Below are 115,343 nucleotides of genomic sequence, written 5' to 3' on the forward strand. Positions count from 1 at the left end.
GCGCCGCGTCGCCACGAGCACCCACAGACCCCACACGGCCAGAGCGGATGCCGTGAAGAACACGATCGAGACGGCGATGTACCACGAGGTGGCCACGACCTCGCGGGCGAGCGCGGCGGGGCTGGCCACCGACGGGCTGCGGGACGCGTGGCTGTTCACGCCGCCAGAGTACGACCATGACGTTTGTCATGCTCCGCTCCGCGGAAGCTCCCGTGCACGGGTGACGTCGCGACACTGCCGCGGGCGGAGCACCGGCGCTGGGATGGAGTCATGTCCAACCCGTTCTCCGACCTCGTCCTCGGCTTCCAAGACCTCGTCACGCAGATGCCCGATCTCCTCCGCCCCGTGATCGTCGCCCTCGCCGGCGCCGTCCCCTTCATCGAGGGCGAGGGCGCCGCCGCGATCGGCATCGTCGGCGGCATCCATCCGGCCGTCGCGGCCGTGGCCGGCGCGATCGGCAACTTCCTGTGCGTCGCGGTCGTGGTGCTGGTGGCCTCGCGCGTGCGCACCGCCGTCACCACGCGGGGCGGCGCCGCCGAGAAGCCGAAGGCCGCGCGCAACGAGAAGTTCCAGAAGGCCTACCACCGGTACGGCACGCCGGGCGTCAGCCTGCTCGGACCGCTGCTGCTGCCGACGCAGTTCACGGCGGCGGCGCTGACGGCGACCGGGGTGCCGCCGCGTCGCGTGCTCGCGTGGCAGGGGGCGGCGATCATCCTGTGGACCACGCTGATCACGCTGTTCATCACGGGTGTGCTCTACATCGCCCTCTGAGCGCAACCCCCCTGTCGTATTCGGCGGCCGGCATGCCACGGGATGCAGGATGGGTGCATGAGCGCGCTCGAGTCCCGCCCGTGGCTGTCGGCCTATGCCGAGGGTGTCCCCGCCGAGATCGACGAGGTGACCCAGACCCTGCCCGAGATGATCGCCGCGAGCGTGGCCGAGCACGGTCCGCGCGTGGCTCTCGAGTTCTTCGGCGCCACGACGACCTACCGCGAGCTGGGCGAGAGCATCGACCGCGCCGCCGAAGGGCTGCGCCGGATCGGTGTGACCGCCGGCGACCGCGTCGCGATCGTGCTGCCCAACTGCCCGCAGCACGTCGTCGCGTTCTACGCCGCGCTGCGGCTGGGCGCGATCGTCGTCGAGCACAACCCGCTCTACACGGCGCGCGAGCTGCGCCACCAGTTCGAGGACCACGGCGCCCGCTTCGCGATCGTCTGGGACAAGATCGTCGACACCATCGCCGACTTCCCCACCGATCTGCGGGTCGAGCGCATCATCAGCGTCGACGTCACCGAGGCGCTGCCGCGCGGCAAGCGGATGCTGCTGCGCCTGCCGATCGCGAAGGCCCGGGCCTCGCGGGCGCAGCTGACGGCGAAGCCCCGCACGAAGGACGCGCTGCCCTGGTCGAAGCTGCTCGATCGGCGCCGCATCTCCGACCGCGTCGCGGGCCCGACCCTCGACGACACCGCCCTGCTGCAGTACACCAGCGGCACGACGGGGCTCCCGAAGGGCGCCGTCCTGACCCATCGCAACCTGCGCGCCAATGCGATGCAGGGTCGGGCCTGGGTGCCGGGCCTGACGCCGGGCGACGAGACCTTCTACGGCGTGCTCCCCCTGTTCCACGCCTACGGCATGACGCTGTGCCTGACGTTCGCGATGAGCATGGGCGCCAAGCTCGTGTTGTTCCCGAAGTTCGACGTCGGCCTGCTGGCCGATGCCGCCCGTACGAGCCCGCCCACCTTCCTGCCGGCGGTGCCGCCGATCTACGATCAGCTGGCGCGCGCCGCGGCCCGAGGCACGATCGACCTCTCGCGCACCCGGTTCGCCATCTCGGGAGCGATGAGCCTGCCCGTGGCCACGGTGGCGCGGTGGGAGGAGGCGACCGGCGGCCTGCTCGTCGAGGGCTACGGGATGACCGAGTCCTCGCCCGTCGCGCTCGGCAACCCCATCGGCCCGTCGCGGCGCCCGGGCACGGTCGGCGTACCGTTCCCGAGCACCGAGATCCGCGTCGTCGACCCCGACGACCCCTCCGTCGACCGCGGACCCGGCGAGGAGGGCGAGCTGCTGCTGCGCGGCCCGCAGGTCTTCTCCGGCTACTGGCGGCGACCGACCGAGACGGCCGATGTCCTCCTGCCGGGCGGCTGGCTGCGCACGGGAGACATCGCGGTGGTCTCGCCCGACGGCTTCGTGACGATCGTCGACCGCCTGAAGGAGCTCATCATCACGGGCGGGTTCAACGTCTCCCCGAGCGAGGTCGAGGACACCCTGCACGCCCACCCGGATGTCGAGGGCGCCGCCGTCGTGGCCGCACCGCGCAGTTCGGGCGGCGAGGAGGTCGTCGCAGCCGTCGTGCTGCGCGAGGGCGCCGAGCTCGATGTCGAGGGGCTGCGCGACTTCTGCCGCACCCGCCTCGCCGCGTACAAGGTGCCCCGCCGGATCGTCGCGGTCGACGAGCTGCCGCGCTCGCTCATCGGCAAGGTGCTGCGCCGTCAGGTGCGCGAGCAGCTGCTCGCCGACTGAGCGCCCGGGTCAGCCCAGGCGCCGCAGCCCCGTCGCGGCGGGTCCTTCGATGCGCGTGCCGTCGGGGGCGAACCGCGAGGCGTGCAGCGGGCAGTCCCACGTGCACTCGAGGTCGTTCCACTCGAGCACCCCGCCCAGGTGCGGGCAGACGGCGCTGACGGCGCGCGTCTTGCCACCCACCGTCGACACTCCCGCGGGCAGCCCGTGGCTGCGAGCCACGATGCCCGAGCCTTCCGCCGGACGCGGCACCGGTGTCGAGCGGGTGAGGGCCTCCGCCCAGCCGCGTGCCGCGACGGCGCCGATCTTCGCGTTCTCCGCGACGCCGCGCGCGAGGTCGGCCGGAACGGTGAGGCGCGTCCCGATGACCGTCATCCAGGTCGGCTTCTCGCGCATCTTCTCGCCGCGCAGCTCGCTGGCGATGCGCAGCGCGGCGGCGGGCGCGTTGGTGAGTCCCCACTTGGCGTAGCCGGTCGCGAAGCGCACACGGCCGAGGGAGCGCGGCATCGCCCCGATGAAGGGCACGAGGTTGTGCGAGGTGTAGTCCTGCGCCGACCACCGGTGGGTCTCGGCGCCGACGGGGAACGTCTCCCGGGCCCAGGCGGCGAGCTCGTCGAGCATCGCCCGCTCGCTGTCGGCCCGTCCGACGGGATGCCCCGCTCCCCCGACGATCAGCTGCGGCCGTCCGGTCGGGCCGTCCGCCGGGCCGACGGTGCGCAGCGAGCGGGTCGGGCTGTCGGCCGAAAGGTACATGCCGCCCGGCATCTCGCCCTCGAGCTCGAACGACACGCACGCGGAACGCATGCCGCTGACCTTCGCGAACGAGAGGCCGCGGTCGAGGATCGGGGTGCCGGTCGCGAGCACCACCCGGTCGGCGAACAGGGGGCCGGCGTCGGTGTCGACCCGGGGTCGGGGCAGCACGCGCACGCGGGTCACGGCGGTGTGCGGGTGCAGGCGCCCGCCGGCCGCGACGAACGCCGCCGCGAGTGCCGTCAACAGGCTCATCGGGTCGATCGCGCGCTGACGGTCGAGCGCGACGGCGCTCACCATGCGGACGGGACCCGAGGCGAGCTCGTCGGCGTCGGCCAGCCGCACCTCGAGCCCCGCCTCACGGGCCGCCCGGTACTCCTCGGTCACCGCGGCCACGCCTTCCGCACCGGCGGCGTGCGTGTACGCGGTGCGCTCGGTCGTCGGGACGCCGAGCTCGTCGGCGGCGCGCGTGACCCACTCGAACCCGTCGCGATTGGCCTCGACGTAGGCGCGCACGAGGGACTCCGGGTGGTGGCGCCGCAGCGACGAGAGCGTCGTGCCCTGCAGCAGGGAGATCTTGCCGGTGTTCGACCCCGAGGCGAGCTCGCCGACGGCGCCGCGCTCGACGACGGCGACATCCATGCCGGATCGGACCAGCTCGAGGGCCGTGGCCAGACCGGTGAGTCCGGCGCCCACGATGACGACGTCGTGCCGCCGCCCCGCTTCGAGCGGGGCGGCGGTGACGGCGGGCGGGGCGGTCTTCCAGAGCGGCGTCATGCATCGCAGTCAACGCCTCGCCCGGCGGCCCGACAACGACTTGACACTAGGCTCGGTGCCCATGACCGACGCTTCCCGCACCGCCGGAGACGCGGTCGTCGCCGCCGCGGTCGAGCTGTTCGCCCAAAAGGGGTACGACCAGACCTCGGTCGATGACATCGCCCGTGCGGCGGGCCTGTCGCGATCGACCTTCTTCCGGCAGTACGGCGGCAAGGACGACGTGGTGTTCGCCGACCATGAGGTCGTGCTCGGCACGCTGCGCGCGGTGTTCGACGCACCCCACGACAGTCCCTGGCGCGCCGTGTGCGCGGCGGCCCTCGCGGCGTTCGACCATTTCGCGGGCGACCTCGACCTGGCCCGCCGGCGGTACCACGTCGTGCGCGGCATCCCGGCCCTGCGCGACCGCGAGATCGTGACGGTGTTCCGCTACGAGCGCCTCTTCGCCGACCACCTGCGCGAACGCTCACCCGGGCTCGACCCCGTCGACGCCGTCGCGTTCGGGGCCGCCGTGACCGCGGTGCACAACCACGTGCTGCGCCGGCTGATCCGCGACGAGCCGGGCGTCTCGCGAGCGACGCTCGCCCGCGCGCTCGACGACCTTTTGCACCGGTTCGGCGTGCACCCCGACGGCGAGGCTCCCGCCGCGGACGACCTCGTCGTCGCGGTCTTCCCCCGCCGGATGCCGCTCGCCGAGGTCACCCGCCGGCTCCGCTCCGACCTACCCTGACGGCCATCACGGGACCGTGACACCGGGTGTCATATCGGGTGATACTGGATGTCATGAGCACTGATGCCCACCGCGATGATCTCCTGCCCGGCGAGAGCGTGACGTCCTATGACGTCACCGGCCGTCGCGACACCGACTACTACGGCATCTTCGCCGACATCCCCGCCGCCGATCGCGCCGCGTGGGATCGTGCCCGCGCGTTCGTCGACGAGGTCGGCACCCGGATGCAGCACGCCTGGGACACCGCGACCTACCCGGTCGATCTGGTGCGACGAATGGGCGAGCTCGACCTCTACGTCGACGGCGTCGAGCACGCTGCACTGACGCGCATCTCACCGCTCGGCGCGGGACTGGTGAACATGGAGATCTCGCGCGGCGACGGTTCGCTCGGCACGATCCTCGCGGTGCAGGGCGGCCTCTCGGTGCGCACGCTCGCGCTGTACGGCTCACCGGCGCAGCAGGAGCGCTGGCTGCGGCCCCTCGCGACCGGCGAGGTGCTCGGCAGCTTCGCCCTCACCGAGCCCGACCACGGATCCGACTCGGTCTCGCTCGAGACCGTCGCCCGGCGCGAGGGCGACGAGTGGGTACTGCGCGGCACCAAGAAGTGGATCGGCAACGGCGCCTCGGGCGGCATCGCGTTCGTGTGGGCGCGCGTCGACGACGAGGGCGACGAACTGCACGGCGCCGTGCGCTGCTTCCTCGTCGAGCAGGACCGACCGGGGTACACCGGCACCGTGATCACGGGCAAGGCGTCGCTGCGCGGCATCCATCAGGCCCACATCGCCCTGCGGGATGTCCGCCTGCCGCTCGACGCCGTGCTCGAGGGCACCCGGTCGTTCCGCGACGCCTCGACCGTTCTCTACGCCACGCGATCCGGAGTGGCGTGGTCGGCGCTCGGTCACGCCACCGCCTGCTACGAGGCTGCGCTGCAGTACGCGATGCAGCGGGTGCAGTTCGGCCGCCCGCTGGCACGCTCGCAGATGGTGCAGGAGCGGCTGGCCCAGATGCTCGACGAGCTCACCGCGATGCAGCTGTACTGCCGCCGCCTCGCCGAGCTCGAGACCTCCGGCGGCCTGCGCCCGACGCAGGCCTCGCTCGCGAAGTACCACAACACCCGGGCTGCGCGCCGGATCGCGCAGACCGCGCGCGACCTGCTCGGCGGCAACGGCATCCTGCTCGAGAACGGGGTCATGCAGCACATGGCCGATATCGAGGCGATCCACACCTACGAGGGCACCGAGAGCGTGCAGGCGCTGCTGCTCGGCCGCGACATCACCGGCGTCGGCGCCTTCACCTGAGCCGCTGGGGGCGTCGGGCCGTTCGCCCCGCCCGCGCGTCAGCGAGTGGCGCGGTCGGCGGCGATGGCCGCGTCGATGCGACGCTGCGTGCGCCCGCGGCCGCGCACGACGAGCATCGCGACGAGCGCGATGAGTCCCGCACCGAGCACCACGACGGCGACCGACGACCACGGCACGGCCGGAGTCGAGAACCCCGCGGATGCCGCCTCGGGCAGCGGCACCCGGTCGTCGCCGAGTGACACCGGGGTGACGGTGACCTCGCCGGCGGCGAAGAACAGCGGAGCGAGCGGCACCTCGATGCGCTGCGTCGCGGTGCCGCCGGGCAGCAGCTCGAACGCCTCGCCGCGGCCTTCGGCGGGGAGCAGCCCGAGCGGACCCGATGCGTCGGCGGCCGCGCTCGCACCGAAGCGCACGTTTCCGGTGTTGGTGACGCGGTATTCGACCGTCAGGGTGCCCGCGGCGAACGGGACCCAGGAGGGCGTGAAGCTCGCGGTCGCGGCGTCGACCCGCAGCGCGGGGGTGATCTCGCCCGACACCTGCAGGTGCACGCGCACTCCCACGCGGTGCGTCAGGGTCACCCCGGCCTCCTCGGTCGAGAGTCCGACGACGATTCCGGCGGGATGATCGCCCGGCGTCGCATCGGCGGGCACGGCGATGGTCACCGGCAGCACCCGGGTCTCCCCCGCCGCAAGCGGCAGCGCACCGCCGTCGAGGCCGTCGACGCGCACCCAGGCGCCACCCGCGGCGGGGTCGTCGGTACGGACGTCGAAGGCGCCGTCCGCACCCACGACGCCGTCACCGGTGGCGACGGCGAAGACGGCGCTCTCGGCGGAGTGGTTCGTGACCGCGATGGCGTCGCTGACGGTTGCACCGGGGTCGACGACATGGCGGAGCGACACCCGACCGTCGGGTCCGGCGTCGTCGGCCGGGACGACACCCCACTCGACGGCGGGCGGCTCGGCCGCCTCGGTGAGCACAGCCGTTGATGCCGGTGGCGTGACGGCCGCAGCGGGAAGCAGGGTCGCCTCGCCGACGGCGAGCGCGACCAGGACGGCGACAGCGCCGGCTGCAGGCAGCGCGGCGCGACGGGAACGAGAGCGGAACATGGGGGGATCTCCGTGTCGGGGTGGTGGGGGCGGCCCGCGCGGCCCGCCCCCACCGGTGCATCAGTCCTGCGCGAACAGGGTGAGGGTGATCTCGCTGCCGTAGCGACCGCCGGCCGCCTCGGCCGGGATCGACAGGTCGAGGTCGGCCCCGACGACGGTCGAGCCCAGGCGCGAGGTCCGGTCGGCCGCGGCGAGCGTCGCGGGAGCCTCGAGCGTCGCCCGTCCGCCCGCGGCGGCGCCGGACTCCGAGCGCACGATGCGCGGCGTCCAGGCGAGGTTCTTCGCCTCGAGGGTGCGGTTTCCGGCGACGAACTCGCTCGCCGACCCGGCCAGCGTCCAGCCGCGACCCTGCGCGCGCACCTCGTTGCGGGTATCGGCGACCGTCACGAGCGGGAGCGTGGCGTCGAGGTCGGCGCCCGAGCCCGAGAAGGCCACGCGCTCACCGGAACCGGCGACGCTCAGGCTCAGCGCGCCGTCGGCCTGCTGACCGGCCACCGTGGCCTCGAGCGCGACGGCATCCGCGGAGCTGCGCTCGCCGTGCCCGAGGAAGTCGAAGATCGTCTCGCCGATCGCGGTGTTGTCGAGGTAGGCACCGCGCACGAGGTCCCGCTGGTCGGCGCGCGCGTCGAGGACCTCGGCTCCGGCACCCTTGGCGAACAGCGGCACGAGGGCGTTGGTGTGACCGCCCGAGTGCCACGTGAGGTCGGGCAGCTGGCCCGCGGCGCCCGTCATGGGCGTCCAGCCGGCCTCGGGACCCGCACCGGCACCGGCGAGGTAGCCGGTCTCGTGGTCGGCGGTGACGATGACGAGCGTCTCGTCCCAGCTGCTGTTCTTCTCGACCCAGGCCGTGACGGCCTCGACCGAGTCGTTGAAGGCCATCTGCTCCTCGATCACCCGCGTGGTCTGGTTGGCGTGACCGGCCCAGTCGACGGCGCCGCCCTCGACCATCAGGAAGAAGCCCTCGTCGCCCTTGTCGAGCACGTTCAACGCGCCGAGCGCGAGCGTGTCGAGGTCGGCGACGTCGTTGGCGGGATCGGTGTGGGGCAGCACCTCGTCGTTGGCGAGCCCGGGGCGGTTGTACTGCAGCGTCTCGGCGACCTGCGCGAGCCCGAACACCTTGTCGGGCACGGCCGTGCCGGCGGCGAGCGCCTCGAACTCGGCCTTGTCGTCGACGAAGCTGTACGGCGTCGCGCCGGTCGAGACCCGCTCGTAATCGTTCTGCGAGATCCAGGTCCAGTTGGCCTCGCGGGGCTGGTGCGCGTCGGTGTACAGGGGGTGGCCGCCGCCCATGAGGACGTCCACGCCGCTGTCGATCATCTCGGTCGCGAGACCCTGGTAGTCGTTGCGGTCGGCGTTGTGGGCGATGAAGCCGGCGGGGGTGGCGTGGTTGAACGGCACCGACGTGACCAGGCCGACCTTCTTGCCGACGGCCTGCGCCTGCTGCCCGACAGTGAGCAGCTCGTCGCCGCCCGGGGTGATGCCGAGCATTCCGTTGTTCGTCTTCACGCCCGTGCCGAGCGCGGTGCCGGCCGCGGCCGAATCGGTGGCCCCGGAGGCGACCCAGCCGAAGTCGCCCCAGGCCTTCTCGGTGACGTACTCGGCGCGACCCGAGGCCGAGTAGTGCGACTGGGCGACCTGCACGGGCCAGGTCTCGTACACCTGCCCGGGCGTCGCCGGCGCGTGGGCGATCGCGCCGGTGGCGGGATCGACGCTCACCTGGTGCGCGCTCGTGCCGCTCTCGTACAGGCTGGCGGCGTCGAACTGGTTGTAGCCGGCGCCGTCCGAGATCAGCATGATGATGTTCTTCGGGGTGGCCGGGGCGGCGTCATCGGCGGTGGCCGCGACGGCGGGAACCGCGGCGACGACCAGTCCGGCGACGACGCTCGTGGCGGTCAGTGCGCAGGCGCGCGTGTGCGCTCTCCGAGGCATGGAGAATCCTCTTTCGTATCGGGGGGGATCGATCGGATGCCGCTGAGCCAGCGGCCCTTTCACGGTCGCCGCCTCCGATGACGACGGCGCGACCGGCAGGCAACGAGTCGGTGAACGGCGGCGACCGCACCGGTGACGCACGCCCGCGCGCCAGGACGTTGCCGCCCGAGCGCGCGAGCGCAACCCCCGTCCGGAAAGGAGCACGTCCGCTACCGTCGGAGCATGAGCCTGTTCCGACGCCGCCCCGCGCCCGAGACCGTCCTGGCCGCAGCCGTCGAGCGCAACGCCGAGCGCCCGCCGACGAATCTGTGGGCCGATGGCTTCGGTCGCCTCGCGATCCGGTCGGTGCAGATCATCATCCTGGTGATCGTCGCCATCGGGGTCGTGTACGTCCTGCGCCAGGTGTCGGTCGTGGCGATCCCGCTGATCCTCGCGCTCATCTTCGCGTGCGCCTTCGCACCCGCGATGAACGCGATGCGGCGACGCGGGGTTCCCTCGGTGCTGGCGACGATCATCACCCTCCTGACGATCGTCGTGCTCCTGAGCGGGCTGTCGTGGCTCATCGTCTGGGCGGTCCGCGACCAGTGGGACGAGCTGTACTCGCAGGCCCAGGAGGGCTTCCAGCAGCTGCTCGCGTGGGCGCAGACGCTGCCGTTCGCGATCGATCAGGCTCAGATCGACGAATGGCTCGCGGCCCTCGGCGACTTCGTCACCAGCGCCCAGTTCGGCTCCGGCGCCCTCGCCGGCGTGAGCGCCGTCGCGACCTTCATCACCGGCGCCGTGCTGATGGTCGTCATCCTGTTCTTCTTCCTCAAGGACGGCCCGCGCATGTGGGAGTTCCTCATGCGCCCCTTCCGCGGCGAGGAGGAGCGGCGCGCGCGCCGCATCGGCGACAAGACCGTGGTCGTGCTCGGCTCGTACATCCGCGGCACGGCGACCGTCGCAGCGGTGGACGCGATCGGCATCTACATCTTCCTCGTGATCCTTCAGGTGCCCCTCGCCATCCCGCTCGCGGTCCTGGTGTTCCTGCTGGCGTTCATCCCGATCGTGGGTGCGACGCTGGCCGGTATCCTCGCCGCCCTCGTCGCGCTGGTCGCGAACGGCCCCGTCAACGCCCTCTTCGTCGTCGGCGCGGTGGTGCTGGTCAACCAGCTCGAGGGAAACTTCCTGCAGCCGGTGCTGATGGGCCGCACGATGAAGCTGCACTCGTTCGTCGTGCTGGTCGCCCTCGCCGCCGGTACCGCGATCGGCGGCATCCTGGGCACCCTGCTCGCCGTCCCGATCACGGCCGTCGCCTGGGGCATCGTGCAGGTCTGGGACGGACCGAACCTGCCGGCGCGCTGGGCGCGGCCCCGCGTGAGCGTCGTTCAGCCGGACGACCGCATGCCGGGCGCCTGAGCGGACCGCCATGCCGTACGACATCCCCGCCCCGATGCTCGCGAAGTCGGTGCTCGCGGTGCCCGATCCGGCCCGCACCCCGGGCGGGTTGTCGTTCGAGCCCAAGTGGGACGGGTTCCGCGCGCTCGTGTCGTGGGACGGCACGGATGTCGAGATCGGCAGCCGCGGTTCCAAGCCGTTGACCCGGTACTTCCCCGAGCTGGTCGACGCGTTCTCGCGTCTGCTCCCCGAGCCGTGCCTGATCGACGGCGAGATCGTCGTGGCCACCGACGCGGGCGACGGTCAGCGACTGCAGTGGGAGGCCCTGTCGCAGCGCATCCACCCCGCCGCCTCGCGAGTCGCGCTGCTCAGCGAGCAGACGCCGGCGATGTTCATCGCGTTCGATCTGCTGGCGCGCGGTGACCGGGATCTGCGCGACGAGCCCTTCGCGGTGCGTCGCGCGGAGCTGGTCGACCTGTTGCAGGCGGTGCCCGACCCGCTGCACGTCACGCGGGCGACCGACGACGTCGAGACCGCCCGGCGCTGGCTCGCCGAGTTCGAGGGCGCGGGCCTCGACGGCGTCGTCGCCAAGCCCCTCGCGCAGCCGTATGCGCCGGGCAAGCGCACGATGTTCAAGATCAAGCACGCCCGCACGGCCGACGTCGTCGCACTCGGATACCGCATCCACAAGTCCGGCTCGGGCGTCGGGTCGCTGCTGGTCGGCCTCTATGACGACGACGGCGAGCTGCACGGCGTCGGCGGCGTCGCGGCGTGGAGCGACAAGCGTCGCCAGGAGCTCGTCGCCGAGCTGGAACCGCTCGTCGAGCGCGACGCCGCCGGTGCCGCCGTCACCGGCGAGTCCGACCGGTCGCGCTTCGCCGCCTCGAAGGACGTCTCGTTCGTGAAGCTCCGCCCCGAGCTCGTGCTCGAGGTGCGCTACGACCAGCTCGAGGGTCGACGATTCCGGCACACCGTGCAGTTCGAGCGGTGGCGGCCCGACCGCGAGGCTCGCTCGTGCACGTTCGGGCAGCTCGAGACGGTCGCCGCGTACGACCTCGCCGACGTCCTCGACTGACCCGACCGGCGACACCTCGCGTTCACGTCGCCGACACGAGCCGTTGCTCGCGCCTTCGTAGCGTTCGGGTGTCGCACCGCGGAGCGGACGCTGCCCGCCGGTGCGCGACATCCCTCCCCGCATCCGAAGGACGCGCATGCCCGCCGCTGCCCCCTGCTCCCGCCCACTTCGACGACGTCCGGTCGTCCCCACCGCCGCGCTGGCCGCCCTGACGGCCGCCTCGGTCGCCCTCGGTGTCGCTTCCCCCGCCGCCGCCGCGCCCGGTGACGCGCTGCTCGACGACTCCGCGATCGCCCCGACCACGGCCGCTTACGGCACGTTCGTCGACACGTACAAGGCGAACTCCTCGTCGAACACGTCGCCCACGACGAACCCGGGCATCGGCGTGCTGTCGGGGATGCTCGATCTGTGGCAGCCCGGCGCGACGTGGGACTCGGGTCAGGCGACGGACGAAGGGGCCGCCGTGCTCGACGCCAACATCGCTCACAACGTGCGCGTCGCCGAGACCCGCACGGAGGCCGACGAGACCGCCGCATGGATCTTCGACCGCCGTCACCAGAGCTACAGCGCGATCGACGGCCTCGGCGTGGCGGCGCCCGCCTTCCGCGAGGCGATGGGAGCCGGCACGACGATTCCCGACGTCGTTCCCGCCGACGCGACGACCGTGAAGTACGACGACGGCGGCAACGCGGCGGGGCGCTGGGCCGACGCCGGCTCACCGCTCGGCGCGGTCGTCGGGCTCGTCGACGCGGTGCGCGGGCCTGCGGCATCCTCGAACCCGTCCAAGAACTTCTACGCCTATAAGCGTCCGTTCCGCTGGGTCGACGACTCGATCATCGTGCCGTCGCTGCTGCCGGTGCGTAAGCCCGATGCCGAGGCCGCGAGCGACGGCGGGTTCCCCAGCGGCCACACCAACGCGGCGTTCCTCGCGTCGCTCGCCCTCGCCGACGCCGCGCCGCAGTACCAGGCGCAGCTCATCGCCCACGCCGCGGAGATCGGCGACAGCCGCATCGTCGCCGGCATGCACTCGCCGCTCGACGTCATCGGCGGCCGCGTGCTCGCCACGGCTCTCGCCGCCGCGGCGCTGAACGACCCCGCCAACGCTGCCCTGCGCGAGGACGCGTTCGCGCAGGCCCAGGGCCTGCTCGCCATGCTGCCCGCCCCGGCCGAGCAGGACTACGACACGCTCGCCGCGCAGTACCTCGAGCGCCTGACCTACGGCCTGCCCGCGACGGGCGACGCCACGCTGCCGGCGCGCGTGCCCGCCGGCGCGGAGGTGCTGCTCGAGCACCGGCTTCCCTACCTGGACGCCCAGCAGCGGCGCTGGGTGCTGCACTCGACGGCGATCGCCTCGGGTCACGCGGTGCTCGACGACGCCGAAGGCTGGGGCCGGCTCAACCTGTTCGAGGCCTCGAACGGCTACGGCGCCTTCGACACCGACGTCGTCGTGACGATGGATGCCGCCGCGGGCGGCGCCTCGGCGGCGGACGCCTGGCGCAACGACATCGAAGGCGCGGGCTCGCTGACGAAGGCCGGATCGGGCTCGCTCACCCTCGCCGGCGACAACGACTACACCGGCGGCACCGTCGTCGACGGCGGCGTCCTCGTCGCGGCGACCCCGAGCGCCCTCGGGACGGGCGATGTCACCCTGGCGGCCGGCGAGCTCGTCGAGACGACCGACGGACTGGTCGTCGGCGGCGACTTCGCGCAGGCCGCGGAGGCGACGCTCGAGCTGTCGGTCGACGGCGACGCGCCAGCGCTCACGGTTGCGGGGTCGGCGACCCTCGGCGGCACCCTTCGTGTCGACCTGGGCGGCGCCGCACCCGACGCTCCGCAGCGCCTCATCGCGTTCGCCAGGGCCGAGGCGGGATCGACCTTCTCGGCTGTCGAGATCGTCGGCGCCGCCGGGTTCGCCGGCGCACTGGAGTATCGCGCCGACGGCGTGTACCTCGTCCCCGCCGCCGCACCCGTCGAGCCTCCGGTCGGCGCCGAGCCGGCCGTGCCCGGCGGCCCCGGCACGGTTCCCGGCGCCTCGCCGGGGGCGGTCCCCCCGGCACCGGCCGGCTCCCCCGCGGGTGCGGCATCCGGCTCGGAGGCGACGGCGCAGCGCCTCGCTCGCACGGGCGGCGAGGGGACACCCACCGGCCTGCTGATCGGCGGCATCCTGCTCGCCGCGGGCGGCGGCACCGTGCTCCTCTCGCGCCGGCCCCGTCCCGCGCGGCGCTGACCCCTCGCCGCGTCGACGATTCGTCCGGCGCGACCTCCCACCCGGGCCCGCCGTCCGGGTGGGAGGATCGAAGCATGCGCGACGACCCGAGTGAAGCCGTGCCCGACGGCACCGCCGAGCTGCACCTCGAGCCGGTCCGCTTCATCGCGCGTACCGACGCGGTGCTAAGGCTGGGCACCCTCATGCTCGGGGCGGGCGCGTCCTCCGCGCGCGTGCGCGACACGATGGACCGCACCGCGCGGGCCCTCGGCCTCGAACGGCTCGAGTCGCGCGTCGGGATGACCGACATCGTGATCACCGCCCAGCGCGGACAGCTGTTCCGCACCCGGGTCGCCGAGGTACGGCATCCGGTCGTGAACTCCGAGCGCATCGCCGAGGTCATGCATCTGTCGCACCGCGTCGCCGACGGCGTCGCCCCCGACGAGCTGCAGCGCGAGCTCGACCGCATCGAGCGGATGCCGCCGCGCTACCCCACCGCGGTGCGGGTGGCCGCCGCCGCTGCCGCCTGCACCGCGTTCGCGTTCCTGAACAACGGCGGCTGGGCCGAGTGCCTCAGCGTCGCCCTCGCGGTCGCCCTCGGCCAGTACGTGCGGATCCGCGGGGCGCGGCTGCAGGTGAACGAGTTCCTGCTCGTGTTCCTCTCCGCCTCGACGGCACTGCTGACCTTCCTCGGGGTCTCGCATCTGATCGAGCTGCTCGGGGCGCCCTCGCCGCAGTACGGCGCCGCGCTCACCAGCGCCGTGCTCTATCTCGTGCCGGGCTTCCCCCTCGTCACCGGCGCGCTCGATCTCGCCCGGCTCGACCTCAACGCCGGGGTCAACCGCGTCGTCTACGCCGGACTCGTGCTGCTGTCGACCGGGTGTGCGGTGTGGGCGGTCGCCGCGATCTTCCAGACGAGCGCGGTCGCCGTCGCCGCGCCCGCGCTCGGTGAGCCGCTGCTGTCGCTCGGACGCCTCATCGCCGGGTTCGTGGGCGTCATGGGCTTCGCCCTGCTGTTCTCGACGCCCTGGCGCACCGCGCTGGCGGCGGCCGCGATCGGCACGGTCGCCAACGTCGGCCGGCTGCTGATGATCGACCACGGGGCGATGCAGCCCGTCGCGGCGGCCGCCGCGGGGGTCGCGGTCGGTTTCGGCGCGTTCGCCGTGTCGCGGTTCGTCCGCTCGCCGCGCATCACGCTGACGGTTCCGGCCGTGCTCATCATGGTTCCCGGTGCGTCGGCCTACCGCGCGATCGTCGGGACGATCGAGGGCGACACCATCAGCGCCGTGCAGTACGGCGTCACGGCGGTGTTCGTCGTGGTCGCGCTCGCGGTGGGCTTGACGGTCGCCCGCGTCGTCACCGAGCGCGAGTGGCAGCGCCCCTCGGCGCGCTGACGCGGGCGCTCACTCCTCGGGATGCCGCGCCCGGCTGGGCTGCACGCGCGGCGGCTCACCGGGCATCTTGGGGAACTCGGGCGGGAACGGCAGCTCGCCGAGACCGTCGTCGAGGTCGCGCTGCCACCACGTGAGCAGGGTGTCGATCCGGCCCGGTTGCGCCTGCAGGCCAGCCCAGGGATCGCCGACATCCGCGAGCCGCTGCGGCACCGTGCGCACGGTGAACGAACCCGGGTCGACACCGGCATCCAGCTCATCCCATGTGATCGGTGTCGCGACCGTCGCGGCGGGCAGCGCTCGGGCACTGTACGCGCCCGCCATCGTGCGGTCGCGGTTGGCCTGGTTGAAGTCGACGAAGACCCGCTCGCCCCGCTCCTCTTTCCACCAGTTCGTCGTCACGCGTTCGGGCAGGCGCCGTTCGAGCTCGCGCGCGGCGGCGATGACGGCGTGGCGGACGTCGAGGAACTCGTGGGTGGGCTCGATCGGGCAGAACACGTGCAGTCCGCGGTTGCCGCTCGTCTTGAGGAAGGCGGTCAGCCCGGCCTCGGCCAGGACGTCGCGCAGCGCCGGCGCGACCGCGGCGGCGTCGGCGAAGCCGGTGCCCGGCTGCGGGTCCAGGTCGATGCGCAGCTCGACGGGGTTGTCGGTGTCCTTCGCGAGCGACGCCCACGGGTGGAACACGACCGTGTTCATCTGCACCGCCCACACGAGCGCCGCCGCTTCATCCAGCACGACCTGCGGATGCCGCCGGCCGCTGTTGTAGGTGCACACGACCTGACCCACGAAGTCCGGAGCCCCCTTGGGCGGATTCTTCGAGAAGAACCGCTCACCGTCGATCGTGTCGGGGAAGCGCTCGAGCGAGATCGGCCGATGGCCGTTCGCCCGCAGGAACGGCTCGGCGGCGGCGAGCATGTACTCGGCGTACTCCCGCTTCGTGATGCCGAGCTCGGGCCACAGCACCCGGTTCGGGCTCGACAGGCCGACCTCGCGGTCGCCGTCCGGTCCGGCAACGGTCAGGGTGATGCGCTCGCTCGCCATGACCCGACCCTAGGGGGCGGTGGCTCGATCGCACAGCCCCTGGACAACCCGCGGGATCGTCGCGAACGACGACGTCGTCAGGATGCCGTGGTCGCGTCCGCCCCGGCATCCCCGTCGGCGTCGGTGCCCCCGGGCGCGGCCGCGGGGGTGCTCTCGTCGGGATCATCGGCGCGCGCGAGCACGGGGCCGAGGTCGGCGCGGTCGACGTGGATCCAGGGACCGCCCGGGTCGACGATGACCCCCGTCAGTGCGGGGTTGGAGATCAGCGCGCGCGCGATCTGCGTCGCGGTCACCGGTACGGGCCGGTCGCCGCGCTGCAGCACGAGCACCTCGAGCGGGTGCGAGTAGACCTCCAGCCGTCGCTCCCCCGACGTCGTGCGCGACTCCGCGAGGCCGAGCTGACCGCCGTCGCCCGCGGGGCCGGCGGCGACCCACAGCGGCGCCGTCGCCAGGGCTGCACCGACCGCGGCAGCCGTGTCCGCGTCGCGGGGGCCGGCGAGCAGATTCTTGATCGCGAAGGCCGGATCGCCCTCTTCGAAGGCCTTCTTGATGAGCGGGGCGGGAAGCACGATGCGCGATCCGGGAACCGCATGATCGATGATGAGGCCCTCGTAGGGACCCTCGATCGCGTTGCGGAACACGTTCGTGACGGGCAGCCCGAGCGCCGAGGTGTCGCGGTCGCCGTCGGACTCGACGCTGGCGCGCAGCGACGCTCCGCCGGTGAACGCGAGGAGGAAGCGGGCACCGTCGACCTGCGACACCGCGAGCGTCAGCGGCTTGCCCTCGGCGGTCAGCGCTCGCGCATCACCGCGGACGCGCACATACAGGGTGCCCTGCATGCTCTGGCGCATGACGTTCATGACGTCGACGTTGCCGGGCTTCTCGGGAAGCGACGCGAGCGCCGCCTGAACGAGGGTGTTGTCGGGCATGCCGGCAACGGTCTCGGTGCGTTCGGGCGCCTCGGCCGGCGGGCGCGTGACGGCGCGACCCGGCTGCGCCGCAGCGGGCTGAGCGGCAGGGGTCGTGGGTGCGGAGGCCCCGAAGGTCGACACCGAGATGCCGACGTGGGGCACGGGAGCCGCGTCGGCGGCATCCGTGGTCGCGGCGGCGTCCGACTCGGTGGCGCCGGCGACCTCGTCGTCCACCGCGCCGGAATCCGCGGGCTGGCTCGTGGTGTCTCGCGCGGAGCGCTTGAAGATCGCCATGCGTCGAGCCTAACCCGCACGCCCGCCGCGGGGCGGGCCGATGTCAGAGCTTGACGATCGGCGCGATCTTGATGAGGAGCTTCTTCGCACCCGCGGAGTCGAAGCGAACGTGAGCGACGCGCTTGGCGCCCTCGCCGGTCACCGCGTCGACGCGTCCCTCGCCGAAGTCGTCGTGCCGGATGCGATCGCCGGGCGCCAGCTGAAGATCGCCGTTGTCGCGGACCTTCGCCGGGATGCGGTTGGCGAACTTCGCGATGTCGCCACTCTTCTCGCGGCGCGGCAGCGGAACGAGGTCATCGCCGTAGCGCTTGCCCGAGCCGCCGGATCCCCCGCCCGGTCGGCGGGCGTTGAGCGCCCGCGACTGCATGCCGCCGCGCGAGTTGACGTCGCCGGGTGATTGCCGCCAGTCGATGAGGTCGTGCGGGATCTCCTGCAGGAACCGGCTGGGCATCGCCGCCGAGACCTCGCCGAACTGCGCACGCGTCATGGCGAGCGAGAGGTGCAGGCGCTTGCGCGCCCGCGTGAGCGCGACGTAGAACAGCCGCCGCTCCTCCTGCGGTCCGCCCGGTTCGTTCGCCGAGATGCGGTGCGGGATCAGGTCTTCCTCGACGCCGGTGACGAACACCGCGTCGTACTCGAGGCCCTTCGCCGTGTGCATCGTCATGAGCGACACGGTGCCCGACGCGTCGTCGAGGTCGTCGGCGTCGGCGACGAGGGCCACCTCGGTGAGGAAGTCGAGGATCGTGCCCTCGGGGTTGTTGCGAGCGAACTCGCGCGTGACGGCGATGAGCTCGTCGAGATTCTCGAGCCGCGCCTCGTCCTGCGGATCGCGGCTCATGCGCAGCGCGTCCATGTAGCCGGACTTGTTCAGCAGCAGGCTGAGCCCCTCGGTGACCGAGCTGGGCGGGGCGATCTCGCCGGAACTCGGCAGCATGATCTCGGTCGCCTCGGTCAGCACGGCGTCGAGCTGCGCGATCGCCGCCTGGATCTTCGGCCCGACGCCCAGCTCGGGTGCGTGGCCGAGCGCGTCGCGGAAGGTGATCCCCCGCTCGGCGGCGAAGCGGGCGATCGAGGTCTCGGTGACGTCGCCGATCCCGCGGCGCGGACGGTTGAGGATGCGGCGCACCGCGAGCTCGTCGGCGGGGTTGGCGACAGCGACGACGTAGGCGAGCGCGTCCTTGATCTCGGCGCGGTCGTAGAACTTCGTGCCGCCCATGATCTTGTACGGGATGGCCGCGCGGATGAAGATTTCCTCGAGCGCACGCGACTGCGAGTTGGTGCGGTAGAACACCGCCATCTGCGAGTACGGCACCGAGGCTCGGTGCAGCGCCTCGATCTCGTCGGCGACGAACTGAGCTTCGTCGTGCTGCGAGTAGCCGGTGAACCCGACGATCGCCTCGCCCGCACCGACATCCGTCCACAGCTTCTTGTCTTTGCGGTCGAAGTTGTTCGCGATGACCGCGTTCGCGGCCGAGAGGATGGTCTGCGTCGAGCGGTAGTTCTGCTCGAGCAGCACGACCTTCGCGCCGGGATAGTCGCGCTCGAATTCGGTGATGTTGCGGATGTCGGCGCCGCGGAAGGCGTAGATCGACTGGTCGGAGTCACCGACCACCGTGAGCGAGGCGCCCTCGACCTCGGGCGTGGTCTCGGGCTCGAAGATCATCATGCCGCCGGACGAGAACGAGTCGCCGCCGGACCCCTGGACCGGACGCGTGAGCTCATGGATGAGCGCGTACTGGGCGTGATTGGTGTCTTGGTACTCGTCGACCAGGATGTGGCGGAAACGCTTGCGGTACACGTCGGCGACGTGCGGGAAGGCGCGGAACAGATAGACCGTCTGCGCGATGAGGTCGTCGAAGTCGAAGGCGTTGGCCCGCTGCAGCGCCGACTGGTAGGCGCCGAAGATCTCGACGAAGACCCGCTCGGCGGGGTCGGACATGTTCGCCTGCCGGGCGTACGAGTCGGCGTCGGCGAGCTCGTTCTTGAGCTTCGAGATGCGGCTCTGCACTCCCGCGGGAGTGAGTCCGAAGGCATCCGCCTCGTGCTCTTTCACGAGCCGCTTGAGGAGGGCCCGGGAGTCGCCCGAGTCGTAGATCGTGAAGCTCTTGGTGAACCCGAACTGCTGCGCCTCGCGGCGGAGGATGCGCACGCAGGCGGAGTGGAAGGTCGAGATCCACATGCCCTGCGCGCTGTCGCCGATGAGATGCTGCACGCGCTCGCGCATCTCGCCGGCGGCCTTGTTGGTGAAGGTGATCGCGAGGATCTGGCTCGGGTACGCCTCGCGCGTGCGCAGCAGCGAGGCGATGCGATGCGTGAGCACGCGGGTCTTGCCCGAGCCGGCGCCCGCGACGATGAGCAGCGCGGGGCCGCGGTAGGTGACCGCCTCGAGCTGAGGGCGGTTGAGCCCTTCGAGCAGGTCGGCGTCGGGACGCTCGCCTGCGGGGGCGCCGGGACGCGCGGATGCGGCGGAGCCGACGATGACGGGCTTGATGGGGTCTGGCATGACCTGACGATTCTACGTTCGCCCACCGACACCGGTCCGCCCGACATCGCGGAGGGGTGCGGTCACACGCCGTAGCACGGCGACCCCTGCCTTCACAGTCATGGCGCCTGGTCGGCAACGGCCGTAGCGTGAGGTCATCGCGGCGATCCGGGCGGTCCCGGGCTTCGGCTCATACCCGACAGCGCTGCGGGTTCGACTCCCGCCGTCGCGTCCACTTCTCCGACGCCTGCCGCCGGATCATTCCGCGTCGAGCTCGCCGAGCCGGCGCAGCGCCTCCTGGGCCCGGGCGAGGCGGTCGGCCTCGGGCTCGTCCCACCACCGGGGGCCGCGTTCGCCCAGCCCACGCTTGGCCAGACCCACGCGCTCGCGCGCCGCGGCCACTGCCTCGTCGTCTCCTCGTCCCTTCGCCGCTCCCACCGCCGACCGCCCGCGCCCGAGGTGGGATTTCAGCGCCGCGACGACGTCGTCGGGCAACGATGGATCGGTGCGCCGCCAGCGCCGCCCGTCGATGACGAGCCAGCGTTCGGAATCGACATCGGCCACGGACTCAGTATGAGCCGTGGCCGATGTCGATGGCGCTCGGGATCAGGCGCGGCGGTACTCCGACACCATGGGGCAGTCGAACGGGTCGCGAGCGGCGAGGCCGACGCGATTGAGGTAGTCGATGACGATGGCGTACGAGCGCCACAGGCTCGTCTCGGTGTATGGCACGTTGAGCGACGCGCACTGCTCCTTGACGATCTCACGGGCTCGGGCGAGCGCCGGGCGCGGCATGTTCGGGAAGAGGTGGTGCTCGATCTGGTAGTTGAGCCCCCCCATGAGCCACGTCGCCCACCAGCCGCCGCCGATGTTGCGCGAGGTGCGCACCTGCTTGCTGAAGAAGTCGAGCTTCGCGTCGGGCGCGATGATCGCCATGCCCTTGTGATTGGGGGCGAACGAGGCACCCATGTACAGCCCGAAGACGGCGACCTGCACGCCGAAGAAGGCGAACGCCATGCCGATCGGCAGGAAGATGAACACCGGCGCGACGAAGATCGCGAACCGAGCCAGGATGAGGGTGATCTCGAGCGCACGCTTCTTCACCGGGCCGCGGCTGAACAGGTGCCGCATCGACAGCGCGTGGAGGTTCAGGCCCTCGAGCAGCAGGAGCGGGAAGAACAGCCATCCCTGGCGCTGCGTGATGAAGCGACGGATGCCGCGGGCGGTGGCGGCATCCTCTTCGATGAACGAGATCGTGTCGATCTCGATGTCGGGATCCTTGCCCACCTTGTTCGGGTTCGAGTGGTGACGGGCGTGCTTCGTCGTCCACCATGACAGGCTCATCCCCACGACGCCGACGGCGAGGAAGCGCGCCAGCCGGTCGTTGCCCGGACCGGAAGCCAGCACCTGGCGGTGGTCGGCCTCGTGGGCGAGGAACGCCACCTGCGTGAACACGATGCCGAGCGCCGCGGCGATGAGCAGCTGGAACCAGCTGTCGCCCAGCAGGACGAAGCCCGTGACGCATCCGCCGATCGCGAGGATCAGGGCGAGGCCGACGAGTCCGTAGAACCAGGGAGTCCGGCGCAGCAGGCCGGATTCACGGACGACCCGCGAGACGTCCGTGAACGCCTTCGTCATCGGCGGGAAGTCGGCGGTCCCGGCGTACGTGCGGCGGACGGGGCCGAGACGTGACTCGACGGCGGATGAAGCGATGGGAGCACCTGCTGTTCGATCGAGGCCCGGGGGCCGGAAGCCAACGGTGGTCACCGATCGCTGGGGCTCACACTACGGAGCGTCGGATCACGCTCGGCGCATATGGGGCGCTGCCCGGAGGATGCAGGGGTTTCGCTCAGCCGATGGTCAGGCTCAGGCTTCGCGAACCCCATCGAGAGCGAGGTTCGGGCGCGGAACGTCGGGCGGCTCCGGCACGACGTAGAGGCCGGTCGGCGAGTTCGCCGTGTAGGTCAGAGCTTCCAGCCAGGCACGATTGAGCGCGGGCTGGCGGCTGCCGTAGAACTTGAACACGAGCCCGCACCCCGGGTGCAGCCACACAGTGGTCCGGCCGTCGCCGATCGAGACGTCGTCCTTCCACGTCAATGTGAATGACTCGCCGCGGCGGAGCTTGGCTGTGATGACGGTCTGCAGGTGCGCGAGCGTCCGGTCCTCGAAGTCCGCACGCACCTGGTTCTCGTAGATGAATCGGCCCATCGGCCCTCCCCTCGCTCCGTCGTGACTCTAGTGAACCTCAGCACTTTCGTTAACCCCTTGCGTGGGCCCATGTGACGGGTAGTGTCGCTGCGCAGGGCGCACTCGCGCTCACGCGACGAAGGGGCGAACGCCATGGCCAAACGGATCGATGTCTTCTACGGCGGCCGGGCCTACACCATCGGCGGTCGCGATCTCGAAGACGTGCGAGCCGAGATCGCCGGCGCGCTCGACTCGGGCCACGGGTGGCTGACCGTCAACGACGGCGAAGGCGTCGCGCAGAGAACGGAGCTGTTGATCACGCACGGCGTCGATGTCACGCTGGCGGCCCTCCCGGGCGACTGAGCCGCTTCGGATCGGAAGTCCGCCGCAAAGTCAACCCCCTCCCCAAGTCGAATCACCGGCTTGATTCTCCAGAAGCACAGCACCGCTGTGCGCGTCGCGGATCGTCTGCGCGTGGAACGGACTCTTCCGCGCGGGCCCGCGAGCGGATCGCAGAGGCTGGTGATCGCCCGTGTCAGGGCGTGCGAGGAGGAACGTTGGGCAGGTTCGTTTACGACGGCAGCAATCGGCTGGAGATCGAGGACCGCACGCTCGCGCACCTTCAGATGACGATCGGAGCGAAGCTCCGTCGCGGTGAAGCGTTCTTCTTCACCTGGAAGGACGACGTGAGTGTCGGCAAGGGCCGCACGACGGTATGGATGCACGCCGGCGCGTCGCTCGTGTTCACCTTCCACGGCAGCCGCACGCCCGCGATCAACCGGGCGTGGCTCGAGGCGCTGATGTACACGGCCAACTCGCCCACCGGACTGTACGTGGTCCCCGAGCCCGCGGAGTCCCCGACCGACAAGCTGGTTATTGAATAGCCAGCCGGTCCGGCGCGGGTTGCGGACCGACGACCCCCGCCGCGCGGAGGAATCGGTCAGCTCGCTCTACGAGACCCCGATGTCGTTGTCGGTCGACTCGCCGACGACCTTCAAGTACGAGATGGCGGCGGTGGCGCATCCCGCGGCCGCCGCTGCGGCGGTGCGCTTCACGGGCACGATGCGCTCGACCGCCCGGTCCTTCCCCCGGCTCATCGTGGCGCACGCCGCGCAGGGACAGCATCGGTGGCAGGTCGGCAGCGAGTCCGGCGACGGCCGCACGCCGTTCGTCATCCCGCCCGACACCGACTTCAGCGCGGAGTTCGGGCACCTGCACCTGCGCACCTTCAGCGTCGCACCCGAGACGATCGAACACGTCGTCCGTGCGCTTCTGGGCGACGAACCCCGTCGGCTGCAGTACTCGGGACTCAACCGACGTGCGGAGAACCCGCGCCTCATCGCCGAGACCCTGCGGTTCCTCGAAGCCACCGTGCTCGCCGACGAGACGGTCGCCGCTTCGCCGCTCATGCGCACGCAGCTCATGCATCAGGCGGTCGCCTCGCTCATCACCGCGTTCCCCCTCATCGACGTCGACGACACCGATCTGCGGCGTCCGACCGCACGGACTGTGCGGCGGGCCGTGACGTTCATGGAGGAGAACGTCGGCAACCCCATCAGCATCACCGACATCGCCGTCGCCGCAGGCACATCCGTGCGGGCGCTGCAAAGCGCCTTCCACAAGGCCTACGAGATCCCGCCGAGCACCTACCTGCGACGCCTGCGCATCGAGGGTGCGCACCACGAGCTGCGTGCCGCGCACCCCGGATCGACGACGGTGCGGGATGTCGCGCAGCGCTGGGGCTTCGCCCACACGGGCCGGTTCGCGCAGCTGTACGCCGCGATGTACGGCGAGCACCCCTCGCACACGCTGCGCCGCTGAGCCGCGCGGCGGCGGACGTCAGCGCGCGTCGGCGCCGACGTCGGCGGCCGCCGAGGGATCCGGCAGCACGATCCAGACGCGCGTGCCGCCGTCGGGTGACTCGTCGATGCCGATGCGTCCGCCGTGCGCCTCGACCACCCGGCGGCAGGTCGACAGCCCGATGCCGAGGCCGTCGGCATCCGAGTCACCGCGCTCCATCAGCCGGAAGACGCGTTCGCGGTCGGCTTCGGGCACGCCCGGTCCGTTGTCGTCGACGGTGATGCGCCAGCCGCCGCCCACCGCGTGGGCATCCACCGCGACCCGGGGTGCTCGGCCGGCGGCGGCCGTGAACTTCAGCGCGTTGGCGACGACGTTCTGCAGCACCGCGCGCAGCAGGGTGGGATCGCCGACGGGCTCGATGTCGACGTCGGCACGGACGTCGGCGCCCGAGGCGGAGATCTGGGCGTCGAGGTCGTCGACGACGGCATCCATCACGGCGGCGAGGTTGACGCGCGTGCGCTGCGGGCTCGCGCCGCCCGCGCGTGCGTAAGCCAGGATGTCGGAGATCATCTCGTCCATGCGTTCGGCGGCCGATTCGGCACGCGCGAGCACGCGGGCGGCGTCGGGCGCGTTCACCATGTCGGGGCTGTCGATCGCGAGCTCGAGGAAGCCGGTCAGCGCGGTCAGCGGGTTGCGCAGGTCGTGGCTGATCTGCCCCGCGAACCGCGACAGCTGATCGTTCGACGCGCTCAGCGCGCGGCTGATGCGGCGCAGCTCGAGCAGGTCGACGATCTGGTGGGCGAGCAGGTCGAGCGCCTCGCGCTTGGACTCGTCGAGGTCGCCGACGGACTCGTCGAAGACGCACAGCGTGCCGATCGCGACGCCCGACGGGGTCACGAGCGGGCTCGACGCGTAGAACCGGACGTGGGCGATCTCACCGGTCACGAAGGGGTTCTGCGCGAACCGTTCGTCGAGCCGGGCGTCGGGCACCACGACGCGACCGGGGCGGGCGATGACCGCGGCGCACATCGAATCCTCGCGCGAGCAGACGGCGGGCTCGATCCCGACGGCCGCGATCTGGTGCTGCGAGCGGTCGTCGATGATGTTGATGACTGCGGTGGCGACGCCGCAGACGGTCGCGGCGAGGCGGACGATGCCCTGCAGGTCGGGGGCGGGCGCCTCGCCGATGACATGGTAGGCCTCGATGGCTTCGCGGCGGGTGATGTCGAGCTGGGAGACCATAGTCCTCACGCTATCCGTGTTCCCGGGGGCAGGGCTCGCGCGGGGGTCCGCGTGCGCGATCCCGCGGCGACGAGCAGCAGCACCGCGAGCACGAGCTGCACTCCGAGACCGACGAACCAGCTCGGCACCGTCTGCGCGCGGATCTCCTGGGCGGTCGGTCCCCCGTCATACTGCATCGCGGACGGCTCGCAGTCGTCGATACTCGTCTCGAGGCCCGGTACGATCTGCGCGGCGCGGACACCGGCGGTGATCTGCCCGAACAGGTCGACCGGATAGCCGTTGCGGTCGTACTCGGCCGGCGTGGCGTCGGCGAGGATGACGAAGGGGTTCGCGGCCAGGATCCACCACACGTGATCGAAGCGCGGCACGGTGTACGTCGACACCTGGGGCTCGGCGCACGCGATCCGGCTGGGGTCGTTCGCGCAGTCCGACGAGCCGTCCCGACACTCCGGCGACCCGTCCATGGTGTACTGCAGCCCCCGGTAGGTCGTCGTCGCCTCGCTCGAGAGCGCCGCTCCACCCAGGCCGAAGGCGATGAGGGTCCCGAACACCAGTGCCGCGACGACCAGGTACGTCGCGGCCACCGAGAACAGCGGGCGGGCCAGGATGCCGCTGAGCCCCACGCCGACGGCGGCGATGATGCCGATCTCGACGACGAGCACGACGAGGGAGACGACGACCACCGCAGGGTCGACACCACCCGCGAACGTCGCGATGACGAGGAACGGGGCGGCGACCGCCGCGAACGCGAGCCCTGTGATCCACCCGGCCAACACCTTGCCGAGGAGGATCTCGGAGGTGCGGGCGAGCGTGACCTGCACGGGAGCGAGAGTCGCGGCATCCCGATCTCCATTGAGCGAGTTGCCGCTGAGAGTCGGCGACACCAGCACGACCAGGAGCAGCGTGATGACCACGATCGTGGAGTAGATCCCCGATCCGCGCTGCCCGGAGTCGGAGACCACGCCACCGAACGCCGGGAAGGCGAGGGCCGTGACACCGACGAGGACGAGGGCGAAGACGCCGAGCAGGACGTACCACGAGACCGTGCGGACGCGTTGGAGGAGTTCGAGACGGGCGACCGTCCACAGCCGAGCCATGTTCATGAGCGGGCTCCGTCCGACGCGCCGAGATCGAGGAATGTGTGCTCGAGCAGCCCCGTCGCGGCAGAGAACTCCGCGACGGGGATACCGGCGCCGATGAGCGCGCGCAGACCCGCCGCCGCGTCGCTCTCGGTCGCGAAGGCGACGAGGACGTCCCGGCGATCGGTCCGGACGCGAGCGACATCGAGCCCGAGGGCCGTCGCCACCGGCAATGCGATCGCCCGGGCGTCCGTATCGGCGACCCGGATCCGCCAGGGGCGACTGCGCTGCGCGGCCACCGCCACCCGATCGGCGCTGACGGTCGCGCCGTCGACGATGTACACGGCATCGTCGACGACCTCTTCGAGCTCCGAAAGGACGTGACTCGAGATGAGGATCGTCTTGCCGGCCGCGGCGTATCGGCGCAGCAGCGAACGCAGGTCGACACGCGCCTGCGGGTCGAGCCCCGATGCCGGCTCGTCGAGCAGGAGCACGGACGGGTCGTGCACGAGGGCGCGCGCGAGCCCGAGACGCTGCTTCTGCCCCCGCGAGAGCACGCGCGCGTGGGCGTCGGCCAGGTCGCGCAGCCCCACCTCATCGATGAGCTCCTGGGCGCGACGGGCGGCCGCCGCACGATCGAGGTCGTACAGGCGGCCGGTGGTCTCGAGCGTCTCGCGGACGCTCAGGGACGACCAGGCGCCGAGGGTGTCGGGCATCCACCCCAGACGGGAACGGGCGCCGGCCGGATCGACCACCGGATCGACGCCGGCGATGCGGATGCTGCCGCCGTCCGGCGCGAGCAACGATGCCAGCATCAACAGCAGCGTGGTCTTGCCCGCACCGTTGGGACCGACCAGACCGGTGACGGCACCGGCCTGCGCCTCGAGGGTCACCCCGCGGACGGCGTGCACGCTCCCGAAGGAGCGGCGGACGTCGACGGCTGCGATACCTGCGGTGGCCATGCCCACACCCTAGGGGAGGGCCCTCGTGCGCGGCAGCGCGACGATCGCGCACGTGCCGCCGGACGTGCGCGGCTCCAGCCGCACCGCGCCGCCGTGAGACTCGACGAGCGCGCGGGCGAGCGCCAGGCCGAGCCCGAGCCCTTGCACCGCACGGCGGCGAGCTCGGGCCGTGCGGTAGAAGCGGTCGAAGGCCTGGCGGCGTTCTGCCGCGCTCATACCGGGCCCCGTGTCGGTGACGGCGATCTCGACGGCATCCGACGAGGTCCGCACCTCGATGGCGACCGCACCGCCGTCGGGTGAGGCCTGGACGGCGTTGCGCACCAGCTCCGTGACGACGGCGTGCAGGTCATCGCGTCCGATCTCGACGTCGGCCCCACCGCCCGTCACCGAGATCGTGACATCGCGGTCGTCCTCGCGCGCGGCCACCACCGCGTCGACGACGGCCCGCGCATCGCTGCGCCCGGGCCGCGGGGTGATGTCGGCACGGCCGGTCGCGAGCATGAGCTCCACCGTGTGCTCGAGCCGCTCGGCGGCGCGCTGCACCGTCTCCCACCGGTCGCGGTGCTCGGGCATCGCGCCGGCGACGGCCAGCTCGGCGTTGCCGAGGATGACGGTGAGGGGCGTGCGCAGCTCGTGCCCGACGGTGTCGAGGAACCGATCGCGCACATCGACCGCATCGACGAGCTCGGTGACGTCCTGCGCCACGACCATGACCCCGATCGGCTCGCCGTCGAGCACGATCGGGCGGGCGACGAAGCGCAGCGCGATCTGATCGCCGGGCTCGCCCACCCACACCCGGCGCGGCTCCGCGAAGGCCCCCGCCATGATGGCTTCGCGCAGCCCGGGCCCGACGGCCACGGGCGTCACCCGGTCGTCGCCGTAGACGTACGTCGCGGCGTCCTGCTCGAGCGAGATGCGGATGCCGCCCCGGCGGGCGATGTCGCGCGCCGGGGCGTTCGCGAGCAGCACGGTGTCGTCGTCGTCGAACACGACGACCGCCTCGGGCGTCGTGTCGAGCAGCTGCCGCAGGGCGGCATCCGCGCGGTTCGACGAGTCCAGCGCGGCCGCGAGCCGGTGCGAGGCACGCTGCGCCCGGCTGCGATTGCGCCCGAGGTCGACGGCGACGAACCGGGTGGCGGCGGCGAACATGCCGAGCAGCGCCGGCACCGTGAGCAGGGACAGCCACTCCCCCGGCGTCCTCGGCAACGACACGGCCAGCGGAAGCAGCCCCGCGACCACGACCCCCACCGCCGCGACCGCGGGCGGGAACGCGAAGGCGAGCCAGGCGATCGGGAAGATCACGAGCATGCCGGTGACGGGCAGCAGATCGATGGCGCTGCTGCGCAACGGCGCGCACGCGAGGATCGTCACGAGCGGCACGACGCAGATCCACTCCGTCGCGACCGTCGGCTGCGCGCGCCACACGAGCGCCATCACGACGCAGCTGACGACGATCACCGCGAAGCCGACCAGATAGGCCGGCGTGATGCGCGCGGGTTCGACGATGGCGACGGTGGCCGTGATCATGCCGGCCGACGCACCCATCAGGAACTGGGCGTAGGGCTGGATCTGGGGTCTGCTGAGCATGGCGCCTCAGGCCTCTCGGCGGAAGGCCGCCACGCCCAGATCCGGGTGGTCGACGAAGACGCCGTCGATCCCGGATGCCGCCAGCTCGGCCCACTCGGCGACGTGGTCGCCCCAGGCGGCAGGGCCGCCGGCTCGGCGATGCCGGCGGACGAGGAAGGCGTTCTCGGGACGAGCGGTCCACGTGAAGACCGACAGCCCGCGCGCGTGCGCGTCCGCGACGACCGAGCCGCCTCGCGCGCGCCGTGACCGAGCGGGAGCGAGGATCATGCGCTTGTCGACGCTGATCCCGTCGACGCGGGCCGTCAGCTCGTCGAGCCCGGCGGGCAGGGCCCAGTCCTCGTACGAGCGCGCCTGCGCACCTTCGACGGCGACGCGGTCGAACGGTGCGCCGGTGGCCTCGAGCAGGAAGACGCGGGTGCCCGCGACCCCCGACCCACCGAGCCGGTCGAGCACATCGAGCTCGAACGATTCGAGCCACAAGGGGTGCTGCCCTGCGTCCCAGCCCGCCGCCCGCAGCTCAGCCGCGACGAGAGCGGCGACATCGAACCCCGCGCTTTCGAGGAAGGTCGCGTGCTTGATCTCGAGGACGACCCCGACCGCACGCCCCGACTCCCCCGTCCAGGCCGCCACGAGGTCGAGCACGTCCCGCAGCCGCAGCATCGGCTCGGCGCCGTCGTGGCTCGCACTGTCGGCCCGGAGGTGCGGCAGGCGCTCGCGGCAGCGCAGCTGGGCGAGCTCGTCCCACGTGAAGTCCTCGGCGAACCAGCCCGTCACGGCGACGCCGTCGATCGTCTTCGTCGTCCGGCGTCCACGGAACCGCTCGTGATCGGCGATGTCGGTGGTCGAGCCGATCTCGTTCTCGTGACGCACGATGGCGATGCCGTCGCGGCTGAAGACGATGTCGGGCTCGACGGCATCCACCCCCGCTTCGAGAGCGAGCACGTAGGACGACCGGGTGTGCTCCGGGCGATAGCCGGGGGCACCGCGATGACCGATCACGAGGGGGCGCGTCACGCCTTTAGGCTAGGGCCGAGCGTGCGGATTCCGCTGAGGGCGATCGCGTTCATAGTCTGCTCACAGCGCCGCGCATACCCGTGGGGAACCGGTTCCCGTAGGCTGGGGAGACACGGCATCCAGCTGTGTCGACCCCTCGACTTGGAGTGTGAGAGCAGTGGCCCTCAATAACCCCGCATTCGACAGCCCGGCCTTCAAGGAGCAGCGGCCGGGTCTGACGCCGCCGCCCGCCGCCGGTGCCCAGACCGCCTCGGCGCAGCACGCGTCGATCGACGCCGCGACGCAGGCTCAGCTCGAGGGCCTGTACGCGGCCCCCGCAGCCGGCGCCCACCAGACCGACCGCATGACGGTCGAAGACACCGTCGTCAAGACGCTGAGCCTGTTCGCGATCCTCCTCGCCACCGCCGTGGTCGGCTGGATCTGGACGCTCTCGCCGGTGTCGGTCGCCAACCCGAACCCCACGATGATGCCGTGGATCATCGGCGGTCTCGGCGGATTCGTTCTCGCCATGGCCGTCATCTTCACCTCGCGCAAGAAGGTTCGTCCCGGCCTGATCTTCGCCTACGCGGCCTTCGAGGGCCTGTTCATCGGCGGCATCTCGGCCTACTTCGAATTCATCTGGCAGGGCATCGTCATGCAGGCGACGCTCGCGACCGTCTCGGTCGTCGGCGTGACCCTCGCCCTGTTCGCCAGCGGCAAGGTGCGCGCGTCGGCCAAGGCGACCAAGATCTTCATGATCGCGATGGTCGGCTACCTCGTGTTCTCGCTGCTGAACGTCGGCCTCATGCTGTTCAACGTCATCCCCGGCAACATGATGTTCGGTCTGCACAGCGCCACGATCGCCGGAATCCCGCTCGGCCTCATCATCGGTGTGCTCGTGGTCATCATGGCGGCGTACTCGCTCGTGCTCGACTTCGACCAGGTGCAGCAGGGCGTCCGCAACGGCGCTCCCCGCGTCTTCGGCTGGGTCGGTGCGTTCGGCATCATGGTCACGGTCGTGTGGCTGTACGTCGAGATCCTGCGCATGATCGCGATCCTGCGCGGCAACAACTGACGCCACCGCTGTCGCTTCCGAAGGCCCGTCCGGTTCGCCGGGCGGGCCTTCGTCGTGTCGCGGGATCGGCGACCGGATGCCGCCCCCGGCGCAGTAGGGTGCGACGGGAGGACTCATGAGACGCGGCTCGAACCTGCCGGCGGTCGGCACATACAACCAGACGCTCGTGCTGGACCTGATCCGTCGCGCCCCCGCGGGCATCAGCCGCATCGAGCTCGCCGCCCGCACGGGGCTGTCGCCGCAGACGCTCAGCAACGTCGCTCGCCGCCTCGTCGCCGAGGGCTGGGTGCGCGAGGGCACGCCCGTCGCATCGGGGCCGGGCAAGCCACGCACGCCGCTGCAGCTCGACCCCTCGGCCCGGTGCGCCGTCGGCATCCACCTCGACCCGGCCGTCGACACCTTCGTCGTCGTCGACCTGCTGGGCGAGGTCGTCGCGCACGCCGAGCGGACGCCGCGTCAGGACGGCAGCGCCGACGACATCGTCGCCGACCTGGCTCGCGCCGTCGACGACCTGCTGGCCGAGGCCGGCCGTGACCGCCGGTCGGTGCTGGGCGTCGGCGTCGCGGCGCCCGGCCCCCTCGACGCCGACCGCGGGCTGCTGTTCGAGCCGCCGCTGCTGCCGGCGGCATGGCACCAGCTCGCCGTGGGGCCCCGGCTGAGCGCCGCCACCGGCCTGACCACGACCCTCGAGAAGGACGTCGTGGCGGCGATGGTCGGCGAGCTGTGGCGCGACGCGTCGCAAGAACTGCAGGACTCGATCTTCTTCTACTACGGCGCCGGTGTGGGCGCCGGCCTCGCCGTCGACGGCACGCCCATCCGGGGTCGCACCGGTAACGCCGGCGACATCGCGCACCTCGTCGTCGAGCCGGGAGGACCGGTGTGCGGGTGCAGCCAGCGCGGGTGTCTCGGCGTCGCGATCTCGCCCGAACGGCTGCTCGTCGACGCCGGCATCGTCGCGCCGGGGCACCCGATCGCGGCTCCGGCCCTGCGCGGCCACCTGCGCGCTCTCGCCGCGCGCGCCGCCGCCGGCGACGAACGTGCTCGTCGCGCCGCCGAGCACGCCGGCGCGAGCCTCGCCCGCGCGGTCGTGCAGATCAACAATCTGCTCGACGCCGACGTCGTCGTCGTCGGCGGTCCGCTGTGGAGCCTGCTGTCGCCGACGGCGGCCCCCGCCCTCAATCGCGGCGTCGCCGACAGCACCGAGACCGCGACCCTCGGCGGCATCCGCGTACTCGACAGCCGGCTCGCGTCGGAGGCCGCCGCCGTCGGTGCGGCCTGCCTCGTGCTCGACGCGGCGATGACGGCACGTCCGACCGATCTGATGATCGCCGACAGCCCGGTCTGACCTCCGCCGGAGTCGCGTCCACGAACCTCTTGCCGTTTTATTCCATTTGGTTTAGAAAAGACGTGCGCACGCACCGCGCGATCCTCGTCCAAGCAAGGGAGCTTCGACCATGAAGAGATCCAGTGCGACCCTCGCGGTCGTCGGAACCACGGCATTCGCACTCGCCCTGACCGGCTGCGGCGGTGGCAGCGGGGGCGACGACGCCTCGGGCGACACCATCCGCGTCGCCTACCAGAAGACGAAGTCGTTCACCGCGATGGACGAGCTGATGAAGAAGGTGAAGGAGGAGTACGAGGCCGCGAACGAGGGCCGCACGGTCGAGCTCGTGCCGATCGAGGCGGAGCAGGACCAGTACTTCACCAAGCTCGCGCTCATGAACGGCTCGCCCGACACCGCTCCCGACGTCATCTACGAAGACACCTTCCAGATCCGATCGGATGCCGCTGCCGGCTACCTGCAGCCCATGGACGACTACCTCGCCGAATGGGACCAGTGGGAGCAGTACGACGACGGCGCCAAGCAGGCCGGTCTCGGCGACGACGGCAAGACCTACGGCGTCTCGCTCGGCACCGACACCCGCGGGCTGTACTACAACAAGCAGATCTTCGCCGAGGCGGGGCTGCCCGAGGATTGGGCGCCGGAGAGCTGGGACGACGTCCTCGAGGCCGCTCGCACCGTCAAGGAGAGCAACCCCGACGTCATCCCCCTCAACGTCTACGCCTCGCAGGCGCTCGGTGAGGCCACCTCGATGCAGGGATTCGAGATGCTGCTCTACGGCACCGAGGACGAGCTGCTCGACACCGACAGCAACAAGTGGGTCACCGGATCGGCCGGCTTCCTCGATGCGCTCGAGTTCTACCGGACGATCGCCGACGAGCAGCTCGGCCCCGACCCCGCCCAGGCCCTCGACGCCGGCTGGGGCACGAAGGTGAGCACGGAGCTGCTGCCGCAGGGCGGCCTCGCGATCGCGCTCGACGGCTCGTGGCTGCCGAGCAACTGGATCGAGGGCGAGAACGCCTGGCCCGAGTGGGAGCAGACGATGGGCTTCGCCGCCATGCCGACGCAGGACGGCGGCGGCGACGGCTTCACGTCGATGTCGGGCGGATGGACCCTCGCGATCGGCGCCAACGCCGCCGACCCCCAGGCTGCCTTTGACGTCATCGCGCAGGCGCTGACGTTCGAGAACGCGCTGATGTACCACCAGGAGGCCGGCCAGATCGCGGTCCGCAAGGACGTCGCCGCAAGCCAGGAGTACCTCGACTACAACCCGTCGTTCGAGTTCTTCTCCTCGCTCGTGCCGTACACGCACTTCCGTCCCGCGACCCCGGACTACTCCCAGATCTCCTCGAACATCCCGCGTGCGACGGAGTCGGTCTTCACCGGCCAGGCGACGCCGCAGGACGCGCAGGCCGCGTACGACTCCGCTCTCGTCGGCATCGTCGGCGAGGAGAACACGCAGGCCGGCTGACATCACCATGACCGCCACCGCCACCCTCACCACCGGCGGTCGGCACCGCCCGGGCCGGGAGATCACCTCCCGGTCCGGCCGGTCCGCCGCCCGCGCCGCCGCCCGCCTGCTGCCCCTGCTGCCGGCCGTCCTCCTTCTGCTCGCGTTCATGCTCGGCCCGATCGTGTACGCGCTCTACGGCTCGCTGACCGACCGCGCCATGACCGGCCCCCGCGCGGCGAACCCGCAGTTCATCGGCCTCGACAACTACACCGCACTGTTCGCCTCGGGTGAGTTCTGGATGTCGCTGGGACTGACGGTGGTGTTCGTGCTCGCGTCGGCCGTCGTGGGCCAGAACGTCCTCGGGATGCTGCTGGCCGTCCTCATCCGCTCGTCGGTCAAGCCGCTGCGCTCCCTGGTGGGCGGACTCGTGGTGCTGGCCTGGGTGCTGCCCGAGATCGTCGCCGCCTTCGCGCTGTACGCGTTCTTCCAGACCGACGGCACGCTCAACACCTTCCTCGGGTGGTTCGGCCTCGAGGGCACCAGCTGGCTGTACTACTTCCCCATGCTCGCCGTCATCCTCGCGAACATCTGGCGGGGCACCGCGTTCTCGATGATGGTCTACAACGCCGCCCTGTCGGAGGTCCCGCCCGAGCTCACCGAGGCCGCCACGATCGACGGTGCGGGCGCCTGGCAGCGCTTCATCCGTGTGACCCTGCCGGTGATCCGGCGCTCGATCTCGACGAACCTGCTGCTGACGACGCTGCAGACCCTCGGCGTCTTCACCCTGATCTGGGTGATGACCGGCGGCGGTCCCGGCACCCAGTCGTCGACGCTGCCCGTCCTGGCGTTCCAGGAGGCCTTCAAGTTCGCACAGGTCGGATACGGCACCGCGATCGCGGTGGTGACCCTGCTGATCGGCGCCGTGTTCTCGGCCGCCTACATCCGCATCCTCAAGCCGGAGGTCGACTGACATGGCCGCCATCACCGCCTCGGTCTCGGCGCCGCGCAAGCGCGGCCAGACCGTCCTGTCGTCGGTCATCTTGGCCGCCATCGGCGTGCTGTTCCTGGTTCCGCTGCTGTGGATCGTCTTCGCGTCGTTCGACGGCGACGCGAAGGTGACCATGAAGGTGCCCGAGACCTGGACTCTCGACAACTACACCCAGGTCATGACCTGGGAGCTGACCTTCCAGCCTCTGCTGAACTCGATCCTCGTCTCGCTCGGCACCGCCGTCATCACGGTCGTCGTGGGCGTCTTGGCCGCCTATCCCCTCTCGCGGTACGCGATGCGGTTCCAGAAGACGTTCATGTACGCGATCCTGTTCGGCACCGGTCTGCCCATCACGGCGATGATGGTTCCCGTCTACGCCCTGTTCGTCTCGTTCGGGCTGCTCGACTCCGTCTGGGGCGTCATCGTGTTCATGGCGGCGACGTCGCTGCCGATGGCCATCTGGATGCTGAAGAACTTCATGGACTCGGTGCCGATCTCGCTCGAAGAGGCCGCCTGGGTCGACGGGGCCGGATCGATGCAGGCGCTCGCCCGCATCGTCATCCCGCTGATGCGCTCCGGAATCGGCGTCGTCTTCATCTTCGTGTTCACCACGGCGTGGGGGAACTTCTTCGTCCCCTTCGTGCTGCTGTTCACGTCGTCGAAGTTCCCCGCCGCGGTGTCGATCTTCAACTTCTTCGGCCAGTACGGCTCCATCGCCTACGGCCAGCTCGCCGCGTATTCGGTGCTCTACGCCGCGCCGATGGTGCTGCTGTACGTGCTGGTGCAGCGGTTCTCCGGCGGCGCGTTCGCTCTCGCCGGGTCCGTCAAGGGCTGACGCGCTCCTCCCTCTTGAAAGGCTTCTTCATGCACGACCGTTCCACGCTCGCCCTCCTGCGCATCGACCGCTTCGCGCGCGAGCGCCTCGCGCCCGCGATCCACCGCGCCTCGCACCCGCTCACCCTCGCGTGCTGGGAGGCGCCGGGCGAGCCGGTGCCGTTCGCCGAAGCCGAGGCAGGGCACTACCGTCCGGTCGCGGTCGGGGACCCGTGGGGTCGGCCCTGGGGCACGACGTGGTTCCGTGTCACGGGAGGCGCTCCTGCCGAATGGCTCACCGACGGCGTGGCACCGGACGGCACCCGACTCGAGCTCGTCGTCGACCTCGGTTTCACGACGGGCCAGCCGGGATTCCAGTGCGAGGCGATGGTGTGGTCGCTGGACGGACGGCCCATGCGCGGCATCGCGCCGCTCAACAACGCCGTCGTCGAGGCCGTCGGCCCGGACGGCGCCGTGGACGTCTACATCGAGGCGGCGTCGAACCCCGATGTGGGCAGCCTGTTCACGTTCGAGCCGACCCCGGTCGGCGACCGAGCGACGGCCGGAGACGCCCCCATCTACGTGCTGCGCACCGTGGACGTGCGGCTGCGCGACCTCGAGGTCACGGCGCTGCTCGCCGACACCGCGGCCCTGCGCGGCCTCGTCGCCCAGCTCGACCCGGGCTCACCCCGCCGGGCCGACATCCTGCTCGCGCTCGAGCGGATGATCGACGTCGTCGACCCGCACGACGTCGCCGCGACGGCGACGGCCGGGCGCGCGGTGCTGGCGCCCGTGCTCGCGCAGCCGGCGACGGCGAGCGCGCACACGCTGCACGCCGTCGGCCATGCGCACATCGACTCGGCGTGGCTCTGGCCGGTCCGCGAGACGGTGCGCAAGGTCGCGCGGACGTTCTCGAACGTCCTGTCGCTGATGGACGAGGATCCCGACTTCGTCTTCGCCGCGTCATCGGCGCAGCAGTACGCCTGGGTCAAGGAGTACTACCCCGACCTGTTCGAGCGCATCCGCGCCCGCGTGGCCGAGGGGCGGTTCGTGCCCGTCGGCAGCATGTGGGTCGAATCCGACACGAACCTGCCGGGCGGCGAGGCCCTGGCGCGTCAGTTCGTCGCGGGCAAGGGCTTCTTCCAGCGCGAGTTCGGTCTCGACACCCCCGAGGTGTGGCTGCCCGACTCGTTCGGCTACAGCGGCGCGCTACCCCAGATCGCGCGGGCCGCGGGCGCGCGCTGGTTCCTGACGCAGAAGATCTCGTGGAACGAGACGAACCGGATGCCGCATCACACCTTCCGCTGGGAGGGGATCGACGGCACGCGGCTGTTCACGCACTTCCCGCCCGTCGACACGTACAACTCGATCGTGTCGGCCGCCGAACTCGCACACGCCGAGCGCAACTACGCCGACAAGGGGCGCGGCACCGTCTCCCTGCTGCCGTACGGCTTCGGCGACGGCGGCGGCGGTCCGACCCGCGAGATGACGGCCGCAGTGGCCCGCACCCGGTCTCTCGAGGGCTCGCCGCGCGTCGAGCACTCGTCGCCGCGCCGGTTCTTCGAGACGGCCGAGCGCGAGTACCCCGAACCCGAGGTGTGGGTGGGCGAGCTCTACCTCGAGTTCCACCGCGGCACCTACACGAGCCAGCTGGCGACCAAGCAGGGCAACCGGCGCAGCGAGCATCTGCTGCGCGAGGCGGAGTTGTGGGCGGCGACCGCCGCGGTGCGCGTGGGTGAGCCGTACCCCGCCGAGCGTTTGGCGCGGGTGTGGGAGACGGTGCTGCTGCAGCAGTTCCACGACATCCTGCCCGGCTCGTCGATCGCGTGGGTGTATCACGACGCCGAGCGCAACTACGCCGCCATCGAGCGCGAACTCGAAGAGCTCATCGCCGGCAGCCTCGCCGCACTCGCCGGCCCGGCGTCCGACGACGGCGACGCCCGGGTGCTGCGGGTGAACGCCGCACCGCACGCGCGCGGCGGCGCGGCGGCGCTCGGGGCGACGGCCACCGGCGACGCGACGGCGGCCGCGACGCCGCAGCGGTCGGGCGAGGGCTGGGTGCTCGACAACGGGGTCATCCGCGTCGTCCTCGACGAGCGCGGCCTCATCGTCTCGGCCGTCGACCTCGCGAGCGGACGCGAGAGCGTGCCGCCCGGGACGGCATCCGCCCTGCTGCAGCTGCACCGCGACACCCCCACCCAGTGGGATGCGTGGGACGTCGACGTGCACTATCGCAACACCGTGACCGACCTCGTCGAGGCCGACAGCGTGGCGGCCGACGGCGACGCCGTCGTCGTGACGCGTACCTTCGGCGGCTCGCGCGTCGTGCAGCGCTTCGCCCTGGACGCCGGCTCGCGCACGCTGTCGCTCGGCATCGAGCTCGACTGGCGTGAGACGCAGAAGCTGCTCAAGCTCGCCTTCCCCGTCGACGTGCACACCGACACGGCGACGTCGGAGGTGCAGTTCGGGCACATCGACCGCAAGACCCACACCAACACGTCGTGGGATGCCGCCCGGTTCGAGACGGTCGCCCACCGGTGGGTCCGGGTCGCCGAGCCCGGATTCGGGGTCGCCGTCGTCAACGACTCGACGTACGGCCACGACGTGACGCGGGCTCAGCGATCGGTCGGAGGCGGCACGGTCTCGGTCGTGCGGCTCTCGCTCATCCGCTCGGCGATGTTCCCCGACCCCACGCAGGACCAGGGGTCGTACGCCCTCAACGTGGGACTCGTCGTCGGCGCGGACGTCACGGATGCCGTCACCGAGGGCTACCGCATCAACCTGCCCGAGCGCTCGGTCACCGGCACTGCCGAGGCGATCGAGCCGCTCGTGACGGTTGCCGACCCGCTGGTGGTGGTCGAGGCGCTCAAGCTCGCCGAGGACGGTTCGGGCGACGTGATCGTGCGACTGTACGAGGCCGGAGGACGCCGGGTCGAGACGGCGATCGAGGCCGCGTTCGCCGTCCGCGGCGTGCACCAGACCGATCTGCTCGAGCGCGAGGTCGCGGCATCCGCGCTCGTCTCGGCCCAGACCCGTGACGAAGGGCTCACGGCGCGGCTGTCGTTGCGGCCGTTCGAGATCGCGACGCTGCGCTTCACTCGCTGAGCGCGCATTAATTCCGGCGCGGCGGGGCGGGGGTGCACAGCATCTAGTGCCTGAATCGAGATTGCACCACAACATCTGGTGACGACTCGAGAGGACACGAATGACCACCCCCACCCCCGCCCGGTCCATCCCCGTCGCCGCGACCGTCGACGAGTACCTGCAGCGTCGCGATTGGCGCGTGAACGCCAACGCGAACCAGGGCTATAGCCTCGGCGGGCTCATCCTCAATGCCTCCGGCAAGCTCATCGCGAACTACTGGCTCGACGAGGTCTACGCGCTCGAGGCTGGGGCGGCGCATCGCGACGGCGACATCCACATCCACGACCTCGACGTCTTCGCGGGGTACTGCGCCGGGTGGTCGCTGCGCACGCTGCTCGAGCAGGGGTTCAACGGCGTTCCGGGCGCCATCGCGTCGCGCCCGCCGAAGCACTTCTCGAGCGCCCTCGGGCAGATCGTGAACTTCCTCGGGACGCTCCAGAACGAGTGGGCCGGCGCGCAGGCGTTCAGCTCGTTCGACACCTACCTGGCGCCGTACGTACGGCTGGACGGACTCGACGACGACGCCGTGCGTCAGGGCATCCAGGAGCTCGTGTTCAACCTCAACGTGCCGTCGCGGTGGGGCACGCAGACGCCGTTCACCAACCTCACCTTCGACTGGACCTGCCCCGCCGACCTCGCCGACCAGCGCCCCCTCGTGGGCGGACGCATCGCCGATTTCACGTACGGCGAGCTCGCACCCGAGATGGCGATGATCAACCGGGCGTTCCTGTCGGTGATGACCGAGGGCGACGCCGACGGCCGCGCGTTCACCTTCCCGATCCCGACCTACAACATCACCAAGGACTTCGACTGGGACGCCCCCGAGGTCGACGCCCTGTTCGAGATGACCGCGAAGTACGGTCTGCCGTACTTCCAGAACTTCGTGAACTCCGACCTCGACCCGGGGATGATCCGCTCGATGTGCTGCCGGCTGCAGCTCGACCTGACCGAGCTGCTCAAGCGCGGCAACGCGCTGTTCGGCTCGGCGGAGCAGACCGGCTCGATCGGGGTCGTCACGATCAACTGCGCGCGGCTCGGCTTCGTGCACGCGGGCGACCGCGCCGGCATGTTCGCTCAGCTGGACCGTCTGCTCGAGATCGCGCGCGACAGCCTCGAGGCCAAGCGTGCGGTCATCGGGTGGCACCTCGACGCCGGGCTCTTCCCGTACAGCCGGCGCTACCTCGGCACCCTCGCGAATCACTTCTCCACGATCGGGGTCAACGGACTCAACGAGGCGGTGCGCAACTTCACCGACGACCGGCACGACATCACCACCGACGACGGGATGCGGCTGGCCGCCGACCTGCTCGACCACGTCCGGGCCCGCATGGTCGAGTTCCAGGAGCAGACCGGGCATCTGTACAACCTCGAGGCGACGCCGGCCGAGTCGGCGACGTACCGCTTCGCCCGCAGCGACATCGCGCGGTTCGGCGAGCGGGACGATGACGGCAGCGGCATCCGTCACGCCGGCACGAGCGCGAACCCGTACTACACGAACTCGTCGCAGCTGCCCGTCGCCTTCACCGACGACCCCTTCGAGGCGATGGAGCTGCAGGAGTCGCTGCAGCAGAAGTACACCGGCGGCACGGTGCTGCACCTCTACATGGGCGAGGCGGCGCCGTCGGCGGCGGCGTGCAAGGCGCTCGTCCGTCGATCGCTCGCCGGTTACCGCATCCCGTACATCACCATCACGCCCACCTTCTCGATCTGCCCGCAGCACGGCTACCTCTCCGGCGACCACGCCCTGTGTCCACAGTGCCGGGCGGAGTGCGAGGTGTGGACGCGGGTCATGGGGTACTTCCGTCCGGTCGCGTCCTTCAACATCGGCAAGAAGGGCGAGGCCGCCGAACGCGTGCCCTTCTCGTACGAGCGCGCCGAGCCCGTCGCCGTCTGATGCGCGCCGCGGCGTCCCGGCCGCATTCGCCGGACGAACTGCGCATCGCCGGACTCTCCCGGTTCTCGGCAGTGGACTGGCCGGGGCGCCTGGTCGCCACCGTGTTCCTGCAGGGATGCCCGTGGGACTGCCACTACTGCCACAACCCGGCGCTCATCGACCCTCGCGCCCCCGCGGCGGCCGAGTGGGACGAGGTCGAGGCGTTCCTGCGCGGTCGCGTCGGGTTGCTCGACGGCGTGGTGTTCTCGGGTGGTGAGCCGACGATGCAGCGCGGTCTCGCCGCCGCGGTCGCGCGGGTGAGCGGGCTCGGCTTCGACGTGGGACTGCACACCGGGGGCGCCTACCCGGCGCTGCTCGAGCCGCTGCTCACCGCGCTGACGTGGATCGGGCTCGACATCAAGGCCCTGCCCGAGGAGTACGCGAGCGTGACCGGCCGCGGCCCGAGCGGCGGCGCGGCACTGCGCTCGCTCGACCTCGTGCTCGCCGAACAGCATCGGCGGGCCGGGACCGCGCGCCCGCTCGACCTCGAGGTGCGGACCACCGTGCACCCCGACCTGACGGACGAGGCGCGCCTCGCCGCGCTCGCCGACCTGCTCGCCGAGCGCGGGGTGCAGCGGTGGGCGCTGCAGCGGTTCCGCGCCGCCGGAACGCGATGCGGCCCGGCACGCACCGAGCCACCGACGCTCGACGCCGTGCCCCGCGACCGGTTCACCGAGGTCGTCGTGCGGTGAATCGGGAGCGGATGCGGCGCTGTGCGGCATCCGCTCCCGCTGCGGCGGCCACCGTCACGACGTACACGAGGAGGTCGCGCGGGTCGAAAGCCGTGCCGAGAACGAGCATGGCGGGCGGGAACACCGCGCCCGCGCGCTCGGGCCAGCCGGTCAGCTGCAGCAGCTCGACGGCCACGCACCAGACCAGGGCGGCGGCCGCGACGACGCGCACCCGAGCATGCGGCACCACCCCGACGGCGAGCGCGTAGATGAGCAGCGCGTACAGGGCGTCGCCGGCGATGTCGGATGCCGCCGAGTCGGGCAGCGCGCGATGGACGAGGAGGCCCGACGCGATCGTGACTGCAGCCACGACGAGTGCGACGACGCGACGACGGGTCGACGACGGAGCGGGCCGGCCGGTGGCGTCCGCTCTCACAGGCGGTCGCGCAGCCACGAGGGCCCGAGCGCGGTCGCGCCGAGCGCCTCGACCCGCGCGCGCAGCTCGCGGTCGGCCGTCACGACGCTCACGCGCTCACCCGCGCTGACGGCCCGCTCGGCCACGGCGACGATCGCGTCGTCGCCCGAGCCATCCGCCCGCACGAGCTCGACCGCGCCGACGCCCTCGACGTCGCGGGCCCGACCCTCGACGACGGCGACGAACCGCGGAAACCAGATGTCCTCGCCGAGTCCGAGCCCGGCGGCGTCCACTCCTCCCGCGGCGAGGCCGGCCAACTCCGCGAGCAGGCGCGACGCCGCACCGGCGCGATCGCGCCACCATCCGTCGGGCACCGACCCGACGACGTTCGCCAGGTCGACGACGACGGTCGGGCGCACCGTGAGCAGGCCGCGCAGACGCGGCCAGGATGCGGCGAACCCCGGGTGCAGCGGGTACGCGTCGACCTCCTCGAGAGGTACCCAGGCGAGCTCGCGGCTCTCGGGATCGCTGATCACCGGCTCGAACGGCGTCGTCACATCGGCGACGAGCGTGCCGTACGTCCAGACGCCGACGTCGAGGATGCTGAGCAGGCGAGGTTTGACGGCTTCGGCGGGCACCCCGGCCTCTTCGGCCGACTCGCGCAGGGCGCCGTCTGGTGCGGACTCCCCCGCGTGACGGGCTCCCCCGGGCAGCCCCCAGGTGTTGCCGAAGTGACTCCACGACACCCGGTGCTGCAACAGGACGCCGCGCTCGGCATCGACGGCCAGCAGGCCCGCGGCGCCGAAGCGCCCCCAGTACCGCTCGCCGGTCGGCGCGACGACCCAGGCGTCACCGGGATCGCGCTGGCCATGCGGCGGGCGCGGTGCGGCGGAGGCGGCATCGGTCATCACCACAGCCTGACACAGCCGGAGTCCCCGCGGCCGTGATTGGCATCGTGTTACCAGCGGGGCTGTGGGCGGATCGGGACTGTCGGGGCGCGCCGGTTCGACAGGGGCGAGCGGAGCGGGTTCGCCGCGCCGCGTGATCGACGAAGGAGCGGGGCGCGACTTCCTCTGGACGCTCTCCGCGTGCGATGCGCACCGCGTCTCGGCGACGTTCGGGTTCGAGAGTGGGGTTGTGGACAGGCGCGACGCGATGTCGGAGGTTCGTGGCATCATTCGAACATGCATTCGACGGTCGGGATCGGTAGTGATGGGGATGTCGCCGCACTCGCCGACCTCGTCGCCGACGCCGAACGGGTGACGGATGCCGCGCGCGCGGCGCAGATCCATGAGGTGCGCGTGCTCGCCGCGGCGGGGCGGTTGGCGGAGCAGCAGTCAGCCGGGGCGGACGAGCGGGTCAAAGCACGCGAGATGGCTCTGCGGAGCATCGCGGCGGAGCTCGCGGGAGTGTTCGTCACGACCGACCGAACGCTACAGCGACGGATCGACGAAGCGCGAGACCTGGTCGAGAACTACCCGGCGACGATGACTGCCTGGGAAGCCGGACGCATCACCCGAGGGCACGTCCGCGTTATCCAAGACACCGGGTGCGTTGTACCCGGGGAGGTGCGCGACGAGTTCGAACGAGCGGCGATCGAGCGGTGCGAGGGTGAAACACCGAACCGGGTGCGGGATACGCTGGTGCACCTCGCGGAGCGGTTGCACCCGCGGTCGTTCAGCGAGCGGCACGAGGAAGCCGCCGCGGGGCGATGCGTACGCGTGCAGGCGGGGCCCGACGGGATGTCGGATTTGATCGCGACCCTCCCTACGGTGATCGCCGAAGGGGTGGTCGACCGGCTAACGCGTCAGGCGCGGGAAATCATCGACGCCCGCCCGCACGCGGATGGCGCCGCGGATGCGGCGGCTGATGACGAGGCTGTCGACACGGATGCCGCGACGCTCGACGGTTCATCGTTCGCCGCAGACACCCGCACCATGGACCAGGTCCGCGCCGATGTGTTCGCCGACCTGCTGCTCGCCGGAACGCCCTCGCTCGACCCGACCGCCGACGGTGATGGCAACGGTGCGCTCGGCGCGATCCGCGCGAAGGTACAGGTCGTCGTCTCCGCGCTCACGCTCACCGGAAAGGACGACGGACCGGCCGACCTCGTCGGCCGCTCCCCCATCGACGCCGCCACCGCACGCGAACTCGCCGGCGACAACACCGCGTGGGATCGGCTCCTCACCCACCCGGTAACCGGCACCGTGCTCGAATGCGACGCCTACCAGCCCACCGCCGCGATGCGTCGTCTGCTGCGAGCGCGCGACCGGCACTGCCGGTTCCCTGGATGCCGGCAACCCGCCATCCGATGCGAGATCGACCACACCCACGCGGCATCCGACGGCGGACCCACCCACGTCGGCAACCTCGCCCACCTCTGCAAACGCCACCACGACGTCAAACACCACACCCGATGGCGCGTCAAACAGCTCCCCGGCGGGAAGCTCGTATGGACCTCACCCACCGGAAGGGTCTACCGCGAAGACGCACCCCGACCGGTGGTCGCCTTCACCATCGTCAGCACACCCGGCGTCGCGCCACCGGACGAGTCACCGCCGTTCTGACGCTCGCTTCGCATGCACGATGATCACCTGATCGCATCGGCGACGCCCGCTCGCGGATGACGAGGGACGTTGACGCTCGACGCGAGGACCACGAGCGAAGCCGACGCCCGCTTCGCGCGGACCACGACGGGACGACACGGCGACGGCACGACATTGCGACGTCGGCGCGACCCCGCGACGACGCGACACCGACGACACCGCGACTGACACAAGGACCCGCGGACGGCGACACGATCGACGTAAGGACCGGCCGGCGACGGCATCACCGCCGCCGGCGCACGGGTCAGCGCTGGCGCTTCTCGCGCACGCGCATGTTGGTGACGATCGGCGTGCCCTCGAAGCCGAAGATCTCGCGCAGACGGCGCTGGATGAAGCGCCGGTAGCCCGGGTCGAGGAAGCCGGTCGTGAACAGCACGAATGTGGGCGGACGCGTCGACGCCTGCGTCCCGAACAGGATGCGCGGCTGCTTGCCCCCGCGCAGCGGGTGCGGGTGCTCCGCGACCAGCTCGGCGAGGAACGCGTTGAACTTGCCCGTCGGGATGCGCTGATCCCACGACTCCAGCGCCGTTTCGAGCGCGGGCACCAGCTTGTCGAGGTGACGGCCGGTGCGCGCGGACAGGTTGACCCGCGGCGCCCACGTGACGTGCGCCAGGTCCTGCTCGATCTCGCGCTCGAGATACCGGCGACGGTCGGCGTTGTCCATGTCGACGTCGTTGAGGCGATCCCACTTGTTGAACGCCAGCACGAGGGCGCGCCCCGACTCCAGCACGAGGTCGATGATGTTGAGGTCCTGCACGCTGATCGACTCGGTGACGTCGAGGACGACGACCGCGACCTCCGCCTTCTCGAGCGCGGCCGACGTGCGCAGCGACGCGTAGAAGTCCGCGCCCTGCTGCAGGTGCACCCGACGGCGGATGCCGGCGGTGTCGACCAGACGCCAGAGCTTGCCGCCCAGCTCGACGACCTCGTCGACCGGGTCGCGGGTGGTGCCGGCGAGGTCGTTCACGACGACGCGCTCCTCGCCCGCCGCCTTGTTCAGCAGCGACGACTTGCCCACGTTGGGGCGGCCCAGGATCGCGACACGGCGAGGACCGCCGAGCTCGTTCTTCGCGACCGCAGAGACCTCGGGCAGGACGTTCATGATCGCGTCGAGCAGATCCGCGACGCCTCGTCCGTGGATCGCCGAGACCGGATGCGGCTCGCCCAGACCGAGATTCCACAGCGCCGCGGCCTCGGGCTCCTGGCGCGCGTCGTCGATCTTGTTCGCCACCAGGAAGACCGGCTTGCTCGTCTTGCGCAGCAGCCGGACGACGGCCTCATCGGTCGCCGTCGCCCCGACCATCGCGTCCACAACGAAGAGCACGACGTCGGCCAGGTCGATCGCGACCTCGGCCTGCGCGGCGACCGACCGGTCGATGCCCCGCGCGTCCGGCTCCCAGCCGCCGGTGTCGACGAGGGTGAAGCGACGGTCCATCCACTCGGCCTTGTAGCTGACGCGGTCGCGCGTGACACCCGGGGTGTCCTCGACGACGGCCTCGCGGCGGCCGAGGATGCGGTTGACCAGCGCCGACTTGCCGACGTTCGGGCGTCCGACGATGGCGACCACCGGCAGCGCCGGCAGCACCTCGACGGCCTCGCCACCCGCGGTCAGGCCCGCGAGCAGGTGGGCGTCCTCGTCGTCGAGCTCGTAGTCGGCGAGCGTCGCGCGCAGCGCGGCAGCCCGCTGATCGGCGAGCTCCTCGTCGAGGTTCGCGAGCTTCTCCTCGAGCTGGTCGGGACCGCCCTCGTACTCGTCTTCGGTCGTAGCCATCAGTTCTCTCCTGTCGCGGTGCGGACGACGTCGATGACGGCGTCCACGGTCCGATCGAAGTCCAAATCCGTCGAGTCGACCACCACGACGCCCGGCGCGGCGGTGAGGAAGTCGACGACCTGCGCATCCGAGGCGTCCCGGCGGTGCAGCGCGGCGGCGACGGCGGCGGCATCCTCGCCCGTCAGCTCGGCACTGCGGCGGGCGGCGCGCACCTCGGGCGCCGCGGTGAGCAGGATGCGCACGGGCGCATCCGGGAAGACCACCGTAGTGATGTCGCGCCCCTCGACGATGACGCCCGCCGCGCCGGACCCGGCGACGAGCGCGCGAAAGAGCAGGTTCACCCGCTCGCGCACCGCCGGAACGCGGGCGACGCCGCTGACGGCGGCGGAGACGCGTGGCTCGCGGATCTGCTCCGTGACGAACGTGTCGCCGACGCGCACCCAGTGATCGTCGGGGTCGAGCGAGATCGCGTAGTCGAAGCCGTCGAGCGCGTCTACGACTGCGTCGGCGTCGGCGGTGTCGCCGTGCCGCTCGAGCACGCGCCAGGCCAGGGCACGGTACGCCGCGCCGGTGTCGAGGAAGCCGTATCCGAGCACGCGCGCCGCCTGCTTCGAGACGCTCGACTTGCCGCTGCCGGCGGGGCCGTCGATCGCGACGGTGACCGGCGCGTCGGCCGTGGGCACGCCGGTCTCGGCGAACGGGGACTCAGGCATGCGGCACGCTCGCGATCTTCCAGCCGCGCTCCTCGAGCCCGGCGACGGCTTGGTGAAGGGCCCGGGGATCGACGCTCAGCTCAGCGAGACCGAACTGCGCTCCCGGCGAGTGCTCGAGGCGGAAGTCCTCGACGTTGACGGCGAGCTCGCCCAGGTCGCCGAACAGACGGCCGAGCTGCCCGGGGGTGTCGTCGACGCGGACGACGACCTGCTCGAAGCGGCGGTTCTGTCCGTGCTTGCCCGGCAGCCGCTCCACGCCCTCGTTCCCGCGGCGGATCGTGTCGGCGACGGCACGTCGCGCCCCCGGGGCGCCGGGCTCGCGCAGGGCGTCCGAGACGGATCGCAGGTCGTCGGCGAGCGCGTCGAGCACCGCGACGACCGGAGCGGCGTTGGCGCCGAGGATCTGCACCCACAGTTCGGGAGCGGATGCCGCGATGCGCGTCGTGTCGCGCACGCCCTGGCCCGTCAGCCGCAGCGACCCTTCGGGGGCGGCGACGAATCGGCCCGCGAGCAGGCTCGCGACGAGCTGGGGGACGTGCGAGGTCAGCGCGACGGCCTCGTCGTGCTCCTGCGGCGTCATCTCGAGCGGCATGGCGCCGAGGTCGAGGGCGAGGCCCTCGACGATCGCGAGGTCGGATGACAGGGTCTCGTCGTCGCGGCAGACCACCCAGGGACGCCCGACGAAGATGTCAGCGCGCGCCGAGATGGCGCCGCCCCGCTCACGGCCCGCGAGGGGGTGGGAGCCGATGTAGTGCGTGAGGTCGACGCCGCGCGCACGCAGCTCCCGATAGGGCTCGAGCTTGACGCTCGCGACATCCGTCACGACGACGCCCGGGTGAGCCGCCAGCTCGCGCTCGATGACGTCGGCGGTCACGTCCGGGGGCACCGCCACCACGACGAGCACGGGGCGGTCGTCGGGGGCGGGCAGTCGCCCGGCACCGTAGTCGACCGCCAGCCGCAGCTGCGCCGGAGAGGCATCGTCGAGGACGACGTCGACGCCGAGCAGGCGCAGCGCGTGCCCGATGCTCGAGCCCAGCAGCCCCGCGCCGACGATGCGCACGGTGCCGGCCGTGCGCGCGGCACGGCCGGAGCGCACGGGCGCGGGCGAAAGATCGGTCACGGGGTCTCCGGAGAAGTCGGGTGCGGGGCGGCACCGTCGGCGCTGCGCGAGAGCGTCAGCAGCGCACCTCGCTCCACTGTAGTCAACTCGCGCGCCCGGCCGGCCGGGAGGGTTCCCAGGTGAAGCGGCCCGAACTGCCGACGCACGAGCTCGAGCACCGGATGCCCCACCTCGGCCATCATGCGCCGCACGATGCGATTGCGACCCGAGTGCAGCGTCAGCTCGACGAGGCTCGTCTCACCCGAGGTGTCGAGCAGTCGCGCCTTGTCGGCGGCGATCGGACCGTCCTCCAGCTCGACGCCCTTCGTCAGCCGCGCGATCGTCTGGGGGGTGACGCGGCCGCGGACCTTGGCGATGTACACCTTCGTCACACCGAACGACGGGTGCGCGAGAACGTGCGCGAGCTCGCCGTCGTTGGTGAGCACGAGCAGCCCGCTCGTCTCGGCGTCGAGACGCCCCACGTTGTAGAGGCGCTCGTCCCAGTCCTTCGTGAAGCGGCGGAGGTCGGCCCGACCCTTCTCGTCCTTCATGGAGCTCACCACGCCGGTCGGCTTGTTGAGCATGACGTAGCGCTTGGTCGTGTCCAGCTGCACCGCGGTGCCGTCGACGTCCACCCGATCGTTCTCGGGGTCGATGCGGCTGCCGAGCTCGGTCACGACCGTGCCGTTGACCCGCACCCTCCCCTCGACGATCAGCTGCTCGCACACCCGTCGCGACGCGACCCCCGCGTTCGCCAGCACCTTCTGCAGGCGTACGCCTTCGGCATCCGTCATCGGACTCCCTCTCCTTCGAACCCAGCGGTGCCGTCGTCGAGCAACGGCGAGATCGGCGGCAGCTCGTCGAGCGAGTTGATGCCGAGGTTGACCAGCAGCGCGTCGGTCGTGCCGTACAGGATCGCGCCGGTCTCGGAATCCTGCCCGACCTCGGTCACGAGCCCGCGCGACAGCAGCGTGCGCACGACGGAATCGACGTTGACCGCTCGGATCGAGGCCACCTGGCCGCGCGACACCGGCTGCTTGTACGCGATGACCGCGAGGGTCTCGAGCGCCGCCTGCGACAGGCGTGACGGCGCCTGCGTGTTGACGAACTCGCTGACGAGCGCGTCGTGCTCGGCGCGGACGTACAGCCGCCAGCCGCCGCCCACCTCGCGCAGCTCGAACCCGCGCCGCGGCCCGCCCGTCTCGCCGTCGTAGTCGGCGACGAGACCCGCGACGGCCTGACGCACCGCCGCCACCGGCGCACCCACAGCGGTGGCGAGGGCGACGAGGCTCTGCGGTTCGTCGACGATCAGCAGGATCGCCTCGAGGCGTCGCGCGACGTCGGCGACGGCGAACGTGGTGTCATCGGTCATAGTCGGCTCCCAGGGTGGCGAGGTTCTCCTCGGACCAGCGTTCGGCGGTCCAGCGCAGCGTCAGCTCACCGAGGGGCTCGAGCTGCTCGAACGACAGCGCCGCGTGCCGGTACAGCTCGAGCACGGCGAGGAAGCGGGCAACGACGATGCCGGGCTGGGCGACGCCCGCGACGAGCTCGCGGAAGTTCAGGGTACCCGCGCCGCGCAGCAGCGTGACGACGACGGCCGCCTGCTCGCGGATCGACACGAGCGGGGCGTGCAGGTGATCGAGACCGACGACCGGGATCTCCTTCGGCGCGAAGGCCATCATCGCGAGGGCCGCGAAGTCGTCGGGGGTGAGCGTCCACACGAGCTCGGGCGCCGCAGCACGGTACTTCTCGTCGAGGCGCACCGAGCGGGTGTGGCGCCGGTCCTCGGTCACGACGCGCTCGGCGAACCACCCGGCGACCTGCTTGAAGGCGCGGTACTGCAGCAGGCGGGCGAACAGCAGGTCGCGCGCCTCGAGCAGCGCCACCGACTCGGCGTCGATCAGCTCGCCCTGCGGCAGAAGCCCCGCGACCTTCATGTCGAGCAGCGTGGCGGCGACGACGAGGAACTCCGACGCGGCGTCGAGCTCTTCGGGCTCCAGGCCGCGCAGGTAGCCGATGAACTCGTCGGTGACCTTGCTGAGCGAGACCTCGGTGATGTCGAGCTCATGCTTGCCGATGAGGTTCAGCAGCAGGTCGAACGGCCCGTCGAAGTTCGTCAGCGAGACCCGGAAGCCCGGTCCGCTCGGGTCGCCCGCGTCGGATTCGGCCGGCTCGACGCCATCCGCGGCGGGGGCCGCCGCGTCCATGTCGTTCCGATCGGCGTCGTTCGGGTCGGGCTCGGTCGAGGCGACCGCGTCGGCGATCCCGTCAGGCGACGGCGCCACGGGCGACGAGCTCCCGCGCGAGGCGCAGGTAGGCCTGCGCGGCCTGATGCTCCGGCGCGAAGGTGATGATCGGCACGCCGGCGACCGACGCGTCGGGGAACTTGACGGTGCGGCCGATGACGGTCTCGAGGACGTCGTCGCCGAACGCCTCGACCACGCGCTCGAGCACCTCGCGGGAGTGCAGGGTGCGCGGGTCGTACATCGTCGCGAGGACGCCGTCGAGCTCGATCGAGGGGTTGAGTCGGTCGCGCACCTTGTCGATCGTCTCGATGAGCAGCGCGACGCCGCGCAGTGCGAAGAACTCGCACTCGAGCGGGATGAGCACGCCGTGGCTGGCGGTCAGCGCGTTGACGGTGAGCAGCCCGAGCGAGGGCTGGCAGTCGACGAGGATGACGTCGTAGTCGCCCGACACGTTGCGCAGCACGCGCGAGAGGATCGTCTCGCGCGCGACCTCGTTGACGAGATGCACCTCGGCGGCCGACAGGTCGATGTTCGCGGGGATGACGTCGAGCCCGGGCACCGAGGTCGACACGATCACCTCGCGCGGGTCGCGCTTGGTGTCCAGCAGCAGGTCGTAGATCGTCGGGACGTCGTGCGTCGCAATACCCAGACCCGCCGACAGCGCGCCCTGCGGGTCGAAGTCGACGGCGAGCACCCGGCGGCCGTACTCGGCGAGCGCGGCGGCGAGGTTGATGGTCGTCGTGGTCTTGCCGACGCCGCCCTTCTGGTTGCACAGCGCGATGATGCGTGCCGGGCCGTGACCGTCGAGCTTCGGCGGGGTCGGAAAACCTCGGTAGGGGCGACCGGTGGGTCCGATCGGGGTGTCTTCCGTGGGGGCCTTCCCGGCCTTCCGCGACTTGTCCGTCACCGAGACTCCTGCTTTCCGTAGCGTGCGATCGATTCTCGCACAGGCATGCACGCGGCGCGGGGAGACCTTCCGGGCGAGGCGCGACCGGATTCCGCGAGCCGCTACCGGATTCCGCGCAGGGTCTCGACGTCGACGAGCCCCGAGCGCAGCGACCCTCCGGCGATGAGGCTCGGGATCGCGAGGGTGCGGATGTCGTTCTCGACCACGCCCCGCACCCGCTCGAGCTCGGCGGCGACCGTCGGAGAGTCCGCGAGGGCGTGCACGGCGGCGAGGTCGTCCGGCGTGTACCCCGCTTCGACGAGCCAGTCGTCGAGCTGGCGCTGAGCCGCCTCCGGTGAGGCTGCGTTCATCCACGTCTGGGCGGCGGTCCCGTCGGCGACGGTGCCTGTGAAGAGGCGCTCGATCACGAACCAGTCGGGGGTCAGGACGGATGCCGCTGCCCCGGCGGGGGCCGACCGGTCCTGCTCGTGCAGCCGCAGCGCGGTGAGCACCCGTGCGATGAGCGGCGAGTTCGCGAACCGCGGGCCGGTCTCGGACTGGATCGGGTAGACGAGGTACGTCAGGTTGTTCGCCTCCGCGAACCCCGACTCGCGGACGTTCTCGAGCAGCTGCGCGCAGAAGCGGCATCCGGGGTCGATGATCTCGACGGCGGTCGGCAGGCCCTCGCGATAGCCGCCGAGGTACGTCGCCGCGACGGGTGCGAAGTCGGCGGCATCCCAGGTGCGCAGCCGGCTCGGCACGGCAGCGATCGTCTCGGCGAGCGACGAGACCTCGGCCCCCACCGCGCCGATCAGGTCGCCGCGGCCGAGGAGCTCGGCGAAGCCCGGGGCTGCGTCGATCGAGCACATCTCCGCGGCCAGCGAGCACGATTGCGCGTTCTGCTTGTCGCAGGTGCCGTAGACGTAGAGGTTCAGCCCGCTGCGGCCGAGGAGGTACACGCTCAGGATCATCGACAGGACGAGCAGCCAGGCGATGATCTCGATCCCGATGCTCGCGGGACGCACGAGGCGTGGCGCCCGGGTCGCGAGCGGCGCGAGGATCGACGACTTCACGTCGTCGCGGAAGGTCGTGTCGCACGGCCGGAAGGTCACGCGCCGCCAGGTGCATCCCCACGCTCGCCGCAGCAGGCGCCGGTACTTCGCCGAGACCGCCGACCCCAGCAGCACGACGATGAACGCGACGATGCAGACCATGTCACAGTCCCCGCAGCATCGGCTCGAGCACGGCGAGGGCGGCGTCGACGTCGTCGGGGGTGTTGTGCGCGCCGAGGCTGAAGCGCACGAGCGGCGGCAGGCCGCGCCGGCCGGCGAGCCAGTGGTGCGCGCAGAAGTGCCCGCTGCGCACCTCGACCCCCGCCCGCGAGAGGAACACTGCGAGCCGGTGCGCGTCGACGCGATGGGGGCGGACCGACATCACGGCGGACGGGGCGGGACTTTCGACCGTCAGGTTCGGCATCCGCTCCAGACCGGCGGCGAGCCGCTCGGCGAGCGCCCGCTCATCGGCCTCGATCGCCGGCAGCTGCGGCACGAACCAGCGCAGCGCCGCGCCGAAGCCGATGATCGCGCTGCCGGGCAGCGACCCCGGCTCGAGGCGCGTGTGCAGGTCGGGCAGCAGCTCGTAATCGTCCTCGCCGACGCGGGCCACCTGTCCCCCGCCGAGGAACATCGGCTCGAGCGCGTCGAGCAGAGCGGATGTCGCGACGACGAGTCCCAGCGTCGGCCCGTACATCTTGTGCGCCGAGAAGCAGAATGCGTCGGCGCCGACCCCGCGCAGACGCGAGAGGGCGTGAGGCGCCGCCTGCGCGGCATCCACGATGACGACGCCTCCTCGGCGATGCGCCCGCTCGACGAGTTCGGCGAGACCCGACGTGAAGGTGCCGTCGACGTTGTCCATCGCCGAGACGACGAGGAGGGCATCCGACAGGTCGGTGTCGCCGATGACCGGTGACCCGTCGGATGCCCGGTCGACGACGAGCCGCGGGATGCCCGCGCGCCGGGCGAAGGTCATGGTCGAGAGGAAGACGGCGTTGTGCTCGGTGTGCGTCGTAATCACCCGAGCGAACCGTCCGGGAGGAAGCTGATGCAGCAGCGCGTTGAGCCCGGCGGTCGTGTTGGCCGTGAAGGCGCAGGCGTAGCGGCGCGACGACAGGGCGAACGCGTCGAGCACGGCGCGGCGGACGGCGGCGATCTCATCGTCGACACGCCGTCCGGCCTCGTACTGCACGCGTCCTCCGCACGCGCCGCCGTCACGGTCATGGGCCAAGACGGCGTCGAGCACCGGCTGGGGGCGCAGCGTCTGGCACGCGGAGTCGAAGGCCAGCCGCGTGACCGGCACGTGCGCGAAGCCGTCACGGCGTGCGGCCGCGCGGATGCCGGCGGCATCCGGCAGTGGGCGGGGCGGCTGCCGGTCGGGGCGGCGGCGCAGGCGACCCCCGAGCATCACAGGCTCCCCAGCACGTCGAGCCGCAGCTGGGCGGCGACGGCGATCACGAGGTAGTCGATGACGACGACCAGGGGCGTCCAGGCGAGCAGCACGGCACCGACGCGTTCGGGTGCGCTCCCCCACAGGCCCGCCCGCAGGCTCCAGCCGACGGTCGACCAGAACAGCGGAATGGTGACGAGCCAGACCACCATGCACCACGGGCAGAGCGAGCCGTACTCGAAGATGCTGCGGAAGGCGAGCACGTGCACGAAGACGAACGCCCCCGCGACGAACGCCGCGAACACCCGCCAGTACCAGGCGCGAAGCCCCGCCGGGGCGGCGAGAGCCGAGACGCCGGCGAACACCGCGCCCGGGAAGAGCACGAGCCCGATGATCGAGTTGCTGAAGCCCAGCAGGTTGCCGCCCGGGCTGAGGAGGTTGGGGCCGCACGTGACGATCGGGCTGATGTCGCACGAGATCAGGGCCTCGGCGCCACGCAGCTGGCCGATGTACTCGTGGTACAGCAGGAACGACACGACCCACCCGAGCACACCCGCCACGATCCACCCGATCGCGAGCGCACGACCGGGGCGCACCGCGCGGCCGGGGGTCATGCTGCCATCCTCCGTCGCGGCGGGTCAGCGGCATCCGCCCCATCACCGGGAAAAACCGGCCCCTCAGGAACCGTGCAGGGCAGCGCCCGGGGGTCGCCGCAGCGTGCCCGAGGGTGGCCTCGGCGCGCCCGCGGGTGGCCTCAGCGCGCCCGGGGGTGAGATGTCGCGTAGATCTCGCGCAGCGCGTCCACGGTGACGTGGGTGTAGATCTGGGTCGTCGCCACCGAGGCGTGACCGAGCAGCTCCTGCACGACGCGAACGTCGGCCCCGCCCTGCAGCAGGTGCGTCGCGAACGAGTGGCGCAGCGTGTGCGGCGACACGTGCGCGGTGAGACCCGCGCCCTCGGCCGCCCGCTGGATGATGAGCCAGGCGCTCTGCCGCGACAGCGGCGCACCCCGCACGCCGAGGAAGAGGCGCGGCGTCGCCCGGCCGCGGCGCGACAGCTCGGGCCGTGCTCGGGCCAGGTACGCGTCGACCGCGGCGCGCGCGTACGAGCCGACCGGCACGACCCGCTCCTTCGAGCCCTTGCCCCGCACGCGAAGGACGTCGCCGAGGGCGAGGTCGTCGACGTCGAGCTGCACGACCTCCGACACGCGCGCCCCGGTCGCGTACAGCAGCTCGAGCAGGGCCCGGTCGCGCAGCCCCGCGAGGTCGGTGGTCACGGCGTCGCCGGGCGCGGGGCCTGCGGCATCCAGCAGCCGCTCCACCTGATCGATCGTGAGGGCCTTCGGCAGCCGTCGCGGCGTCTTCGGAGGCCGCAGCCGCTGCGTGGGGTCGCCGGCGACCAGCCCCTCGCGGGCGAGGAACCGGTGCAGGCCGCGCAGGGACGACTGCAGACGCGCGAGCGACGTCGCCGCGGGCGGTGGATCGGCCGCAGCGGCCTGCTCCGCGAATCGGGTCACGACCTCGGCGGTCACGGCCGCCGCGTCGTCGATGCCCTGCTCGCCGAGCCACGCCGTGTAGGCGTCGAGATCACGCCGGTAGGCCGCGACGGTGTGCGCCGACAGGCCACGTTCGACCGAGATGTGACGCAGGTAGGCCGCGACGGCGCGCTCGAGGCGCACCTCAGCCCCGACGCAGCCGTTCGGCCGCAGCCAGCACGCCGGAGGCCAGGATGCCGTTGCGCAGGCGCCCGGCCAGCACGCCGTCGACGACCTCCGTCAGCGGCACCCGTTCCACGCGCATGTCGGCCTCCTCGTCCTCACGCTCGTAGGCGTCCGGGGCCGGGCTCAGTCCGCGGGCGAGGAAGATGTGGATGACCTCGTCGTTGCCGCCGGGAGTCGTGAAGATGCTCAGGAGCGGCTCGATCGACGCGGCGACCAGGTCGACCTCCTCGGCCAGCTCGCGACGGGCCGTCTCGATCGGCGGCTCGCCGGCGACGTCGAGCAGCCCCGCCGGGATCTCCCAGTCGCGGTGCCGGATCGGGTGGCGGTACTGCTGGATGAGCACGACGCGCTCGTCGTCGTCGATCGCGACGACCGCCGCCGCCCCCGGGTGGTCGACGAACTGCCGAGTGATCTCACCGTCACCGAAGCGCACCGTCTCGCTGCGCACGTCCCAGACGTGACCGGAGTAGACGAGCTCGCTCGAGACGACATCCGGTTCGACCGGCTCGTCGCGCAGCTCAGGCATCCTCGACCTCGAACAGCTCGCTCGCGCGGTGCCGGTCCAGCGCGGCGGCGATGAGCCCGCGGAACAGCGGGTTCGCCTCGGTCGGACGCGACCGGAGCTCGGGATGGGCCTGCGTGGCGATGTAGTACGGGTGCACCTCGCGCGGCAGCTCGACGTACTCGACGAGGTTGCGGTCGGGCGACAGGCCCGAGAACACCAGGCCGGCCTCGGCGATCTGGTCGCGGTACCGGTTGTTCACCTCGTAGCGGTGGCGGTGACGCTCGGACGCCTTCGTGGCGCCGTAGACCTCGGCCGCGAGCGACCCTTCGGCCAGATCGGCCTCGTACAGCCCGAGGCGCATCGTGCCACCGAGGTCGCCGCCGGCGATGATGTCGACCTGCTCGGCCATCGTCGCGATGACCGGGAACTCGGTCTCCGGGTCGAACTCGCTCGACGAGGCACCGGCGAGACCGGCCATGTTGCGGGCGTACTCGATGACCATGCACTGCAGGCCGAGGCAGATGCCGAGCGTCGGGATGCCCTGCTCGCGCGCGAACTTCAGCGCGCCGAGCTTGCCCTCGATGCCGCGGATGCCGAAGCCGCCGGGGACCACGATGCCGTCGACGATCGCGAGCGCCTTCGCGGCGCCCTCGGGCGTCTCGCACAGGTCGGACGGGATCCACGTGACGTTGACCTTCGTCTCCTGGGCGAAACCGCCGGCCTTGAGGGCCTCGGTCACCGACAGGTAGGCGTCGGGCAGGTCGATGTACTTGCCGACCAGGCCGATCGTGACCTCGTGCTTGGGGTTGTGGACGGCGTCGAGCACCTTGCTCCACCGCGTCCAGTCGACCTCGTCGGCCTTCTCGGCCAGTCCGAGGCGGCGTGCGATGTAGGCGTCGAGACCCTGATCGTTCAGCGTCGAGGGGATGTCGTAGATGCTCGGCAGATCGACGGTGTTCACGACACCCTCGACGTCGACGTCGCACATGAGCGCGATCTTGTTGCGGTTGCTCTCGCTGACCGGCCGGTCGCTGCGCAGAACGAGGGCATCGGGCTGGATGCCGACCTGGCGCAGCGCGGCGACGGAGTGCTGGGTGGGCTTGGTCTTCTGCTCGCCCGAGGCGCCCATGAACGGAACGAGCGAGACGTGCACGAAGAACACGTTGTCGCGGCCGAGCTCGTGCCGCAGCTGCCGCGCAGCCTCGAGGAACGGCTGCGACTCGATGTCACCGACCGTGCCGCCGACCTCGGTGATGATGACGTCGGGTCGCGGCTCCTCGGTCGCCTGCAGCCGCATGCGGCGCTTGATCTCGTCGGTGATGTGCGGGATGACCTGGACGGTGTCGCCGAGGTACTCGCCGCGACGTTCCTTGGCGATGACCTGCGAGTAGATCTGGCCGGTCGTCACGTTCGCGGCCTGGCTCAGCTCGATGTCGAGGAAGCGCTCGTAGTGGCCGATGTCGAGGTCGGTCTCGGCGCCGTCGTCGGTGACGAAGACCTCGCCGTGCTGGAACGGGTTCATCGTGCCCGGGTCGACGTTGAGATACGGGTCGAGCTTCTGCATCACGACGCGAAGACCGCGTGCGGTGAGGAGATTGCCGAGGCTGGCGGCGGTCAGTCCCTTACCGAGAGAAGAGACCACACCACCGGTCACGAAGATCTGCTTGGTGGTGTTGGAAGAAGAGGCCGCGCGATGAGTGTCCGTCACGGGCTTCTATTCTATCAGTCACGAACGGGCGAGGCCGAGCAGTTCGCGAGCGTGCTCGATCGCGGCATCCGAATCCGGCAGGCCCGACAGCAGCCGGGCCATCTCGGCCTCGCGCTCGGCGCCCTCCAGACGGCGGACGCTGGATGCCGTCACCGACCCGTCGTTCGACTTCACGACCGTCAGGTGGTTCGAGGCGAAGGCGGCGACCTGCGCCAGGTGCGTCACGGCGATCACCTGGCTCGTCTCGGCGAGCCGGGCCAGCCGGCGCCCGACCTCGATCGCGGCGGCGCCGCCGATGCCGGCATCCACCTCGTCGAACACGAACGTCGGGACCGGGTCGGTTCCGGCGATCACGACCTCGATCGCGAGCATCACGCGGCTGAGCTCTCCGCCCGATGCGCCACGTGCCACGGGGCGCGGCTCGGCGCCGGGGTGGGGCGCCAGCAGGATCGTGACGTCGTCGCGACCTGCCGCCGTCGGCGTGCCGGGCTCGACGCGCACCACGAGGCGGGCATCCGGCAGGGCGAGCTCGCGCAACTCGGCGGTGACCGCGGCGCCCAGCTCCTCGGCGGCGAGGGTGCGAGCCGCGGTGAGGGCCTCGGCTGCGGCGTCGAGCTCATCCGAGAGCTGGTCGCGCTGCGCTGTCAGTCGTTCGATGCGGTCGCCGTCGTCGTCGAGTTCGACCAGGCGCGCCGAGCCCGTCTCGAGCAGGGCGAGCGCGTCGTCGAGCGTGCCGTGGACGCGCAGCAGCGCGCCGAGAGCGGCCCGCCGCTCCTCGACGGCGGCGAGCTCCTGCGGCCCGCCCTCGTCGAGATCGGCGAGGTAGGCGCTCAGGCCCGTCACGAGGTCGGCGGCACGGTAACCGAGGTCGGCGAGCGGTTCGACGAACTCCGCCAGCGCGGGATCGCTCGTCGAGGCGCGTTCGATCGCCCGCCGCGCCTCCGCCAGCAGCGACACCGCGTCGGGCAGCTCGTCGTCGTTCGACAGCGCGTCGTGCGCGGTGGCCGCCGCGGCGCGCAGGCCCTCGACATTGGCGAGCTTCTCCGCGCGCTCGGCGAGCGCCAGGTCTTCACCCGGCTGCGGAGCGACCTCTTCGATGTCGGCGATACGCGCGCGCAGCTCGTCGGCCTCGCGGCGCCGGGCGTCGCGGTCGGCGCTCAGCTGCGACAGCTCGGCATCGACCGCCCGCCAGGCGTCGAAGGCCGCGCGGTAGCGGTCGCGCACCGCGACCAGGCCGGTGCCGCCGAACCGGTCGAGTGCGTCGCGCTGGGCCGCCGCCGACTTCAGCCGCAGCTGATCGGACTGACCGTGCACGACGATGAGCTGCTCGGCGAGGTCGGCCAGCACCGCGGCCGGCGCCGGGCGACCACCGACGCTCGCGCGGCTGCGACCCTCGCTCGAGAGCACGCGGCCGAGGTAGAGCTCGGAGCGTCCGCCGCCGATGGGCTCGACGTCTCCCCCGGCTTCGCGCACGCGCTCGGCGACCGGCCCGTTCTCGTCGACGATCCAGACGCCGTCGACCGAGGCCTGCGCCGAACCCGCCCGCACCGCGCCGGAATCGGCACGCTGCCCGAGCAGCAGCCCGAGACCGGTCACGACCATGGTCTTGCCCGCGCCGGTCTCACCCGTGATCGCCGTGAACCCCGGCCCCATCGGGAGCGTCGCCTCGGCGATGACGCCGAGACCGCGCAGGCGCATCTCCTCGATCACGACGAGCCCTCGCGCTGCTCGATCGCCGGTCCCCGCCAGCCCACGACCGGCAGCCGGAACTTCTGCACGAGGCGGTCCGTGAACGCCGCCGGATGCAGCCGCGCGAGACGCACCGGCGTGCTCGAGCGCCGCACGACGACGCGGGCGCCGGGCGGCAGGTCGCGCGAGCGCCGTCCGTCCGCCCACAGGATGCCGGTGCCGTTGGTGCCCGCGACGACCTCGATCGCCACGGAGGCTTCCGGGCTGATCACGAGCGGTCGGGCGAAGAGCGCATGCGCCGACAGCGGCACGACGGCGACGGCCTCGACCGTCGGCCAGATGACGGGGCCGCCGGCCGAGAAGTTGTACGCGGTCGAGCCGGTCGGCGTCGCGATGACGACGCCGTCGCAGCCGAACGCCGAGAGGGGCCGCCGGTCGACCTCGAGCACGACCTCGAGCATCCGCTCCCGGCTCGCCTTCTCAACGGTCGCCTCGTTGAGGGCCCACGTCTCGTAGACGACGGCACCGGTCTCGTCCTTGACCCGCACCGACAGCGCCATCCGCTCTTCGACCTCGTAGTCGCGGTCGATGACACGGCGCACGGCGTCGTCCATGTCGTCCGCCTCGATCTCGGCGAGGAACCCGACGTGTCCCATGTTGATGCCGAGCACGGGCGCGGTGCCGCCGCGCACGAGGTCGACGGCGCGCAGGATCGTGCCGTCGCCGCCGAGGACGATCGCCAGCTCGAGCTGCGCCACCGTGACGTCGCGATCGAGCGTCAGCACACCGTCCAACTCGCCGAGCGCGGCGACCAGCTCCGCGCGGTCGTCGGCCGCGAGCACGGGGCGCGCCCCGGCTGCGACGAGCGAGCCGAGCACGCGCTCGGCGGCGGCGACGGTATGCGGTCGGCGCGCGTGGGCGACGACGAGGATGTTGCGCTGCGCGTCGGTCATCGGGCTCCCGCCAATTCGTCCACGGTTCGCATCCATTCTGTCGGATTGCCCGCGTCGGCGACGCGTGTCCGCAGGTGGACGACGTACTCCTGGTTGCCGTGCGTACCGGGGAGAGGGGAGGAGACGATCCCGTGGGTCCCGAGGCCGGCATCCCATGCCGCCCACAGCACACCGGAGACCGCATCGGCACGAAGCCCTGGGTCGGTCACGAGACCACCCTTGACCGCCGTGCGCCCGACCTCGAACTGCGGCTTGATCAGCAGGACGATGTCGGTATCGGACGCGCACACGCTCGCGACGGGGGCCAGCACGAGCCCGAGCGAGATGAAAGAGAGGTCGCCCGTCACGATGCCGGGCCGCTCGTCGCTGCTCGACATCTCCGCGAGGGCGTCGGGAGTGAGGTTGCGCACGTTGAACCCCTCGACCGCGATGACATCGGGGTCGGCGGCGATCTCGGCGGCAAGCTGTCCGTGGCCGACGTCGACCGCGAGGACGGGCCGGGCACCGCGCTCGCGCAGCACCTGGGTGAACCCGCCCGTCGAAGCGCCCATGTCGAGGGCGCGTCGCCCGTCGACGGTGATGCGGAAGGCATCGAGCCCCGCGATCAGCTTGTGGGCGGCACGACTGACGTAGTGATCGGCGCCGGCGACCGTGATCTCCGCGTCGTCGCGGACGGGCGCCGAGGCTTTGACCACGGGGCGCCCGTCGACCGAGACGAGTCCCGCCGTGATCAGGCCGGCGGCATGGGTGCGCGAGCGCGCGAGACCGCGAGCGGCCAGCGCAGCGTCCAGTCGCGAGGTCACGCGGCTCCGGCCGGACCGGCCGGACCGGAGTCGAGGCGCCGGGCGAGTTCGTCGTGCAGCGCGGCGTACGACGCTGCGCGCTCGGACAACGGCTGGTCCTCGATCACGTCGAGGGCCGAGAGGAGGTCATCGCGCCACTGCTCCGCGATCGCCTCGGTCGACGCGTCCGCGGAGCGTGCGGCGCCGTCGGCGGGGTCAGCGGCATCCATCGGCATGACTCCCACGATACGCGGCGTCAGGGACGGTGGAACGGATCGGCGTACAGCCGCTCGGGCACCCGGAAGCCGTAGATCGCACGGCCGGTCGCCCAGATGGCGGCGGCGCCCGCGCGCACGAGGTCGATGGGACGGTCGCCCTCGTCGAGCACGATGATGTCGGCGCCGTCGATCCGCACCGACGCCCGCCCGACGGTCGTCGTGTCGCCCTTCGTGCGGGTCTCGGGGTACGGCTCGTGCAGCTCGCGCAGATCGCCGAGGATGTACGTCGGCCGCGAGTTCGCGGGGGCCGCGAGCAGGTGCTTGGGGCGGTCGATGCCGGTCAGCACGAGCGCGGACTGCAGACCGGCGGCCTGCGCACCGGCGATGTCGGTGTCGAGCCGATCCCCGATGAACAGCGCGTTGGCGGCACCGAACCGCGCGACCGCCTCGTCGAAGATCGGCCGCTCAGGCTTGCCGGCAACGGTTGCGAGACGGCCGACCGCCGTGTGGACGGCCGACACGAGCGTGCCGTTGCCCGGAGCGACGCCGCGCGCCTGCGGGATCGTCCAGTCGGTGTTCGTGGCGATCCAGGGGATCCCGCCCTCGTCCTCCGGCAGCGCCAGCGCGTACGCCGCCTCGGCGAGCTGCGCCCACCCCACGTCGGGCGCGAAGCCCTGCACGACGGCGGCCGGCGCGTCCTCCGCCGATCGCGTCGGGACGTAGCCGGCCTTCTCCAGCTCGTGGACGAGACCGTCGCCGCCGACGACCAGGATCGTCGCACCGGCGGGCACGCGCTCGCGAAGCAGACGCATCGCCGCCTGAGGGCTCGTGATGACGTCCTCGGGTCGCGTGCGGGTCAGTCCGAGCTGCTGCAGGTGCTCCGCCACGACGGCGTCGCGTCGCGACGCGTTGTTCGTGATGTACCCCAGACGGCGGGACTCCCCCGCGCGGTTCAGGCTCTCGATCGCGTGCGGCAGGGCCCCCGGCCCCGCGTACACGACGCCGTCCAGGTCTGCGAGAACAGCGTCGACGCCGTCCAGCGGCGTCGCTCCGGCACGCGAGAACAGTCCCATCAGCGGCTCGTACCTTCCTCGGATGCCGGGGACTCACTCTCCTCGGCGTTCGACTCGTCTTCGGCATCGCTCTCGTCGATGTCATCGACGACGATCATCTCGCGGTCCGCGTCGCTGGCGCCGAGCGCTTCCTCGGCGACGAGCGCACGGCGCTGCCACACGGCGGCCTCGTCGGTGCGGCCCAGGTCGTCGAGCACGGCGGCGCGAGCGGCGAAGAGTGCCGGGCTCCACGAGAACGCTCGGTCGGGATCGAGCTCGGGGATGTCGAGCTCCTGCAGCGCGCGCTCCGTCTCACCGAGGTCGAGCCGTGCGCCCGACATCGCGATCGCCAGCTCGACGCGGACCTCGACAGGCAGGCTTGCGCGGTCCACCGCGCGGCCGACCTCGAGGGCGCGATCGGGACGCCCGACACCGCGCTCGCTGTCGACCATCAGTGCGATCTGGTCGTCGCTGCCCGAGATGCGCCGGTACGTCCGCAGTTCGCGCAGTGCCAGGGCGTAGTCGCCGACGGCGTAGGCGGTGATGGCCACGGTCTCGCGCACGACGCCGACGCGGCCGGCGCGACGGGATGCCGCCAGCGCGTGCTCGTGGGCCAGCTGCGGGTCCTCTTCGATGAGCTGGGCGACCATCGCGAGGTGGCGGGCCACCTGCTCCGCGTTCTCCTTGCTCAGCGTCTTCAGCTCGTTGCGCGCGGCACCGGGCAGATCGCGGGCCGTGACGCTTTCCGGGATCTCCGGACCACGCGGGATGTCGCGGCGCTCCGAGCCCTGCGGCGGACGCGACGCGCGCGCTCCCCCATCGCGATCGTCGCGGCGCGGGTACGAGGGGCGGTCCCCCTCACGGCGCGGACGGGAGTCACCGTCGCGGTGCGGACGCTGATCGCCGTCGCGGCGCGGATACGACGCGCGGTCACCCTCACGGCGCGGACGGGACTCACCGTCGCGGCGCGGATACGACGCGCGGTCACCCTCACGGCGCGGACGGGACTCACCGTCGCGGCGCGGGTACGAGGGGCGGTCCCCCTCACGACGCGGACGTGCGTCGCCATCCCGGCGCGGACGCTGATCACCGTCCCGGCGCGGGTACGACGGGCGATCGCCCTCACGGCGTGGGCGGGCATCGCCATCGCGACGCGGACGCTGGTCGCCGTCGCGGCGCGGGTATGAGGGACGATCGCCCTCGCGACGCGGGCGCTGATCGCCATCACGGCGGGGCCGCTGATCGCCGTCCCGTCGCGGATACGACGGACGATCGCCCTCGCGACGCGGACGCTCATCGCCATCGCGACGCGGACGTGCGTCGTTCCCGCGGTCCCCCCGGGGGTTCTCGTCCCGACGTGGCCGTCGTGCGTTGGAGTCCGCGGCGGTGTATCGAGGCTTGCGCTCTGATCTCGGGCGGTCTTCTTCAGTCACGACGTTCCTTTCGTCCGGAAACGAGAAATGGCCACCCAGCACTGGGTGGCCATTTCACGAAAGAAGTCCGGCGGTGTCCTACTCTCCCACAGGGTCCCCCCTGCAGTACCATCGGCGCTGTGAGGCTTAGCTTCCGGGTTCGGAATGTAACCGGGCGTTTCCCTCACGCTATGGCCGCCGAAACACTATTGATGTTTCAGTCTGCACAACGATTGATCGTTATGCGGTTCTCGACCGTACATCGAGAACCACTCAGTGGACGCAAGCACCAAAAACGGTGTGTTATCAAGTCATCGGCTTATTAGTACCGGTCAGCTTCACGTGTTACCACGCTTCCACATCCGGCCTATCAACCCAGTAGTCTGGCTGGGAGCCTCTCGCCCGAAGGCATGGAAATCTCATCTTGAGGCCGGCTTCCCGCTTAGATGCTTTCAGCGGTTATCCATCCCGAACGTAGCTAACCAGCGGTGCTCCTGGCGGAACAACTGGCACACCAGAGGTTCGTCCAACCCGGTCCTCTCGTACTAGGGTCAGATCCTCTCAAATTTCCTACGCGCGCAGCGGATAGGGACCGAACTGTCTCACGACGTTCTAAACCCAGCTCGCGTACCGCTTTAATGGGCGAACAGCCCAACCCTTGGGACCTACTCCAGCCCCAGGATGCGACGAGCCGACATCGAGGTGCCAAACCATGCCGTCGATATGGACTCTTGGGCAAGATCAGCCTGTTATCCCCGAGGTACCTTTTATCCGTTGAGCGACAGCGCTTCCACAAGCCACTGCCGGATCACTAGTCCCGACTTTCGTCCCTGCTCGACCTGTCAGTCTCACAGTCAAGCTCCCTTGTGCACTTACACTCGCCACCTGATTGCCAACCAGGTTGAGGGAACCTTTGGGCGCCTCCGTTACTTTTTGGGAGGCAACCGCCCCAGTTAAACTACCCACCAGGCACTGTCCCTGAACCGGATTACGGTTCGAAGTTAGATATCCAGAGTGACCAGAGTGGTATTTCAACAATGACTCCACGGTAACTGGCGTCACCGCTTCAAAGTCTCCCACCTATCCTACACAAGCCACACCGAACACCAATACCAAGCTGTAGTAAAGGTCACGGGGTCTTTCCGTCCTGCTGCGCGTAACGAGCATCTTTACTCGTAGTGCAATTTCGCCGAGTTCGCGGTTGAGACAGTTGGGAAGTCGTTACGCCATTCGTGCAGGTCGGAACTTACCCGACAAGGAATTTCGCTACCTTAGGATGGTTATAGTTACCACCGCCGTTTACTGGGGCTTAAATTCTCAGCTTCGCCTTGCGGCTAACCGGTCCTCTTAACCTTCCAGCACCGGGCAGGCGTCAGTCCGTATACATCGTCTTGCGACTTGGCACGGACCTGTGTTTTTAGTAAACAGTCGCTACCCACTAGTCTCTGCGGCCTCCACACCCTTTCGGAGTAAATCCTAATAAGTGGAAGGCCCCCCTTCTCCCGAAGTTACGGGGGCATTTTGCCGAGTTCCTTAACCACGATTCTCTCGATCTCCTTGGTATTCTCTACCTGACCACCTGAGTCGGTTTGGGGTACGGGCAGCTAGAACCTCGCGTCGATGCTTTTCTCGGCAGCATAGGATCACCCACTTTTTATCCGCATCGTGTCTCAGCCTGTATGAGTCACGGATTTGCCTATGACTCGGCCTACGCACTTGCCCCGGGACAACCATCGCCCGGGTTGGGCTACCTTCCTGCGTCACACCTGTTAATACGCTAGCCGCACCAGCATGGGGTCGAGCGTTAGACCGGACCGTCTCACCCCGAAGGGGTCAACTAAGCCCGGGTTAGGACTCTTAGCACCACTGGATTAGCTTGGGCGGTTCTTCGCCGGTACGGGAATATCAACCCGTTGTCCATCGACTACGCCTGTCGGCCTCGCCTTAGGTCCCGACTTACCCAGGGAAGATTAGCTTGACCCTGGAACCCTTGGTCTTTCGGAGGACGTGTTTCTCACACGTCTTTCGCTACTCATGCCTGCATTCTCACTCGTGTAGCCTCCACGGCTGGTTCACACCGCCGCTTCGCTGGCCACACGACGCTCTCCTACCCATCAACACGGCTGGACCACGAAGGCCTACCAATAATGTCAATGCCACAACTTCGGTGGCGTGCTTGAGCCCCGTTACATTGTCGGCGCGGAATCACTTGACCAGTGAGCTATTACGCACTCTTTCAAGGGTGGCTGCTTCTAAGCCAACCTCCTGGTTGTCAGAGCAACTCCACATCCTTTCCCACTTAGCACGCGCTTTGGGACCTTAGTTGGTGGTCTGGGTTGTTTCCCTCTCGACTATGAAGCTTATCCCCCACAGTCTCACTGCTGCGCTCTCACTTACCGGCATTCGGAGTTTGGCTGACGTCAGTAACCTTGTAGGGCCCATCGGCCATCCAGTAGCTCTACCTCCGGCAAGAAACACGCAACGCTGCACCTAAATGCATTTCGGAGAGAACCAGCTATCACGAAGTTTGATTGGCCTTTCACCCCTATCCACAGCTCATCCCCTCAGTTTTCAACCTAAGTGGGTTCGGTCCTCCACGACGTCTTACCGTCGCTTCAACCTGGCCATGGATAGATCACTTCGCTTCGGGTCTAGGACACGCGACTGAATCGCCCTATTCAGACTCGCTTTCGCTACGGCTACCCCACACGGGTTAACCTCGCCACGTATCGCTAACTCGCAGGCTCATTCTTCAAAAGGCACGCTGTCACCCCTACTAAGGAGGCTCCAACGGTTTGTAAGCAAACGGTTTCAGGTACTATTTCACTCCCCTCCCGGGGTACTTTTCACCTTTCCCTCACGGTACTTGTCCGCTATCGGTCATCTGGGAGTATTTAGGCTTATCAGGTGGTCCTGACAGATTCACACGGGATTTCTCGGGCCCCGTGCTACTTGGGATACTCTTCACGCCAAGAGAAGCATTTCGACTACGGGGTTCGCACCCTCTATGACCAGGCATTCAAACCTGTTCGTCTATACCTTCTTGTAACGTCGACCACTCGGCAGAATGATCAGAAAAGTCCCACAACCCCCAACGTGCAACGCCTGCCGGCTATCACACACGCAAGGTTTAGCCTGATCCGGTTTCGCTCGCCACTACTAACGGAATCGCGGTTGCTTTCTCTTCCTGTGGGTACTGAGATGTTTCACTTCCCCACGTTCCCTCTACCCGCCCTATATATTCAGGCGGGAGTCACTAGGTCGGCACGCCGCCCAGCGGGGTTTCCCCATTCGGAAATCCTCGGATCACAGTGTGCTTATCCACTCCCCGAGGCTTATCGCAGATTGCTACGTCCTTCTTCGGCTCCAGATGCCAAGGCATCCACCGTTTGCTCTTAAAGACTTGAAATCACATGAGTTGAATCGTCAAAAAATTGACTAATGATCTTTAAGATCATCTTCACGACACAACACCCAAAGGTGTCGCATCGAAGATGCTCGCGTCCACTGTGTAGTTCTCAAAGTACGGGCGGTACCCTCCCCCCACACTGACCAGCAGCATGAAGAAAAGGCCCAGAGGTTGCGGACTCTCATCCGGTCCCTCAGGACCCAACAGCGTGCAGGTGCGACACCCGAAAACTCCCCCGTTCCCACCGCAAGCGGCGTACTAGAAGAAACCTTCATCCTTCGCACCATGTCAAATGTTCCACCCATGAGCACCCCGCAGAGACATTCGCTCTGATCGGGGGCCTGGACACCGAAGTGCCAGATGCTCCTTAGAAAGGAGGTGATCCAGCCGCACCTTCCGGTACGGCTACCTTGTTACGACTTAGTCCTAATTACCGATCCCACCTTCGACGGCTCCCTCCACAAGGGTTGGGCCACCGGCTTCAGGTGTTACCGACTTTCATGACTTGACGGGCGGTGTGTACAAGACCCGGGAACGTATTCACCGCAGCGTTGCTGATCTGCGATTACTAGCGACTCCGACTTCATGAGGTCGAGTTGCAGACCTCAATCCGAACTGGGACCGGCTTTTTGGGATTCGCTCCACCTCACGGTATTGCAGCCCTTTGTACCGGCCATTGTAGCATGCGTGAAGCCCAAGACATAAGGGGCATGATGATTTGACGTCATCCCCACCTTCCTCCGAGTTGACCCCGGCAGTATCCCATGAGTTCCCACCATTACGTGCTGGCAACATAGAACGAGGGTTGCGCTCGTTGCGGGACTTAACCCAACATCTCACGACACGAGCTGACGACAACCATGCACCACCTGTATAGAGACCTTGCGGGGCGACTGTTTCCAGCCGTTTCCTCTATATGTCAAGCCTTGGTAAGGTTCTTCGCGTTGCATCGAATTAATCCGCATGCTCCGCCGCTTGTGCGGGTCCCCGTCAATTCCTTTGAGTTTTAGCCTTGCGGCCGTACTCCCCAGGCGGGGAACTTAATGCGTTAGCTGCGTCACGGAATCCGTGGAATGGACCCCACAACTAGTTCCCAACGTTTACGGGGTGGACTACCAGGGTATCTAAGCCTGTTTGCTCCCCACCCTTTCGCTCCTCAGCGTCAGTTACGGCCCAGAGATCTGCCTTCGCCATCGGTGTTCCTCCTGATATCTGCGCATTCCACCGCTACACCAGGAATTCCAATCTCCCCTACCGCACTCTAGTCTGCCCGTACCCACTGCAGGCCCGAGGTTGAGCCTCGGGTTTTCACAGCAGACGCGACAGACCGCCTACGAGCTCTTTACGCCCAATAATTCCGGATAACGCTTGCGCCCTACGTATTACCGCGGCTGCTGGCACGTAGTTAGCCGGCGCTTTTTCTGCAGGTACCGTCACTTTCGCTTCTTCCCTGCTAAAAGAGGTTTACAACCCGAAGGCCGTCATCCCTCACGCGGCGTTGCTGCATCAGGCTTCCGCCCATTGTGCAATATTCCCCACTGCTGCCTCCCGTAGGAGTCTGGGCCGTGTCTCAGTCCCAGTGTGGCCGGTCACCCTCTCAGGCCGGCTACCCGTCGACGCCTTGGTGAGCCATTACCTCACCAACAAGCTGATAGGCCGCGAGCTCATCCCTGACCGAAATTCTTTCCAGCTACTGACCATGCGATCGCAGCTCGTATCCGGTATTAGACGCCGTTTCCAGCGCTTATCCCAGAGTCAGGGGCAGATTGCTCACGTGTTACTCACCCGTTCGCCACTGATCCACAGAGCAAGCTCTGCTTCACCGTTCGACTTGCATGTGTTAAGCACGCCGCCAGCGTTCATCCTGAGCCAGGATCAAACTCTCCGTAAAGAAAATCTGCTGCGACCAGCCGGAAAAAGACTGGAGCAGCGAGTTTGATGCTGACCAAAGAGATAAATCATTGCTGACTATCCGTTGCCTCCCCCAAAGGGAAGGTCTTTGATCCAAAGGAATCTCACCCCACCGAAGTGGAGTCGAGGTTATTTGGCATTTGACAAGTGCACGCTGTTGAGTTCTCAAGGATCGGACGCTCCCCCAACTGACCTCACAGCCAGCCCAGAGGGCAACTTCACAACCATACCCCACCCTCGACGCGCTTCGATCTGTCTCCGGAACGAGTGCTCCGTGCCAGTCGAGGACTGCAGTTCGGGGTGGAGTTACCATCCTAGACGCAAGCGTCTTGTTCTCGCAAGAGGTTTGGGATGGTTTTCGTTCTCCGCTTGAGGGGGCGTAGGCCTTCCGGCCTTCTCGCTCTTCCCTGTGGGGCGAACAAGTAATAAGTTACGCGGCTCCGGCGATCGTGGCAAAGCGAGCTGACATCCCGGGCGTGTCGCGTGCCCCGCTGAGCCCCAGGTTCCGCGTCATGACGCGGAAAACGGCGGATGCCGCAGCCCTTCGGCCGCGGCATCCGCCGTTTTCGTCGAGATCAGCCCCGACTCACTCCCACTCGATGGTCCCCGGGGGCTTCGACGTCACGTCGAGCACCACCCGGTTGACCTCGCGTACCTCGTTCGTGATGCGGTTCGAGATCTTCGACAGCACGTCGTAGGGCAGCCGCGTCCAGTCGGCCGTCATCGCGTCCTCGCTCGAAACCGGACGGAGAACGATCGGGTGACCGTACGTGCGACCGTCACCCTGCACCCCGACCGAGCGCACGTCGGCGAGAAGCACCACCGGGCACTGCCAGATCTCGGCGTCGAGTCCCGCCTTGGTCAGCTCCGCCCGAGCGATGGCGTCGGCGTCACGCAGGATCTCGAGACGGTCAGCGGTGACCTCGCCCACGATGCGGATTCCGAGGCCGGGCCCCGGAAACGGCTGGCGGCCGACGATCGCCTCGGGCAGCCCCAGCTCGCGCCCGATCGCGCGGACCTCGTCCTTGAACAGGGTGCGCAGCGGCTCGATCAACTCGAACTGAAGGTCTTCGGGCAGTCCTCCCACGTTGTGGTGGCTCTTGATGTTCGCGGTTCCGGCGCCCCCGCCGGACTCGACGACGTCGGGGTAGAGCGTGCCCTGCACCAGGAATCGGATCGGCTCGCCGTCGGCCTCCGCCTCGGCCATGAGGTCGCGCTCGGCCTGCTCGAATGCGCGGATGAACTCTCGCCCGATGATCTTGCGCTTCTGCTCGGGATCGCTCACGCCGGCGAGCGCCTCGAGGAAGCGCTCGCGAGCGTCGACCGTCACGAGGCGCACACCCGTCGAGGCGACGTAGTCGTTCTCGACCTGCTCGCGCTCTCCCTTCCGGAGCAGACCGTGGTCGACGAAGATCGCCGTCAGCTTGTCACCGACCGCCTTGTGGACGAGCGCGGTCGACACCGCGGAGTCGACACCGCCGGACAGTGCCGAGATCACCCGGCCCGATCCGACCTGCTCGCGGATGCGTTCGACCTGCTCGGCGATGACGTTGCCGCTGTTCCAGTCGGCGGGCAGGCCGGCGGCCTTGTGGAGGAAGTTCTCGAGGACGTTCTGCCCGTGATCGGAGTGCTTGACCTCGGGATGCCACTGCACCCCGTAGAACTTCCGGACGTCGTTTGCGAAGGCCGCGACCGGCGTCGCCGCGGTGCGCGCGAGCACTTCGAAGCCTTCCGGGGCGCGTGACACCTGGTCGCCGTGGCTCATCCACACGTTCTGCGCCGCGGGCTGCCCCTCGAGCAGCGTCCCCTCGGTCACGATCGTCGCATCCGTCGCGCCGTACTCGCGCAGCCCGGTGTTCGCGACCTCGCCGCCGAGGGTCTGCGCCATCACCTGGAATCCGTAGCAGATGCCGAGCGTCGGCACGCCCAGGTCGAAAACCCCGGGGTCGAGCGCCGGGGCGCCCGGCTCGTACACCGACGACGGGCCGCCCGACAGGATGATGCCCACCGGATCCTTCGCGGCGATCTCCTCCGCGGTGGCGGTGTGGGGGACGAGCTCACTGTAGACGCCGGCCTCGCGCACGCGACGAGCGATCAGCTGCGCGTACTGCGCACCGAAATCGACGACGAGGACGGGCCGCTGGGACGTTTCGGTCTGGGTGGTCACCGGGTGCCTTCCGTGGCGGGGATGGATGCGGCGGCTTCCGCTGCTTCGCGCTCAGCGAGGTACTTCCGCACCTCGCGGCCGACGCGGGCCTCCATGAAGAACGACAGGGCGGGGACGATGCCGCCGAGGGCGAGCAGGATGAAGCGGGGGAACGTCCAGCGCATGAGACTCCATACGCGGAAGCACGAGAAGAGGTACACGACGTAGAACCACCCGTGCACGACGAGGATCGCGAGCGAGATGTTGAACCCGTCGCCCGTCGAGAGCATCTCGCACGAGTTCGTCTGCGGCACGAACAGCGACCACCACTCGCAGTCGGCACCCGCGATGACGGGCGCGAACCAGAGCAGCCCGCCCGAGCCCCCCGCGAACAGCTCCGTGTGGAGGGGGGTGTACTTGAGGATCATCTCCGCGAGCAGCAGGAGCAGACCGACACCCGTGACGACAGAGCAGATCTGGTAGAAGCGCAGAGCGTTCCGGATCGCCGGGAAGCTGGCGAGTTTCGGGGCGCGGGGCATGGGATCCAGTCTAATCGCGGGACGACGGTGCGCTTTCCGCCGGCACCGCGCCGTCGGGGGCGGAAGCGTCGCCCGATTCGTCGCCGTCGACGGCATCCTCGAGGTCCTCCAGCTCCTTCTCCCAGGCGTCCTTCGCGAGGCGGTACCACATGTAGAACGCGAAGCCGGCGAACACGGCCCACTCGACCGCGTAGAAGATGTTCAGCCAGTTGACGTTCGAGCGCTCGTCGGGGGCCGGCGAATCGATCGCGGTGAGCCCCCCGAACGCCTCGGCCGACGTGAGGTATCCGCGGTAGACGTCCAACCCCGCGGTGTCGCTCCAGCGCGAGAGCAGCGCAGCCGACGACATCCGGGTCAGCTCCTGCGGGTCGGCACCGCGCGGCGGGAGCGCGGGACCCTCGTCCGAGATGATGCGACCGGTCACCGTCACCTCGCGCGGCGGGTCGGCGTCGAGAGCGGATGCCGCCGCCTCGGCCTCGTCGCGGTCGTCGGTCCACCCGACCGCGACGGCCAACGAGGTGGGATCGGTCGACCCGATGTCGGCGGGGTCGATCCGCAGCTGACCCGTGACCCAGAAGCCTTCGATCCCGCGATCGAAACGCGACGACACCACGTCGAAGTCACCTGGCACGAACGATCCGCGGACCTCGACGCGCTGTCCGACCAGCGGTTCCGGCAGGTACTCCCCCGGGCCGACCACGTCGGACAGCGGCCGGACCTGTTCGGTCTGCCCCGGCGGCGGCGGCGACGTGTCGACGGCGCGCGAGAGCTGCCACTGGCCGAGCCACGCGAACACCGCCGCGACCAGCAGCGCGAATGCGAGCATGCCGAGCCACCACGGGCGCAGCATCACCTCGCGCAGGGTCGGCGCGAACGCCATCGTCGCGCGGGGAGCGGGGGGAACCGGGCTCATGTCACCGCACGCTGTACGGCGCGACCACGACCTCCACGCGCTGGAACTCCTTCAGGTCGGAGTAGCCGGTGGTGGCCATCGACTTCTTCAGCGCGCCGATGAGGTTCGCCGTGCCGTCGGCGACCGGTGCCGGGCCGTACAGCACCTCTTCGAGCGACGCGACCTGGTCGACGGCGACGCGGCGACCGCGCGGCAGCATCGAGTGGTGCGCCTCGGGCCCCCAGTGGAAGCCCTGGCCGGGGGCGTCGGTCGCGCGGGCGAGCGCGACGCCGAGCATGACGGCATCCGCTCCCATCGCGAGCGCCTTGACGATGTCGCCGGAGGTTCCGACGCCGCCGTCGGCGATGACGTGGACGTAACGCCCGCCGGACTCGTCGAGGTAGTCGCGGCGCGCACCGGCCACATCGGCCACGGCCGTCGCCATCGGCGCGTGCACGCCGAGGGTCGCGCGCGTCGTCGAGGCCGCACCGCCGCCGAATCCGACGAGCACACCGGCCGCGCCCGTGCGCATGAGGTGCAGCGCCGCGGTGTAGGTGGCGGCGCCACCGACGATGACGGGCACATCGAGGTCGTAGATGAAGCGCTTGAGGTTGAGGGGCTCGTCGACGCTCGACACGTGCTCGGCCGACACGGTCGTGCCCCGGATGACGAACAGGTCGACGCCGGCGGCGACGACGGTCTCGTACAGCTCCTGCGTGCGCTGCGGGGTGAGCGATCCGGCGACGGTGACGCCGCTCGCGCGGATCTCGGCGAGGCGGTCGCGCACGAGCTCGGGCTTGATCGGCTCGGCGTACAGCTCCTGCATGCGACGCGTCGCGGATGCCTCGGGCAGCGCTGCGATCTCGGCGAGCAGGGGCTCGGGGTCGTCGTAGCGCGTCCACAGCCCCTCGAGGTCGAGCACGCCGAGGCCGCCGAGCTGGCCCAGCATGATGGCCGTGCGCGGGCTCGTGACGGAGTCCATCGGAGCGCCCAGCACGGGGATGGAGAACTGGAACGCGTCGATCGACCAAGCGGTCGACACGTCCTCGGGGTTGCGGGTGCGCCGCGAGGGCACGACCGCGATGTCGTCGAACGCGTAGGCCCGACGGGCGCGCTTGGCGCGGCCGAGCTCGATCTCCATGGTCACCCCCTCAGCCTACCGGCCGGTCCGGACGCGGCATCCGGCGGTCGGATGGGATGCTGGCGGGATGACACGCATCGTGATCGTCGGCGGCGGCATCATGGGACTCGCCACCGCCTGGGCGCTGACCCGTCGGGGCGAGCAGCCCGTCGTTTTGGAGCGCTTCGGGCGCGGACATGCCCACGGTGCCTCGCACGGCGCGACGCGCAACTTCAACAACGCCTACGCCGACGACCACTACCTCGACCTGCTGCAGCGGGCGCGCGAGGGCTGGGACCTGTTGGGCGAGGTGGACGGCGAACCGCTGCTGCGGCGGCACGGCCTCGTGACGCACGGCGCCGGCAGCGACCTCGGCGGCGGGGCCGACGGAGCGTCGCCCGCCGACAGCGGACTCGCCACGATCGCGCGCCGTCTCGGCGATCGCGGCATCCCCGCGCACCTGCTCTCGGGCGTCGAGGCTGCCGCGCGCTGGCCCGGCATGCGCTTCGAGGACGAGGTCCTGTACTCGCCGGATGCCGGCGTCGCACGAGCGGCGGCGGCGATGCTCGAACTGGAGCGGCGGATCGTCGCGGCGGGCGGCGAGGTGAGATGGGACTCGCCGGTGCGAGCCATCGACGACCTCGGCGAGCGCGGCGCGCGCGTGACGCTGGCGAGCGGGGGCGAGCTCGAGGCGGATGTCGTCGTCGCGACGCTCGGCGCCTGGACCGAGGCCCTGCTGCCCGGCATCCGTCTGCCCCGGCTGATCGTCACCGAGGAGACCCCCGCGCACTTCGCCCCGACCACCGGCCCATGGCCGTCGTTCAACCACCGGCTCGACCCCGAGCGCTGGCCCGCGCCCGTCTACGGCATGCCGACGCCGGGCGAGGGCGTGAAGGTCGGTTTCCACCGCGTGGGGGACGTGGTGGACCCCGACGAACGCCCGCACCGCACGACGCACCACGAAACCCTGGTCAACTACGTGCGCGAATGGATGCCGGGCCTCGACTCCGCCTCGGCCGTCCATCTGTCGTGCACCTACACCTCGACCGACGACAGCGCCTTCGTGCTCGACCGCGCCGGCTCGATCGTCGTGGGTGCCGGATTCTCGGGGCACGGGTTCAAGTTCGCGCCGGGCGTCGGAGCGACCCTGGCGGATCTCGCGCTCGACCCCACCGCGCGCGCCGCCGCTCCGTTCCGCCTGCCGACGACCTGATCCGGGCGGGGGGGCATGTCGTAGCGGAGGAGATCTGCGCGTCCGAGGAGGCCTCGCGTCGGAGGTCCTCCGTTATGCAGATCTCCTCCCGAGCGCTGGCGCCGAAGGAGCGAGGGCTGCGGAGTAGCGGAGGCTGCGGAGTAGCGGGGACGCTGCGATGTGGAGGAGATCCGCACAGCGGAGGCGGCTCCCGCGCCGGCTCTCCTCCCCCGCGCGGAACTCCTCCCGCGGCGACGGATCCAGCGCCCCGGCGGAGGGAACATCGCTCCTCCCCAGCGCGCGCCGGCGGGCACTCGCCCCCAGATCCGCTCCCCGCCCCACCGCCGGAGACCCGCGGCGCCGAGTATCGCGTCATGGACGAGGAGCGAATCGTGTCATGGATGCGGCGAACCGGCGGTGTCGCTCGGACGACCGCGCTCCACGATGCCGGGGCCTCGCGGTACCGGATACAGACCGCCATCGAGACGGGCACTTTGCGTCGAGTACGCCGCGGGTGGGTCGCTCTTCCGGACGCTGACGCGGAGCTCGTCGCCGCCGCACGCCACGGCGTGGTGATCGCGTGCGTCAGCGCGGCGCGGCGGCGCGGCCTGTGGGTCCTCGCCGAGGACCGACCCCATGTCGCCGCGCCGCCCCACGCGGGTCGAGCCCCGACCGGCCGGGCCACCGTGCATTGGCATGAGCCGGCCGTGCCGCGGCATCCGGACGCCCTCGTCGATCCCATCGAGAACGTCCTCGTCACCGTGGCGCGTTGTCAGCCCGTGGAACCGGCGCTGGTGATCTGGGAGTCCGCGCTGCGGCGCCAGCTCACCTCACGCGAGGTCCTGGGTCGGCTCGATCTGCCACCCGCCGCGCGGCAGCTGTGGGCGCAGGCTGCGCCGTTCTCGGACTCGGGCCTCGAGACGATCCTCCCGTTGCGGTTGCGTTGGCTCGGCGTGCCGTTGCAGCAACAGGTCTGGCTGCTCGGGCGGCCGGTAGACCTGCTCATCGGCGAGCGCCTCGTCGTGCAGATCGACGGCGGACACCACGTCGGGCGACAACGCGCAGCCGACATCGAGCACGACGCGCGGCTCATGCTGCACGGTTACCACGTCATCCGCGTCACCTATGCGCAGGTCGTCGACGACTGGCCGCAGGTGCACGGACTCATCGCGACCGCCGTCGCTCAGGGGCTGCACCGTGCGCGCTGACTCGGCGTGCGGCCTCGTCCCAACATGCGGCCCTACACACAGAAGGAGATCTGCACACCGGAGGGTGGCCGCCTTTCGACGGTCCTCCGGTGCGCAGATCTCCTCCGCTCACGTTGCTGCAAGCCCGGGCGGCCCGGACGCGCAGCGCTGCGTGAGATCAGCGCTTGTAGTTGGGCGCCTCGACGACGATCTGCACGTCGTGGGGGTGCGACTCCTTGAGCCCGGCCGAGGTGATGCGCACGAACTTGCCGCGCGCCTTGAGCTCCTCGACCGTGCGGGCGCCGACGTAGAACATCGACTGACGCAGGCCGCCGATCAGCTGATAGGCCACCGCCGAGACAGGACCGCGATACGCGACCTGACCCTCGATGCCTTCGGGGATGAGCTTGTCGTCGCTCGGCACGTCGGCCTGGAAGTAGCGGTCCTTCGAGTAGGACGTCTTCTTGCCGCGGGTCTGCAGGGCACCGAGCGACCCCATGCCGCGGTACTGCTTGAACTGCTTGCCGCCCTGGAAGACGATCTCGCCCGGCGACTCGTCGGTTCCCGCGAGCAGCGAGCCCAGCATGACCGAGTCGGCTCCGGCGACGAGCGCCTTGGCGATGTCGCCCGAGTACTGCAGGCCACCGTCGGCGATGATCGGGATGCCGGCTTCCCGAGCGGCCAGCGACGCCTCGTAGATCGCGGTGACCTGGGGCACGCCCACGCCGGCCACGACACGCGTGGTGCAGATCGATCCCGGCCCGACGCCGACCTTGACGGCATCCACTCCGGCGTCGATGAGGGCCTGAGCGCCCTCGCGCGTGGCGACATTGCCGCCGATGACGTCGATGTGCTCGAAGGATGCATCCGCCTTCAGGCGCTTGACCATCTCGATGACACCGGCGGACTGGCCGTTGGCGGTGTCGACCACGATGACGTCGACACCGGCGTCGCGCAGGGCCTCGGCGCGCTGCCAGGCGTCGCCGAAGAAGCCGATGGCGGCGCCGACGCGGAGACGACCCTGGTCGTCCTTCGTCGCCAGGGGGTACTTCTCGCTCTTGTCGAAGTCCTTGATGGTGATGAGGCCGGCGAGCTTGCCATCCTCGTCCAGCAGCGGCAGCTTCTCGACGCGGTGATGCGCGAAGAGGGCGATGACCTCGTTGGCTCCGATGCCGACCCGCCCGGTGACGAGGTTCTCGCTCGTCATGACGTCGCGCACCTTGGTGGTCTGGCGCTCGAAGCCCGAGACGAAGCGCATGTCGCGGTTCGTGACGATGCCGAGCAGGTGGCCCTCGTCGTCGACGACGGGCAGGCCCGAGATGCGGTACTGCCCGCACAGGGCGTCGACCTCTTCGATCGTCGCGTCGGGCGTGGTCGTGATGGGGTCGGTGATCATGCCCGACTCGCTGCGCTTGACGCGGTCGACCATCGCGGCCTGCTCCTCGATGGAGAGGTTGCGATGGATGATGCCGAGGCCGCCCTCACGCGCGATGGCGATGGCCAGTCGCGCCTCGGTGACGGTGTCCATCGCCGCCGACAGCAGAGGTGTCGCCACCGTGATCCGCCGGGTCACCCGCGACGAGGTGTCCGCCTCGGAAGGGATGACGTCGGTGTGCCCCGGAAGGAGGAGGACGTCGTCGTACGTGAGGCCGACGAATCCGAACGGGTCGTTGTAGTCGCTCATGCGCGCTCCTTGAAGTCTCGACGATTCTAAGCGCCGCGAGGCCCCGCTGAATTCCCGGCCCGCGATCCCGCATACGACACACCGCGATCGAAGTTGCGCACCCGAAACACGCAGGCAACAATCAGCGCATACGTTCAGGTGTCGCCGAAGCCACCGAACCGGTACCTCTCGGCGCGTTCGACCACTTATCTCAGGAGGTGCCAGTGGCGATCACCCCGATGACGCGCGCTGCTCGTCGCCCGAGGCGCATGTTCTCGACGTTGATCGCCGGCCTTCTGGCTGCCGTGACGCTTCTGGGCATCGCCTCCCCCGCCATGGCCGCAGGAGACGACGCCGAGTCGTTACCGTTCACGATCGCGGGCAACGTCCGCACCGGCGGTGAGCCCGTCGAGGGCGCAACGATCGTCGTGACCGGCGGCGACTTCGAAGCCGAAGGCGAGACGAACGAGAGAGGCAGCTTCTCGATCGGCGTGCCGACCAAGGATGTCGCCTACACCGTCGAACTCGTCGAAGACAGCCTCCCCTCGGGGGTGTCGGTTCCGGACGGCTTCGAGTCGACCATCGAGGTCGAGTTCGGCGCGACGAGCACCATCACCCGCAACTTCACGCTCGAGGCAGCCGAACGGCAGACCACGAGCTTCGTCGACCAGCTGGTCTCGCGAGCGGTCAACGGCCTGAACTTCGGCCTCATGCTGGCGCTGGCCGCGATCGGCCTGTCGCTGGTGTTCGGCACGACGGGACTGTCGAACTTCGCGCACGGCGAGATGGTGACCTTCGGCGCCCTGTCAGCGCTGCTGTTCTCCGCCGGGCTGGGCCTGCCCATCTGGGTGGCGATCCCGCTGGCGGTGGGCGTATCGGCCCTGTTCGGACTGACGATGGATGCCGGGCTCTGGCGTCCCCTCCGCCGCCGCGGTCTCGGCACCGTGCAGCTGATGATCGTCTCGATCGGCCTCTCGCTCGCCCTGCGCTACATCTTCCAGATGTTCGTCGGCGGCGGTACCGCGCAGCTGCCGGGTGGTTCGACCTCGGTCATCCCCGGCCTCGGACCGATCCGCCTGACGGTCACCGACCTCGTCAGCATGGGGGTCTCGCTCGTCGTGATCGCCGGATTCGCCTGGTGGCTTATGCGTACGCGTATCGGTCGCGCGACCCGCGCCGTCTCGGACAACCCGTCGCTCGCGGCCGCCAGCGGCATCGACGTCGACGGCGTCGTCCGGATCGTCTGGGTCGTCGCGGCGGCGCTGGCCGGTCTGTCGGGTGTGCTCTGGGCTTACTTCCGCCCGGGCATCAAGTGGGACATGGGCACCAGCATCCTGCTGCTGATCTTCGCCGCGGTCACCCTGGGCGGGCTCGGCACCGCCTTCGGCGCACTGCTCGGCTCCATCATCGTCGGACTGCTCGTCGAGGTCTCGACGCTGTGGATCCCGTCCGACCTCAAGTACGTCGGCGCGCTGGTCGTGCTGATCGTCATCCTGCTGTTCCGCCCGCAGGGTCTCCTCGGGCGCCGAGAGCGAATCGGATAGGCATCGTGAACTTCCTCCAGATCCTCAGCAACACGGCGGCGCAGATCCTCGCGCCCGCCACGCTCGGGTACGTCCTCGCGGCCATCGGCCTGTCCGTGCACTTCGGCTTCGCCGGACTGCTGAACATGGGCGTCGCCGGCTTCATGGCGATCGGCGCCTACGGTTTCGCGATCTCGATCCTGACGTTCGGTCTCGCCTGGCCGGTCGCCGCCCTCATCGGCCTCATCGCGGCGGTCCTGTTCGCGCTGGTCATGGGCATCCCCACCCTGCGCCTGCGCGGGGACTACCTCGCGATCGTCACGATCGCCGCCGCCGAGGTGCTGCGCCTGCTGTTCCTCACGTCGGCCTTCCGCAATCAGACCGGTTCGGCCGACGGCCTCTCCGGGTTCCAGGCCGGTTTCCGCGCGAGCAATCCGCTCCCGCCGGGCCGTTGGGGCTTCGGGCCGTGGACCTACCAGTCCGACCAGTGGTGGGTCATCATCGTCGGCATCATCACGATCGCGATCGTCGTGACCCTCGTGTGGCTGCTCATGCGCAGCCCGTGGGGACGCGTCATCCGCGGCATCCGGGAAGACGAGGATGCCGTCCGCTCGCTCGGCAAGAACGTCTTCGCGTTCAAGATGCAGGCGCTCATCGTCGGCGGCGTCATCATCGCGGCCGGCGGCATCGTCACCGCGATGGGCACGAACGTGAACCCCAACGTCTACGTCACCTCGCAGACGTTCTACGTCTGGACCGCCCTGCTGCTCGGCGGTGCCGCGACCATCTTCGGCCCGGTGCTCGGCGCCGTGCTGTTCTGGGTCGTCCGGGCGTTCCTGTCGAACCTGCTGCCCGCCCTGGTGGAGATCGGATGGCTGCCCTTCCTGACGACCGAGCAGAGCCAGATGCTCGTGTTCGTCCTCGTCGGTGTGGCCCTGATGCTGCTGGTGATCTTCCGCCCGCAGGGCATCCTCGGAAGCAAGAAGGAGCTGACCTTTGTCCGCTGATGTCGTACCCCCGACGCCGCGCCCCAAGGCGACCGGCCTGCACAAAGACGACGGCAGCGGCGAGATCCGCCCCGGCGTCGCCAAGGTCGACCCGATCATCGTCGTCGACGGCGTCAAGCGCGTCTTCGGCGGTCTGACCGCGGTCGACGTCGAGCACCTCGAGATCCCCCGGGGCGCCATCACCGCACTGATCGGACCGAACGGTGCCGGCAAGACGACCCTGTTCAACCTGCTGACCGGCTTCGACAAGCCCAACGCGGGGTCGTGGTCGTTCGACGGCAACAACCTCGCCGGCATCCCTGCCTACAAGACAGCACGCATGGGCCAGGTGCGCACGTTCCAGCTGACGAAGTCGCTGGGCCTGCTCACCGTGCTCGAGAACATGAAGCTCGGCGCGCCCAAGCAGACCGGCGAGGGCATGCTCGCCGGCATCCTGCCGTTCCTGTGGCGCAAGCAGGAGAACGAGATCGACGAGAAGGCCCGCGGCCTGCTCAAGCGGTTCAAGCTCGACGCCAAAGAGAAGGACTTCGCCGCGTCGCTCTCGGGCGGGCAGCGCAAACTCCTCGAGATGGCGCGCGCCCTCATGAGCGACCCCGTGCTGGTCATGCTCGACGAGCCGATGGCCGGCGTGAACCCGGCCCTCACGCAGTCGCTGCTCGACCACATCCTCGACCTCAAGGACCTCGGCATGACGGTCGTGTTCGTCGAGCACGACATGCACATGGTGCGCCACATCGCCGACTGGGTCGTCGTCATGGCGGAAGGCCGCGTCGTCGCCGAAGGGGCACCCGACACGGTCATGCAGAACCCGGCGGTCATCGACGCCTACCTCGGCGCCCACCAGGACGTCGATCTCGGCGTCGTCACGGGCCGTCACGCCGGTGAGCTGCCGCCCGAGGCGGAGGAGCTCGTCGAGACCGTGCACGAGCTCGACCAGGCGATCGACGAGGCACCGGCCACGGACGGACCCGCGGGCCCGACCTCCGGCACGACCGCCGACCAGAAGGCAGAGGACCAGAAGTGACCGAGAACGTCGTCGAACTGACCGACGTCCACGCCGGCTACCTGCCCGGAGTCAACATCCTCAACGGCGCGAACCTCACCGCCGCGAAGGGTGAGCTCGTGGGAATCATCGGCCCCAACGGCGCCGGCAAATCGACCATGCTCAAGGCGATCTTCGGCCAGGTGAAGGTGCGGTCCGGGTCGGTCAAGCTCAACGGTGACGAGATCACGGGGCTGCGGGCGAACCGGCTCGTGGCCAAGGGCGTGGGGTTCGTCCCGCAGACGAACAACGTGTTCCCGAGTCTCACGATCGCCGAGAACCTGCAGATGGGCGCCTACCAGCGACCCAAGGTCGTCGCCGAGCGCACCGACTTCGTGACCTCGATCTTCCCCGACCTCGCCAAGCGCCTGCAGCAGCGGGCCGGATCGCTCTCGGGCGGCGAGCGTCAGATGGTCGCGATGGGCCGCGCGCTCATGATGGACCCCTACGTGCTGCTGCTCGACGAGCCGTCGGCGGGACTGTCTCCGTCGCGTCAGGACGAGGCGTTCCTGCGGGTCTCCGAGATCAACAAGGCCGGCGTCACGACGATCATGGTCGAGCAGAACGCGCGTCGTTGCCTGCAGATCTGCGATCGCGGATACGTCCTCGACCAGGGCCGCGACGCCTACACCGGCACCGGCCGCGAGCTGCTCAACGACCCCAAGGTCATCGGGCTGTACCTCGGCACCCTCGGGACCTGACCCCGACCCGCCCCGCGGCGGGCTTCGGCTCGGGCTACGCGCGGCGCGCGGGCTTGGCATGGCAGTTGTTGGCGGGGCGGCAGCTGCGCGCGTGGGCTCGGCTTGGCAGCTCGCGCCGCCTTCCTGCGAGGGAAGGGGCAGCAGCTGCCAGATGGAGGGGCGGCAGCCGCGCGCGTGGGCCTGGCTTGGCAGGTCGCGCCGCCTTCCTGCGAGGGAAGGGGCAGCAGCTGCCAGATGGAGGCGGACCGGCGAGCGCCGCGCCTCCTCCCCCGCGAGCGAACCGCGGGTGTTACGCACACCTGGCGTCTCTACCCGAATGTCGCGCGGAGCCGACTGCGACGATCGAAGGATGCCGCGACCTCCCCAGCCTCTGCCTCCCGCCCTGGGCGACGCGTTCTCGTGCTCGGCGGCATCCGCTCTGGGGGTCTCGGCTAAGCGGATGCGTGCGTCCGACCTCGAGACCCCGTTCCGCGGCGTCCGCCGCCGACGCACCGAGGATGTCGCCGACAGCGGGCCGCTCGCGGAGGACCGGGCTGTCCGGCGCCGCGTGCTCGCCGATGCGGCCTCGTACGTGCAGGTCATGTCGGACGACGCGTTCTTCTGCGGTCGCACGGCAGCGATCCTGTGGGGCGCGGGGATCGCACCTCGCACCGAGCTCGATGTCGGGGTCATCGCGCCCCGGCGCGCGCCCCGCCGCCGCGGCATCCGCGGGCATCAGTTCGCTCCGACGCACGTCGTACTCACCTCGCTCGAGGGCCTCCGGGTGTCGGACCCCGCGTCGACGTGGGCCATGCTCGGACGGGATGCCGATGTGCGCGAGCTCGTCCGAGCGGGAGACGCCCTCGTCCGGGTGCCGCGTGGCGCGGGCGGCGTCCGCCGCCCCGATCAGCGACGGACCACGCCCGAGTCGCTCGCGGCTGCCGCAACCGCTGGCCGCCGGGTCGGCGCGGCGAAGCTCGCGGAGGCACTGTCGCTGATCCGTGTGGGGTCGATGTCGCCGCTGGAGACCGACTGCCGCCTCGAGCTGACCGCCGCCGGGCTGCCCGAGCCGGTGCTGGACCTCGAGATTCGAGATCGCACCGGCCGCCTGGTCGGAATCGCGGATGCCGTGTGGCCCCGCTATCGCGTGATCGCGGAGGTCGAGGGGGATCACCATCGCACCTCGACCGAGCAGTGGGCGCGGGATATCGAGAAGCACACCGGCTATGCGGCACTCGGGTTCGAGGTCATCCGGCTGGCCGCGTCGCACATCCGGCATCCGCGTCCCGCCGCGCCGCGCATCGTCGGCGATGCGCTGCGCCGCCGCGAGTGGTCGCCGACGAGCTGACGCCGCATCCCCGCCTCGCGCAGCTCGGACTCACCTGACACCTCACGCCCCCTCAGAGCGCAGCAGTGGGCACCACCTGCCAGGCGAACCGACACCTCACCCCTCACCTGGCACCTCACGCCGCTTCCCACCCCGCGAAGGGGCACCACCTGCCAACTCAACCTCGCGCCGCCCCACCCCGACGCAGACCCAACCCCACGCAGCCCCACCTCGCGCAGCCCCGCCTCGCGCAGCTCGGACTCACCTGACAACCCACGCCCCCGCACGGCGCAGCAGCGGGCACCACCTGCCAAGCGAACCGACCCCTCCCCGCTCACCTGACACCTCACGCCCCCTCCCACCCCGCGAACGGGCACCACCTGCCAACTCAACCTCGCGCCGCCCCACCCCGACGCAGACCCAACCCCACGCAGCCCCACCTCGCGCAGCCCCGCCTCGCGCAGCTCGGACTCACCTGACAACTCACGCCCCCGCACAGCGCGGCAGCGGGCACCACCTGCCAAGCGAACCGACACCTCCCCGCTCACCTGACACCTCACGCCCCCTCCCACCCCGCGAACGGGCACCACCTGCCAACTCAACCTCGCGCCGCCCCACCCTGACGCAGCCCCCCACCCTGACGCAGCCCCGCCCCACGCAGCCCCACCTCGCGCCGCTCGGACTCACCTGACACCTCACGCCCCCGCACGGCGCAGCAGCGGGCACCACCTGCCAAGCGAACCGACCCCTCCCCGCTCACCTGACACCTCACGCCCCCTCCCACCCCGCGAACGGGCACCACCCGCCAACTGAAGCCACCCCACCCCGAGCACGCGAAAAGACCCCGGTCGCATGACCGGGGCCTTTCGCTGCGTCAGGGATCAGCCGACGCGGACGAACTCGTAGTTGTTGTCGTCGCCGTACTCGAAGACACCGATGGATGCCTCCGTGGGGTCGCCTACCTCGTTGAAGGTGATCGGTCCCGAGACGCCGTCGTAGTCGGCGGCCTCACCGGCGATGATCAGGTCGGCGCACTCGGCGAAGGTGGTGCACTTCGTGCCCTCGCCCGCACCGCCCGAGACCGCCTGCAGGTTCGCTGCGACATCGGGGCCCGCCGTCGAGCCGGCCTGCAGCGCCGCGAGGGCGAGCAGGACGACCGCGTCGTAGGACTCCGGCGCGTAGGTGAAGTCCTGCAGCTCGGCGTTGCCGGCCCCGGTCCAGAACGTCTGCAGCTCGTCGCGGAACGACGAGATGGTCGCGGGGTCGACCGCCGGGTAGGTGCCCTTCGCGCCGGCGAGGGTGCCGGGCTCGAAGTCGTCGGTGAAGTTCGCGAGGTTTCCGTCGACGAAGTAGAGCTTCTCGGGAGCCACGTCGGCACCGATGAGCTCGGGGATGATCGTCTTGACCTCTTCGAACGTGATCAGCGCGATCGCGTCGGGGCCGGCGGCCAGCACGTCCTCGACCTGAGCCGAGAAGTTGGTGTCACCGGTGTTGTACAGCGAGGTCGCGACGACCTCGCCACCCGCTGCCTCGAACGCGGCCTTCGTGAAGCAGGCCAGACCGGTGCCGTACGAGTCGTTCAGCACGATCATGCCGAGCGTCTCGTTGCCGTCGGCGCCGATCAGGTTGCCGAGCACCTCGCCCTGCAGGACGTCGGAGGGGGCGGTGCGCCAGTACAGACCCTTGTCCTCGTAGCCGGTGAAGGCAGCCGAGGTGTTGGCGGGCGAGAACTGGATCGCGTTGGCCGCGATGACCTGGTCGATGAACTGCAGCGACGTGCCCGAGGATGCCGCACCGACGATCGCCGTGGCACCTTCGCCCAGCAGTCGAGGGATCTCGGTCTCGTAGGCCTTGTTGTCGGTGTCGCCCGAGTCGCCCTGCTTGAGGTCGATCGTGATGCCCTTGCCGGCGGCGTTGATCTGCGACGCGGCGAACTCGGTGGCCGAGATCTCGGGCGGGCCGAGGAAGGCGAGGTTGCCGGTCTGGGGCAGCGCGGTGCCGATGGTGTAGGTGAGGTCGGTGCCGGGACCTGTCGACGTCGAGGTGTACTCGGGCGTGTAGGACGCGGGTTCGGCCTCGGCGCAGTCGATCGGGAAGTCGGCCGCGTCGCCGCCGGCGTCGCCCGAGGCAGCCGGGTCGCTGCCGCCGGCGCATCCGGCCAGGACGAGTGCACTCGCGCCGATCACGGCGATGCCGCCGATGACCTTCGCGGTGCGGGAACGGGTGAGAACGCCCATTGTGCTCCTTGATGAGTGGGACCGCGGGACCGAAGCTCCGCGAGGTTGGGTCAAACCTAGTGGCGCCGCTGCATCGGGGATGTTGCGATGTGTTAACGGTCTGTTACGCGACCGAATCGTTACTTCCGGCCCGCCCGCCTCCGCGCGATTCCGCGGATGGTACCGGTGCCACGCGAAACCCGATCGTGTGTCCGCGGCCTCGGGCGCCGGACGGGTCAGACGACGGGAGCGACGTCGTCGGCGTCGGTCGCGCGGCGAGGTCGACGCGCGGCACGCAGCGAGTCGACGCTCAGCACGACGAGCGCGAGCCAGACGAGACTGAACCCGATCCAGCGCTCCAGCGGCATCGGCTCGCCGAGGATCCAGGCGCCGGTGATGAACTGCAGGATCGGCGCGACGAACTGCAGCAGTCCGATCACCGTCAGGCTGCTGCGGCGGGCTCCGGCGGCGAAGAACAGCAGCGGCACGGCGGTCACGACGCCGGCGAGGGTCACGAGGGCGGTGTGCCCCGGGCTCACGGTGCCGAGCACGAGTCCACCGGTGACGGCGACGACGATCGCCTGCACGATCGCGATGGGGGCGAGCCAGAGCGACTCGAGCGTGAGGCCGCTGACCGCGTCGACCGACGGGCCGATCTGCTTCTTCACGAGACCGTACGTGCCGAAGCTCGCGGCGAGCATCAGCGCGATCCAGGGGAACGCCCCGTAGCCGACGACGATGACGCCCACGGCGACGACGGCGATGCCGATCGCGACCCACTGCGCCACGCGCAGCCGTTCCTTCAGCACGAGCACGCCCAGCAGCACGGTGACGATCGGGTTGATGAAGTACCCGAGGCTGCCCTCGATCACGTGACCGGTCAGGGTGCTGATCAGGAACACCTGCCAGTTGATGTAGATCAGGATGCCGGCGACGATCGTCCACAGCACGAGTCGCGGCGTGCGCAGGATGGCGATCAGCTTGCGCCAGGTGCGCAGCACGGTGAGCAGCACGGCGCAGAACACGAGCGAGAACAGGATGCGCCACGACACCACCTCGAAGGGGCCCATCGGCGCCAGCAGCAGGAAGTACAGGGGCATGAAGCCCCAGAGGACGTACGCGGCGAAAGCGTAGACCCCGCCGAGCGTGCGTTCGCGGGCGGGGTCGAGGGGTGTCACGAGCCAACTCTAGTTCGGTCATGACACGCGCGTCGCGCGCGCGGCTGCCATCGAGCGTCGCCCGCCCGCCACGACGAAGGCCCGGGTGCGATGTGCACCCGGGCCTTCGGAGAAGAGCTATGCGTCAGCGGACGACGACGGCGAGGACGTCGCGCGCCGACAGGACGAGGAACTCGTCGGCGCCGAACTTGACCTCGGTCCCGCCGTACTTGCTGTAGATCACCCGGTCGCCGACGGCGACGTCGAGCGGAACGCGGTTGCCGTTGTCATCGATGCGGCCGGGGCCCACGGCCACGACCTCGCCCTCCTGGGGCTTCTCCTTGGCGGTGTCGGGGATGACCAGACCACTCGCGGTGGTCTGCTCGGCCTCGACCTGCTTGATGACGATGCGGTCCTCGAGCGGCTTGATGGAAACCGACACGGTCTACCTCTTTCTTCGACAAGACTCGTTGGCAATCTCACCCTGAGAGTGCCAACTCCGAGTCTAGGGGGACGTTGGCACTCACGCAACGCGAGTGCCAACCGCACGCGGACGCGGGGCGTAGGCTGACCGAGTGGATCACGCCGAGCTTTCCGCCCTGCTGACCCCCGAGGGGCTGCGGCTCGTCGACTCGCTGCACATCTCGTCGACGGCGGATGCCGCGGCCGCGGTGTCGCGACTGCGGCGCGAGGGACTCTCGCCCGACCTGGTGTCGGCGGCGGTCGGTCAAGCACGTCTGCGGGAGCGGGCCCGCGCCAAGTTCGGGCCGTTCGCGGACCGCATGCTGTTCACGCGTGCGGGCCTCGAGCAGGCGACGCGTCTGGCCGTCGCCGCGCGCCACGCGGGTCGGTTCCGCGACGCGGGCATGCACCGCGTCGCCGACCTCGGCTGCGGCATCGGCGGCGACGCGCTCGGTCTCGCCGGCATCGGCCTCGACGTCCTCGCGGTCGACGCGGACGAGATCACCGCCGCCATCGCCGCGTACAACCTGGCTCCGTTCGGCGACACCGCGCGCGTGCGCCACGGCCGCGCCGAGGACACGCCGCTCGACGGCATCGACGGCGTCTGGCTCGATCCCGCGCGGCGCACCGCCGGCACGGCGAGACGCGGCGGCTGACGGCATCCGACTACACCCCGGCGCTGCCCTGGGCCTTCGACCTGGCGCGGCAGCTGCCCACCGGCATCAAGCTCGGCCCCGCGTACGACCGCGACGACCTCCCCGACGACGTCGAGGCGCAGTGGATCAGCGCCGACGGCTCGACCATCGAGCTCGTGCTGTGGTCGGGGGCTCTGGCCCGGCCCGGCATCCGTCGCGCCGCCCTCGTGCTGCGCGGTGACACGGCCGCCGAGCTGACCGCCGCCGCCGACGCTTCGGACGCGGCGGAGCGGCCGCTCGGCGCCTACCTGCACGAGCCCGACGGTGCCGTCATCCGCGCGCGCCTGATCGGCGAGGTCGCCCGATCGCTGGATGCCGGCATGCTCGCCGGCGGCACGGCCTACATGACCTCGGACGACGCGAAGACCACGCCGTTCGCCGCCACGTTCCGCGTGCGCGAAGTGCTGCCGCTGAGAACCCGTGACATCGACGCGGTGCTGCGACGCGAGGCCATCGGCACGCTCGAGATCAAGAAGCGGGGCGTGGATGTCGACCCCGCGCAGTTCCGCAAGAAGCTCGCGCTCTCGGGCCCGAACTCGGCGACGCTCTTCCTCACGCGCATCGGCGACCGACGAGCCGCGGTCCTCGCGGACCGGGTGTGATCGCAGCGCGTCAGCCGATCATGCCGGCCTGCATCGCGCCCCACACGAGCCAGCCCGCGCTGTAGACCAGCGACAGCGACCCCAGCACGAGCGCCCAGACGCCGACGGCACGGCTCTCCCAGGGGCGGCGCAGCGCGAGGATCGCCAGGACGACCGCCGCGATGCCCAGGGGGAAGGCCCAGCCGACGAGAAGCGAGAGCAGGAGCCCGACGATCGCGAGGGTGAGCGCCCAACCGCCGGACCGCGGCAGCACCTCCGGCTCGGGCGCCCACTCGACACGGGGCGGGACCGGCTCGGTCATCCCCGGACCTGGATCTCGGTGACCGGAAGTGTGGAGTCGGCGCCGAACGCGAGGGTCGACGGCGCGGCGCCCCCGGCGATCAGTTCGGCAGCGAGGGCGGCGATCATGGCGCCGTTGTCGGTGCACAGACTCAGCGGCGGAATGCGCACCGCGACGCCCGCCGCGGCGGCGCGCTCGAGCGCGACCTCGCGCAGGCGCCGGTTGGCGATGACGCCGCCGCCGAGCAGCAGGCGCGGCACCCCGTGCTGCGCGCAGGCGTCGAGCGCCTTGGTCACCAGCACGTCGACGACCGCTTCGCGGAACGACGCGGCCACGTCGGCGACCGGGACGGGTTCGCCCGCCGCCTCGCGCTGCTCGATCCAGCGGGCGACGGCGGTCTTCAGGCCCGAGAACGAGAAGTCGTAGCGGTGCGCCGCCATGTCGGAGGCTCGCGAGAGCCCGCGCGGAAAGCGGATCGCGTTTGGGTCGCCCGTCGCGGCGGCGCGGTCGATCTCGGGCCCGCCGGGATAGGGCAGGCCGAGGATGCGGGCGATCTTGTCGAAGGCCTCGCCCGCGGCGTCATCCATCGTCTCGCCGAGCATCTCGACGTCCGACACGAGATCGCGCACGAGCAGCAGCGACGTGTGCCCGCCGCTGACCAGCAGCGCGACAGTCGGGTACTCGACGTCGTCACCCGTGAGGATGTCGGCGGCGATGTGGCCCACGAGGTGGTTGACGGCGTAGAGCGGCTTGTCGAGCGCGACGGCGAGCGACTTCGCGGCGCCCACGCCGACCATCAGCGCGCCGGCGAGCCCGGGACCACTCGTGACGGCCACCGCGTCGAGATCGCTCAGCTCGACGCCGGCCTCGGCCACCGCCGCTTCGATCGCGGGTTGCAGAGCCTCGAGGTGAGCTCGCGCCGCGACCTCGGGCACGACGCCGCCGTACCGCGCGTGCTCGGCCATCGAGCTCGCGATGGTGTTCGACAGCAGCGTGCGGCCGCGGACGATGCCGATCCCGGTCTCGTCGCAGCTCGTCTCGATGCCGAGCACGAGGGGCTCGTCACGGCGGATGGCGGGGCTCATCGGTCGGCCTTCCCGGCTGTTCCCGGCTGCGGGAGGTTCAGCTGCATGATAATCGCGTCGATGTCGTCGGGCTGGTAGTACCGCGGCCTGCGGGCGATCTCGACGAACCCCTCGGAGGCGTAGAGGCGCTGCGCGACCGGGTTGTCGGCACGCACCTCGAGGAACACCTGTCGGGCGCGCCGCTCGCGGGCCTCGTCCAGCAGCGCGCGCAGCAGCGCTCGACCGCGGCCGGTGCCGCGCACGTCGGCGTGGAGGGCGATGGTCTGGATGTCGGCGTCGCCGGCGCCCACGACGGCGCGCACTCCCCCGTAGCCCACGACCCGGCCCGACTCGTCGTCGACGAGGTACCGGCCGTGGGGCGAGGCGATCTCGGCGGCCATCGCCGTGCGGCTCCAGGCGTCGCTCGGGAACGCGGATTCCTCGAGCGCCATGATCGCGTCGAGGTCGTCACGTGTCGCCGCGCGCAGCGTCACGAGCCCACCTTCTTCGGGCCGGCGGGGACGCTCACGTCCGGGGCGCGCAGGTACAGCGGCTCGACGACGGCGTCGGCGAGGTCGCCCGCGCGCAACCGCGACGCGGCGATGCGCGCGAGGGCGACGGCGCTGATGCGCGTCGTCTCGTCGAGCTCGCCCGCCGACGCGCCGAACAACGGCACGACGTCGGTCGAGGCGCGCGGGACGAGGTGCGGATCGACGATGCGCACGGGCAGTCCGCCCTCGACCCGGTAGACCGAGACGGCGAGCTCGCGTCGCCGCGCGTCGGTGACGATCGCGATCGGCTCGCCCTCGAGGGGGGCCGCGAAGCCGGAGCCGGGACGCATGCGCGCCAGGGCCGCCGCGTCGTGGCTCGCAACCGGGACGAGCGGGATGCCGCGACCGAGCGCGAAGGCACGGGCCGCCGCGATGCCGACGCGCAGCCCCGTGAACGGGCCCGGGCCCATCCCCGCGGCGACCGCGGTGATGTCGGGGCCGCTGAGACCGGCCGCCGACAGGGCACGCACGATCAGCTCGCCGATGACCTCGGCATGGCCGCGGGTGTCGGGGCTGACCGCCTCGGCCCGCACGGCGCCGTCCGGGTCGACGACCGCGACGGCCGTGCCGATCGAGGTGTCGATGCCCAGAATCACGTCATCCAGGGTAGTCGGCCCCGGCGTGCCCGCGCTCCTCAGGGGCGTCGAGTGACCGTGACGATGCGCGGAGCGGCATCCGCCATCTCGGCCGCCGCCGGCCCACTCGTGCCGCAAGCGTTGTCGAGGCCCGTGCCGCTCCAGCCGCGCTCGAGCTCGATCTCCCACCAGCTGTCGCGCAGCCCGTCGACCATCCCGTGGCCCCACTCGACGATCGTGACGCTCGCGTCGAGGTCGAGGTCGAGGTCGGCCAGTTCGGCGGGCGAGCCGAGGCGGTAGGCGTCGACGTGCACGAGCGGCGGCCCGTCGACGAGCGAGGGATGCGTCCGGGCGATGACGAAGGTCGGGCTCTGGATGGGACCGCGCACGCCCAGGCCCGCACCGATGCCCCGCGTCAGCGTCGTCTTGCCGGCGCCGAGCGGGCCGGTCAGCACGACGAGGTCGCCCGCGCGCAGACGTGCGCCGATCTCGCGACCCCAGGCCTCCATGTCCTCGGCCGAGGTGACCTCGCGCTGCCCGAGGTATTCGTCCATTCCGCTCACCGTCGGTCCTCCCCTCTCTCAGACGTCACCGTGGTGCGGTGCACGCGGGCACCGATCCGGGTCACGATCTCGTAGTCGATCGTCTCGGCGGCGTCGGCCCAGTCGGCCGCGCTCGGAGCGCCGAGAGTCGGGTCGCCGAACAGGATCGCCTCGTCGCCGACCGAGACGTCGGCGTCACCCACGTCGACGACGAACTGGTCCATCGCGATGCGTCCGGCGACGGTATACCGGCGCCCACCGATCACGACGGGTCCGCGACCCGACGCGTGGCGGGGCACGCCGTCGGCATAACCCAGCGGCACGAGCGCCAGCGTCGTCTCGGTGGCGGCTCGATGCGTGTAGCCGTACGAGACACCCTGGCCGGCCGGCACCCGCCGCACCGCGGCCACCGCGGTGCGCAGAGTCATCGCCGGGCGCAGCCCGAGATCAGCCGAGTCGCGTCCCGCGATCGGCGACAGCCCGTACACCGCGATGCCCAATCGCACGCAGTTCAGCCGGGCCTCGGGCAGCGCGATCGCCGCGTGCGAGGCGGCGATGTGACGCAGCGGCGGTGTGAGCCCGACCTCGGCCGCCTCGTCCAGCGCCGCGTGGAACCGGCCCAACGCGGCGCGGTCGTCGTCGGCGCTCGTGTTGGAGAGGTGGCTGAACACACCGACCACCCGCAGCCGCCCGACGCGCTCGAGCCGTGCGGCCTCGGCGCAGACGCGACGCCACTCGTGCGGCTCGACGCCGTTGCGTCCGAGCCCCGTCTCGACCTTGAGGTGCACCCCCACGGGCTGCTCACCGGATGCCGCGGCCGCAGCGGCCTGCAGCTGCGCGAAGCTCGAGATGCCGAGCTCGACGCCGTGCTCGGCAGCGGTGCGGAAATCCTCGTCGGGGGCGTGGAGCCAGGCCACGACCGGGGCCGTGATGCCCGCCGCCCGCAGCGCGAGAGCCTCGCCGATGTCGGCGACGCCCAGCCGGGACGCTCCGCCCGCCAGCGCGGCCTCAGCGGCGCGCACGGCCCCGTGGCCGTACCCGTCGGCCTTCACGACGGCGATGACCTCGGTCTGCACCATCCGCCGCAGATGCCGGACGTTCTGCTCGATCGCGTCGACGTCGACGAGCGCCTCGCGCAGCGGACGGCGGCTCGCCGGGCTCATGCCGCCGCCTCAGCCACGACGTAGGCGGTCGCGAGGTTCGCGTCGTGCGACAGCGACAGGTGCAGCGCGGTCACGCCGCGGCCCGTCACCGTGCGAGCCGTCTCGCCGCTCAGCGCGAACACGGGCCGCCCGGATGCCTCGGAGGTCACCTCGATGTCGACCCAGTGCACGCCCTCCGAGCCGCCGAGCGCCTTGATGAGCGCTTCCTTCGCGGCGTAGCGGGCCGCGAGCGAGCGGGGCTTGAGCGCACGTTCGCCCGGCGAGAAGAGTCGGTCGAGCAGACGCGGGGTGCGCTCGAGCGAACGCTCGAAGCGCGGCACGTCGACGAGGTCGACGCCGATGCCCACGATCACGGCATCCCTCCCCGCCGTGCCCGGCTCACTCGACCGTGACCGACTTCGCCAGGTTGCGCGGCTGGTCGACGTCGAGGCCCTTCGCGGTCGCGAGGCCCATCGCGAAGATGTGCAGCGGCACCACCGCGAGCAGCGGCTCGAACAGCGGCTCGGCCAGCGGGATGCGCAGCACCTCGTCGGCGAACGGGAGCACAGCGGCATCCCCCTCTTCGGCGACCGCGATGATGCGGGCGCCGCGGGCGCGGATCTCCTGGATGTTCGAGACGACCTTGGCGTGCAGCAGCGGCGAGCTGCTGGGCGAGGGCACCATGACGAACACGGGCTGACCCGGCTCGATGAGGGCGATGGGACCGTGCTTGAGCTCACCGGCGGCGAAGCCTTCGGCGTGGATGTACGAGATCTCCTTGAGCTTGAGCGCGCCCTCGAGGGCGATCGGGTAGCCGACGTGACGGCCGAGGAAGATCACCGAGCGGGTGTCGGCCATCCAGTGCGCGAACTGCTCGATGTGCTCCTGCTCGGTCGCCAGCACGCGGGCGATCTTCTCGGGCACCGCCTCGAGCTGCGCCACCTGCGCGGCGATCGTGTCGGCGTCGAGGGCACCGCGCACCCGGCCCACGTGCAGGGCGAGCAGGTACAGCGCGGTGATCTGCGCGACGAAGGCCTTGGTCGAGGCGACGGCCACCTCGGGACCGGCGTGCGTGTAGACGATCGCGTCGGACTCGCGCGGGATGGTCGCGCCCTGGGTGTTGCAGATGGACAGCGTCTTCGCGCCCGCTTCGCGCGCGAACTTCACGGCCATGAGCGTGTCCATGGTCTCGCCGGACTGGCTGATCGAGACCACGAGCGTCCGCTCGCCGATCACGGGGTCGCGGTAGCGGAACTCGTGCGCGAGCTCGACGTCGACGGGCACCCGGGCCCACTGCTCGAGGGCGTACTTGCCGACCATGCCGGCGTAGGCGGCGGTGCCGCAGGCGATGACGATGATGCGATCGATGCCGGTGAACAGCTCGTCGAGACCGTCGAGCTCGGGGATCTGCACGAGACCGTCGTGGACGCGGCCGCGGATCGTGTTGGCGACGGCCTCGGGCTCTTCCGAGACCTCCTTGGCCATGAACGACGACCAGCCGCCCTTGTCGGCCGCGGCGGCGTCCCAGACGACCTCGAACGGCTCGACGTCGACGGCGTCGCCCGAGAAGTCGGTGACGGTGACCTCGTCGGGGGTGATCGCGACGATCTCGTCCTGACCGATCGCCAGGGCGTGGCGGGTGTGCTCGACGAACGCGGCGACGTCGGAGCCGAGGAAGTTCTCGCCGTCACCGAGGCCGATCACGAGGGGCGAGTTGCGACGGGCGCCCACGACGAGGCCCGGCTGGTCGCGGTGCAGCGCGAGCAGGGTGAACGCGCCCTCGAGACGCGACACCGTCGCGCGGAAGGCCTCGACGAGGTCACCGGATGCCGCGTACTCGCGGCCGAGCAGAGCGGCAGCGACCTCGGTGTCGGTCTCGCTGCGGAAGGTGTGGCCGGCGTCGACGAGCTCGGCCTTCAGCTCGGCGAAGTTCTCGATGATGCCGTTGTGGATGACGGCGAGCTTGTCGTCGTCGGCCAGGTGGGGGTGCGCGTTGGCGTCGGTCGGGCCGCCGTGCGTCGCCCACCGGGTGTGGCCGATGCCGGTCGTCCCCTCGGCGAGCGGGTGGGCGGCGAGATCGTCGCGCAGCACCTGCAGCTTGCCCGCGCGCTTGCGGGTGCCCAGGCCCCCGTCGCCGTCGATGACGGCGATGCCGGCGGAGTCGTAGCCGCGGTACTCGAGACGGGCCAGGCCCGAGATCAGGATGTCCTGCGAGGGCCGGGGGCCCACGTAGCCGATGATTCCGCACATGGGGTCCATCCTAGATCGCGGCGAGTGCGCCCCTCGGCGTCCGCGATGAGCGCTAGCCTCGCGCCGGCACGGGCGCCTGGCCGAGGGCCTCGAGGACCGCGTCGACGACCTCGAGATTGGCGAAGATCGCATCATGCCCGCATGCGCCGCCGAACGGCGGTGCCGCCACCTCGCCCGAGAGCACACTGCTCACGCCGGCCAGGCCGGGCTCGAGCTCGGTACGGCACGTCACGACCGTGACCTCGTCGGCGTCGGCGAGCGCAGACGTCTCGGCGACGAGGCCGTCGCCGAGGGCGACGTCCCACGTGGCGCCGCGGCCGAGCGGCAACGAGACCACGGCGCTGCCGGCGATCGCGTGCACCCGCAGACCGGGTGGCCAGTCGGGCAGGTCGGCGAGGTCGACGGACCCCGCCCGGAGCGCCGTGCCCCCGGGTCCGAGCGCGGCGATGCCCGTGCGGATCACCGGCGGCAGGTCGCAGCCGTCGAGCGCGTCGCTCGCGAGCTGGTTGTTGCAGACGGCGCCGATCCACGGCAGCAGGAGGTTCTGCAGCACCGGCAGGGTCGACATCGTCGTCCGGATGGCTGCGGCGATGTCGACGGCGACGTTCGCGATGTCGGATCCCTGCGTCGGCGTCCCGACCGTGACGACCTGCCCGACGAGCGCCGCGACGTCGGGCGCGTCACGCAGCGCGTATCGCAGGGCGAGCCCGCCCATCGAGTGGGTCACGATGTCGACGGGGCCGTGCACGGACGCCGCGATCGTGCGGATGGCGCCGGCGAGGTTGTCGGCGGAGCCGTTGGCGCCCACCCATCCCGCCGAGTTCGCGGAGTAGTCGAACGCGTAGACCGCCGTACCGGGGATCGCCTCGAGGCGCTGCTGCAGCGACGCCGACATCCCGCGCCCGCTGCGGGCTCCCGAGCCATCACGCCACTGCACCGGGCGGGCGAACGGCGAGCGCGCGAACGCTCCCGCGCCGACAGTCGCCGGAAGCGTCGTACTCAGCCAGCCGTGCACGAGCAGCACGGCGCGGGCGTCGGTGTCGACGGCGTCGGAGAAGCGGATGACGCGGTCACCGGCGGCCGCCGAGACCGGGGCGCTCGCGGGCGCGAACGCCGACGACGCCGCGGCGGGAGCGAGGGTCGCTGTGCTCGCGAGCACAGCGACCGTGGCCAGCGCGACGGCGAACCGCCAGCGGGAGCGTCGGCGGAACCCCGGCGCGCGCACGCGGAGTACGGCGCGCACGAGCGCGCGCGAACGCCGCCCCAGATCCATGATTCATACCTAGCAGGTTGTGATGACGGGCGCGTAACAGAACAGCGGCCGCGGCCGCCGCGAAGTGAGACGAGGGCCCTCTCGAGTCAGCCATTTGGGGACTGATTTACTCGAGAGGGCCCCGCAACGCCCGCGAGCTCTCGGCCGGGCCGTTGGGGACGGCTGGTCGACCGAATCACCGCTTGGGGAACGGTTCGAGTCATGCGCGAGCGAAAAAAGCCTACCGGATGCGGGGCCGCGCAACCGCGATTCCTGAGCACGAGCTTTGTCCCCCTATTGGCGGACAAGGGTTTCGGCGGTACCATCAAACTCGACGCGCTGACTCCCCGTTTTTGGGGGGCGCGGGAGTCCCGACGTGTGTCGAACTCAAGGTGTCGATGGGGATCTGTGCACCGTGAGGGCGTTGTGCAGTGCGCAGCCGCGCACGCGCGCTGCACAACGCACACGGGGAGCCACCGCGGGCCGCAAACAGCCGGAAATTCGTGCTTCCGGTGAACCGGACCCTCTGACATACTGAGCGCAGCCCGCGGCCTCGGCCCGGGCGAAACGCGGGGCTCACGGACTCGCCGGGATGGGACCCGGTGCGCTCGGCCCGGCGGTATTGGGGAACGAGAGTCGGTGTTTTCCGCTCTCGCTGGGGAATTGGGGACAACCATGACGGGTCGATCGCACGCGTCCGGATGCCTGCTGGGAAGCAGCCGCCGATACAGCGTCGACTCTTTCGGTCGCGCTCCGCTCCGTCGGCCACGGCCGACGCTCCGATGCTTGCCACCCGGATGTGGCGGCTCACGCTCGATCACCGCGGCCCGGGCCCCGGTCAGGCCGGCTGGTCCGGTCAGGCCGCGCGGCCTCAGGTCGCACCCCTCCCCCTGAGCGGGGGTCGTCCACACCCAGGCGTGCCCGTCATCCTCCGGATCGGCGGGCACGCCGCCCCGCCCGCCGGGACAGCGCTCAGAGCTTGCGCAGGAGCACGCGCTCGACGGCGTGCGATGCACCCTTGTGGAGGATGAGCGTGGCACGGTGCTTCGTCGGCAGGACGTTCTCGATGAGGTTCGGCAGATTGATGTCGTTCCAGAAGCCTCGCGCCATCGCAACCGCCTCGTCGTCATCCAGGTCGGCGAAGGTCTTGAAATAGGACGACGGGTTGTTGAAGGCGCCAGCTTTGAGCGCCATGAATCGGTCGACGTACCAGCCGCTGATGTGATCGGCGTCCGCGTCGACGTAGATGGAGAAGTCGAACAGGTCGCTCACGGCGACCTCGTGCGGCGCCGGCGGCGGCGCGAGGACGTTCAGTCCCTCGACGATGACGACGTCGGGACGACGCACGGTGATCTGGGCGTCCGGGACGATGTCGTATCGCATGTGCGAGTAGAACGGTGCGTGCACCTCGGCCGCTCCGGACTTCACCTCGGTCAGGAACGTGATCAGCGCACGGCGGTCGTAGGACTCCGGGAACCCCTTGCGGGCCATGAGCCCGCGCCGTTCCAGCTCGGCGTTGGGGTACAAGAAGCCATCGGTCGTCACGAGCTCGACGCGAGGGGTGCCGGGCCAGCGGCTCATCAGCTCCCGCAGCAGGCGGGCCACCGTCGATTTGCCGACCGCGACCGACCCGGCGACGCCGACGACGAACGGCGTCGTGCTGTCCTCGTCGCCGAGGAATGCATCGGTGTCCGCTCCGAGCCGCCGGGTGGCACTCGCGTACAGCGACAGCAGCCGGCTGAGCGGGAGGTAGACCTCCGCGACCTCGCCGAGATCCATTTTGTCGCCGAGCCCGCGCAGCTGGACAATCTCGGTCTCGGTGAGAGGCTGGGTCACTCCCGCGGCCAGCCGCGACCAGTCGGCACGATCGATCTCTCGATACAGCGCGGGGGCGAGCGGCGTCAGCGCCTGCAGATCTTCAGGAGACATCGCGCTCATCGTAGCCCTCGCTCGCGAGCCGCATGGCGGCGGAGGCGGGCCGGTACTGTGAACGTGTGCGCCTGGGAGTCCTCGACATCGGTTCGAACACGGTCCACCTGCTCGTCGCGGACGTCCGCCCCGGAGGACGTCCGCTCGCGCGCACGAGCAAGCGCACGGTGCTGCGCCTCATGCGCTACCTCGAGCCCGACGGGTCGATCAGCTCCGAGGGCGTGCGTGCGCTGATCTCAGCCGTGACCGAGGCGGTCGCCGTGTCGCGGACCGAGAACGTCGTCGAGCTGCTAGCCACGGCGACGAGCGCCGTACGCGACGCGACGAACGGACCCGAGGTCATCGCCGCCATCGAGGAGGCCCTCGGTCAAGACCTGCAAGTGCTCGGCGGCGAGTCGGAGGCACGCTTCACCTTCCTGGCCGTGCGCCGCTGGTTCGGCTGGTCAGCCGGACAGATCCTTCTGTTCGACATCGGCGGCGGCTCGCTCGAGATCGCAGCCGGGAGCGACGAGCTGCCCGACCTCGCCGCATCCGTCCCGCTCGGAGCGGGCCGGATGACGGTGCAGTTCCTCGCCGCAGATCCGCCGGGCGAGGAAGCGGTCGAGCGCCTGCGCGAGCACGCCCGCGCAGAACTGAAGCCCGTCGTCGGAGCGATGTCCGGCGCACCTCGCCCCGACCACGTCGTCGGGTCGTCGAAAGCCATCCGGTCGCTCGCGAAGCTCGCAGGTTACCCGGTTCCGGGCTGGTCGGGGATCGAACGGATGACGCTGCCGCGTTCCGCTCTGAGCTCGTGGATCCCCCGACTCGCCCGCATCCCGGCATCCGCTCGGCAGGAGCTTCCCGGCATCACGGCCGACCGGACCTTCCAGATCGTCGCGGGTGCGGTCGTGCTGCACGAGGCGATGCGGGCCTTCGATGTCGATGAACTCGAGGTCTCGCCCTGGGCGCTGCGCGAGGGCGTGCTCCTGCGCTACATCGAATCGCTGTCGTGGAGCGCCCCGCGCCCCTGACCCACGGCAACGGGCGTCGAGGCGACGGTCGGCACGAACGCCTCGAGCACGACGTCATCACCCGACTGGAACACCCGCGCCGACGGGCCCAGTCCGGCGACGCCGAGTCCCGGCCCGCGCGAATCGCCGCGCAGCCGGCCGGGCGTCCGGACCTGCACCGCGAGACCAGATCCGCCCTCCGCGCCACGGACGTCAACCGCCGCCGAGCGCGCCGCCGCGTGCTTGACCGCGTTGACGAGCCCTTCGGCGACCACCGCCACCACGCGGGTCGACACGAGCGCGTCCGCCATGGCGGTCGCCGCCATCGGGTCGACGTTCGACGAGACGCTGAGCACCGGCTTCCACACGGCGACGGTCTCGGCGAGATCGGCCGCCCGCGAGACCGCCGACGCCCGGGACTCGAGGGCATCGGACAGTCCCGCACCGATCGCGAGCTCGAACGCACGGATGTCGTCGGGGGTGGCGCTCTCGTCATCGACCTGCGCGGCGAGCATCACGCAGCTGCCCTGCACGCGGCCGTGCAGCACCTCGGACGCGTGGAGCAGATCGCGGCGCGCACCCGAGGCCTGTTCGGCGGCGGAGCGGACGACGGTACGCAGCGCCCGGCCGAGCTGGCGCGATTCGACCCGGCCCCGGTGGACCGCGTCGGCACATAGCGCCGCGATGATCGCGACTCCGGGCAACGACACGATCGTGATCAGCGGAACGGGAGTGCGCCCGCCCACGATCACGACGGCCGCCGCGGTGGCGACGAGACCCGCCACCACCCATACCGCGACGAGCCGCACGCCCCGCCGCTGAGCCGAAGAACCGCGTGAGAGCCGGCGACTGACCAGATCGGCCCCGAAACAGAGCGCGACGACACCGACCGTCACCAGGACGGCGAGCGCCGGCCCACCGGAGCGCAGCGCGAACGGCGCACTCCCCGCCGCGAAGATCACGCCGACGAGCCCCGCGGCGGGCGGGCGGAGTCGTTCGAAGAAACTCCGCGCCGCGCTCGACGCGGGAGGCGCGGAACGGACGGGATGCAGGTCGGCCAATATCATCCCGGCACGGTCACGGGCACGATGACTCACCGAGCGCACCCCGTCGGCGAAGACACGCACCCGCTCGAAGTCGAGGGGCGCTGCGACGAGCGCCGACAACGCTTCCCGCAGGGCCGCGATCTCGGTTGCGAGGAAATCGGCGCTCTCCTGCTCGTAGTGGCCGGCGCGGCGCTGCTCGTCCGTCACCGCCTGCAGCGCGACCACCAGGCGGCCGCGTGCCGCTTGCGAGCTGGCGTAGAGCTGTTCGGTCACCGCGACGAGCGAGAGGACGCTGACCCAAGCGACGACGTTCGTGACGATGCGCTCGGCCCACGCCGGGTCCGGCCCCAGGCCGAAGACGCCCACGGCGAGGACGTCGTTGAGGAACGGCCGGACGACGGCCGCAGCCATGAGCGCGGTCAGCACGAGGACGCCGCACGCTGCGGGCGAGGACATCCGCCGCTCGGCGAGGGCGACGGGCAGCAGGGCGGCCATCAAGGCCGCGGCCACGAGCAGCGCCGAAGCCTGGGCGGTGACGAGCTCGAACGGCGTGTCCACCGATGCATACGGTGCGAGGACGACCGTGGACAGCGGCAGGGCGACCACGGCGCTCCATACCGTGAAGAATCGCCCACCTGACACGGCATCCCACCAGATCGCGACTCCGGCGCGCAGGCGCACTCCACGTCGCGATGCTCGCCCCCAGCTCACATCCGCCCCCTCGAACTCGGCGGGTCGATCACTCGCTGGCGGAAATCCTAGCGAATCATGATGACGCGCAGAGACGCGGCGAAGAACTCAGGCACTCGCGGCGACGCGACCCCCGTCGGCGGCGGCCGCGAGGGCTCGCCGCAGCTGCGTGCTCGAGGTGTGAGCGGTATACGGGAAGTAGACGACCTCCACACCGACGCGGGCGAAGCGACGCTCGAGCTTGCGGCCGCGGTCGGTGTCGCGCCAATCGTCCCCTTTGAAGAAGTGCGTGAAACCCACATGACGCCATGCGTCGAGCTTGTCCGGGACCCGTTCGATGTGCACGTCGTCGACGAAGTCGATATGACGGACGATCTCCGCTCGTTCGTCGGTGGGGATGAACGACGAGATGCCTTTGGTTCGCAGAAGCATCTCGTCGCTCACCACCCCGGCGATGAGGATGTCGCAATGCTCCCGGGCACGCCGAAGGATCTGCAGATGGCCGATGTGGAACACATCGAAAGCCCCCGCGGCATACCCGATCCGCTGTGTCATGGCGCCCCCAAAACGCTCGTGACCCACCCGACGGTCCCACCCGACGAGCGCATTCCCCAATCCCGGCGTCGAGCCGGTGCGACAGACAGTACACCGGCTCTGGCCGCTTCCGGTAGTCGGCGTGTCGAACGTTCTCCGCGGAGGAATCGGCGGAGTGTCGCGTCCGGCGGGACTTCCCCTGCACCCGGGAGATGGTGTAGAAAGCGAGGGCGGGTCGTTGTGGGAACGGCCACGGAGAAATCCGACGCACTCGGCTGTGAGCCTGGGAACTCACGACCGATCTGGGGCGACTTCGTCGCGATGTTCCATTGGGGGGGAGCACTTCATGCGCGTCAGTCATGCGGTTTCGCGGACCACGGCACACGATCGCGGATCGAAGCGATGACCGCTGTCGACGATCGTACGGAGCTGCGTTCCTCGGAGCTCCGGGATCCGGCGGTCTCACCGCGTCGTCGCCCGAGCCTCGAGCTGCGCAGGCAGCGCGAGCGACGCTACGCTCGCCGCCTCCGGGTGACCGACACGCTCGTGGCCGGCACGGCCGTCGCCGCGGCCGGTGCCGTCTCCGCGCAGCTCGGATCGAGCCCGCCGGTCGCCGCGGCGATCGCAGCCGCGACCGCGACCGTCTGGCTCGTCGGATTGAGCCTGTTCGGATCCCGCGAGCCGCGCGCTATGGGGGCCGGCTCGAGCGAGTACAAGCGGGTCGCCAACGCCACCGGCGTCGCCTTCGGCATCCTGGCGGTGGCGTTCGAGATCGCCCAGTGGGACGGTCTCCGGATGCAGATGGTCATCGCGCTGCCGGCCGGCCTCCTCGCCCTGCTGATCGCGCGGTGGCGGTGGCGAGCCTGGTTGCGCGCGCGACGTCGGCGGGGCGAATACGCCTCGTTGACGCTCATCGCGGGCCGACGCCGGGACGTCGACTACGTCACACGCCAGCTCGCGCTCGCCGACAACGGCTACGCCGTGATTGCGCTGGCACTGACCGATCTCGAGTCGGCGGAGGCGTCCGAGCGCGTGCACGCGGTGCGCACCGCCGCCGACATTGCCGACGTGGCGCGCGAGGTGGGTGCCGACACGATCGTCGTTGCGAGCATCCCCGACGACGACCCCGACTTCTCGCGCTCTCTGGCCTGGCAGCTGGAGGGAACCGCCGCCGAGCTGATCATGTCGAGCAGGCTCGCGGACGTCGCCGGCCCCCGCATCAGCCTCAGCCCCATCGAGGGCCTTCCGCTCATCCACGTGAAGATCCCGGTATTCGAGGGCGCGGCGCACACACTGAAGCGGCTGCTCGACCTCGTCGTGAGCGCGGCGGCCAGCGCCGCGGTAGCGCTCGCGACCCCGGTGATCGCCCTCGCCATCAAACTGGACTCCCCCGGCCCCGTGTTCTACCGCCAGCGCCGGGTCGGTCGGGACGGACGGGAGTTCACCATGTTCAAGTTCCGCTCGATGACGGACACGGCCGAGCAGGAGCTCGCTGAGTTGCTGCCCACCAACGACGGCGCCGGCCCGCTGTTCAAGCTGCGCGTCGACCCGCGAGTGACGCGCGTCGGACGCGTGCTACGCCGCTACTCCCTCGATGAGCTGCCGCAGTTCTTCAACGTCCTGCGCGGCGACATGAGCATTTCGGGCCCGCGTCCGCCGCTGCCGTCCGAGGTCCGGAACTACGAAGGCCGCGTCTTCCGCCGCCTCTACATCAAGCCGGGGATCACGGGCCTGTGGCAGGTCGGCGGACGCAGCGACCTGTCCTGGGAGGACAGCGTGGCACTCGACCTCCGTTACGTCGAGAACTGGTCCGTGACCCTCGACCTCATGATCATGTGGCGCACCGTCAAGGTGATGCTCCGACCCGTGGGAGCCTACTGATGAGCCCGTACCGCCGGCCGGCGCCCACCTCGGTGCTGTTCGTCGGCATCAACTACGCCCCCGAGCCGACGGGCGTGAGCCCGTACACGACGGGGATGGCCGAGGGCCTGGCCCGCGCGGGGTGGGACGTCCGCGTCATCACCTCGTACCCGCACTACCCGTGGTGGCGGACGCCCGATGAGTATCGCGACCTCCCCCCGCGTGCGACGGTCGCCGGCGTCGACGTTCGACGGTTGCGGCACTACGTGCCGCGCGTTCCGAGCACGCTCAAGCGGGCGGCGTTCGAGATCTCCTTCGGATTGCGTGCGCTGACCTGCCGGTGGGACGCCCCCGGCGCCGTCGTCGTCGTGTCGCCCGCGCTGCTCGCATCCCGCCTGGTGGCGCTGCGGGCCCGAGTGCATCGGATCCCGGTCGTGACGTGGGTGCAGGACATCTACGCGCTCGGCGTGCAGGAGGCGGGTTCGGGCACGGGCGCCGGGGCGATCGGTGCCGTCGAGGCGAGCCTGTTCGCCGCCTCCGAACGTGTCGTCGTGATCCACCGCCGGTTCCGACGCGCCCTCGAGGAGCGCCTGGGTGTCTTGCGGCCGATCGACGTCGTGCGCAACTGGTCGCACGTCCCCGAGCCGGGGCCGCAGGATGTCGCGAGCACGCGGCGACGCCTGGGGTGGGACGATGACGACATCATCGTGCTGCACACCGGCGCCATCGGTGCGAAGCAGGGCCTGGAGAACGTCGTGGATGCCGCCGTTGTCGCCCGCGACAAGGGCTCGCGGGTGCGCTTCGTGCTGGTGGGCGACGGCGGCCAACGAGCAGAGCTGCGGCAACGCCCCGGCGCCGAGGCCGTCGCCTTCGTCGATCCGCTGCCCGAGGACGAGTTCCTGCAGGTGCTCTCCGCCGCCGACGTGCTGCTCGTGAACGAACGTCCGGGCCTGACCGAGATGTCCGTGCCGAGCAAGCTCACGTCTTATTTCGCGGTCGGCAAGCCGGTGCTCGCCGCCGTCGACACGTCGAGCACGACATACGCCGAGATGGAGGCGGCGGAGGCCGGCCCCGTCGTGCCCGCCGCTGCACCGGCGGCGCTGGTCGCCGCCGCTGAGGAGCTCGCAGCCGATCCGGAGCGCGCGGCGCGCTACGGTCGGGCGGCGCAGAGCTACCGGCGCCGGGTTCTGACCGAGGAGGCCGCTGTCAGCGGATTCGCCCGGACCCTGGCTGCGGCGATCGCAAGCGCTCGCGACCGCACGGCCCACCCGCGGACGGACGCCGCACCCGCGACAGAGACTGCGCAACGCGCACCCTTGTGAGCGACCGACGACGTTCGCTCACCACCCGGCGGGGGTCGCACATGCGGCCCCCGTTCCGGCGTCATCCGCCCCGCACCCGTGGATGCGCTCTATTAAGGAGGTGTGGTTGCGACGGCGCAGGCACGGCCGACGGCGCAGACACCGACGCCGCGCACGACGGCGGCCCGGCCGACGTTCGGGTCGTCGACCGGGCCACCGGCGGGTGCGCGCTGCCCCGATCGTCAGGGCAAGGTGTAGACGAGGGTCAGGCTGGGCCGCTGCGTCACCGAGGTCGCCTCTCGGGAGAACACGCGGAGGTTGTCGGCCGAGGTGGTCGAGATCCGCAGCGTCACCGCCTGTCCCCAGAGCGACGCCAGCTGATCGATCGCGAGCGGCACCGCCACGGCGGTGTTCGTCGCTCCGGCTCCGGACAGGGAGCCGACCGCTCCGGCTCCCCGAACGGTGGTGGGCCGGTTGTTCCAGGTGAGCGTCGCCTCGTCCCACGCGCCGTCCATCAGGTGGACGTCGTGGACCCCGGCGCTTCCCGCCGACGGGTCGGTCGAGGTGCGCAGGTTCAGCGTCGCCGACACCACGGTCGCGCCCGGGGGCAGCGCGGGCAGCGACAGCTTGAGGAAGCTCTGCTGGCCGACGTCGCCGCGGGAGACGAGCTGGTTCGAGGTCGCGTAGTTCTGCGTGGGCGCGTTGGCGTAGCCGGCGGCATCCGCGTCGATAGCCACGCTCGCGGTCACCGTCCGCACCGTCGGCGTCACGGTGCCCGAGGAGGACGCCGATGCCGCACTGGCGTTGCCCGCCGCGTCGCGGGCGACGACGCGGTACCAGTACGTTCCGGGGGCCAAGCCGCTGTCGGTGTGGGCGTTCGCCGTGACCGCGGCGATGCGTGAGGCCGCATCGGCGGGGAAGTCGGCGTTCGTCCCGCGGTAGACGTCGTATCCGGATACCCCGATGTCGTCGCTGCTCGCCGGCCACGACAGTTGCGCGGATCCGCCCGACACCGTCACGGTCGGGGCGGCGGGCGTCGAGGGCGCCGTCGTGTCGGGCGCCGCGACCGTGACCGCCGCTTCGCCGGATGCGGGGCCCGCGTTGCCCGCCGCGTCGACCGCGACGATCCGGTACACGTAGGTGCCTGGCTGCAGCGGGCCGTCCTGCGCGGTCGTCGTCTCGGTCTGGCCGACCTTCGTCGACGCCGAGAGGGTGAACCCCGTCGTCGTGCCGCGGTGGATGTCGTACCGGACGACACCGCGGTCGTCGGTCGCGGCCGTCCAGGCCAGACTCGCGGTCGAGCCGGCCAGGTTGGCCTGCACTCCTGTCGGCGCGCTCGGCGCCGCCGTGTCGGGGGCCGACAGCGGCGTGAACTCGAGCACGAGGACGGGACGATAGGTGCTGTTGGCCGCTTCGGATGACCACAGCCGCAGGTTGTCGGCACCGGTGCCGGTCATCCGGAGTGTGGCCTTCTGCCCGAGGAAGGTGCGCAGCGATGACGCCGAGAGCTCGACGCTGTAGGCCGTGTTGACGGCTGGCGCCTGCCCGAGTCGGCCGGCCGCGGTTCCCGGCGCGGTGGGGCGGGTGCCCCAGGTGACGGTCGACTCGGTCCAGGCGTCACCGATGACCGCGAAGTCGGTGGGCTCGACGGAGCCGGCGGACGGGTCGGTTGAGGTCCGCAGCTGCAGAGTCACCCGCGTCAGCGTCGTGCCGCTCGGGGCCGACGGCAGCGGGGCCGCCAGCAGGGATTCGATCTGGCTGGCGCCCCCACGACTGGAGAGCTGCGTGTTGCTTCCGTAGTTCGTGCCGGGCAACCCCTGCACCACCATCGCGTCATCGGCGACGGGGACCGTGACCACGACGGGCTCGACCGACTCGATCGTGACGGCGACGGATGCCGCGGCCCCGACGTTGCCCGCCGCGTCCACCGCCGTGATCTTGTAGTGGTGGACGCCCGGCGCGAGGCCGGACTCGTCGAACGCGAGGCCGCTGACCTTGGCGACGCGGTTCGCGTCATCGGGGACGAAGGCGGCGTCGGCGCCGCGGTGCACGCGGTATCCGGTGACCCCGCGATCGTCGGATGCCGCCGCCCAGCGCACCTGCACGATGCCGTCGACGAGCACGGCCGTGGCAGCGGCCGGCGCCGACGGCGCCGTCGTGTCGGGGATCGTCACCGTCGCCGGAAGCGAGACGGGCGAGGCGGCGCTGACGTTGCCCGCCGCATCGGATGCGGTGATGCGGTAGTAGTAGGTGCCGGGCGCGGGCGACAAATCGGCGAATCCGGTCGTGTCGGCTGTGCCGACCGCGTTCGCGGCATCCGCTGTGAAGTCGGCCGTCGTGCCCCGGTGCACGGTGTAGGTCGTGACCGCGACATCGTCGGTGGCCGCATCCCACGACAGCGAGATCCCGGCGGCGTCCACCGTCGCGGCGGGGGCGGCCGGCGCCGCTGGCGCGGTCGTGTCGAGCAGGTCGACCTGCACGGCATCGGTGGCCGGCCCGACGTTGCCGGCACCGTCGACGGCGACGACGCGGTAGTACCGCGTTCCGGGCACCCGGGCGGTGTCGACGTACCCGGTCGTCGCGCTCGTTCCGAGGCGCGTGTCCTCGCCGGGCGCGAAGTCAGCCGTTGCGCCCCGGTACACCGTGTACGACGCCACCTGGTGGTCGTCGGTCGCGGCCGTCCACGCCAGATGCACGCCGTCGTCGAGCGACTGCGCCGTCAGACCGGTCGGGGCGGTCGGCGCCGTCGCGTCGGCGACACCGATCGCGTGGTGTCGCGCCACCGCCGCGGCGTCGAGGGTCGCCGGGTAGATCGCGAACTCGTCGAGCTCGCCGTCGAAGTAGAAAGACGAGGGCTGACCGGGCCAGCCGCCGAGGTTCCCGCCGCCGACGCGCCAGTAGCCCTCGCCGGTCTCGGCACCGGTCTGACCGTTCGCCGCGACCAGCTCACCGTCGACGTAGAGCTTGCGCCCGGTCTCGTCGATGACGGCGACCGCGTGGTGCCACCGGTTGTCGTTGTACGACCGCGAAGACTCCACCGTCGCGACATAACCGGGGTAGGAGCCCCAGATGAGCCGGCCATCGTTCGTCATGTAGAGCTGCTTGTCGTAGCTCCACCCGTTCCCGGTCTGCGTGTTCTCGAAGCCGAACAGCTTGCCGCCGGCCGTCGTGTCGGTGCGGAACCAGATCTCGCCCGACGTCGTGCTCGTCGGTGCCGCGGGTCGGCTCAGCGCGACGGTTCCGGATTCGTCACCCGGCAGCGTGATGGAGCCGCTGCCCGGGACGGCGCCGACCGGCTGCGTCTGCACACCGGTGTTGTACGCGCCCGGGCTCGTGCGGAACAAGGAGGCGTCGGCGGCGACGCCGGCGGCGTCGTCGAAGCGCCAGTAGAGCGAGGGCTCGGCCTCGAAGACCGCGGAGCCGTACGCGTCGGCGGGAGCGGTGTTCAGGTCGAGGGTGCGGCCCGATGCCTGGTAGTGCGCAGCGATTTGCGGAGCCGACAGGACGGTCGGGTAGATCGCCACCTCGTCGATCAGCCCGCCGAAGAAGTTGCTCGTCGGTTGACCGGGCCACCCGCCCAGCTGATCGCCGCCGACACGCCACACTCCCCAGTACGACTGCTGATTGCTGTTGGCATTGGCGGCGACGCGGAGGCCGTCAACGGAGAGCGTCATGCCGCCCGCGCCCTGCGTCGCGACGATGTGATGCCACTGGCCGTCGTTGAGCGGCTGCGGCGTGGTGAGCGTCGACGCGCCGCCGATCCAGACGCCGAAGGTCACGCGGCCGTCGTTCTGCATGTAGACATGGCGGTCGTACGACCCGCTGAGGTTGGAGATGTTCGATCCGGTGCGCGGGCGGCCGTTGCCGAAGCCGACGATCTTGCCTCCCACGGTCGAGGTCGTGTTGATCCAGGCCTCGACGGTGTAAGTCGAGGGCCCGAGGCGCAGCTGGTCGGTGATCGCGTAGTCGTCGGCGCCGTCGAACTGCAGCGAGCCGCCACCGGCTGGCACGGCACCACTCGCCGAGACGGTCGCGCCCTCCATCAGGGCGGCCGGGACCGCGTCGGTCCGGCTCTGCGCCGCTCCGCTGTCGTGGACCCACGTGCCGTTGGTCGCACCGGACCACAAGCTGGTGGGCGCATCGGCGCGCACGGCCGCCGGATAGTCGGCCCCCGCCGCGCGCGCGGTCGCGGTGACGGCAGCGGAGCGGGCCGAGGTGTTCGTGCCGTCGCTCGCCGTGACGCGGTACGAGTAGGTCGTACCGGGCGTGACGTTCGCATCGACGAACGTCACCTGCGGGCGCTCCCACCACAACGACCTGCCGGTGCCGGTCCAGATCGGGTCGGTGGCGTTACCGCGATACACGCTGTACGTGAGGTGGCTGTCGTCCGCGTCGACGACGGTGCGGAATCGCACCTGAACGGTGCCGTCGCTGGTCGCCTGCGCGCTCGCGATGGGTGCGGGCGGCGCTCCGGTGTCCTGCGGGCCGAATCGTGTGAGCCCTTGCTGCGCCCGCCCGTTGATGGTGGTGAAGTCGCCGCCGGACCACAGGAACCGCTGTCCGCTCGCGTTGCCGGTGGCGACGGTGAGGGCGCGGGGACCGATTCCCTCGCCGATGCCGTCGTTGCCGAGCGGAAGCCAGCCGAGGATCTCCATCGAGTCGGGGTTCTGCGCCATGAAGTAGCGCCGGATGCCGTCGTTGAACGCGTTGATGCCGCTGCAGTCGTGCGCGTGGCTGGCCGAGTACAGCGTGCCCTGGAACATCACGAGCGATTGCGTCGCCCCGAGGCACGTGTCGCGCCAGACCTGGTCGCCCGTCGCCCATGAGAACGCGGCCTTGCCGTCGAAGACCCCGCCGCCGGAGCCCTCGTTGCCGATGTAGAACCGCCCGTCACCGCCGTCGATGATCGTCTTCGTGACGGAGGTGTCGGGAATGAAGCCCGGCCCGTAAGTGCGCAGCACCTCGCCGCCGGTGCCGTCGACGCTGCTCGCACCGCTGACGATCGCGATCGAGTGCGAGTACTGACCGTTGATCGAGAACAGATCGCCGCCGACGACGACCTTCGCCCCGTCGGGTGACACCGCGACTGCCCGCCCCTCGTTGACCTCCTTCGGCAGGTCGGTGCGGCCGCGCACCGCGTTGGCGGTCCACGGCAGGAGGGCGCCGCTCGTGGCATCGAACGCCGCGAAGGCCTCGCGGGTCTGACCGCCCACGGTCCGGAAGAGCCCGCCCGCGTAGAGCACGTTGCCGTGCAGCGCCAGCGCGGTCACGGTCGAGCCGGGCAGCGGTGCCTTGAACGGAGCCACCGTGCAGGCCTGGATGTCGAGCACGGCGATACGCGCGACGTTGACACCGCCGACGGTGGAGAAGTTGCCCGCGATGTACACCCGCGTCTGGTCCGCGCTCACGGTGATCGCTCGGATCGTCGGCGTCCCCCCGCCCAGCGTCACGCCGAACTGGCACGCGTCGGGCTCGCCGGTCTCGGCGTCGAGGACGACGAGAGCGTTCCGCGCGCGCGGCGCGTCGGCTCGACCCGCCGGCGGCCGGATCTGCGAGAAGGTACCCCCCGCGACGACCTTGCCGCCGGCCGAGCCCAGCGCGTAGATCGTGCCGTTGGTCTGCCAGGTCGGCTGATCCTCGGCAGCGAAAGACACCCCCGGCGACAGGGCGGATGCCGGGGCGGTGACGCCGACGACTCCGATGCCGATGATGAGAGCCAGGACGGCAGCGGCGACGGCCGCGATGCGTGTACGCACGAGTGTTCCCCAAGTGTTGCGCGCCCTCGCGGGCGCTCCCCCAAACGCGCGACCCCCGCCGTGCGCCCCTCCCCAAGACCGTCTCGATGCCCCAGCATCAGTCCGGTCTCGTGCATCGTACACTGTGGCCCAGGGGACGCATAGGTCGGATTCCACCGACCGGCGGAGCGGGGGGTCGACGGTGCGATTCGGGGACGCATGGAACAGTCTGCGGCGAGCGCAGAAAGGCAAGCGCGGAGTCTCGCTGTACTCGCGCTGGGTGAACCGCCCGCTCGGGCGCGTGTTCGCGGCGGCGGCGGCCGCGGCGGGGATCGGGCCGAACGCCGTGACCGCGGTGTCGGCCCTCGCCACGGTGGCCGGGCTGGTGGTCATCGCCGCCGTTCCGGTGACCATCGCGAGCGGCGTCGGGGCGGCCGCGCTTCTCGTCGTCGGTTTCGCCCTGGACGCCGCCGACGGTCAGGTCGCCCGCCTCACCGGCGCGTCGTCGCGCGCCGGTGAATGGCTGGATCACGTGGTCGACGCCGGCAAGATGGTCGGCGTGCACGCGGCCGTGCTCATCGGCTTCACCGGCAGCGGTCGCTCGGGCGGACCCTGGCTGCTCCTCCCCCTCGGATACGCCCTGGTCGCCGTCGTGCTCTTCGTGGGTCTGACGCTGTACTCGCTGCTCGCACCGCCGTCCGGCCCGACTCCGCCGCCGTCGACGCTGCGTGCCGTGCTCCTGCTGCCCGCCGACTACGGCATCCTCGCCGTCGCATTCGTCCTGTGGGGCGTGCCCGACCTGTTCATCGGGGTCTACGCCGCCCTGCTGCTCGCCACCACCGGGATCACCGCACTGCTCGCGCGCAAGTGGTTCCGCTCGCTGGCCGGCGGATCGCCGGCTTCCGCGTGACACGCCGGCGTCCCGGGCGGTGAAAGCGCCGGGGGCCTCAGTCGAGGGCCGCGATGACGGCTCGGGCGATCGCCTCGTGTCCAGCGTCATTGGGATGGATGCCGTCGGGGGCGAGCAACCCGTCACCGCCCGCCAGCGGCTGACCGATGTCGAGCCACGTGGCGCCGATCGCCTGGGCGTCGCGCTGGACGACGCGCGACAGGCGCCTCACCGCGTCCGGCGCGCGACCATGCCAGAGCACGTCGGTGACGTAGATCCGGCTGCCGGGATACGCCGTCGCCACGGCCTCGAAGAACGCCTCGACTTCCGCGTCCACGGGTGCGTCACCGATGTCGTTGCGTCCGCCGGACACCACGACGATGTCGGGGATGAGCGCCGCACCCTCGCGCGCCATCTCGACGAACGGGGGACATTCCGCGCGCCCACAGGCCCCTGGTGCCCCTTCTCCGGTCACCCTCGAGGCATACCCCGTGCCGCCCCGGGCGAGGTTGCGCACCCGCCACCCCTCCGCCTCGCCGACGCGGCTCGCCCAGCTCAACGACGGGTCCGATGCCCCGACACCGGCGGTGTACGAGTCGCCGAGGAACACCACGATCGGCGAGGCCGTTTCCTCGGCCGCGGTGCTCGGCCGCAACGCCGGGCCGCCGACGAGCAACGCGCCGATGGCGGCAGCCGAGAGCGCAACGCCCCACAGCGGCATCCCGCCCCAGTCCCGCTGCCACCAGCCGCCCCCGCCCGGTCGTCGCGCCGGACGGGACCACCGGGGAACCCCGGACACGCGGTGCGACCGCCGGGCGGAGCTCACCGCGTCCTCACGATCTCGCCCGTCTGCGGGATCCACAGGTCGTGGGTCGAGGTCTCCCGGCGGTCGAACCAGGCGCCCGACACCTCGCCGCGACGTTTGGCCGGCACCCCCGCCCACAGGCCGGCTTCGGGCACGCCCCGCGCCCGGGTGAGGACCGACCCCGCCCCCAGGACGGAGCGCGGCGGGAGCACGGCCCCACCGAGGATCAGCACGCGGGTGCCGACGAACGACCGCTCACCAATGACGACGGGGAACGCGGCCTGCGCGTCGCGCTCGAGGTCCACGCTGTGCGACATGACGCGACTCTGGTGTCCCGCGATCGAGGCGAAGGCTCCGAGGGTCACCGACCCCGAGCAGTCGAGCTGGTGACGGCTCGTGACCTTGGCGTGATCGCCCAGGGTGAGGGCCCCGCCACCGGGAAGGTGCCGAACGAACAACGGATGCGACGAGATGAGGTTCCATCGTCCGAGCAGTGCGTCGCGCCCCAATCGGATCTCACGCATGTTCTTCACGACGTTGGCGGACCCGAAGGACGAACCCGGGCCCATCTCGAAAGCCGCCACCCGCCACACGAGGCTCGCCCGGGCCTGCGCGGTGGGGTGGATGCGGTGGCCGACGCGGCGCAGCAGCGCATTTTTCCAGCGACTCGCCGGCAGCAGCCACAGCGCGAGCCGCACCAGATCCCGGAACGTCTCAGGCATGGATCTCCTCCCGGACGACGAGGGCGTCGCTCGATCGGATCGCGCGAGAGGCGGCGACCGCTTCGACGACGCCGCGGATGACGAGTCCGGCGACGACCGCCGCCAGCGCTCCCGGCGCTCCCCACAGCACGGCCCCGACGGCGACCAGGGGGACGACGACGACGGTGCTGATGATCGTCGCCCGCGCACCGATGCGCAGGCGGCCCAGTGCGGGCAGCAGCGCCTTGGCGACGAGCGACTCGAAGAAGTTGACGGCGACGAAGGACGCCATGAGGACGACAGCGGCGGGACCGACGCCGATCTGCCCGCTTCCGAGCCACGCGAGCGCGGGGCCTCCCGCCACCGCGACCGCTCCCCCGATGACGAGCGACATGCCGCCACCGACGAGGAGCGCGCTGCGCGCCCGCGATGCGCTCACGGCGCTGTCTCGACGAGGGACCCAACCCTGCGCCACCGTGATCACCGGCTGGAGGGCGACGCCGACCTGCCGCTGGAACTTGTCGACGAGAGCGAAAACCGGTTGCGAAGCCGGAGCGATGACCGCGACGACGACGACGGGCAGGGCGATGTACACCGCGGACCCGAGCGCCGATCCCATGCCGTGCCGCTGCTCTCGCAGGATGCGCGACAGCCGGTCGGGTCGGGGCGCGGCGGCCCGGTGGCGGCGCGACTTCAGCATGATCCAGATCGTCGAGCAGACGAACGCCGCGATCATTCCGCCGAGCATGCCGGCGAGCCCGGCTGCAGCGCCCCCACCGACGAGCATGAGGATGATGCCCACCCCGGTGCCCGTGACGCGCGGCAACGTCTCGGCGAGCAGGAGCGCGAACGGCGCCCCCCTCCCGACGAAGTACCAGTTGGCCGACACCCCGGCGGCGGCGGCGGTCACGGCGCCGAGGGCGGCCAGGCCCACGGACTGCGGGGCCACCGCCGCGGCGAGCAGCGCGCTCGCGAGCGCGATCGGGGCGAAGAGCGCGAGTCGTGCACGGACGGACTCGACGTATGCCGTGCGGCGCTGCGGTTCATCGGCGACCGCGATGCGCGCCGGACCGGACACCCCCCAGCCGAATCCGATCGCGGCGGCGGCGATGGCGCCCACGGCCTGACCGAGGGCGATCGCCCCCCAGCCACGATCACCCTCGGCCGAGACCATCGCCGGGATCGCCGCGAGCGATGCGACCGCCAGCAGCCCGATGGACAGAGCGAAACCCGACATCCTGCCGAGTCCGCCGGAGAGACGGCGCAATCGCCGTCGCGCGTCGGACATTCCCCCAATACCCCCGAATCCGGACGGCGTCCCCACGCCTGTCCGTACGGGGGAGACCGTACCGCATCCGGTGGGCATCTGTCTGCAACCGGATTCCGAGCCGTGTGTACGATGAGGCGCCATGGGGGAACGGCGACAGCTCGCTGGCTTCAGCGGCAGGGGATATGACAAGGGCCGCGGGCCCGGCTGGCAGGCGGCGTGGCAGCTCGCCTCGGCGATCGCGGTGATGCCGTGGTTCGTCCCGGTGCGCGTGCGCGTCGCGGTGCTGCGCGCGTTCGGCGCGCGCATCGGGCGCGGCGTGAACCTGCGCTCCGGCGTGCGGGTGCACTGGCCCTGGAAGCTCGAGATCGGCGACGACACGTGGATCGGCGAGCGCGCCTGGATCCTGAACCTCGAGCCGGTCACGATCGGCAGCGACGTGTGCATCTCGCAGGGGGCGATGCTGTGCACCGGGAGTCATGACCACCGGTCCCGCACGTTCGAGTTCGACAACGCTCCGATCGTCGTCGAGGACGGCGCCTGGGTCGCCGCACGCGCAACGGTCCTGCGGGGCGTCCGCGTCGGTGCCGATGCGCTGGTGGGGGCCACGGCTCTCGTCGTGCGCGACGTGCCCGCGGGCGCGACGGTGCTCGCCCCGGCCGCGGTCGTCCGTTCGTGAGGATCCTCGCGGTCGTGACCCTGGTCAGCCCGCACGGCGAGTACGGCGGGCCGGTGCGGGTAGCCCTGAACCAGCTCGCGGCGCTGCGCGACCTCGGTCACGACGTGGTCCTCGCCGGCGCGGCACGGGGCTACGACGTCATCCCGTCCGAGGTCGACGGCATCCCCGCCCGGCTGTTCCCCGCGCGCACCGTGATTCCGGGTATCGGATTCGCCGGGGTCGGCTCTCCCGCTCTGCTGCGCTCGCTGCGACGGCATGTCGGCGAGTTCGACGTCGTGCACGTGCACGCCGCGCGCGACCTCGTCACGCTGCCGGCGGCGCGTATCGCGCAGGCTCGCGGCGTCGCGACCGTGCTGCAGACGCACGGCATGATCGACGAGACCGCCCACCCGCTCGCCGTCCCCCTCGACGCGGCCCTGACCCGCCCGGCGCTCACCGCCGCGCGAGCGGTCACCTACCTGACCGAGCGCGAACGGTCGTCGCTCGAGGAGGTCGGGCGGGGCCGCGCGCACCTGATCGCTCTGCCCAACGGTGTTCCCGAGGCGCCCTTCGCCGAGCCGACGGCGCCCGAGCTGCTCTACCTCGCCCGGCTCGCACCGCGCAAACGCCCCCGGCAGTTCGTCGAAGCCGCGGCGCGCCTCGCGCCGGAATTCCCCGGTGCGCGCTTCACCCTCGTGGGACCCGACGAGGGTGAAGGCGCTGCCGTCCGAGCCGCGATCGACACCTCGGGCTATAGCGACCGGATCCGCTGGGAGGGAGCCCTGGAGCCCGCCCGGACCGGGGAACGGATGCGGCAGGCGAGCGGTTACGTGTTGCCCGCGGTCGACGAGCCCTACCCGATGTCGGTGCTCGAGGCGATGTCGGCGGGGCTGCCCGTCGTCGTCACCGACACCTGCGGGCTGGCCCCGGCGGTTCGCTCCGCCGACGCCGGGTTTGTCACCGACGGCGAACTCGGCGCCGTCGTCGCGGCGATGCGCCGGCTGCTCGAGGATCCGGTCGGGGCACGGGAACGCGGCGAACGCGGCCGCGCCCTCACCCGCGAGCGCTTCACCATGCCCGCGATCGCGGAGAGGCTCGTCGAGCTCTACGCCCGGTGAGCCGTGGTTGTGGTGGGGAGCTCGACCT

General features: G+C 70.7%; 94 protein-coding genes, 1 tRNA gene, 3 rRNA genes and 1 pseudogene (1 of these 99 cut by a window edge). 36 read left to right on the forward strand and 63 right to left on the reverse strand.

What is annotated here, in order from left to right; genetic code table 11:
* A protein-coding gene (locus JOF37_RS15760; RefSeq protein WP_271175003.1) for a sensor histidine kinase crosses the window boundary here: on the reverse strand, nucleotides 1-159 show its 5' end (the start). The gene continues 1,149 nt to the left of window position 1, outside the view; only the first 159 of its 1,308 coding nucleotides appear in the window; it begins with the start codon at nucleotides 157-159; the stop codon falls past the left edge of the window.
* A gap of 111 nt (nucleotides 160-270) precedes the next feature.
* Between JOF37_RS15760 and JOF37_RS06150 the strand changes: the two genes are divergently transcribed.
* The gene (locus tag JOF37_RS06150) at nucleotides 271-771 is read left to right on the forward strand and encodes a small multidrug efflux protein (RefSeq protein WP_210006045.1); all 501 of its coding nucleotides are present in this window, start codon (nucleotides 271-273) and stop codon (nucleotides 769-771) included.
* Between the two features lie 57 nt (nucleotides 772-828).
* The gene (locus JOF37_RS06155; protein ID WP_210006046.1) at nucleotides 829-2,520 is read left to right on the forward strand and encodes a long-chain-fatty-acid--CoA ligase; all 1,692 of its coding nucleotides are present in this window, start codon (nucleotides 829-831) and stop codon (nucleotides 2,518-2,520) included.
* A gap of 9 nt (nucleotides 2,521-2,529) precedes the next feature.
* Here JOF37_RS06155 and JOF37_RS06160 read toward each other — a convergent pair whose 3' ends face one another.
* On the reverse strand, nucleotides 2,530-4,044 hold the full coding sequence (locus JOF37_RS06160) for an FAD-dependent oxidoreductase (RefSeq protein WP_210006047.1): 1,515 nt from the start codon (nucleotides 4,042-4,044) through the stop codon (nucleotides 2,530-2,532).
* Nucleotides 4,045-4,105: 61 nt separating this feature from the next.
* Here JOF37_RS06160 and JOF37_RS06165 point away from each other — a divergent pair, with 61 nt between their 5' ends.
* Together JOF37_RS06165 and JOF37_RS06170 are read left to right on the forward strand one after the other, a co-directional pair.
* Nucleotides 4,106-4,771, forward strand: a complete 666-nt coding sequence (locus JOF37_RS06165; RefSeq protein ID WP_210006048.1) for a TetR/AcrR family transcriptional regulator — start codon at nucleotides 4,106-4,108, stop codon at nucleotides 4,769-4,771.
* A gap of 53 nt (nucleotides 4,772-4,824) precedes the next feature.
* Nucleotides 4,825-6,069 carry an acyl-CoA dehydrogenase family protein gene (locus tag JOF37_RS06170; protein ID WP_210006049.1) on the forward strand — a complete coding sequence of 415 codons (1,245 nt, stop codon included), beginning with the start codon at nucleotides 4,825-4,827 and terminating at the stop codon, nucleotides 6,067-6,069.
* A gap of 38 nt (nucleotides 6,070-6,107) precedes the next feature.
* On the opposite strand, the gene JOF37_RS06175 is transcribed toward JOF37_RS06170, so the two are convergent.
* Nucleotides 6,108-7,175 (reverse strand): COG1470 family protein, encoded by a 1,068-nt coding sequence (locus JOF37_RS06175; RefSeq protein ID WP_210006050.1) that lies wholly within the window; start codon nucleotides 7,173-7,175, stop codon nucleotides 6,108-6,110.
* Nucleotides 7,176-7,235: 60 nt separating this feature from the next.
* Nucleotides 7,236-9,104, reverse strand: a complete 1,869-nt coding sequence (locus tag JOF37_RS06180) for an alkaline phosphatase (RefSeq protein WP_210006051.1) — start codon at nucleotides 9,102-9,104, stop codon at nucleotides 7,236-7,238.
* Between the two features lie 222 nt (nucleotides 9,105-9,326).
* Here JOF37_RS06180 and JOF37_RS06185 point away from each other — a divergent pair, with 222 nt between their 5' ends.
* The 4 genes from JOF37_RS06185 to JOF37_RS06200 all read left to right on the forward strand — a co-directional run bounded on the left by JOF37_RS06185 (nucleotide 9,327) and on the right by JOF37_RS06200 (nucleotide 15,156).
* Nucleotides 9,327-10,502 (forward strand): AI-2E family transporter, encoded by a 1,176-nt coding sequence (locus JOF37_RS06185; RefSeq protein ID WP_210006052.1) that lies wholly within the window; start codon nucleotides 9,327-9,329, stop codon nucleotides 10,500-10,502.
* A 10-nt stretch (nucleotides 10,503-10,512) separates the two neighbouring features.
* Complete coding sequence (locus JOF37_RS06190; protein ID WP_210006053.1) at nucleotides 10,513-11,556, forward strand: ATP-dependent DNA ligase; 1,044 nt, start codon at nucleotides 10,513-10,515, stop codon at nucleotides 11,554-11,556.
* Nucleotides 11,557-11,692: 136 nt separating this feature from the next.
* Nucleotides 11,693-13,783: a phosphatase PAP2 family protein gene (locus tag JOF37_RS06195; RefSeq protein WP_245338109.1), complete on the forward strand. Its 2,091-nt coding sequence runs from the start codon at nucleotides 11,693-11,695 to the stop codon at nucleotides 13,781-13,783.
* Nucleotides 13,784-13,857: 74 nt separating this feature from the next.
* Complete coding sequence (locus JOF37_RS06200; protein ID WP_210006054.1) at nucleotides 13,858-15,156, forward strand: threonine/serine exporter family protein; 1,299 nt, start codon at nucleotides 13,858-13,860, stop codon at nucleotides 15,154-15,156.
* A 9-nt stretch (nucleotides 15,157-15,165) separates the two neighbouring features.
* Here the strand turns inward: JOF37_RS06200 and ligD are convergent, their stop codons facing one another.
* The 3 genes from ligD to JOF37_RS06215 form a co-directional block, all read right to left on the reverse strand.
* Complete coding sequence (gene ligD / locus JOF37_RS06205) at nucleotides 15,166-16,194, reverse strand: non-homologous end-joining DNA ligase (protein WP_210006055.1); 1,029 nt, start codon at nucleotides 16,192-16,194, stop codon at nucleotides 15,166-15,168.
* A gap of 77 nt (nucleotides 16,195-16,271) precedes the next feature.
* Nucleotides 16,272-17,399 carry an SseB family protein gene (locus tag JOF37_RS06210; RefSeq protein ID WP_210006056.1) on the reverse strand — a complete coding sequence of 376 codons (1,128 nt, stop codon included), beginning with the start codon at nucleotides 17,397-17,399 and terminating at the stop codon, nucleotides 16,272-16,274.
* A gap of 43 nt (nucleotides 17,400-17,442) precedes the next feature.
* A complete protein-coding gene (locus JOF37_RS06215; protein WP_210006057.1) occupies nucleotides 17,443-19,902 on the reverse strand; it encodes an ATP-dependent helicase in 2,460 nt (819 codons plus the stop codon).
* Nucleotides 19,903-20,040: 138 nt separating this feature from the next.
* On the opposite strand from JOF37_RS06215, the gene JOF37_RS06220 reads away from it, so the two are divergent.
* Nucleotides 20,041-20,116: transfer RNA gene (locus JOF37_RS06220), tRNA-Met, on the forward strand.
* Nucleotides 20,117-20,139: 23 nt separating this feature from the next.
* Here the strand turns inward: JOF37_RS06220 and JOF37_RS06225 are convergent.
* The 3 genes from JOF37_RS06225 to JOF37_RS06235 all read right to left on the reverse strand — a co-directional run bounded on the left by JOF37_RS06225 (nucleotide 20,140) and on the right by JOF37_RS06235 (nucleotide 22,089).
* Nucleotides 20,140-20,445, reverse strand: a complete 306-nt coding sequence (locus tag JOF37_RS06225) for a biopolymer transporter Tol (protein WP_210006058.1) — start codon at nucleotides 20,443-20,445, stop codon at nucleotides 20,140-20,142.
* 42 nt (nucleotides 20,446-20,487) lie between these two features.
* Nucleotides 20,488-21,594, reverse strand: a complete 1,107-nt coding sequence (locus tag JOF37_RS06230) for a fatty acid desaturase family protein (RefSeq protein ID WP_271175005.1) — start codon at nucleotides 21,592-21,594, stop codon at nucleotides 20,488-20,490.
* 153 nt (nucleotides 21,595-21,747) lie between these two features.
* Entirely contained in the window at nucleotides 21,748-22,089 is a 342-nt protein-coding gene (locus JOF37_RS06235) for a DUF7882 family protein (protein ID WP_210006060.1), read from the reverse strand.
* Nucleotides 22,090-22,221: 132 nt separating this feature from the next.
* Here JOF37_RS06235 and JOF37_RS06240 point away from each other — a divergent pair, with 132 nt between their 5' ends.
* The 3 genes from JOF37_RS06240 to JOF37_RS06250 all read left to right on the forward strand — a co-directional run bounded on the left by JOF37_RS06240 (nucleotide 22,222) and on the right by JOF37_RS06250 (nucleotide 23,889).
* On the forward strand, nucleotides 22,222-22,431 hold the full coding sequence (locus JOF37_RS06240) for a hypothetical protein (protein WP_210006061.1): 210 nt from the start codon (nucleotides 22,222-22,224) through the stop codon (nucleotides 22,429-22,431).
* A 194-nt stretch (nucleotides 22,432-22,625) separates the two neighbouring features.
* Nucleotides 22,626-22,952 (forward strand): DUF7882 family protein, encoded by a 327-nt coding sequence (locus JOF37_RS06245; protein ID WP_210006062.1) that lies wholly within the window; start codon nucleotides 22,626-22,628, stop codon nucleotides 22,950-22,952.
* 79 nt (nucleotides 22,953-23,031) lie between these two features.
* Nucleotides 23,032-23,889: a helix-turn-helix domain-containing protein gene (locus tag JOF37_RS06250; RefSeq protein ID WP_210006063.1), complete on the forward strand. Its 858-nt coding sequence runs from the start codon at nucleotides 23,032-23,034 to the stop codon at nucleotides 23,887-23,889.
* Between the two features lie 18 nt (nucleotides 23,890-23,907).
* Here the strand turns inward: JOF37_RS06250 and JOF37_RS06255 are convergent, their stop codons facing one another.
* From JOF37_RS06255 to JOF37_RS06275, 5 genes are read right to left on the reverse strand one after another with little or no spacing between them, the layout of a single operon-like run.
* On the reverse strand, nucleotides 23,908-25,110 hold the full coding sequence (locus JOF37_RS06255) for a sensor histidine kinase (RefSeq protein WP_210006064.1): 1,203 nt from the start codon (nucleotides 25,108-25,110) through the stop codon (nucleotides 23,908-23,910).
* 5 nt (nucleotides 25,111-25,115) lie between these two features.
* On the reverse strand, nucleotides 25,116-26,213 hold the full coding sequence (locus JOF37_RS06260) for an ABC transporter permease (protein WP_210006065.1): 1,098 nt from the start codon (nucleotides 26,211-26,213) through the stop codon (nucleotides 25,116-25,118).
* On the reverse strand, nucleotides 26,210-27,151 hold the full coding sequence (locus JOF37_RS06265) for an ABC transporter ATP-binding protein (protein WP_210006066.1): 942 nt from the start codon (nucleotides 27,149-27,151) through the stop codon (nucleotides 26,210-26,212). The genes JOF37_RS06260 and JOF37_RS06265 overlap by 4 nt, the downstream gene beginning before the upstream one ends.
* Before the next feature lie 9 nt (nucleotides 27,152-27,160).
* The gene (locus tag JOF37_RS06270) at nucleotides 27,161-28,738 is read right to left on the reverse strand and encodes a sensor histidine kinase (RefSeq protein ID WP_210006067.1); all 1,578 of its coding nucleotides are present in this window, start codon (nucleotides 28,736-28,738) and stop codon (nucleotides 27,161-27,163) included.
* 6 nt (nucleotides 28,739-28,744) lie between these two features.
* Nucleotides 28,745-29,752, reverse strand: a complete 1,008-nt coding sequence (locus JOF37_RS06275; protein WP_210006068.1) for a glycerophosphodiester phosphodiesterase family protein — start codon at nucleotides 29,750-29,752, stop codon at nucleotides 28,745-28,747.
* A 157-nt stretch (nucleotides 29,753-29,909) separates the two neighbouring features.
* Here JOF37_RS06275 and JOF37_RS06280 point away from each other — a divergent pair, with 157 nt between their 5' ends.
* The 8 genes from JOF37_RS06280 to JOF37_RS06315 all read left to right on the forward strand — a co-directional run bounded on the left by JOF37_RS06280 (nucleotide 29,910) and on the right by JOF37_RS06315 (nucleotide 41,171).
* Nucleotides 29,910-30,806, forward strand: a complete 897-nt coding sequence (locus JOF37_RS06280) for a Bax inhibitor-1/YccA family protein (protein WP_210007696.1) — start codon at nucleotides 29,910-29,912, stop codon at nucleotides 30,804-30,806.
* 115 nt (nucleotides 30,807-30,921) lie between these two features.
* Complete coding sequence (locus JOF37_RS06285; protein ID WP_210006069.1) at nucleotides 30,922-32,151, forward strand: ROK family transcriptional regulator; 1,230 nt, start codon at nucleotides 30,922-30,924, stop codon at nucleotides 32,149-32,151.
* A 109-nt stretch (nucleotides 32,152-32,260) separates the two neighbouring features.
* Nucleotides 32,261-33,619, forward strand: a complete 1,359-nt coding sequence (locus JOF37_RS06290) for an extracellular solute-binding protein (protein ID WP_210006070.1) — start codon at nucleotides 32,261-32,263, stop codon at nucleotides 33,617-33,619.
* 7 nt (nucleotides 33,620-33,626) lie between these two features.
* A complete protein-coding gene (locus tag JOF37_RS06295) occupies nucleotides 33,627-34,571 on the forward strand; it encodes a carbohydrate ABC transporter permease (protein ID WP_210006071.1) in 945 nt (314 codons plus the stop codon).
* Between the two features lies 1 nt (nucleotide 34,572).
* Complete coding sequence (locus JOF37_RS06300; RefSeq protein WP_210006072.1) at nucleotides 34,573-35,424, forward strand: carbohydrate ABC transporter permease; 852 nt, start codon at nucleotides 34,573-34,575, stop codon at nucleotides 35,422-35,424.
* Nucleotides 35,425-35,453: 29 nt separating this feature from the next.
* Complete coding sequence (locus tag JOF37_RS06305) at nucleotides 35,454-38,507, forward strand: alpha-mannosidase (RefSeq protein WP_210006073.1); 3,054 nt, start codon at nucleotides 35,454-35,456, stop codon at nucleotides 38,505-38,507.
* 100 nt (nucleotides 38,508-38,607) lie between these two features.
* Nucleotides 38,608-40,440 (forward strand): ribonucleoside triphosphate reductase, encoded by a 1,833-nt coding sequence (locus tag JOF37_RS06310; RefSeq protein ID WP_210006074.1) that lies wholly within the window; start codon nucleotides 38,608-38,610, stop codon nucleotides 40,438-40,440.
* Entirely contained in the window at nucleotides 40,440-41,171 is a 732-nt protein-coding gene (locus JOF37_RS06315) for an anaerobic ribonucleoside-triphosphate reductase activating protein (protein ID WP_210006075.1), read from the forward strand. The genes JOF37_RS06310 and JOF37_RS06315 overlap by 1 nt, the downstream gene beginning before the upstream one ends.
* Here the strand turns inward: JOF37_RS06315 and JOF37_RS06320 are convergent.
* A complete protein-coding gene (locus tag JOF37_RS06320; RefSeq protein ID WP_210006076.1) occupies nucleotides 41,149-41,520 on the reverse strand; it encodes a DUF2809 domain-containing protein in 372 nt (123 codons plus the stop codon). The genes JOF37_RS06315 and JOF37_RS06320 overlap by 23 nt on opposite strands.
* Before the next feature lie 62 nt (nucleotides 41,521-41,582).
* Nucleotides 41,583-42,473 carry an NUDIX domain-containing protein gene (locus tag JOF37_RS06325; protein ID WP_210006077.1) on the reverse strand — a complete coding sequence of 297 codons (891 nt, stop codon included), beginning with the start codon at nucleotides 42,471-42,473 and terminating at the stop codon, nucleotides 41,583-41,585.
* Nucleotides 42,474-42,749: 276 nt separating this feature from the next.
* On the opposite strand from JOF37_RS06325, the gene JOF37_RS06330 reads away from it, so the two are divergent.
* Nucleotides 42,750-44,132: an HNH endonuclease signature motif containing protein gene (locus JOF37_RS06330; RefSeq protein WP_210006078.1), complete on the forward strand. Its 1,383-nt coding sequence runs from the start codon at nucleotides 42,750-42,752 to the stop codon at nucleotides 44,130-44,132.
* A 283-nt stretch (nucleotides 44,133-44,415) separates the two neighbouring features.
* Here the strand turns inward: JOF37_RS06330 and der are convergent, their stop codons facing one another.
* From der to JOF37_RS06425, 19 genes are all read right to left on the reverse strand, one after another.
* A complete protein-coding gene (gene der, locus JOF37_RS06335) occupies nucleotides 44,416-45,942 on the reverse strand; it encodes a ribosome biogenesis GTPase Der (protein WP_210006079.1) in 1,527 nt (508 codons plus the stop codon).
* Nucleotides 45,942-46,655 (reverse strand): (d)CMP kinase, encoded by a 714-nt coding sequence (gene cmk, locus JOF37_RS06340; RefSeq protein ID WP_210006080.1) that lies wholly within the window; start codon nucleotides 46,653-46,655, stop codon nucleotides 45,942-45,944. The genes der and cmk overlap by 1 nt, the downstream gene beginning before the upstream one ends.
* On the reverse strand, nucleotides 46,648-47,775 hold the full coding sequence (locus JOF37_RS06345; RefSeq protein WP_210006081.1) for a prephenate dehydrogenase: 1,128 nt from the start codon (nucleotides 47,773-47,775) through the stop codon (nucleotides 46,648-46,650). Before JOF37_RS06345 ends, cmk begins: the two co-directional genes overlap by 8 nt.
* Complete coding sequence (locus JOF37_RS06350) at nucleotides 47,772-48,548, reverse strand: pseudouridine synthase (RefSeq protein ID WP_210006082.1); 777 nt, start codon at nucleotides 48,546-48,548, stop codon at nucleotides 47,772-47,774. The genes JOF37_RS06345 and JOF37_RS06350 overlap by 4 nt, the downstream gene beginning before the upstream one ends.
* On the reverse strand, nucleotides 48,545-49,126 hold the full coding sequence (gene scpB / locus JOF37_RS06355; protein ID WP_210006083.1) for an SMC-Scp complex subunit ScpB: 582 nt from the start codon (nucleotides 49,124-49,126) through the stop codon (nucleotides 48,545-48,547). The genes JOF37_RS06350 and scpB overlap by 4 nt, the downstream gene beginning before the upstream one ends.
* Entirely contained in the window at nucleotides 49,116-50,039 is a 924-nt protein-coding gene (locus tag JOF37_RS06360; protein ID WP_372445422.1) for a segregation and condensation protein A, read from the reverse strand. The genes scpB and JOF37_RS06360 overlap by 11 nt, the downstream gene beginning before the upstream one ends.
* Complete coding sequence (locus JOF37_RS06365) at nucleotides 50,023-50,907, reverse strand: ParA family protein (RefSeq protein ID WP_210006084.1); 885 nt, start codon at nucleotides 50,905-50,907, stop codon at nucleotides 50,023-50,025. Before JOF37_RS06365 ends, JOF37_RS06360 begins: the two co-directional genes overlap by 17 nt.
* A gap of 101 nt (nucleotides 50,908-51,008) precedes the next feature.
* Nucleotides 51,009-52,100 (reverse strand): hypothetical protein, encoded by a 1,092-nt coding sequence (locus JOF37_RS06370; protein WP_210006085.1) that lies wholly within the window; start codon nucleotides 52,098-52,100, stop codon nucleotides 51,009-51,011.
* Nucleotide 52,101: 1 nt separating this feature from the next.
* Complete coding sequence (locus JOF37_RS06375) at nucleotides 52,102-53,346, reverse strand: aminotransferase class V-fold PLP-dependent enzyme (protein WP_210006086.1); 1,245 nt, start codon at nucleotides 53,344-53,346, stop codon at nucleotides 52,102-52,104.
* A complete protein-coding gene (locus tag JOF37_RS06380; RefSeq protein WP_210006087.1) occupies nucleotides 53,346-53,942 on the reverse strand; it encodes a vitamin K epoxide reductase family protein in 597 nt (198 codons plus the stop codon). The genes JOF37_RS06375 and JOF37_RS06380 overlap by 1 nt, the downstream gene beginning before the upstream one ends.
* A 140-nt stretch (nucleotides 53,943-54,082) precedes the next feature.
* Nucleotides 54,083-55,006 carry a site-specific tyrosine recombinase XerD gene (gene xerD / locus JOF37_RS06385; protein WP_210006088.1) on the reverse strand — a complete coding sequence of 308 codons (924 nt, stop codon included), beginning with the start codon at nucleotides 55,004-55,006 and terminating at the stop codon, nucleotides 54,083-54,085.
* A 1-nt stretch (nucleotide 55,007) separates the two neighbouring features.
* On the reverse strand, nucleotides 55,008-55,574 hold the full coding sequence (locus tag JOF37_RS06390; protein WP_210006089.1) for an NUDIX domain-containing protein: 567 nt from the start codon (nucleotides 55,572-55,574) through the stop codon (nucleotides 55,008-55,010).
* Nucleotides 55,567-57,261, reverse strand: a complete 1,695-nt coding sequence (pyrG, locus tag JOF37_RS06395) for a CTP synthase (protein ID WP_210006090.1) — start codon at nucleotides 57,259-57,261, stop codon at nucleotides 55,567-55,569. Before pyrG ends, JOF37_RS06390 begins: the two co-directional genes overlap by 8 nt.
* A gap of 18 nt (nucleotides 57,262-57,279) precedes the next feature.
* Entirely contained in the window at nucleotides 57,280-58,971 is a 1,692-nt protein-coding gene (gene recN / locus JOF37_RS06400; RefSeq protein WP_210006091.1) for a DNA repair protein RecN, read from the reverse strand.
* On the reverse strand, nucleotides 58,968-59,903 hold the full coding sequence (locus JOF37_RS06405; RefSeq protein WP_210006092.1) for an NAD kinase: 936 nt from the start codon (nucleotides 59,901-59,903) through the stop codon (nucleotides 58,968-58,970). Before JOF37_RS06405 ends, recN begins: the two co-directional genes overlap by 4 nt.
* Entirely contained in the window at nucleotides 59,900-60,706 is an 807-nt protein-coding gene (locus JOF37_RS06410; RefSeq protein WP_210006093.1) for a TlyA family RNA methyltransferase, read from the reverse strand. Before JOF37_RS06410 ends, JOF37_RS06405 begins: the two co-directional genes overlap by 4 nt.
* Nucleotides 60,703-60,921 carry a hypothetical protein gene (locus tag JOF37_RS06415; protein ID WP_210007848.1) on the reverse strand — a complete coding sequence of 73 codons (219 nt, stop codon included), beginning with the start codon at nucleotides 60,919-60,921 and terminating at the stop codon, nucleotides 60,703-60,705. The genes JOF37_RS06410 and JOF37_RS06415 overlap by 4 nt, the downstream gene beginning before the upstream one ends.
* A 20-nt stretch (nucleotides 60,922-60,941) precedes the next feature.
* Complete coding sequence (locus JOF37_RS06420) at nucleotides 60,942-61,976, reverse strand: HAD-IIA family hydrolase (RefSeq protein ID WP_210006094.1); 1,035 nt, start codon at nucleotides 61,974-61,976, stop codon at nucleotides 60,942-60,944.
* Nucleotides 61,976-62,623: a tetratricopeptide repeat protein gene (locus tag JOF37_RS06425; RefSeq protein ID WP_271175001.1), complete on the reverse strand. Its 648-nt coding sequence runs from the start codon at nucleotides 62,621-62,623 to the stop codon at nucleotides 61,976-61,978. Before JOF37_RS06425 ends, JOF37_RS06420 begins: the two co-directional genes overlap by 1 nt.
* Between JOF37_RS06425 and JOF37_RS06430 the strand changes: the two genes are divergently transcribed.
* Nucleotides 62,612-63,142 (forward strand): hypothetical protein, encoded by a 531-nt coding sequence (locus tag JOF37_RS06430; protein ID WP_210006095.1) that lies wholly within the window; start codon nucleotides 62,612-62,614, stop codon nucleotides 63,140-63,142. The genes JOF37_RS06425 and JOF37_RS06430 overlap by 12 nt on opposite strands.
* Before the next feature lie 311 nt (nucleotides 63,143-63,453).
* Here the strand turns inward: JOF37_RS06430 and rrf are convergent.
* From rrf to JOF37_RS06465, 7 genes are all read right to left on the reverse strand, one after another.
* Nucleotides 63,454-63,570, reverse strand: a 5S ribosomal RNA gene (gene rrf / locus JOF37_RS06435).
* A 99-nt stretch (nucleotides 63,571-63,669) separates the two neighbouring features.
* Nucleotides 63,670-66,776: ribosomal RNA gene (locus tag JOF37_RS06440) — 23S ribosomal RNA — on the reverse strand.
* Between the two features lie 371 nt (nucleotides 66,777-67,147).
* Nucleotides 67,148-68,667 (reverse strand): 16S ribosomal RNA (locus tag JOF37_RS06445).
* The 16S, 23S and 5S rRNA genes sit together here, the layout of an rRNA operon.
* A gap of 606 nt (nucleotides 68,668-69,273) precedes the next feature.
* On the reverse strand, nucleotides 69,274-70,854 hold the full coding sequence (gene guaA, locus JOF37_RS06450) for a glutamine-hydrolyzing GMP synthase (protein WP_210006096.1): 1,581 nt from the start codon (nucleotides 70,852-70,854) through the stop codon (nucleotides 69,274-69,276).
* Nucleotides 70,851-71,372: a DUF3817 domain-containing protein gene (locus tag JOF37_RS06455; RefSeq protein WP_210006097.1), complete on the reverse strand. Its 522-nt coding sequence runs from the start codon at nucleotides 71,370-71,372 to the stop codon at nucleotides 70,851-70,853. Before JOF37_RS06455 ends, guaA begins: the two co-directional genes overlap by 4 nt.
* 10 nt (nucleotides 71,373-71,382) lie before the next feature.
* Nucleotides 71,383-72,285: an SURF1 family protein gene (locus tag JOF37_RS06460; protein ID WP_372445424.1), complete on the reverse strand. Its 903-nt coding sequence runs from the start codon at nucleotides 72,283-72,285 to the stop codon at nucleotides 71,383-71,385.
* 1 nt (nucleotide 72,286) lies between these two features.
* Nucleotides 72,287-73,405: a GuaB3 family IMP dehydrogenase-related protein gene (locus JOF37_RS06465; protein ID WP_210007700.1), complete on the reverse strand. Its 1,119-nt coding sequence runs from the start codon at nucleotides 73,403-73,405 to the stop codon at nucleotides 72,287-72,289.
* Between the two features lie 67 nt (nucleotides 73,406-73,472).
* On the opposite strand from JOF37_RS06465, the gene JOF37_RS06470 reads away from it, so the two are divergent.
* Both JOF37_RS06470 and JOF37_RS06475 read left to right on the forward strand, forming a co-directional pair.
* Nucleotides 73,473-74,597 (forward strand): FAD-dependent oxidoreductase, encoded by a 1,125-nt coding sequence (locus tag JOF37_RS06470; protein WP_210006098.1) that lies wholly within the window; start codon nucleotides 73,473-73,475, stop codon nucleotides 74,595-74,597.
* 353 nt (nucleotides 74,598-74,950) lie between these two features.
* Nucleotides 74,951-75,784, forward strand: a complete 834-nt coding sequence (locus JOF37_RS06475) for a DUF559 domain-containing protein (RefSeq protein WP_210006099.1) — start codon at nucleotides 74,951-74,953, stop codon at nucleotides 75,782-75,784.
* 157 nt (nucleotides 75,785-75,941) lie between these two features.
* Here JOF37_RS06475 and guaB read toward each other — a convergent pair whose 3' ends face one another.
* Nucleotides 75,942-77,447 (reverse strand): IMP dehydrogenase, encoded by a 1,506-nt coding sequence (gene guaB / locus JOF37_RS06480; RefSeq protein ID WP_210006100.1) that lies wholly within the window; start codon nucleotides 77,445-77,447, stop codon nucleotides 75,942-75,944.
* A 248-nt stretch (nucleotides 77,448-77,695) separates the two neighbouring features.
* Between guaB and JOF37_RS06485 the strand changes: the two genes are divergently transcribed.
* From JOF37_RS06485 to JOF37_RS06505, 5 genes are all read left to right on the forward strand, one after another.
* Nucleotides 77,696-78,970, forward strand: coding sequence for a branched-chain amino acid ABC transporter permease (locus JOF37_RS06485; RefSeq protein WP_210006101.1), 1,275 nt, complete (start codon nucleotides 77,696-77,698; stop codon nucleotides 78,968-78,970).
* A 5-nt stretch (nucleotides 78,971-78,975) separates the two neighbouring features.
* Nucleotides 78,976-79,956, forward strand: coding sequence for a branched-chain amino acid ABC transporter permease (locus tag JOF37_RS06490; protein WP_210006102.1), 981 nt, complete (start codon nucleotides 78,976-78,978; stop codon nucleotides 79,954-79,956).
* Nucleotides 79,946-80,980, forward strand: coding sequence for an ABC transporter ATP-binding protein (locus JOF37_RS06495; protein WP_210006103.1), 1,035 nt, complete (start codon nucleotides 79,946-79,948; stop codon nucleotides 80,978-80,980). The genes JOF37_RS06490 and JOF37_RS06495 overlap by 11 nt, the downstream gene beginning before the upstream one ends.
* Nucleotides 80,977-81,699 carry an ABC transporter ATP-binding protein gene (locus tag JOF37_RS06500; protein ID WP_210006104.1) on the forward strand — a complete coding sequence of 241 codons (723 nt, stop codon included), beginning with the start codon at nucleotides 80,977-80,979 and terminating at the stop codon, nucleotides 81,697-81,699. The genes JOF37_RS06495 and JOF37_RS06500 overlap by 4 nt, the downstream gene beginning before the upstream one ends.
* Nucleotides 81,700-82,048: 349 nt before the next feature.
* The gene (locus tag JOF37_RS06505) at nucleotides 82,049-83,026 is read left to right on the forward strand and encodes a putative endonuclease domain-containing protein (protein WP_210006105.1); all 978 of its coding nucleotides are present in this window, start codon (nucleotides 82,049-82,051) and stop codon (nucleotides 83,024-83,026) included.
* An 860-nt stretch (nucleotides 83,027-83,886) separates the two neighbouring features.
* On the opposite strand, the gene JOF37_RS06510 is transcribed toward JOF37_RS06505, so the two are convergent.
* From JOF37_RS06510 to groES, 3 genes are all read right to left on the reverse strand, one after another.
* On the reverse strand, nucleotides 83,887-85,242 hold the full coding sequence (locus JOF37_RS06510; RefSeq protein ID WP_210006106.1) for an ABC transporter substrate-binding protein: 1,356 nt from the start codon (nucleotides 85,240-85,242) through the stop codon (nucleotides 83,887-83,889).
* A gap of 215 nt (nucleotides 85,243-85,457) precedes the next feature.
* A complete protein-coding gene (gene rarD / locus JOF37_RS06515) occupies nucleotides 85,458-86,399 on the reverse strand; it encodes an EamA family transporter RarD (RefSeq protein WP_210006107.1) in 942 nt (313 codons plus the stop codon).
* Between the two features lie 124 nt (nucleotides 86,400-86,523).
* The gene (gene groES, locus JOF37_RS06520; RefSeq protein WP_023954390.1) at nucleotides 86,524-86,820 is read right to left on the reverse strand and encodes a co-chaperone GroES; all 297 of its coding nucleotides are present in this window, start codon (nucleotides 86,818-86,820) and stop codon (nucleotides 86,524-86,526) included.
* Between the two features lie 133 nt (nucleotides 86,821-86,953).
* Between groES and JOF37_RS06525 the strand changes: the two are divergent.
* A pseudogene (locus JOF37_RS06525) lies at nucleotides 86,954-88,137 on the forward strand (THUMP-like domain-containing protein).
* 10 nt (nucleotides 88,138-88,147) lie between these two features.
* On the opposite strand, the gene JOF37_RS06530 reads toward JOF37_RS06525, so the two are convergent.
* The 10 genes from JOF37_RS06530 to coaA all read right to left on the reverse strand — a co-directional run bounded on the left by JOF37_RS06530 (nucleotide 88,148) and on the right by coaA (nucleotide 97,722).
* Nucleotides 88,148-88,438, reverse strand: coding sequence for a hypothetical protein (locus JOF37_RS06530; RefSeq protein WP_210006108.1), 291 nt, complete (start codon nucleotides 88,436-88,438; stop codon nucleotides 88,148-88,150).
* The gene (gene tsaD, locus JOF37_RS06535; RefSeq protein ID WP_210006109.1) at nucleotides 88,435-89,502 is read right to left on the reverse strand and encodes a tRNA (adenosine(37)-N6)-threonylcarbamoyltransferase complex transferase subunit TsaD; all 1,068 of its coding nucleotides are present in this window, start codon (nucleotides 89,500-89,502) and stop codon (nucleotides 88,435-88,437) included. The genes JOF37_RS06530 and tsaD overlap by 4 nt, the downstream gene beginning before the upstream one ends.
* Nucleotides 89,499-89,975 carry a ribosomal protein S18-alanine N-acetyltransferase gene (gene rimI / locus JOF37_RS06540; protein WP_210006110.1) on the reverse strand — a complete coding sequence of 159 codons (477 nt, stop codon included), beginning with the start codon at nucleotides 89,973-89,975 and terminating at the stop codon, nucleotides 89,499-89,501. The genes tsaD and rimI overlap by 4 nt, the downstream gene beginning before the upstream one ends.
* Nucleotides 89,972-90,628 carry a tRNA (adenosine(37)-N6)-threonylcarbamoyltransferase complex dimerization subunit type 1 TsaB gene (tsaB, locus tag JOF37_RS06545; RefSeq protein ID WP_210006111.1) on the reverse strand — a complete coding sequence of 219 codons (657 nt, stop codon included), beginning with the start codon at nucleotides 90,626-90,628 and terminating at the stop codon, nucleotides 89,972-89,974. Before tsaB ends, rimI begins: the two co-directional genes overlap by 4 nt.
* A gap of 38 nt (nucleotides 90,629-90,666) precedes the next feature.
* Complete coding sequence (gene tsaE / locus JOF37_RS06550) at nucleotides 90,667-91,161, reverse strand: tRNA (adenosine(37)-N6)-threonylcarbamoyltransferase complex ATPase subunit type 1 TsaE (protein ID WP_210007701.1); 495 nt, start codon at nucleotides 91,159-91,161, stop codon at nucleotides 90,667-90,669.
* Between the two features lie 5 nt (nucleotides 91,162-91,166).
* Entirely contained in the window at nucleotides 91,167-92,312 is a 1,146-nt protein-coding gene (gene alr / locus JOF37_RS06555) for an alanine racemase (RefSeq protein WP_210006112.1), read from the reverse strand.
* A complete protein-coding gene (locus JOF37_RS06560; RefSeq protein WP_210006113.1) occupies nucleotides 92,309-92,665 on the reverse strand; it encodes a holo-ACP synthase in 357 nt (118 codons plus the stop codon). Before JOF37_RS06560 ends, alr begins: the two co-directional genes overlap by 4 nt.
* Before the next feature lie 25 nt (nucleotides 92,666-92,690).
* Nucleotides 92,691-94,541, reverse strand: coding sequence for a glutamine--fructose-6-phosphate transaminase (isomerizing) (glmS, locus tag JOF37_RS06565; RefSeq protein ID WP_210006114.1), 1,851 nt, complete (start codon nucleotides 94,539-94,541; stop codon nucleotides 92,691-92,693).
* 52 nt (nucleotides 94,542-94,593) lie between these two features.
* A complete protein-coding gene (locus JOF37_RS06570) occupies nucleotides 94,594-95,814 on the reverse strand; it encodes an esterase/lipase family protein (protein ID WP_210006115.1) in 1,221 nt (406 codons plus the stop codon).
* 951 nt (nucleotides 95,815-96,765) lie between these two features.
* A complete protein-coding gene (coaA, locus tag JOF37_RS06575) occupies nucleotides 96,766-97,722 on the reverse strand; it encodes a type I pantothenate kinase (protein WP_210006116.1) in 957 nt (318 codons plus the stop codon).
* A 65-nt stretch (nucleotides 97,723-97,787) separates the two neighbouring features.
* On the opposite strand from coaA, the gene JOF37_RS06580 reads away from it, so the two are divergent.
* Nucleotides 97,788-98,732, forward strand: a complete 945-nt coding sequence (locus tag JOF37_RS06580) for a Ppx/GppA phosphatase family protein (protein ID WP_210006117.1) — start codon at nucleotides 97,788-97,790, stop codon at nucleotides 98,730-98,732.
* Here the strand turns inward: JOF37_RS06580 and JOF37_RS06585 are convergent.
* On the reverse strand, nucleotides 98,693-100,438 hold the full coding sequence (locus tag JOF37_RS06585; RefSeq protein ID WP_210006118.1) for an NACHT domain-containing protein: 1,746 nt from the start codon (nucleotides 100,436-100,438) through the stop codon (nucleotides 98,693-98,695). The two genes, JOF37_RS06580 and JOF37_RS06585, sit on opposite strands and share 40 nt — an antisense overlap.
* 117 nt (nucleotides 100,439-100,555) lie before the next feature.
* The gene (locus tag JOF37_RS06590; RefSeq protein WP_210006119.1) at nucleotides 100,556-101,002 is read right to left on the reverse strand and encodes an FAD synthase family protein; all 447 of its coding nucleotides are present in this window, start codon (nucleotides 101,000-101,002) and stop codon (nucleotides 100,556-100,558) included.
* Nucleotides 101,003-101,512: 510 nt separating this feature from the next.
* Here JOF37_RS06590 and JOF37_RS06595 point away from each other — a divergent pair.
* Together JOF37_RS06595 and JOF37_RS06600 are read left to right on the forward strand one after the other, a co-directional pair.
* Nucleotides 101,513-102,862, forward strand: coding sequence for a sugar transferase (locus JOF37_RS06595; RefSeq protein ID WP_271174977.1), 1,350 nt, complete (start codon nucleotides 101,513-101,515; stop codon nucleotides 102,860-102,862).
* Nucleotides 102,862-104,163, forward strand: coding sequence for a glycosyltransferase (locus JOF37_RS06600; protein ID WP_210006121.1), 1,302 nt, complete (start codon nucleotides 102,862-102,864; stop codon nucleotides 104,161-104,163). Before JOF37_RS06595 ends, JOF37_RS06600 begins: the two co-directional genes overlap by 1 nt.
* A 221-nt stretch (nucleotides 104,164-104,384) precedes the next feature.
* Here the strand turns inward: JOF37_RS06600 and JOF37_RS06605 are convergent, their stop codons facing one another.
* On the reverse strand, nucleotides 104,385-109,898 hold the full coding sequence (locus JOF37_RS06605; protein WP_210006122.1) for a LamG-like jellyroll fold domain-containing protein: 5,514 nt from the start codon (nucleotides 109,896-109,898) through the stop codon (nucleotides 104,385-104,387).
* A gap of 259 nt (nucleotides 109,899-110,157) precedes the next feature.
* Between JOF37_RS06605 and JOF37_RS06610 the strand changes: the two genes are divergently transcribed.
* Nucleotides 110,158-110,787, forward strand: a complete 630-nt coding sequence (locus JOF37_RS06610) for a CDP-alcohol phosphatidyltransferase family protein (protein ID WP_210006123.1) — start codon at nucleotides 110,158-110,160, stop codon at nucleotides 110,785-110,787.
* A gap of 37 nt (nucleotides 110,788-110,824) precedes the next feature.
* Here JOF37_RS06610 and JOF37_RS06615 read toward each other — a convergent pair whose 3' ends face one another.
* Genes JOF37_RS06615 through JOF37_RS06625 form a run of 3 tightly spaced genes read right to left on the reverse strand, consistent with a single transcriptional unit; the run spans nucleotide 110,825 to nucleotide 113,509 of the window.
* Nucleotides 110,825-111,565 carry an SGNH/GDSL hydrolase family protein gene (locus JOF37_RS06615; protein ID WP_210006124.1) on the reverse strand — a complete coding sequence of 247 codons (741 nt, stop codon included), beginning with the start codon at nucleotides 111,563-111,565 and terminating at the stop codon, nucleotides 110,825-110,827.
* Between the two features lie 23 nt (nucleotides 111,566-111,588).
* The gene (locus JOF37_RS06620) at nucleotides 111,589-112,293 is read right to left on the reverse strand and encodes an acyltransferase (RefSeq protein WP_210006125.1); all 705 of its coding nucleotides are present in this window, start codon (nucleotides 112,291-112,293) and stop codon (nucleotides 111,589-111,591) included.
* Nucleotides 112,286-113,509 carry a hypothetical protein gene (locus tag JOF37_RS06625; protein WP_210006126.1) on the reverse strand — a complete coding sequence of 408 codons (1,224 nt, stop codon included), beginning with the start codon at nucleotides 113,507-113,509 and terminating at the stop codon, nucleotides 112,286-112,288. The genes JOF37_RS06620 and JOF37_RS06625 overlap by 8 nt, the downstream gene beginning before the upstream one ends.
* A 172-nt stretch (nucleotides 113,510-113,681) precedes the next feature.
* Here JOF37_RS06625 and JOF37_RS06630 point away from each other — a divergent pair, with 172 nt between their 5' ends.
* The gene (locus JOF37_RS06630) at nucleotides 113,682-114,218 is read left to right on the forward strand and encodes a DapH/DapD/GlmU-related protein (RefSeq protein WP_210006127.1); all 537 of its coding nucleotides are present in this window, start codon (nucleotides 113,682-113,684) and stop codon (nucleotides 114,216-114,218) included.
* A 14-nt stretch (nucleotides 114,219-114,232) separates the two neighbouring features.
* Nucleotides 114,233-115,315 carry a glycosyltransferase gene (locus tag JOF37_RS06635; protein ID WP_271174975.1) on the forward strand — a complete coding sequence of 361 codons (1,083 nt, stop codon included), beginning with the start codon at nucleotides 114,233-114,235 and terminating at the stop codon, nucleotides 115,313-115,315.
* Nucleotides 115,316-115,343 lie beyond the last annotated feature (28 nt).

Origin of the sequence: Microbacterium imperiale (genome assembly GCF_017876655.1) — a bacterium.
Taxonomy (GTDB): Bacteria; Actinomycetota; Actinomycetes; order Actinomycetales; family Microbacteriaceae; genus Microbacterium; species Microbacterium imperiale.

Excerpts from the sequence above, each read along its gene's own strand:
- JOF37_RS06150 (WP_210006045.1), top strand. The coding sequence starts at position 271 with ATGTCCAACCCGTTCTCCGACCTCGTCCTCGGCTTCCAAGACCTCGTC.
- JOF37_RS06155 (WP_210006046.1), top strand. The coding sequence starts at position 829 with ATGAGCGCGCTCGAGTCCCGCCCGTGGCTGTCGGCCTATGCCGAGGGT.
- JOF37_RS06160 (WP_210006047.1), bottom strand. The coding sequence starts at position 4,044 with ATGACGCCGCTCTGGAAGACCGCCCCGCCCGCCGTCACCGCCGCCCCG.
- JOF37_RS06165 (WP_210006048.1), top strand. The coding sequence starts at position 4,106 with ATGACCGACGCTTCCCGCACCGCCGGAGACGCGGTCGTCGCCGCCGCG.
- JOF37_RS06170 (WP_210006049.1), top strand. The coding sequence starts at position 4,825 with ATGAGCACTGATGCCCACCGCGATGATCTCCTGCCCGGCGAGAGCGTG.
- JOF37_RS06175 (WP_210006050.1), bottom strand. The coding sequence starts at position 7,175 with ATGTTCCGCTCTCGTTCCCGTCGCGCCGCGCTGCCTGCAGCCGGCGCT.
- JOF37_RS06180 (WP_210006051.1), bottom strand. The coding sequence starts at position 9,104 with ATGCCTCGGAGAGCGCACACGCGCGCCTGCGCACTGACCGCCACGAGC.
- JOF37_RS06185 (WP_210006052.1), top strand. The coding sequence starts at position 9,327 with ATGAGCCTGTTCCGACGCCGCCCCGCGCCCGAGACCGTCCTGGCCGCA.
- JOF37_RS06190 (WP_210006053.1), top strand. The coding sequence starts at position 10,513 with ATGCCGTACGACATCCCCGCCCCGATGCTCGCGAAGTCGGTGCTCGCG.
- JOF37_RS06195 (WP_245338109.1), top strand. The coding sequence starts at position 11,693 with ATGCCCGCCGCTGCCCCCTGCTCCCGCCCACTTCGACGACGTCCGGTC.
- JOF37_RS06200 (WP_210006054.1), top strand. The coding sequence starts at position 13,858 with ATGCGCGACGACCCGAGTGAAGCCGTGCCCGACGGCACCGCCGAGCTG.
- ligD (WP_210006055.1), bottom strand. The coding sequence starts at position 16,194 with ATGGCGAGCGAGCGCATCACCCTGACCGTTGCCGGACCGGACGGCGAC.
- JOF37_RS06210 (WP_210006056.1), bottom strand. The coding sequence starts at position 17,399 with ATGGCGATCTTCAAGCGCTCCGCGCGAGACACCACGAGCCAGCCCGCG.
- JOF37_RS06215 (WP_210006057.1), bottom strand. The coding sequence starts at position 19,902 with ATGCCAGACCCCATCAAGCCCGTCATCGTCGGCTCCGCCGCATCCGCG.
- JOF37_RS06235 (WP_210006060.1), bottom strand. The coding sequence starts at position 22,089 with ATGGGCCGATTCATCTACGAGAACCAGGTGCGTGCGGACTTCGAGGAC.
- JOF37_RS06240 (WP_210006061.1), top strand. The coding sequence starts at position 22,222 with ATGGCCAAACGGATCGATGTCTTCTACGGCGGCCGGGCCTACACCATC.
- JOF37_RS06250 (WP_210006063.1), top strand. The coding sequence starts at position 23,032 with ATGTCGTTGTCGGTCGACTCGCCGACGACCTTCAAGTACGAGATGGCG.
- JOF37_RS06255 (WP_210006064.1), bottom strand. The coding sequence starts at position 25,110 with ATGGTCTCCCAGCTCGACATCACCCGCCGCGAAGCCATCGAGGCCTAC.
- JOF37_RS06260 (WP_210006065.1), bottom strand. The coding sequence starts at position 26,213 with ATGAACATGGCTCGGCTGTGGACGGTCGCCCGTCTCGAACTCCTCCAA.
- JOF37_RS06265 (WP_210006066.1), bottom strand. The coding sequence starts at position 27,151 with ATGGCCACCGCAGGTATCGCAGCCGTCGACGTCCGCCGCTCCTTCGGG.
- JOF37_RS06270 (WP_210006067.1), bottom strand. The coding sequence starts at position 28,738 with ATGCTCAGCAGACCCCAGATCCAGCCCTACGCCCAGTTCCTGATGGGT.
- JOF37_RS06285 (WP_210006069.1), top strand. The coding sequence starts at position 30,922 with ATGAGACGCGGCTCGAACCTGCCGGCGGTCGGCACATACAACCAGACG.
- JOF37_RS06290 (WP_210006070.1), top strand. The coding sequence starts at position 32,261 with ATGAAGAGATCCAGTGCGACCCTCGCGGTCGTCGGAACCACGGCATTC.
- JOF37_RS06295 (WP_210006071.1), top strand. The coding sequence starts at position 33,627 with ATGACCGCCACCGCCACCCTCACCACCGGCGGTCGGCACCGCCCGGGC.
- JOF37_RS06300 (WP_210006072.1), top strand. The coding sequence starts at position 34,573 with ATGGCCGCCATCACCGCCTCGGTCTCGGCGCCGCGCAAGCGCGGCCAG.
- JOF37_RS06305 (WP_210006073.1), top strand. The coding sequence starts at position 35,454 with ATGCACGACCGTTCCACGCTCGCCCTCCTGCGCATCGACCGCTTCGCG.
- JOF37_RS06310 (WP_210006074.1), top strand. The coding sequence starts at position 38,608 with ATGACCACCCCCACCCCCGCCCGGTCCATCCCCGTCGCCGCGACCGTC.
- JOF37_RS06315 (WP_210006075.1), top strand. The coding sequence starts at position 40,440 with ATGCGCGCCGCGGCGTCCCGGCCGCATTCGCCGGACGAACTGCGCATC.
- JOF37_RS06325 (WP_210006077.1), bottom strand. The coding sequence starts at position 42,473 with ATGACCGATGCCGCCTCCGCCGCACCGCGCCCGCCGCATGGCCAGCGC.
- JOF37_RS06330 (WP_210006078.1), top strand. The coding sequence starts at position 42,750 with ATGCATTCGACGGTCGGGATCGGTAGTGATGGGGATGTCGCCGCACTC.
- der (WP_210006079.1), bottom strand. The coding sequence starts at position 45,942 with ATGGCTACGACCGAAGACGAGTACGAGGGCGGTCCCGACCAGCTCGAG.
- cmk (WP_210006080.1), bottom strand. The coding sequence starts at position 46,655 with ATGCCTGAGTCCCCGTTCGCCGAGACCGGCGTGCCCACGGCCGACGCG.
- JOF37_RS06350 (WP_210006082.1), bottom strand. The coding sequence starts at position 48,548 with ATGACGGATGCCGAAGGCGTACGCCTGCAGAAGGTGCTGGCGAACGCG.
- scpB (WP_210006083.1), bottom strand. The coding sequence starts at position 49,126 with ATGACCGATGACACCACGTTCGCCGTCGCCGACGTCGCGCGACGCCTC.
- JOF37_RS06370 (WP_210006085.1), bottom strand. The coding sequence starts at position 52,100 with ATGGTCTGCATCGTCGCGTTCATCGTCGTGCTGCTGGGGTCGGCGGTC.
- JOF37_RS06375 (WP_210006086.1), bottom strand. The coding sequence starts at position 53,346 with ATGCTCGGGGGTCGCCTGCGCCGCCGCCCCGACCGGCAGCCGCCCCGC.
- JOF37_RS06380 (WP_210006087.1), bottom strand. The coding sequence starts at position 53,942 with ATGACCCCCGGCCGCGCGGTGCGCCCCGGTCGTGCGCTCGCGATCGGG.
- JOF37_RS06390 (WP_210006089.1), bottom strand. The coding sequence starts at position 55,574 with ATGCCTGAGCTGCGCGACGAGCCGGTCGAACCGGATGTCGTCTCGAGC.
- JOF37_RS06405 (WP_210006092.1), bottom strand. The coding sequence starts at position 59,903 with ATGACCGACGCGCAGCGCAACATCCTCGTCGTCGCCCACGCGCGCCGA.
- JOF37_RS06415 (WP_210007848.1), bottom strand. The coding sequence starts at position 60,921 with ATGCCGATGGATGCCGCTGACCCCGCCGACGGCGCCGCACGCTCCGCG.
- JOF37_RS06420 (WP_210006094.1), bottom strand. The coding sequence starts at position 61,976 with ATGGGACTGTTCTCGCGTGCCGGAGCGACGCCGCTGGACGGCGTCGAC.
- JOF37_RS06455 (WP_210006097.1), bottom strand. The coding sequence starts at position 71,372 with ATGCCCCGCGCCCCGAAACTCGCCAGCTTCCCGGCGATCCGGAACGCT.
- JOF37_RS06460 (WP_372445424.1), bottom strand. The coding sequence starts at position 72,285 with ATGAGCCCGGTTCCCCCCGCTCCCCGCGCGACGATGGCGTTCGCGCCG.
- JOF37_RS06465 (WP_210007700.1), bottom strand. The coding sequence starts at position 73,405 with ATGGAGATCGAGCTCGGCCGCGCCAAGCGCGCCCGTCGGGCCTACGCG.
- JOF37_RS06470 (WP_210006098.1), top strand. The coding sequence starts at position 73,473 with ATGACACGCATCGTGATCGTCGGCGGCGGCATCATGGGACTCGCCACC.
- JOF37_RS06475 (WP_210006099.1), top strand. The coding sequence starts at position 74,951 with ATGGACGAGGAGCGAATCGTGTCATGGATGCGGCGAACCGGCGGTGTC.
- guaB (WP_210006100.1), bottom strand. The coding sequence starts at position 77,447 with ATGAGCGACTACAACGACCCGTTCGGATTCGTCGGCCTCACGTACGAC.
- JOF37_RS06485 (WP_210006101.1), top strand. The coding sequence starts at position 77,696 with ATGTTCTCGACGTTGATCGCCGGCCTTCTGGCTGCCGTGACGCTTCTG.
- JOF37_RS06505 (WP_210006105.1), top strand. The coding sequence starts at position 82,049 with ATGCCGCGACCTCCCCAGCCTCTGCCTCCCGCCCTGGGCGACGCGTTC.
- JOF37_RS06510 (WP_210006106.1), bottom strand. The coding sequence starts at position 85,242 with ATGGGCGTTCTCACCCGTTCCCGCACCGCGAAGGTCATCGGCGGCATC.
- JOF37_RS06530 (WP_210006108.1), bottom strand. The coding sequence starts at position 88,438 with ATGACCGAGCCGGTCCCGCCCCGTGTCGAGTGGGCGCCCGAGCCGGAG.
- tsaD (WP_210006109.1), bottom strand. The coding sequence starts at position 89,502 with ATGAGCCCCGCCATCCGCCGTGACGAGCCCCTCGTGCTCGGCATCGAG.
- tsaE (WP_210007701.1), bottom strand. The coding sequence starts at position 91,161 with ATGGACGAATACCTCGGGCAGCGCGAGGTCACCTCGGCCGAGGACATG.
- alr (WP_210006112.1), bottom strand. The coding sequence starts at position 92,312 with ATGAGCCCGGCGAGCCGCCGTCCGCTGCGCGAGGCGCTCGTCGACGTC.
- glmS (WP_210006114.1), bottom strand. The coding sequence starts at position 94,541 with ATGTGCGGAATCATCGGCTACGTGGGCCCCCGGCCCTCGCAGGACATC.
- JOF37_RS06570 (WP_210006115.1), bottom strand. The coding sequence starts at position 95,814 with ATGGATCTGGGGCGGCGTTCGCGCGCGCTCGTGCGCGCCGTACTCCGC.
- coaA (WP_210006116.1), bottom strand. The coding sequence starts at position 97,722 with ATGTCTCCTGAAGATCTGCAGGCGCTGACGCCGCTCGCCCCCGCGCTG.
- JOF37_RS06590 (WP_210006119.1), bottom strand. The coding sequence starts at position 101,002 with ATGACACAGCGGATCGGGTATGCCGCGGGGGCTTTCGATGTGTTCCAC.
- JOF37_RS06600 (WP_210006121.1), top strand. The coding sequence starts at position 102,862 with ATGAGCCCGTACCGCCGGCCGGCGCCCACCTCGGTGCTGTTCGTCGGC.
- JOF37_RS06620 (WP_210006125.1), bottom strand. The coding sequence starts at position 112,293 with ATGCCTGAGACGTTCCGGGATCTGGTGCGGCTCGCGCTGTGGCTGCTG.
- JOF37_RS06625 (WP_210006126.1), bottom strand. The coding sequence starts at position 113,509 with ATGTCGGGTTTCGCTCTGTCCATCGGGCTGCTGGCGGTCGCATCGCTC.
- JOF37_RS06630 (WP_210006127.1), top strand. The coding sequence starts at position 113,682 with ATGGGGGAACGGCGACAGCTCGCTGGCTTCAGCGGCAGGGGATATGAC.